Source organism: Paraburkholderia sediminicola (assembly GCF_046027355.1).
GTDB lineage: Bacteria > Pseudomonadota > Gammaproteobacteria > Burkholderiales > Burkholderiaceae > Paraburkholderia > Paraburkholderia sediminicola_B.
In genome coordinates, this window is record NZ_JAQQEK010000024.1 from 1 (window position 1) to 115,343 (window position 115,343).

Here is a 115,343-nt window from a genome sequence, read left to right on the forward strand (position 1 = left end):
GTGCCGCCCCGCACAGGGGCAACGCTAATAGACCGACATGAAATCAAGGAAAGGCCAACCCGCCAGGAAAACAGCCAAAAAAGCGCCCCGCGCAAAAAACCCCTCATAGCGCCCCACCCCAATTTGTGCTTTACTTTTCAGCAGCCTTAGAACGAAAAAAACCCGCAGCACCAAACATCGGACCCACGAAACAGGCAACTGAAGAAAGACCAAGCAAAAAAGGTCCGGTCTCACCCCATCAAGGAGACAACTTCATGGCGATCAGCATCAGTCTGACGGTGAACGGCGCGCCCATCAGCGCCTCAATCGACCCTGGCACCCTGCTAGTCCAGTTCCTTCGCGACCAACTTCGCCTGACAGGCACACACATCGGCTGCGACACAGCCCAATGCGGCGCATGCACGGTGCACCTGAACGGACGTGCGATCAAATCCTGCAACATCCTCGCGGTGCAAGCGGAAGGCGCGGAAATCACCACCATCGAAGGGCTCGCCAAAGACGGCGCGCTACACCCCATGCAGACGGCCTTCAAACACTGCCACGGCCTGCAGTGCGGCTTTTGCACGCCCGGCATGGTGATGAGCGCGGTCTCGCTGGTCCAGCGCCAACCGGATCTCACCGGCGACGACGTGCGCGCCCAGCTCGACGGCAATCTGTGCCGCTGTACGGGCTATCACAACATCGTCAAAGCAGTGCTCGAAGGCGCCGAAGGCATGAAGTCCGCCGGCACGGCCAATGCCGCCGCGAATGCCAACGCGCAGGCCAACGCACCGGCCACCGCCTGAGGAGCCGACGATGAACGCACCCGACACTCACCTGATTGGCGCTTCCGTCGAACGTAAGGAAGACTATCGGTTCCTGACCGGCAACGGCCAGTACACGGACGACATCGTCCTGCCCCAGCAAACCTACGCGGTGTTCCTACGCTCGCCCCACGCGCACGCGAAGATCAACAGCATCGACACCGCCGCCGCCAAACAGTCGCCCGGCGTGGTCGCGATCTTCACCGGTGCGGACATGGCGGCTGACAACGTCGGCGGCCTGCCGTGCGGCTGGCTGATTCACAGCACCGACGGCAAGCCGATGAACGAGCCGCCGCATCCGATCATCGCGCATACGAAAGTGCGTCATGTCGGCGATCAGGTCGCGCTCGTGATCGCCGATTCGATCAAGGCCGCGAAAGACGCCGCCGAATTGATCGAAGTCGACTACGACGTGCTGCCGGCCGTGGTGGACACCGCCCATGCAGCCGACGCCGGCCAGCCCGCCGTGCACGACGAAGTGTCGGACAACATCTGCTACAACTGGGGCCACGGCGACAAAGCCGCCACCGACGCCGCCTTCGCCAAAGCCGCGCACGTCACCACGCTCGACATCGTCAATAACCGCCTGATCCCGAACGCGATCGAACCGCGCGCGGTCAACGCGAGCTTTTCGGTGCAGGATGACAGCTACACGCTCTATGTCGCCAATCAGAATCCGCACGTGGAACGGCTGCTGATGGCCGCGTTCGTGCTGTCGCTGCCGGAATCTAAACTGCGCGTGATCGCACCGGACGTCGGCGGCGGCTTCGGATCGAAGATCTTTCTGTACGCCGAAGACGTCGCGCTGACGTGGGCGTCGAAGAAAATCCGCCGTCCGGTGAAGTGGACGGCCGAGCGCTCGGAGGCGTTCGTCTCGGACGCGCACGGCCGCGATCACGTGACCAAGGCCGAACTGGCCATGGACGCGGACGGCAAGTTCCTCGGCATGCGCATCCACACGACCGCCAACATGGGCGCGTATCTGTCCACATTCGCGTCGAGCGTGCCGACCATTCTGTATGCCACGCTGCTCGCCGGCCAGTACGCCACGCCCGCGATCTATGCGGAAGTAAAAGCGGTCTTCACCAACACCGTTCCCGTCGATGCCTATCGCGGCGCGGGCCGCCCCGAAGCGACCTACGTGGTGGAGCGACTGGTGGAAACCGCCGCGCGCGAAATGAAGCTAGACCCGGCCGAGATTCGCCGCCGCAATTTCATCCGCCAGTTTCCGTATGCGACGCCGGTTGGCCTCACCTACGACACCGGCGACTACGAGACTATCCTCGCCCGTTCGCTCGAACTCGCGGACGTCAAAGGCTTCGAAGCGCGCCGACAGGCATCCGAAAAGAACGGCAAACTGCGTGGCCTCGGCTACTCCTGCTATATCGAAGCGTGCGGTCTCGCGCCGTCGAATATAGCGGGTGCATTGGGCGCACGGGCCGGCCTGTTCGAAGTCGGCCAGATTCGCGTGCACCCCACCGGGTCGGTCACCGTATTCACGGGTTCGCATAGTCACGGCCAGGGACACGAGACGACCTTTGCGCAAGTAGTGGCCGACCGGCTCGGCATCGCGCTGGAAAGCGTCGAGATCGTCCACGGCGACACCGGTCGCATTCCGTTCGGCATGGGCACGTATGGCTCGCGCTCGATTGCGGTCGGCGGCTCAGCGATCATGAAGGCGCTCGACAAGATCGAAACCAAGGCGAAAAAGATCGCCGCGCACCTGCTCGAAGCCGCGGCGGAAGACATCGAGTTCAAGGACGGCGTGTTCCGCGTCGCGGGCACCGATCGCACCAAAGCATTCGCCGACATCTCGCTCGCCGCTTACGTGCCGCACAACTATCCGCTCGATGTACTCGAACCGGGTCTCGAAGAAAGCGCGTTTTACGATCCGACCAACTTCACCTATCCGTCCGGCGCGTACATCTGCGAGATCGAAGTCGATCCGGAGACAGGCGTGTGCCGGATCCAGCAGTTCACCGCGGTCGACGATTTCGGCAACGTGATCAATCCGATGATCGTCGAAGGACAGGTGCACGGTGGGCTTGCTCAGGGCATCGGCCAGGCGATGCTGGAGCGCTGCGTGTACGACAACGAGAGCGGCCAGTTGCTGTCCGGCTCGTACATGGACTACGCGATGCCGCATGCGTCCGATCTGCCGAACTTCACCGTCGAAACCGTCAAGGGCACGCCGTGCACGCACAATCCGCTCGGCGTGAAAGGCTGCGGCGAAGCGGGCGCGATCGGCTCGCCGCCGGCGGTGATCAACGCGATCCTCGACGCGCTCGCGCCGCTTGGCGTGACCGACTTGCAAATGCCGGCGACGCCGCATCGCGTGTGGTCAGCGATTCATGCTGCCAAGCAACCCCATTGAGATCCTGAGCGGAGCATTCGACATGTATTCATTCGAGTATCAACGCGCGACGGATCCCAAAGCGGCCGCCGCCATTCTCACCGCCGACAGCGACGCCAAATTTCTGGCCGGCGGCCAGAGCCTGTTGCCCACCATGCGGCTGCGTCTCGCCCAGCCGTCGCAATTGATCGACGTGACGCGCATTCCCGCGCTCAAGGCGATCACCGTCGACGCGAAAACGGTCGCGATCGGCGCCGCTGTCTGTCACGCCGATGTGGCGGATCACGCGGAACTTCGACGCGTCTCGCCGGCGCTCGCGGATCTCGCCGCGCACATCGGCGATCGCCAGGTGCGCGCGCTCGGCACGATCGGCGGCTCGCTCGCCAACAACGATCCGGCCGCGTGTTATCCGGCCGCGGCGATGGCGTTGGACGCGACCATCGTGACGGACCGGCGGCGCATTGCATCGAGCGACTTCTTCGTCGGCATGTATGAGACGGCGTTGGCGCCCGATGAGCTAATCGTCGCCGTGGAGTTTCCAGTGCCCGAGCGCGCGGCGTACGAGAAATTCCGCAATCCCGCTTCGCACTTTGCGTTGGTCGGCGTGTTCGTCGCGAAGTTCGCAAGCGGCGTGCGCGTGGCGGTGACGGGCGCGGCGTCGTCGGTGTTTCGTGTGCCGGAGCTGGAAAGCGCGCTGTCGGCGAACTTCACGCCCGAGGCCGCACGCGGGGTGACGGTGTCGGCGGCCGACCTGAACACCGACATGCACGCGAGCGCCGAATACCGCGCGCATCTGATTCCGGTGCTGGCCGCGCGCGCGGTGACGAAGGCGAACGGTTAGCTTCTCCTCGATGTTCGCGGCTGATGTGGTCTGTGCTCGCACAGGCCACATCAGCCGCATTTCGCTCACATACGCCAACGCCGCTTTGCTTCATTGCGCAGATTCAGGAACACCATGCAGCCCGCTTCAATCGACGACACCCTCGCTCAACTCGCCGCGCAAAGCTATTTCGCCAGCCGCGAGCTGGCAACCGCGCTGTATCTCGCGCTGCGCATGGAGCGGCCGTTGTTCGTCGAAGGTGAGCCGGGCGTCGGCAAGACGGAGCTCGCCAAGGCGGCGGCGGGTATGCTCGGCACCTCGATGTTGCGCCTGCAATGTTATGAAGGTCTCGACACGGCAAGCGCGCTCTACGAATGGGACTATCCGCGGCAGATCATGGCGCTGCGTCTCGCCGAAGCCGCGGGCGAACGTCCCGACAACGACACCTTGTATCGCGGCGAATTCCTGCTGAAGCGTCCGTTGCTGCAAGCGCTGATGCCCGATGAAAATCATCCCGGTGCACGACGCGTGTTGCTGATCGACGAGATCGACCGCGCCGACGAGCCGTTCGAAGCCTTTCTGCTGGAACTGCTTTCGGACTTCCAGGTATCGATTCCCGAATACGGCACGGTCCGCGCGGAGCAGCCGCCGCTCGTCGTGATGACTTCGAACCGGACGCGCGAAGTGCACGACGCGTTGAAGCGCCGGTGCCTGTATCAATGGATCGGTTATCCCGAGCGCGATCGCGAACTGGAGATCGTCGCCGCTCGCGCGCCGCAAACGTCGGCGGAATTGCAGCGGCGTGCGGTCGATTTCGTGCATCGGCTGCGCGGCATGGATCTGTTCAAGGCGCCCGGCATCGCCGAAACGATCGACTGGTGTCGCGCGTTGGAGGCGCTGTCGGTGACTGAGCTCGATCCGCAATCGGTGCACAACACGCTTGGCGTGCTGCTCAAGTATCAGGACGATCTGGCGCGCGTCGATGCCGCGCAAATCGCGCAGTGTCTCGCCGCGCCTGGATAGCCAGCATGACGAATTCATTTGACGCGGGCAACGAAGACGCTTCATGCCATCGCATTGGGCTGCCCGGCAGCGCGTCGGGCGAGCCCACCTCACCACTCGCCGACACGCCCACGCTCGCCCGCAACGTCGTGCATTTCGTGCGCGTGCTGCGCGGCGCCGGTTTGCCGATGTCGCCCGCGCAAGCCGTCGATGCGCTCGCCGCTTTGCACTGGATCGATCTGGGCCGCCGCGACGACGTGCGCGCCGCGCTCGCCGCCTCGCTGGTATCGGCGCCCGACGAACGCGATCTGTTCAACGCCGCGTTCGATCTGTTCTGGCGCGATCCCGATTGGGAAGGCAAGCTACGCGCGCTGCTTCTGCCGAAAGTCCGCGACGGCCTGCCGCCGCCCAAACGCAACAACCGTCTCGCCGATGCGCTGGCCGTGCGCGCGCCGAACTCACCGCATAGCAAAGCGCCGCAGGAAACCGAGCAACACGAACTGCATGCGCACGTCACCTTCAGCGCGGAAGAGCGCTTACGTCATCGCGATTTCGACACCCTTTCCGCCGATGAATGGCGCACCTTGCGTCATCTGATTCGCGGCCAGCGTCTGCCGCTCGCCACCGAGCCGACGCGTCGACTGAAAGCGGCTTCGCACGGCACACATGCGGACTTGCGCGCGAGCGCCCGGCACGCGGTGCGCGCGGGCGGCGACTGGACGGTGTGGAAGTATCGCGCGGTGGTCGAACGCAAGCCGCCGCTCGTGCTGCTGCTCGACATCTCCGGTTCGATGAGCAGCTATTCGCGCGCGGTGCTGTATTTCTGCCACGCGCTGCTGCAATCGCGCGAACGCTTGCAGGTGTTTCTGTTTGGCACGCGGCTCACCAACGCGACGCGTGCGCTGCGCGAGCGCGATCCCGATGTGGCGATCGCGACGCTCACCGAACAGGTGGTGGACTGGTCGGGCGGCACGCGGATCGGCGCGGCGCTCGCCGAATTCAACCGCCGGTGGGCGCGACGCGTGCTGACCGGGCGAGCCACGGTGCTGCTCGTCACCGACGGCCTCGATCACGAAGCAATCCACGTGCTCGACACCGAGATGGCCCGCCTGCACCGCTTCGCACACCGCATCATCTGGCTCAATCCGCTGCTGCGTTTCAGCGGCTTTTCTCCGAAAGCGCGCGGCGTGCAGGCGATCCTGCCGTACGTCGACGCGCATCGTCCGGTTCATAATCTAGACAGCCTGACGGCGTTCGGCCGCGACCTCGCGCAACTCACGCGCGCGCCTCGCCGCAGTGCCGGCGTCACAGGTACCGCAGGAGCGACATCATGGAATTGACCGAAACCCATACGCTGCCCGTTTCGCAGCAGCGCACATGGGACGCGCTGAACGACACCGAGGTTCTGCGCGCCTGCATTCCGGGCTGCGAAAGCATCGACCCGGACGGCGAAAATGCCTATGTGGTCGCGCTGAGCGCCGCAGTCGGCCCGGTCAAGGCGCGCTTTAAGGGACGCATGCAACTCACCGACATCGAGGCGCCGAACTCGTACAGCATTGTGTTCGAAGGCCAGGGCGGTGCCGCGGGCTTCGCCAAGGGCAATGCGCACGTCTCGCTCGAAGCCGATGGCGACACCGCCACGAAGCTCAGCTACACGGCGAGCGCGCAGGTCGGCGGCAAGCTCGCGCAGATCGGCTCGCGGCTCGTCGACGGCGCGGCGCGTAAAATCGCAGGCGAATTCTTCAAGCGCTTCGGCGCCCAGGTAGGCGGCAGCAGCAGTGAAGGCGCGGCGGCCCCGGACGCCGGGGAGAATGCAGCCGATGACGCGGTGCCGCACAATACAGCATCAAACGAGGCCGCGGACGGCGAGTCCGGCGGCGACGCAACGAAAAGGAAGAAATCATGGACAGCGTGGATCTCGAAGTCCTGAAGTCCAGCGCACGCTGGCTGGAAGAAGGACATCGCGCGCTACTGGTGACGGTGGTGAAGACGTGGGGCTCGTCGCCGCGTCCCGAGGGCGCAATGCTCGCGGTGCGCGACGATGGACTCGTGGTGGGCTCGGTATCGGGCGGCTGCATCGAAGACGATCTGATCGACCGCGTGCGGCAACGCGGTATCGAGCAGACGCGGCCGGAAGCGGTCAAGTATGGCATCACGGCGGAGGAAGCACATCGCTTCGGCCTGCCGTGCGGCGGCACGATCCAGTTGGTGCTCGAACCGCTGACGCCGAAAAGCGGCATTGCCGAACTGTGCAACGCGGTGGAGAACGGGCGCCTCGTCGCCCGCGAAGTGAATATGATGACGGGCGCGACGCAGCTCGAAAACGCGCAGGCAACCGACGGCGTGCATTTCGACGGCGAACGTCTGCTGACGATTCATGGCCCGCGTTACCGCATGCTGGTGATCGGCGCGGGACAGTTGTCGCGCTATCTGTGCCATATCGCCGTTGGGCTCGATTATCAGGTCACCGTGTGCGATCCGCGCGAGGAGTACACCGAGGAATGGAACATTCCCGGCACGAAGATCGTGCGGACCATGCCCGACGACACGGTGATCGAGATGAAGCTCGATGAGCGCTGCGCGGTGATCGCGCTGACGCACGACCCGAAGCTCGACGATCTCGCGCTGATGGAAGCGTTGAAGACGCCGGCGTTTTATGTCGGCGCGTTGGGTTCGCGAAGGAATAATCAGGCGCGGCGCGAACGTCTCAAGGAGTTCGATCTGAACGATACCGAGTTGGCCCGCTTGCATGGACCGGTCGGGATTTATATCGGCAGCCGCACGCCGCCTGAAATCGCGGTGTCGATTCTCGCCGAGGTGACGGCGGCCAAGAACGGCGTTTCCCTGCCGACCTTGCTTCAGGTCGAAGGCGCAAAGGCCGCGCGCGAAGTGGCGGCCTCGGGTGGGACTGCTTGCAGCGTCGGAGTCTGAGTTTGACGTGAAGGTGCGGGCGCGGCGCTTTTCCTGGCCGCCGCTGCTCGCGGATAGCGCAACGCCGCTTACATCAAACCGCACACCACGGCGGCGATCACAGACCCGCCCACCAGTACAACGCCCACCACGCGACGCTTATTCAACTCGGTCCACAGCAGCACACCGGTCAGCGAAAGCAGAATCATGCTGCCGGCGATCGTATCGATCAGCAGCACCCAGCCGACGCTCAGGCCCACGCCTTTGTGCAGGTTGTTCATGGTCGAGAGAAACGAGTTGTGCGTGCGTTTCACCGCGACGAAGCCGTTGCCCACCCAATACTCCGCCTGCACGTTCTGCGACGGCCCCACGATGCCGACTTGCCAGAACTCTGGCTGCATCGTGCTGCGATCGCCCCATGCCACCGGATGCGCCGGCTCGCGCTTCATCCTGCCCGGCTTGCCGTCGATCTTCAACTCGCTCTTGAGCCACGTCGCCATGTCCATCGGCGAATGCAGCGATTTTTGCGGCACGGGAATCTGCATTTCCTCGACCTGTGGCTCGCCGGACGACACCTTCAGCGGACCGGCGCGGTGATTCAGCAGGAAACCGGTCGCGCCGAACATCAGGCCGAGCACCGCGCCCCACAGGCCGACCCACCCGTGCACCTTGCGCAGCCACTTGATGAAGTTCGCGCGCCGCGAACGCTGACGCCGCGCCGCCTGCTCCGCATCGTCCATCAAATGATGACCGCGCTCCGGCTTATGGGCGACGTATTGCGTGCCGTGACCAGCGGCAGGTTTCATATCGATCGAGTCAGGCGCGTTCAAATCCGGGCTCCAGGCGCAGCAAGTTGATCCATCGCCGGCACGCGACGACAAAGCGCGTTCACCCGGCAGCGGTCGAGGAAAGGTTCGAAGGGAGGTGCCGGACGACCCGGCTTGCGGTCCAGGCCATCCGGCTGAGAGGCTGGCTGGCAGTCACAGAGGAGGAGAAATGTGACGGAAAGCTGGCGATGCCTTTCAAATGAGAATGGCTATCATTACATAATTAAGCGGATTGCTCAATCGCAACGCGCGGCATCCGCTTGACATCCGCGCGGCGCAAACCGACTCTAACTGACGATCCCGTTAACGTTACGTTCGGATACCAGCCTGCCATGCGCCTCTCTTTCCTGGTCTGTCTTGCCTCTTTCGGCTGGCTTGCCGGCATCCACGGCGCGGGTGCGAGCGTTCCCGCCAAACTGGACGATCCCTATACCAACGAAGGCGAGACGCAGACCTTTACCGTCAACGCCGACGGCTCCTTCTCGAAACTCGATTCGATGACGCTGCACGTGAACAACGAAGCCGGCGTCGCGCGGGTCGCGCAGCAATACGTCTGGTTCAACCGCAACATGGCGGACGTGCAGATCCTCGAGGCCTACACGACCACCGCCGATGGCGTGCGTCACGACGTGCAGCCCGAGCAGATCCGCGACGTCCAGGAAGCCCGTTCGTTCGACGCGCCGATGTTCCAGGACATCCAGGAAAAGGTGATTGTGTTCCCGGCCGTGGAGCCAGGCGCGCGCGTGCATCTCACCTATCGCAAGACGCAGAAGCAGCCGATCGTGCCTGGCGAATTCAGCGACTTCACGCCGCCCGATCTCGCGCCGACGCACAACTTCCGCCTGATCTACGATCTGCCCGCCGACAAGCCGCTGTATGCCGACGCGCGCGGTTTCACCGTTGTGCAACCCGTGACGCGCGACGGCCGCACGCGTTACGAATATCGCTACGACAAGGCGCACTTCAGCCGGCTGGAACGCGGCTCCGTTGCCTACGTGTCGTATGGCGACCGGATGATGGTCTCCACCTTCCCGGACTACGCCGCCTTCGCCGCGACCTACCGTGAATCCGCGGCGGACCCGAGCGCGCACGACGCGGCCGTCACGCGTCTCGCGCAACAACTCACCGCGCACGACCGCACGCCGCGCGACAAGGCGAAGACGCTGTACGACTGGGTACGTCGCAATGTGCGCTACGTGGCGATCAATGTCGGACGCGGCGCGGTGGTGCCGCACAGCGCGAGCGCGGTGCTCGCGAACCGCTATGGCGATTGCAAGGATCACGTCGCGCTGTACGGCGCACTGCTCGACGCGGCCGGCGTGCGGAACGAGCCGGCCTTGATCAGCAGCGGCACGATCTACACGCTGCCGAGCGTGCCGGGCTACGGCGTCATCAATCACATCATTACGTGGCTGCCGGATTTGCAGCTATACGCGGACTCGACCGCCTCGAATGTCGAATTCGGCTTTCTGCCGTCGTCCGATATGAACCGGCCGACCGTGCTTGTCGGCGGTGGCGTGATCTCGCGCACGCCGGCAACCGCGTTCATGACGCGTAGCACCGATCTGTCGATCAAGGTCGAACCGGACGGCTCGGCGAGCTTCACGTATCGGCTGGAAGCGGTCGGCGCCTCGACTGAACAGGCGCGCGCGATGTTGCGCACGCAGACGCCCGCGCAACGCGAGGAGTCGATTCAGGCCGAGCTGCGCAGCGCTAACCTGCGTGGCACCGCCACGCTCACCACCAACGACCTCAACGTCGCCGACGGCCCGCTCGTCATCACGATGAAAGGCACGCTGGAGAGTCTCGTGGTGCCGGGCGCGGCGGCCTCGATTCCGGCGTTGACGAGTCTGGCCGGCGGCTTTGAGGCCGACACACGTTACTGGCTCGGCGAGCGCAGGCGCACGCAGCCGTTCGTCTGCCACAACCTGGCGCTGCACGAACGCGCGCGTATCGAGTTGCCCGCCAATTTTCGCGTGCTCGACATGCCGGAGGCGAAACGAACCCAGGATCGCTTCGTCGATTTCCAGTCGCAATACACGTTCGATCCACTTAGCAACGTCGTCACGATGACGCGCGACGGCGCCACACATTTCGAGAGCGACGTCTGCACACCCGACGACTTCGCGCAGATGCGTCCCGCGATCGAAGCAATCGGGCGCGACGTGCGCGCGGAAGTGATCGTCAGGTCGACGCTGGTGGAGTCGTCGAGCGTTGCTTCGCAGGCGCCATGAGCGCCTGCTTCAGATGCGCTCAAACGGGCCAGAGCGGCCCTTCCTGCATCGCGCCGAGCTGCTCGCGCAACTCGAGGATGCGGTCTTCCCAGTAACGCTGCGTGTTGAACCACGGAAACGCCGCGGGGAATGCCGGATCGTCCCAGCGACGTGCAAGCCACGCCTGGTAGTGAATCAGCCGCAGCGTGCGCAGCGCTTCGACCAGGTAGAGTTCGCGCGGTTCGAAGTCGCAGAAGTCCTCGTAGCCCGCGAGCAGATCCGCCAGCGCGCGCGACGCTTCGACGCGCTCGCCCGGCAGCAACAGCCACAAGTCCTGCACCGCCGGTCCCATGCGGCTGTCGTCGAAGTCGACGAAATGCGGCCCCGCGTCGGTCCACAACACATTGCTCGGATGGCAGTCGCCATGCATGCGCAGCATGCGGATGTCGCCGGCCCGTTCGAACGCACGCTCCACGCCTTCGAGCGCGAGGTTCACCACGGTTTCCCACGCGGTGCGCAAGTCGTCCGGCACGAAACGGTGAGCGAGCAAGAAGTCGCGCGGTTCATAGCCAAAGGTGTGGATGTCGAGCGTGGGACGTTCAGCGTAGTTCTGCGTCTGGCCGACCGCATGGATGCGGCCGATGAAACGCCCGAGCCATTCGAGCGTGTCGCGCCGGTCGAGATCCGGCGCGCGGCCACCGCGACGCTCGAAGATGGAGAAGCGAAAGCCGTCGAAGGTATGCAGCGTGCGGCCATCGAGTGCGCGCGCGGGCACCGCCGGAATCTCGCGCGCGGCGAGATCGGCAACGAAAGCATGTTCTTCAAGGATGGCGGCGTCGCTCCAACGCTCGGGACGGTAGAACTTCGCGACCACGGGCGGGCCGTCTTCCACGCCCACCTGGTACACGCGGTTCTCGTAGCTGTTGAGCGGCAGCATGCGACCGTCGGTGCGCACGCCGACTGTGCTGAGCACGCTGTCGAGCGCGTCGAGCACGATTTCCGGCTTGAGCCGGGCGAAAGGCACAGCGCTGTTTGCGCTGTCCTGTGGATCGAGGATGTCGTCGTTCATGCCCGCATTGTGCGCCGCGCCGCCGTCAAAGACGAGGGCGAAGGCTCACAACGCGGAACCACCCGCGGCTTACAACTTGCACACGGCTTGTACTCAAACTGCCTTCAATGCATCTGCGCGCTTGACGGTCGCACTTGCTCGCCCGTATCGATCAGGTCTTCAAGGAAAAAGGGTTCAGTATTCAGGTGCGGCGAAGCGCCGGGCTCGCCGGCATACCACGCCACCATGGCCATGTCGCCGAGAATGCGCATGACGATCCCGCGCGCGCCTTGCGGCACGGCGATATGCACCGATCGGACAATGGAACCGATTTGCATGATGTTTCCCCGTTTCTCCCATAGCCGGCTTTATGATTTCCACGCCGGTCAAGGTGATGATAAAAGCGTCGCTCCGCCGATAACGTTGCGTACGCACCCAATCTGCTGCGCGTGATACGCGTAAGAGGTTCGAGTCATTGTTCCCGTTTTGCGGGGCCGAGGAAAGCGCGAACTCAGGGCTCTTTACCCCTTGTTTCGCCCTATTCCCATTACGGCGCGCTGGACCGATGATTCGGGGCGTAACGCGTCGCAACGAGACCATCATAAACCCTGCTGGGGTGAGATATCAAAAACGTGCACCAACTAGACCATTTGCTCGACGTGACCGCCACGCCGGCCTTTGCGCGCTGCTGCGGCGCGCGTCCCGCCGCTCACGTTCGCCACGTCCATGGCGCCGCCTTGCGCGGCCTTGAACGGCTCGACTAGTCATGTGGATCGTTCGTCTCGCGCTGCGGCGCCCGTATACGTTCGTCGTCCTGGCCCTGCTATTGATGATCGTCGGACCTTTGACGATCCTGCGCACGCCCACCGACATCTTCCCCAATATCGACATTCCGGTGCTCTCGGTGATCTGGTCGTATAACGGCCTGCCCGCCGACGAGATGGAAAAGCGCATCGTGCTCAACTACGAGCGCGGGCTGTCGACGGCGGTCAACGATATCGAGCACACCGAGTCGACTTCGCTGAACGGCATCGCAGTGGTCAAGATCTTTTTCCAGCCGCACGCGAATATCGATGAAGCGCTCGCCGAGGTCACCGCGCTGTCACAAACGCAATTGCGCTCGCTGCCGCCCGGCATTACGCCGCCGAATATCCTGCGCTACAACGCTTCGACGGTGCCGATCCTGCGGCTCGCGCTGTCGTCCGCCTCGCTCACCGAACAGGAGCTATTCGACTTCGGGAACAACTTCCTGAAGACGCAGCTCGCTACCGTGCCCGGCGCTTCGGCGCCGCTGCCGTATGGCGGCAAGCAGCGCCAGATCATGGTCGATATCGATTCGCGCAAACTGCAGGAGCGCAATCTTTCGCCGATGGACGTGGTCAATGCGGTCACTGCACAAAATCTGATCCTGCCCTCGGGCACCGCGAAAATCGGCTCGACCGAATACTCGGTGCAAATGAACGGCAGTCCGGATTCGCTGGCCGGCCTGAACAATATTCCGATCAAATCCACAGCGAACGGCACCGTTTATATTCGCGACGTCGCTCACGTGCGCGACGGTTTCCAGCCGCAAACCAATATCGTGCGCGTGAACGGCCAACGCGCGGCGCTGTTGACCATCAACAAAAGCGGCAACACGTCCACGCTCGAAATCGTCGACCGCATCAAGAAGATGATGCCGACGTTGCGCAATCTCGTGCCCGCCTCGTTGAATATCGACCCCGTTGCCGACCAGTCGCTGTTCGTGCGTGCTTCGGTGCAAGGCGTGCTGCGCGAGGCGCTGATCGCGGCCTGCCTGACCGGTCTGATGATTCTGCTGTTCCTCGGCAACTGGCGCGCCACGCTGATCATCGCCGTGTCGATTCCGCTGTCGATGATCACGTCGATCATCGCGCTCTCCCTGCTCGGCGAAACCATCAACATCATGACGCTCGGCGGGCTCGCGCTCGCGGTCGGCATTCTGGTGGACGACGCGACGGTAGCGATCGAAAACATCAGCCATCAACTCGAGCAGGGTAAGACGCTTGAGCAGGCGATTCTCGACGGCGCGCATCAGATTGCGATTCCGACGCTGGTGTCGACCTTGTCCATCTGCATCGTGTTCGTGCCGATGTTTCTGCTGACGGGCGTCGCGCACTATCTGTTCATCCCGCTCGCCGAGGCGGTGGTGTTCGCGATGCTGGCGTCCTACTTCTTCTCGCGGACGCTCGTGCCGACACTCGCGAAATACCTGCTGCGTTATCACCACAAGCCGGCGGATCTGCATCACGCGCCTGCGCAAACGCGCAATCCGTTCATGCGCGTGCACTACGCATTCGAAGGCGGCTTCTCGCGTTTGCGCGACCGCTATCGCGTGTTTCTCGAAGCGCGCGTCGCGCGGCCGGGCCTGTTCGTGACGCTGTTTCTGGTCTGCTGTGGCGCGTCGATGCTGCTGATGCCGTTCCTCGGCCGCGACTTTTTCCCAGCGGTCGACGCCGGCACGATCGCGCTGCATCTACGCGCGAAAACCGGCATGCGGGTGGAGGAAACGGCGGTAGTGACCGATCGCGTCGATACGCGGATCCGCCAATTGATACCGCCTGGTGAGTTGCATTCGATCATCGACAACATCGGCTTGCCGGTCTCGGGCATCAACCTCTCATACAGCAACACCGGCACGATCGGCACCTCGGATGCGGACGTGCTGATCACGCTCAATCCCGATCACCATCCGAGCGCCGACTACGTGCGCACGCTGCGGCGCACGCTCACCGACGAATTCCCCGGCGTGCAGTTCGCCTTCCTGCCCGCGGATATCGTCAGTCAAACGCTCAACTTCGGCATGCCGTCGCCGATCGATATCCAGATTGTCGGGCGTGACGTGGCCGGCAATCGCGTGTTCGCCGCGAAACTGCTGAACCGACTGCGCACGGTGCCCGGTCTCGTCGATGCACGCATCCAGCAACCCGCCGATTTGCCGCGCATCTTTATCGACGTGGACCGCACGCGCGCGCAGCAAGCCGGCTTCTCGCAACGCGACATCGCGAGCAACCTGCTGATCACGCTGTCCGGCAGTCAGCAGACCACGCCGACCTTCTGGCTCAATCCGCGCAACGGCGTGAGCTACAACGTGATCACGGAAGCGCCGCAATACACGATTGATTCGCTGCAATCGCTCGCGAACATTCCGCTGAACGCGAATGGTCACAGCAATATTCTCGGCTCGCTCGCCAGCATGAGGCGCGAAGCAGGCAACGCGACGCTCACGCACTACAACGCGCAGACCACCATCGATATTTTCGGCACCGCCGACGGCCGCGATCTAGGCGGCGTGTCCGACGACATCCGCAAGATCATCGACGACGCCAAGGCCGATCTGCCCAAAAGCTCGACCATCGAAGTGCGCGGCCAGGTGCAGACCATGAACGATTCGTTCTCGGGGCTGTTCGCGGGTCTGGTGTTCGCGATTCTGCTGGTGTATCTGCTGATCGTGGTGAATTTCCAGTCGTGGCTCGATCCGTTCATCATCATCACCGCGTTGCCGGGCGCGCTTGCGGGCATCGTGTGGATGCTGTTTCTCACGCACACCACGCTGTCGATTCCCGCGCTCACCGGCGCGATCATGTGTATCGGCATCGCGACCGCCAACTCGATTCTCGTGATCAGCTTCGCGCGCGAGCAGTTGCTCGAACACGGCGACGCGACGCGCGCGGCGATCGAAGCGGGCTTCACGCGTTTTCGTCCGGTGCTGATGACGGCGCTCGCGATGGTAATCGGCATGGTGCCGATGGCGATCGGTCTCGGCGAAGGCGGCGAGCAGAATGCGCCGCTCGGGCGCGCGGTCATCGGCGGACTGACGATCGGCACGCTGGCCACGTTGATTTTCGTGCCGGTGGTGTTTTCGATGATCTACCGGCGACTCGCGGCACGTCGCTTGCGCGCGGCTGAACATGTGGTGGGGAAGCCGTGATGTATAGCGCCTTCGCGATCGTCTTAGCAATAGCAGGCAACACAAGAGGCAGCTTCGACTGCCCATGTATCTCGACAGGGGAAGCTTGATGGAAGGACAACGTCCAGACAGTTCCAGCGCAGCGCGCGATCCGGCAAAGGCGAAACGCGCACGCTGGATCGGGATCGCGGTTGCCGTGGCGGTCATCGCATTGGCGGCACAAGGTATCTGGTCGCGCCACAACGCGCACGCGGCGCTCGAACGCGATGCCGAGCACACGAGCCAGATGAGCGTCGAAGTCGTGCGGCCGCAGAAGTCGACAGTCGGACTCGATCTCGTGCTGCCCGGCAATGTGCAGGCTTTTCTCGACACGCCGATTTACGCGCGCACCAACGGCTATCTGAAGAAGTGGTATGCCGACATCGGCGCGCACGTGAAAAACGGCCAGTTGCTGGCGGAGATCGACACGCCGGAAGTCGACGATCAACTGCGCGCCGCCCGGGCCGATCTCGCGAACGCCAACGCCAACTATGCGCTTGCGAAAAGCACCGCCGACCGCTGGACCGACATGCTGAGAAGCAAATCGGTCTCGAAGCAGGAAACCGACGAGAAGGTCGGCGACATGCTCGCGAAGAAAGCCACGCTCGACGCTGCGCGTTTCAACGTGGCGCGGCTAGAGAAGACGCAGTCGTTCCAGAAGGTGTATGCGCCGTTCGACGGCATTGTGACGGCGCGCAATGTCGATGTCGGCGCGCTGATCGACGCGGGTAGTTCTGGTGGCCCGGCAAAGGAACTGTTTCATGTCGCGCAGGCGGATAGGCTGCGCGTTTATGTGAATGTGCCGCAGGCGTACGCGCAGCAGGTTCGCGCGCAGCAGACCGCGTTTCTGACGTTGACCGAGACGCCGTCCAAACACTATCCGGGCACCGTGGCGCGCACTGCGGGTGCGGTCGATCCGCAACAGCGCACGATGCTGGTTGAAGTCGATGTCGACAATCGTAAGGGCGATTTGCTGCCGGGCGCGTATGCGCAAGTGCACTTCGCGTTGGGCACGGGCGCGGCGCCCTTCACACTGCCCGGCAACGCGCTGCTGTTCCGCCCGGATGGCGTGACTGTGGCGACCGTCGACGCGCAGCACAAGGTGAAGCTCGTGCCGGTGTCGTTGGGAACGGACTTCGGCACGCGAGTGGCGATCGTGTCCGGCTTGCAAGGCGATGAGCAGGTGATCCTGAACCCGCAGGACTCGATCGTCGATGGCGCACCGGTGCGGATCGTAGCGGCGAAAGCGGGTGCGGCGACGGGTGCGTCGGGCGCGGCGGCGGGTGGCGAAGGGGCAGCGGGCGCGTCCGGCGCAGCGGCGAGTGGCGAAGGGGCAGCGGGCGCGTCCGGCGCAGCGGCGGGTGGCGAAGGGGCAGCGGGCGCGTCCGGCGCAGCGGCGAGTGGTCAAGGGGCGGTGGGCGCATCCGGCGCAGTAGCGAGCAGCGGCGGAGCAGCGGGCGCGTCCGGCGTGGTGGCACGCGGCGACGGAGTGGCGGTCGGCTCCGGCGCAATAGCGAACAGCGGCGCCGTAGAGGTCGTGCCCGGGACAGCGGCAAGCGGTCAACGGGCGGCGGGCACATCCGGCGCAATAGCGGAAAACTCGCCGGCAGCTCATGTCGCCACATTGCAGTCCGCGAGGACATCGTCATGAACGCGCCGGCATCCCGTCGCCGTTGCGTCGCTCCGTCGCTGCGCCACGTCTCGCTGCGCACGTCCGCTTTGGCATTAGCAGGCGCGTGCGCACTCACCGCCTGCACCGTCGGCCCAGACTACGTGAAGCCGACCACCTCCACTACCGCAACCTACAAGGAACTCGACGGCACCGCCTGGAAACCCGCGCAACCCGCCGACACGCTCACACGCGGCGCGTGGTGGAGCGTCTACGCAGACCCGTCGCTCGACGCACTCGAACAACAGGTCGCGAGCGCGAACCAGAACGTGCAGGCCGCCGAAGCGCGCTTTCGCGCCGCCCGCGCAACGGTGGCGCAATATCGCTCGAGTTTCTTCCCGGTCGTCACCGCGAACGGCGCCTATTCACGCGCGCGTTCGTCGGAGAACGTGCTGCACAAGTCGACCGCCGGCCTCACGCTAAACGACTACCTCGTGCAAGCCGACGCGTCGTGGGAACCCGACCTGTGGGGCCGCGTGTCGCGCAGTGTCGAAGGCGCGAAAGCCGAAGCGCAGGCCAGCGCCGCCGATGCGCAAGCCGTGCTCCTGTCGATGCAGGCCGAACTCGCCACCGACTACTTCGAGTTGCGCGGACTCGATCAGGAGCGCCAACTGCTCGACGACACGATCGAGGCCTACAAGCAAGCCCTCGATCTGACGCAGCACCGCTACACCGGCGGCATCGCCACGGATGCCGATGTCGCGCAGGCGCAGACGCAACTGAAGACCACCCAGGCGCAAGCATTCGACCTCGGCGTGCAGCGCGCGCAACTCGAACACGCGATCGCGATCCTGATCGGCCAGCCGCCTTCCACTTTTTCGCTGCCGGTTGCGCCGCTCACCGCGGTGCCGGTCGTAGCGGCGGCGGGCGTGCCGTCCGCGTTGCTCGAACGCCGCCCGGACATTGCGGCGGCCGAACGGCACGTCGCCGACATGAATGCACAGATCGGTGTGGCGACGGCGGCGTTTTTTCCGAACCTCATCTTGTCGGTGACGGGTGGCCTCGAAGCGACTAACTACAGTCAGTGGTTGCTGGCGCCGAGCCGACTGTGGTCGCTGGGGCCGACGTTGGCGGGCACGCTGCTCGACTTCGGCGGACGCGCTTCCGTGAAGGAGCAGGCCCGCGCGCATTACGACGAGAGCGTCGCGCAATACCGGCAGACCGTATTGAGCGCTTTTGGCCAGGTCGAGGACAATCTCGCAGCCCTGCGTGTGCTCGAACAGGAAGCGACCGCGCAGGACGATGCGGTGGCCGCCGCGCAGCGCGCGCTGGCAGTCGTATCGAATCGCTACAAGAACGGTGCGATCACGTATCTCGACGTGGTGGTCGCGCAAACCACCGCGCTCACCAACGAGCGCGACGCCGTGTCGATCGCGCGTCGGCGGATGGCGGCGAGCGTGGCGTTGATCAAGGCGCTGGGCGGCGGCTGGGACGCGTCCGCGCTGCCGACGGACGAGCAGATCGTGCATCCATCCGCACCCGCGAGCGATGCCGCGGCGCACGGGTAGTCATCGTTTTTCGATGCCGCGAAGAGGGCGCAGGGCGCGCCGGCAGATCGCGTCGTAGTGGCGGCTAACTGCCCGCGGCACCGACTCGCGCGCCTTTTTCAGCGTATCCTTAACTCCTTTGTGTCCTTTGTATCCCTGAGGAGATTTTTTTCGTGACCCCGCCGCCGGACTCCCACCGGACTGCTACTTCGGCTGCTCCTGCTTCAACCGCTTCTTCGACCGCTTCCGCCGTGCCCGACATCCCTTATCTCGAACGCGGCACACGCGCGTACTGGCGCGCCAGCATCGCGCTGCTGTTCGCCGGCTACGCGACGTTCTCGCTTCTCTATTGCGTGCAGCCGTTGCTGCCGTCGTTTTCAACGGCGTTCAACGTGACACCGGCACAAAGCAGCCTGTCGCTCTCGCTGACCACGGCCGCGCTCGCGCTTGCCGTGTTCGTCGCCGGCTTCGTTTCGGAAGGCTGGAGCCGTCACAAGCTGATGACGCTGTCGCTCACCGTTTCCGCGCTGCTGACCATCGGTGTGTCGATCGCGCCGCAGTGGCATCAACTGCTCGTGCTGCGCACGCTCGAAGGGCTCGCGCTCGGCGGCGTGCCCGCCGTCGCGATGGCCTATCTCGCGGAAGAAGTGCACCCCGACGGCCTCGGCCTCGCGATGGGACTCTACGTCGGCGGCACGGCGATCGGCGGGATGGCCGGACGCGTGATCACCGGCGTCGTCGCGGATCTGTTTTCGTGGCGCGTCGCGATCGGCACGATCGGCGTGCTCGGTATTCTGTCGATGCTCGCGTTTCGCGCGTTGCTGCCACCGTCTCGTCATTTCGTGCCGCGGCGCGGACTCGGCTTCACGCACCACCGTACCGCCTTGCTCAAGCAATTCACGCGGCCCGGACTGTCTCTGTTGTTTCTGCTCGGCTTCGTGCTGATGGGCAGCTTCGTCACGCTGTACAACTACATCGGCTACCGGCTGCTCGCGCCGCCTTATCAGTTGAATCAGACGGAGATCGGCGCGATCTTCATCGTGTATCTGACGGGTGTGGTCGCCTCGCCATGGTCGGGACGCATGGCCGATACGTTCGGCCGCGCTCGCGTGCTCACTGCCAGCTTGCTGTTGATGGCGCTCGGTCTCGCGCTCACCATGTTGCAGCCGTTGGCGGCGATCGCGGCCGGCATCGCTTGCGTGACGTTCGGCTTCTTCGCCGGACATTCGGTGGCGAGCAGTTGGGTCGGACGGCTCGCCAAGGATGCCAAAGGTCAGGCCGCCGCGTTGTATCTGCTCGCGTATTACATCGGCTCAAGCGTGGTCGGCTCGTACGGCGGTCACGTGTGGGCCGGTTTCGGATGGAACGGTGTCGCGGGGCTGGTGGGCGTGCTCCTTGTCATCGGCCTGCTTGCAACGATGCGCTTGCGCGGACGTGAGCAACCTCGAATCTGATGGACGCGCGGCGACCCAGCGCGCATTGAATGACGCTAAAACGTAAGGCCGACGTAAGCGAACGCTACATTTTTTGCGTCGTATTTGCTGCGTCGCGGCAATCGCGGCGGCCCTTGCCGCGCCGGGTTCAGCGGCTTGCGAATAGCCGCTGCAGCGCCGCAAAGCGTCGGTATATCGACCCGACTTGTCTCCTATACTCAAATCGAGCGTGGACGGTGCATGACTCCATAAATCGAGCCGCCGCCTTCGCCGGAATATATATGGAGACGAGAATGACGACCTACTTCACGATCGGCGATTTCATCCTGGTCATTCCGATGGCGTTGGCCGGGGCTTTGTTTGTCGGTGCGCTTCCCTGCAAGACTGAATTCCGGCACAACGCGTTGCGCGTGCTTGGCGCGCTGATCGGCGTAGTGTTCGCGGTCGTGCTGGTCGAAGGTTTGCCGGCGCTCGTCTAGAAGAAAAAAGCCGCCCCGTGGGCGGCTTTTCTATTGCTGTGGCGTGAAAGGCCAAGGCGCCGGTATCAGATCGCCTGATCCGTCGACGGCTTTTCCCACAGGTTGATGCCACCTTCGGTCGCGTAGCGGTCGATCTCGGCCAGTTCGTCCTTCGAGAACGCGAGATTCTTCAGCGCGCCGACGTTCTCGCGTACCTGCTCCGCACGGCTTGCACCGATCAGCACGGACGTCACGCGCGGATCGCGCAGCGCCCAGGCGAGCGCCATCTGCGCCAGGCTCTGACCGCGACGTTGCGCGATGTCGTTGAGCTTGCGCACGTGCTCGATGTTCTGCGCGCTCAAATGCTCCTGCTTCAACGAACCGCCGCCCGGCTTGTTGACGCGCGCGTCGTCCGGCACGCCGTTCAGGTATTTGCCGGTGAGCAGACCCTGAGCCAACGGCGTGAACGCGATGGCGCCCGCGCCGACCTTTTCCAGCGTATCCAGCAGCTCGTGTTCGATCCAGCGGTTGAGCATGTTGTACGCGGGCTGATGAATCAGCAACGGCACCTTGTACTCGGCGAGCAGTTTCGCCATTTCGAGCGTTTTCGTTGCCGAGTACGACGAAATCCCGATGTACAGCGCCTTGCCCTGCTGCACGGCGCTCGCCAACGCACCCGCGGTTTCTTCGAGCGGCGTATCGGCATCGAAACGATGCGAATAGAAAATATCGACGTAGTCGAGGCCCATGCGTTGCAGGCTCTGATCGAGACTTGCGAGCACGTATTTGCGCGAGCCGCCGCCTTGACCGTACGGACCCGGCCACATGTCCCAACCGGCCTTCGACGAAATCAGCAGTTCATCGCGATACGGCTTGAAGTCGTCCTTGAAGAGTCGGCCGAAATTGGTTTCGGCGCTGCCGTACGGCGGCCCGTAGTTGTTGGCGAGGTCGAAGTGTGTGATGCCCAGGTCGAAGGCCGTGCGCAGGATGTCGCGCTGCGTGGAAATCGGCGTGGTGTCGCCGAAGTTGTGCCACAGGCCGAGCGACAACGCCGGCAGTTTGAGACCCGACTTGCCGCAGACGCGGTACTGCATATCCGAATAGCGTTCTGAAGCTGCTTCGTAAGCCATTGCTAGTGTCCTTGATGGTAAAGGCGCCCGATTAGTGCGGGCATGGGCAATTGCATGCTGCGGGAGGCGTACTGCTTTATTTTTGTAGGTAGGAAGACGGCCAGACCGCTATGGTAGCGAATCGACGTGATGCATGCAGACACCCAGTATGCGGGATGGACGAGCGCTTGCGGCTCCCCTACACTTTGCCCGACTCAAGCTTATGGGAGAGGTTGATGACGAAGGCGATTTCAATCGCGTTGATTGTCGGCGGTATTGTGCTGCTGTATTTCGGCGGACAGGCGTTCAATTCGGTGAGCAGCGACGTCTCGCGCGTCTTTACCGGTTCGCCGACCAACAAGGCGATCATGCTGATCGTGGGCGGCGTCGTGGCCACGATCGCCGGCCTGACGGGAATGGCTTTGTCGGGACGCAAGCGCTAACGGCGTGCGCGACGCGCGGCGTGGTGCTTCGGGGTCCCCGTACGTGGACCCGAAGCGCCGCCGCGAGAGATCGAAAAAAACTAGAACGCCACCTCGGGCTTCGCAGCCGAACGGGTTCCAGGCAGCGGCACGTTGCTCGCGCCGTGATAGGTGTACACCAGCGAAAACTTCACCTGATCGCTGATGTTCTTGCCGGCCGAATGCAGCGTATTGCAGTGGAAGAACACCACGTCACCGGCCTTCAGTTCAGGTGACACCGCGGTGCGAATCCATTCCTGATTCTCCTCCAGATCGGAGCGGAAGAATTTGGCCTGATCGAAACGGTCAGATGTGAACGCGGCGCTGTGCGACTTCGGCACCAGCCACAGCGCGCCGTTATCCACCGTCTCCGCGCCGACCGCAAGCCACACCGAAACCAGATCGTCCCGCTCGAACGACCAATACCGCACGTCGCGATGCCAGCCGGTCAAGCTACCGTACGCCGGATGCTTGGTCATCATGCAGTTATGGTGCGCGCGCGACAGGCGCGGCTCCTCACCGAAATACAGCTCCATCCAGCCGCGAATTTCCGGCGCGGTCGCCCATTGCGCGAAACTCGGATGACGTGCGTACGCATCCAGCAGCCGCCGCACCGTATGGCCGCCGGGCGCCTGCTTGGAAGTCGGCGCGCCGGGATACTGCAGATCCGCTTCGAACTCGATCGGCGCGGCCGCTTCCTGCAACTGACGGTGCGCAATCTGCTTCAATTCATCGCAACGCTCGGGCGACACCAATCCGGGCACCACGACAAAACCCTGCTCCCGCAACGTCTGAATCTGCTCTTTCTTGGAATGAAGTGACATGGTGTTCCATTACTGTCCACAAGCTGATGCTCGATTGTAAAACGGGCGCGATCGCACAGTGTGCTGTTTCACCAGCGGGAAACCGCACCTTACGCACTGCCTTCATGCGCCGTGCTCGATTTCATGGCACTTCAAATGGGCAAGCACGCACGAAAATCGACCGCAAAGGGCACGACCCCGCTGCCGCAAATCGCGATCTACCCCGTAAAAACCCGTATTTGCAGGGTAAAAACGGACTTTATGACGTCACGAATCGCGTGTAACCTGCGCTGCATGTTGATCGCCACTCCCGCACTTTCGCGCCGCGCACAGGCCGCCAAGGCCGACTCCGCTGTACTCCGTGCATTTTCCAGTCGAATTCCAGGCTTTCGCGCCGTCCGTCGCGACACCGCCATTGGCACATTTGGTGCTCTTCATGGCGTACATTCCGTCGCGCGACACGTTGCCTACTTGTGAAGCCATGCATACTCTCCTGAGCACCCGTCTTACCCGCGCCGCACTGAAAGCGGCGCGTCCTGCGCGCCGCCATGTCGTGCGCGCGCTGCGCCATCACGCCACCCGCACCCGCGCGCTGGGCGAACAATGGCGCGATGCCAAAGCCGTCGACGGCATTCGCACCTGGTTCAACACGTTCTTCTCCGCCTTGCGTCTGCAAGGCAGCTCGCGCCGTTTTTCGCTGCGCACGCTGCTGCGTAAACCGACGCCGCTGCGCCTCACCGCGCAGCGCGCACCGGTCGCCGTGCCGCAGAACACGAGCCGCCGCCCGCGTCGCATGTCGACGAATGGCAGCACCGGCTGGTTCGCATTTGCGTTTGCGAGCCGTTAAGGCGATTACAGGAACACGCTGCTGGACCGGCGCGGCTGATGCGCCGCGCTAACGCGAAAGCACATCGCGGCCGTTGAAGCCGCCGGTCGACTGCGCAGCAGCGCGCCCGACGCAAACAAAAAAAACCCCGCCCGGCTCACGCCGGCGGGGTTTTTTGCTGAAACGGACAACTCCCGCTTATTCGGCCAGCGCGGCAACCGGTTCCGTGCCGGCGGCTTCGGCGAGCACCAATGCCTTGTCCGTCGACTCCCATGTGAATTCCGGCTCTTCGCGGCCGAAGTGACCATAGGCCGCGCTCTTCTCATAGATCGGGCGCAGCAGGTCGAGCATCTGGATGATGCCCTTCGGACGCAGGTCGAAATGTTCCTGCACCAGACGCGTGATGGTCGCATCCGACACGCGGCCCGTGCCGAACGTATTCACCATGACCGACGTCGGCTGAGCGACGCCGATCGCGTACGACACCTGAATCAGGCAGCGCGAAGCGAGGCCCGCGGCCACGATGTTCTTCGCGACATAACGGCCGGCGTAGGCGGCCGAACGGTCGACCTTCGACGGATCCTTGCCCGAGAACGCGCCGCCGCCGTGCGGTGCGGCACCGCCGTACGTATCGACGATGATCTTGCGGCCGGTCAAACCGCAATCGCCTTGCGGACCGCCGATCACGAAACGACCCGTCGGGTTCACCAGGAACTTGATGTCGCCCTTGATGAGCTCGGCCGGCAGCGTCGGCTTGATGACTTCTTCGATCACAGCTTCTCGCAGCGTGTCCAGATCGATGTCCGGCGAATGCTGCGTGGACAGCACCACGGTGTCGATGGAATGCGGCTTGCCGTCGACATAACGCACGGTGACTTGCGACTTCGCATCCGGACGCAGCCAGGGCAGACGGCCGTCACGGCGCAGATTCGCCTGACGCTCCACCAGACGGTGCGACAGGTGGATCGGCAGCGGCATCAGTTCCGGCGTTTCCTCGCACGCGTAACCGAACATCAGGCCCTGGTCGCCGGCGCCTTGATCGAGGTTGTTGTCGTGCGCGCGGTCCACGCCTTGCGCGATGTCCGGCGATTGCTTGTCGTACGCGACGAGCACCGCGCAGCCGCGGTAGTCGATGCCGTAGTCGGTGTTGTCATAGCCGATGCGCTTGATCGTGTTGCGCGCAACCTGGATGTAATCGACGTTCGCGGTCGTGGTGATTTCACCGGCCAGCACGACGAGACCCGTGTTGCACAGCGTTTCCGCAGCGACACGCGAGTATTTGTCCTGAGCCAGAATGGCGTCGAGAATGGCGTCCGAAATCTGATCCGCGACTTTGTCGGGATGGCCTTCGGAGACGGATTCGGAAGTGAAGAGATAGTCGTTTGCCACGTTGCAGACTCCTGTTTTGTGGTTACGGTTGAGTTTCACGTAGCCAGCTTCGGGAGCCTTGAAGCGGCGACGCTTTAGCGGATTACCTTACCGGGAGGCGCAAATCACATGGTTTGCAGCCACCGGCTTCGCCCCGCAAGTTGTCTATTAACTCGGCGAAGCCCTTATTATAGCGACTTCTTATGATTGTCACAGAGTGATCACCCGTGCTGTATTTCGACCCGTCTTCAGGTTTCTTGAGCAAAGCGTCGCTCGACGCCCTACACGGAGGGGCCGCATGCTAAGTCGTCTTGGTGCCCATCTGGCCATTGGACTGCTGAAGTTTCTGGCGTTGCTGCCGTACGGTTTCGTTGCGCGACTGGGCGACGGGCTGGGCTGGCTGCTCTATCAGATCCCCAGCAACCGTAAGCGCATCGTCCACATCAATCTGAGCTTGTGCTTCCCGGAGTGGAGCGCCGAGCATCGCGAGGAGATCGCGCAGAAACACTTCCGCCACGCGATCCGCAGTTATGTCGAGCGCAGCGTCCAGTGGTTCGGCTCGGCGAAGAAGCTCGAAAAGCTCGTGCAGGTGGATAGCGAGATCGACCTGCTGGATCCCGACATGCCGCCCACCCTGTTGCTTGGCGCGCATTTCGTCGGTATCGAGGCGGGCTCCGTGTTCATCAATCACGCGCTGCGCCGGCAGTGCGGCGCGCTCTATCAGCCGATGTCCAACAAGGTGTTAGACGACGTGGCGAAAGCCGCGCGCGGCCGCTTCGGCGCGGACATGGCGAGCCGCGCCGACAGCGCGCGCATCGTGCTGCGCTGGCTCCGCGACGGCAAGCCGGTCATGCTCGGCGCCGACATGGACTACGGCGCGCGCAACTCCACCTTCGTGCCGTTCTTCGGCGTGCCGACCTGCACGCTGACCGCGGTCGGGCGTTTGGCCGGAGTGGGCCACGCGCAGGTCGTGCCGTTCATCGGCGAAGTGCTGCCGAACTACAAGGGCTATCGGCTGAAGGTCTTCAAGCCGTGGGAAAACTACCCAACCGGCGACGACGACGCGGACGCCCGTCGCATGAATGCCTTCCTGGAAGAGCAGATTCCGTTGATGCCCGAGCAGTACTACTGGGTGCATAAGCGCTTCAAGACCCGGCCGCCGGGCGAACCGAGCGTGTATTGAACGGCCGCCTTCGCGGTGTGCGAAGAAAGCGCCCGAACGCGGAAATAACACGGCGTTCGGGCGCACCTGCGGGCGCGTCACTTACAATAGCGTGATGAAACTGAAATTCACCAAAATGCACGGCGCGGGCAACGACTTCGTCGTGCTCGACGGCTACACCCAACCGGTCAACCTGACGCCGGCGCAGGTGCGCGCGCTCGCGGACCGGCATTTCGGCGTCGGCGCCGACCAGTTGCTGCTGGTCGAAAAGCCCACGGTGGCCGGCGTCGATTTCAGATATCGCATCTTCAATTGCGACGGCGGCGAGGTCGAGCATTGCGGCAACGGCGCGCGCTGCTTCGTCAAGTTCGTGCGCGACAGCGGCCTCACCGAGCAACGCAGCGTGCGCGTGCAGGTGCAAAAGGGCACCATCACGCTGACCATGCAGGACAACGGTGAAGTGCTGGTCGACATGGGCACGCCCGTGTTCGACCCGGAACGCGTGCCGTTCGCCACCAAAGGCATCGAAGGCCGCCGCGAAGGCGCGGACACGCTCTGGCCGCTCGACGTGAACGGCACGACACGCTGGATTTCGGTGGTGTCGATGGGCAATCCGCACGCCGTGCAGGTGGTCGACGACGTCGAAGCGTTCCCGGTGCTGGTCGAAGGTCCGGTGATCGAACGTCATGCGCGTTTTCCGCAGCGGGTGAACGCGGGCTTCATGCAGATCGTCGGCCGCAGTGAGGTCAAACTCCGCGTGTACGAACGCGGCGCGGGCGAAACGCTGGCGTGCGGCACGGGCGCCTGCGCGGCCGTCGCGGCTGGCATCCGGCGCGGGCTGCTGGATGCACCGGTGCTCGTGCATACGCACGGCGGCAAACTGACGATCACATGGGACAGCACGCAAGAAGGCGAGCCGCTGCTGATGGCGGGACCTGCCGCGACCGTCTTCGAAGGCGAAATCGAACTGCCCGACTCATTAGCCGATTCACAGGCCGCATAAATTCATTGACCGATGCGTCGCCCCAAGGCGTCGCCCCGTAGTCCTTTAGCCGAAACCATGAACGATCGCGAAGTCGCCGAATATCTGCTCGCCAATCCTGAATTTTTCGCCGAACACGCGGAAATGCTCGCGACGATCCGCCTCGCGAATCCACACGGCAAAGCCGCGGTGTCGCTGCAGGAACGGCAGATGGAAATGTTGCGCGACAAGAACAAGCACCTCGAACGCCGCCTCGCCGAACTCCTGCGCTACGGCCACGAGAACGACAGCATCGCGTCGAAATTCAACCGCTGGACCATTCGCGTGATGGCCGAGCGCGATCCGTATGCGCTGCCGCGCACGATCGCCACCGGCTTGCGCGATATTTTCGACGTGCCGCAAGCGGCGCTGCGCGTGTGGGATGTGGCCGAGCCGTATGCTCAGGCCGACTTCGCGCGCCACGTCGGCGAGGAAGTACGCATCTTCGCCAACAGCCTGACCACGCCGTATTGCGGCGCTAATACCGGCTTCGAGGCGGCGCAGTGGCTCGCGCCGTCCGTGACCGCCGTGAGCGACGAAGGCACGGCCGGCCATACGGCGTCCGAGTCGGCGCACGCCACCGAATCGATCGCCCTGCTCGCGCTGCGTGACCCCGAGGGCAAGGAAGAAGCGCCGACCTTCGGCCTGCTGGTGATGGGCTCGGCCGACGCGCGCCGCTTCCACGACGGCATGGCCACCGACTTTCTGACGCAGATCAGCGCGCTGGCCAGCGCCGCGCTGAGCCGTCTGCTGCCGCGCTGAGCCGCGTTCAGCGCCGCGCCAGCCGCTCAACAAGCCCACCGTGACCGCCGCCGACCCGATCGCCGCCTATCTGCTGAATCTCGAACACGAGCGGCGGCTGTCGGCACATACACTGCGCGGCTACACCCACGAACTCGAAGAACTCAAGCAGTTGGCCAAAGGCCGGCCGCTCGAAAGCCTCACCGCCGTGGATATTCGCGGCGCCGTTTCGCGAGCGCACGCGGGCGGCCTGACGGCGCGTTCGATCAGTCACCGGCTGTCGGCGTGGCGCGCGTTTTACCGCTGGCTCGCCGGCCGCGTCGATCTGCCGGCCAATCCGGTCGCCACCGTGCGCGCGCCAAAGCAGGCCAAGCCGCTGCCCAAAGCGCTTTCCGTCGACGACGCCACACGTCTGATGGAAAGTCCGCCCGCCGCATCGCCCGAAGGTTTGCGCGATCACGCCATGCTCGAACTGTTCTACTCGTCGGGCCTGCGACTCGCGGAACTGGTCGGCCTCGACGCCCGTTTCGCCGATGCCGACGGCTACCGCTCGGCTGGCTGGCTCAAGCTCGACTCCGCCGAAGTCGAAGTGCTCGGCAAGGGCAATCGGCGCCGCGTCGTGCCGGTCGGCAGCAAGGCGCTGGAAGCCTTGAGCGCCTGGCTCGCCGTCCGTGACCAGATGGTGAAGCACGATCCGCATCCACTGTTCCTGTCGGTGCGCGGCAACCGTCTGTCGCCGAACGTCGTGCGCGAGCGCGTGAAGCGCGCGGCGCTGGTCGCCGGCATTCCCGCCAATGTGCATCCGCACGTGCTGCGGCATTCGTTCGCCACGCACGTGCTGCAGTCGAGCGGCGATCTGCGCGCCGTGCAGGAATTGCTCGGCCACGCGAGCATCACCGCGACGCAGGTCTACACCGCGCTCGATTTCCAGCATCTCGCGCACGTCTACGATCAGGCGCATCCGCGCGCCAAAAAACGCGACTGACTCCGCGACTCGCGGCGTGCAGTCTTCGCCTTCGCTTTACCCGCCGCATGCGTTACGCAGCGCGGCCCATTGCTCTCTCTGACACCCTGATGAATACCGTTACGCTCAAACCGTCGAAAGAAAAGTCGCTGCTGCGCCGCCATCCGTGGGTCTATGCCAACGCGATTGACCGGATCGACGGCAATCCCGCGCCCGGCGCCACCGTGCTGGTGCGTGCGCACGACGGCCGTTTTCTCGCGCGCGCGGCCTACAGCCCGCATTCGCAGATCCGCGCCCGCGTGTGGAGCTTCGACGAATCCGAGCCGATCGATCACGCGTTTTTCAAGCGCCGTGTGCAGCGCGCGCTCGCGCACCGTCAGACGATGGTCCACGACACCGGCGCGGTACGGCTCATTTTCGGCGAGGCGGACGGCCTGCCGGGCTTGATCGTCGATCACTACGTTGCCGAGGACGAAGGCCAGCGCAGCCAGCTGGTCTGTCAGTTCATGGCGGCGGGCGTCGAGGCCTGGAAGGAAGCGATCGTCGCCGCGCTGACGGGCGCGACCGGCTGCCCGAACGTCTACGAACGCTCGGACGTGTCGATTCGTCAGAAGGAAGGACTTGAGCAAATCACGGGCGTGCTGGCGGGCGAAGCGCCCTCGGAAGCGTTGATCGCAAGCGAAAACGGCGTGCGCTATCACGTCGACGTGCGCAATGGCCACAAGACCGGCTTTTACGTCGATCAGCGCGACAACCGCCTGCTGGTGCAACAGCTCGCGCAGGATCGCGAGGTGCTGAACTGCTTCTGCTATACCGGCGGCTTCTCGCTGGCAGCGTTGAAAGGCGGCGCCAAACGCGTGGTGTCGATTGACTCGTCGGGCGATGCCCTGGCGATCGCCCAGCAGAACGTGGCGGCCAACGGTTTCGACGCCGAACGCGCCACCTGGCTCGACGCCGACGCATTCAAAACGCTGCGCCGCCTTTACGACGACGGCGAGCGCTTCGACCTGATCGTCCTCGATCCGCCGAAATTCGCGCCATCGCGTGAACATGTGGACCGCGCGTCGCGCGCTTACAAGGACATCAACCTGACCGGGCTGAAGCTGCTGCGCCCGGGCGGCCTGCTCTTCACCTATTCGTGCTCCGGCGCGATCGACGCCGAACTGTTTCAGAAAATCGTCTCCGGCGCGGCCGCCGACGCGCGCGTGGATGCCCGGATTCTCAAACGACTGGGCGCCGGGGTGGATCATCCGCTGCTCACCGCGTTCCCGGAAGGCGAATACCTGAAGGGCCTGCTGTTGCAAATCGCCTGATCGCCCATAATTTCAGGGTTATTTCCGGCGCCGCCGGCACGGGCCAAAGCGGGCTGGAGCAGGAGTGCGCCAGCGTCGCCGTGGCAGATATGTTTCAATAACCGCCTGGACAGGGCAGCGCGCCATCCGGCTGCGCGCCCGGCCTACGCATCCGCTTATTCACCCGATTACGCATCGTTTCACGACAATACAGGCGACCAACATGATTCCAGTCACCATCCTGACCGGCTTTCTCGGCAGCGGTAAAACCACCCTGCTCAAGCGCATCCTGAATGAAAAGCACGGCATGAAGATCGCCGTGATCGAAAACGAGTTCGGCGAAGAGAACATCGACAACGAAATCCTCGTGCAGGACACGGGCGAGCAAATCATCCAGATGAGCAACGGCTGCATCTGCTGCACGATTCGCGGCGACCTGTCGCGCGTGCTGGGTGATCTGGCGGCGCAGAAACAATCCGGCAAACTGGATTTCGACCGCGTCGTGATCGAAACCACCGGCTTGGCCAATCCGGGACCGGTCGCGCAGACGTTCTTCATGGACGATCAGATCGCCAACGAATTTCTGCTCGACGCGATCATCACGCTGGTCGACGCCAAGCACGCAAACCACCAGTTGGACGAGCACGAAGTCGTGCAGCGCCAGGTCGGTTTCGCCGACCGCCTGTTCATCACCAAGTCCGACCTGGTCGATGAAAAGCACATGGCCGATCTGCGCCACCGTCTGCTGCACATGAACCCGAGGGCGGCGATCAAGGTCGTCAATTTCGGCGAAGCGGACATCAAGGAAATCTTCGACCTGCGCGGCTTCAACCTGAATTCGAAGCTCGAGATCGATCCGGACTTCCTCGTCGAAGACGAGCATGCGCACAGCCACGCTCACGCACATGACGAGCACGGCCACACCCACGACGATCACGCCGACTGCGATCACGACCACGGCCAGTGCGATCACGAAGGGCACGATCACGCGCATCACCACCATGCGCACCACGACGACAAGATCAAGTCGTTCGTCTACCGTAACGATCGTCCGTTCGATCCGAACAAGCTCGAAGACTTTCTCGGCGGCATTCTGCAGATTTACGGCGAGCGCCTGCTGCGCTACAAGGGCGTGCTGTATATGAAGGGCGTCGACCGCAAAGTGGTATTTCAGGGCGTGCATCAGATGATGGGCAGCGATCTGGCCGCGAAATGGCAGCCGATCGAGAAAAAGACCAACAAGATGGTGTTTATCGGCATCGAACTGCCGCAAGACCTGATCACCGACGGTTTGGACGCCTGCCTCGCTTAAAGCGTGGCGCGCCTGTCCAATCATCTGCTGAATTCGCCGTAACGGCGGCCGAAAGCTGACTGAAAAGTCGCGCGTATGAAAAGCGCGTGAAAACCCTGCTGTATTAAAGCGTGCACGACCATCGCTTTTTGGTCGTGCGCGCGTTATATTTTCGGGATATCGGGGTGCCGCACGGGGATTTTCACCACTTGCGGTGCTGGATTGTGATTCAGTTACAATACGTGCCCACTGGAGAATGACAACGAATTGCCCGGTCAGCGCGTATCCCGCGCCGGGCCTGAAAGGCGCCGGAAAATCTTATCCGGACGAGACGCCGACAATGCCGGCTGGCAGCGCCTGAAAAGGCGCGCTGTCGGCAAGCAATGCCTCAGGAGCATTTGAGAATCGGTTTCCAGAGGAGTTCGGCCCCGCATTAGCGTTGCGACGCCCGGCGTGTGGGCGCCAGGCGCTTCGGCGTCACGACAGTCCACCGTCCGTGCCCGCCTTGGCGCTTCGCGTGCTCGAGGCGCATTTGCGGGCAATACGAAAGTGCGGGCACTATGTAAGAGTTTTGCCTCACATTGAAGAAGTAAGCCAGATGACGACGAAACGACTCTTGACCGAAGCCGAAATCCTGAAGATGAGCGACAAGGATTACATGAATGAGGATCAGCTCGCCTTCTTCAAGAACAAGCTCGAACAGCTGCAGGCGGATATTCTCCGCAATGCCGGCCAGACGACCGAGAACCTGCGCGAAACGGTAATCGTGCCGGACCCGGCCGACCGTGCAACGATCGAGGAAGAGCATGCGCTCGAACTGCGCACGCGCGACCGCGAGCGCAAGCTGCTGAAGAAGGTGCAGCAATCGATCGCACGCATCGATTCGGGCGACTACGGCTGGTGCGAAGAAACCGGTGAGCCGATCGGCATCCCGCGTCTGCTCGCCCGGCCCACGGCCACCCTGTCGCTCGAAGCGCAGGAGCGCCGCGAATTGCGCCAGAAGCTGTTCGGCGACTGAACGCTTGCGGCGCGGCTTCGGCTCCGCGCCCTGAAACGCTGCTTCGTCGAGAGGCGCACGGTGAGCCGTGCGCCTTTTTCTTTTGTGTGACGCTTTTTGGGGCGTTGCCGTGAAGATGGCTTCACGCGGCTGCCCGACGAACATCCGCCACGGCGCTCTTTCCGTCTCTTCCCGTCCGCGCGGCGCCCACTCGCGTGCGCCGTGTCCGCTGCCCGCACCAATTCGCGTGTTTTTTGTCTTATGCCATTTGCCGGCTCTTGATATGACCGCGCACGCCCTAAAATAAATCGGACATGCGCTGCACGAGCGCGCGCCGGCCGGTTCATTTGTTAAGCGTCGCGCGCCGTCCGCTTTCAGGATTCATGCGGTAGCGCAGTGCGCTGCCGCGTCCTACCCGTTTTGCAAAGAGGAACGCATATGGAGCAATTTCACGGCACGACGATCGTCTCCGTGCGCCGCGGCGACAAGGTCGCGCTCGGCGGCGACGGCCAGGTGACGCTAGGCAACATCGTCATGAAAGGCGGTGCGAAGAAAGTCCGGCGCATCTATAACGGCAAGGTGCTGGTCGGCTTCGCCGGCGGTACGGCCGACGCCTTCTCCCTGCTCGACCGCTTCGAAGCGAAGCTGGAAAAACATCAAGGCAACCTCACGCGCGCCGCCGTCGAACTCGCCAAGGACTGGCGCACCGACCGCATGCTGCGCCGTCTCGAGGCCATGCTGATCGCCGCGGACGCCACCACCACGCTGGTCATCACCGGCAACGGTGACGTGCTCGATCCGGAAGGCGGCATCTGCGCGATCGGTTCGGGCGGCGCCTATGCGCAAGCCGCCGCGACCGCACTCGCTCACAACACTGAACTGTCGCCCCGGGAAATCGTGGAGAAGTCGCTGGAGATTGCCGGCGACATGTGTATCTACACGAACCATAACCGCGTTATCGAGACGATCGAGTAAGGACCCACGATGAGCACCATGACCCCTGCCGAGATCGTCTCGGAACTCGACAAACACATCATTGGCCAAGGCCGCGCGAAAAAAGCGGTGGCCGTGGCGCTGCGCAATCGCTGGCGCCGTCAGCAGGTTGAAGATCCGCTGCGTCAGGAAATCACGCCGAAGAACATTCTGATGATCGGACCGACCGGCGTCGGCAAGACTGAAATCGCTCGGCGTCTGGCGAAACTGGCCGACGCGCCATTCATCAAGATCGAAGCGACCAAGTTCACCGAAGTCGGCTATGTGGGTCGTGACGTGGACAGTATCGTGCGCGACCTGATCGAAATTTCGGTCAAGCAGACGCGCGAAACGGAAATGCGCAAAGTGCGGACTAAGGCCGAAGATCAGGCCGAAGACCGCATCCTCGATATTCTGCTGCCGAGCGCGCGCCCGGTCGGCTTCGGCGCGAGTTCGAGCGCCGCCGATACCGTCGACGAAGGCAGCACCACGCGCCAGACATTCCGCAAGCGCCTGCGCGAAGGCCTGCTCGACGACAAGGAAATCGAGCTCGACGTCGAACAGCCGCAAGTCGGCATGGACATCATGGGGCCGCCGGGCATGGAAGACATGACCGAGCAGATCCGTTCGATGTTCGCGAACATCGGCGGCGGCAAGAAAACGCGCCGCAAGATGAAGGTGAAGGAAGCGCTGAAAGTCCTCACCGACGAAGAAGCCGGCAAGATGCTGAACGACGAGGAGGTGAAAACCAAGGCCGTGCAGAACGTCGAGCAGAACGGCATTGTGTTTCTCGACGAGATCGACAAGATCGCCTCGCGCAACGAAGCCGGCGGCGGCGAAGTTTCGCGGCAGGGCGTGCAGCGCGATCTGTTGCCGCTGGTCGAAGGCACCACGATCAACACCAAGTACGGCATGGTGAAGACCGATCACATTCTGTTCATCGCGAGCGGCGCATTCCACCTCGCCAAGCCGAGCGATCTGATTCCGGAACTGCAAGGCCGTTTTCCGATTCGCGTCGAACTGGATTCGCTGTCGGTGAATGACTTCGAGTCGATCCTGGTGTCCACGGACGCGAGCCTCGTCAAGCAATACCAGGCCCTGCTCGCCACTGAAGACGTGCACCTGGAATTCGCCGACGACGGCATTCGCCGCCTCGCCGAGATCGCGTACTCGGTGAACGAGAAGACCGAGAACATCGGTGCACGGCGTCTCTACACGGTGATCGAAAAGCTGCTCGAGGAAGTCTCGTTCGCGGCCGGTAATCACTCGGGCCGGACGGTGCAGATTGATGCGGCCTATGTCGATCGCGCGCTGAACGAAGTGGCGGAAGATGAGGACCTGTCGCGCTACGTGCTGTGATGTCGATGCTGAGATTGTCTCGATCTGTTGTCTTCGCTGCTTGAGGCAGAACAGATGTGAGGCGTATAAAAAACGGGCTGCCTTTGATCAGGCAGCCCGTTTTTATTTGCTTACGGCAAGCGGAACCGAAACCCCCGCCCTTACTGCTTGACCGGCCGCTTCGCCAGCTTGCGTTGCAGCGTGCGCCGATGCATGTTCAACGCGCGCGCGGTAGCGGAAATATTACCGCCGTGCTCGGCGAGCACGCGTTGAATATGCTCCCACTCCAGACGCGCCACCGACAACGGCGTGGGATGCTCGATCGCCTCTTCTGCTTGCAGTGCGCTCGCTTCACTTTGCAGCGCCGACAGAATCGTCTCGACGTTGGCAGGCTTGGCCAGGTAATTATCGGCACCGTCTTTCACCGCTTGCACCGCGGTGGCGATGCTCGCATAGCCCGTCAGCACCAGCATGCGCGCGTCGGGTTGCAAATCGCGCAAAGGCGCGACGAGCGTGAGACCGGAGTCATTGCCGAGATGCAGATCCACCGTGATCTGGTTGAACTTCTGCTGATTCGCCAGCTTGATCGCCTCATCCGCGTTGTGCGCTTCGCTCACCGTGTAACCGCGCCGGGTGAGACCACGGGCGAGGATGCCGGAGAACACCTCATCGTCGTCGATCACCAGAAAATTCATATCGCTCATGCCTGTTTCTCCGTGTTGGATGGCGCAGCGCCTTGACGGCCTTTGCCAGAAAATTTGCGTCCGGCGAGCGGCAGCTTCAGCACCGCGCGCGTGCCACGCGGCTTGATCGTGCTGACATCGGTCAGTTCGATCGATCCCTTCAGACGCGCCGCCGCCGAAAAAGCCAGATAGAGGCCCACGCCGTGCCCACCTTGCGTACTCTCGACCGGCACCGCGCCGAGCGAGCCGCGCAACGTGGCCGGAATGCCAGGGCCTGCATCACATACTTCGAAGACTATCTGGTCGCCGCGTGACGCCAGCGTGCAGGACAGCGTCACGTGATCGCGGCTTGCACGCGCGGCGTTGTCGAGCAAAATCGTCAGAATCTGACTCACGGCCACCGTATCGTCAAGACTGACATCTTCCGGCGGCACGCCGATCCGCTCGAACTTCACATGCGGATGACGCAAGCGCCACTGCTCCCCGAACGATTCGAGCCACTCGCCGATCTGCTGCCGGTTAGTGGTTGTCGACGCCCGGCTGCGCAAGCGCGCAAGCGCCGACGTACACAATGTCATTTGTTGTTCGAGCAACTCGAGATCGGCGCTATAAGGCGCAAGTCCCTTATCGGAACGCGCCGCATCTCGCAATTCTTCGGACAACATTGCAATTGTAGACAACGGCGTACCGATTTCGTGCGCAACGGTAGCGGCCTGCACGCCCAGAGCGACCGCGCGTTCGTCGTGAAGCAAGCGCTGCTGCGCGTCTCCGAGCGCTGCGTCACGTAGTCGCAACGCGCGCGACATGCGCGCGACGAACCATGCAATGAGGCCGACGCTGACCATGAAGTTCACCCACATGCCCGCGCGGTAGTAGTCGAACAGGTTCGCGGGATTGTCGAGATTCAGCGGCACGGAATCGAAACCGAGGACCGCGTAACAGGCCACGGCAAACGCCGCGAGCCATGCCATCAGATGCCACGGCAGCACGGCCGCGGCAATCGCGAGCGAAGGCAGGTAGAGCGAAACGAATGGATTGGTGGTGCCGCCGGAGAGAAACAGCAGCGCGGACAAGGCGCCCAGATCGACCCAGATCTGGCCGAACAATTCCATGTTGGACTCGGGGCGCTGCTGCGAGACGCGCCACCACGTGATCCCGTTGAAGATCACTTCGAGCGCGATCACGAGCAGCATGGCGGGCAACGGCAGATGCACGCCGATAAAGATCTGCACGAACGCGATCGTCATCAACTGGCCAATGATCGCGAGACTGCGCAGCCAGAACAGGTGCCCGAGATTGACGCGGCCAGTATTGGTTATTCGATGCATGACTTTAATTTACCTGTTCGGACTAGTCCGACTTACCTCACGGCCTTGCGTCGGTAACATGGACTTTTTGCGATAGCGCCTAACGGGAACGACCTTTTTCTTCGGTTCCTTCATCGCGCAACCCATTCATGCTACCTACTTCCCACATCGAGGCCGACGCCTCCTCAGCTTTCCTGACCGTTCTGCGACAAGCCGCCGCAGCCCGGCAAAACGGCACGGCGCAGGCCGAAGCCGACTGCCTCGACGCCGCGGCGCGAATCCATCCACTCGACCACGCTTCGCTCGATTCGCTCACGGCCAAGCTGCTCGAACAACACCGTTCCGGCGACGCAGTCGAACTCGCCGCCATTATTGCCCAACTCGATCCACGCAACGCTCTTGCACACTTTCGTCTCGGCTACGCGCTGCAGATGGCGAATCGGCATGACGAGGCCATCGCCCCGTATCGTCATGCAGTCGCAATCGATCCGCGATTGCCGCGCCTACGCAACAATCTGGCCGCTGCACTGACGTTCACGGGCGGCGACCTGAACGAACAGATCGTGCTTCTGGAAAGTGCCGTCCGCGATGAGCCTGACGACGGCAACGGCTGGACCAATCTCACGCAGGCTTACCGCGCGAACATGGATCTACCGCGCGCGCTCGAAGCTGGCGCAAAGGCCGTGCAATGCGCGCCGCATAGCCCGCTGGCGCACAACAACTATGCGCTGACGCTGCGCGAGGCGCAACGCTGGGACGACGCGATGCAAGCCGCCCAAACCGCCTGCGCGCTGGCCCCCAACGACGCCGCCATGCGCTCCAATCTCTCCATGCTGCAGCTCGCGCGCGCCGACTACGCGAACGGCTGGGCATCACACGAGGCGCGCTGGGACGGCTCTTCGGAACTGGGCGGCAACCGTCCGGTGATGCCGGCGCCGCTTTGGCGTGGCGAACCGCTCGCCGGCAAGACGCTGTTCGTGTGGGGTGAGCAAGGCATGGGCGACCTGTTGCAGTTCTGCCGCTATATCCCGATGCTGGCCGAGCGCGTTCATCGCGAAGGCGGCCGTCTCATCTGGAATTCGTTCCCGCAGATGGGCGCGCTGCTTACACGCAGCCTCGGCGCTCATGCGGACGAGTTTTCGGCCGGCGGCGGTGTCGAATCGCTACCCGCGTTCGACTACGAGATTCCGTTGCTGAGCCTGCCGCTGATATTCGACACGCGCGAGGAAACGATTCCGGCGGCGCCCTATTTGCGAACTAACTCAGCAGCCGCCAAGTCCTGGCAAGAACGGCTTGCTGGCGAATCGCGGCTCAGAGTCGGGCTGACATGGACCGGCAGCCACGGCCATCAACGCAATCCGTTCCGGCGTGTCGGCTGGGAACGCTATGCGGCTCACTTCGGCGGCATGCAGGACGTGGCGTTCTATTCATTGCAGCCAGGCGCCGGCGCGGACGTGGCGGCGGCACGCACGGCCGGCTTGCCGATGACCGACTACTCCGCCGAATTCGCGACGTTCGACGACACCGCCGCGTTCGTGGGCGCCCTCGACCTTGTCATTACGGTTTGCACCTCTGCGGCGCATCTAAGCGGCGCGCTCGGTCAGCGCACCTGGGTGCTGCTCGACGTCAACCCGCACTGGGTCTGGCTGCTCGACCGCCGCGATAGCCCGTGGTATCCGAGCGCCACACTGTACCGGCAGCCGCAATTCGGTCAGTGGGAGCCGGCGCTGGAAGCCGTCGCGCGTGATCTGAGCGCGCTTGCGGCGCAGCATCGTCGGGCGGCGTAAGTCAGCGGCGCTTGCGTAGGGCAGCGGCGTTTCCATATGCCGGCAACGCCCTCGTAAGCCAGTGCGCTCTCGCAAGCCGGCGGCGCACTGGTAAGTCGGCGCGATGCGCCCGTAAGCCAGTGGCATTCTCCTCAACCAGCGCCACTCCGGGGAACTGACGGCGCTCTCCCAAGCTACACCGCTTCCCGCGGCCACCCCGCCCATCACCCGCCGCCGGGCCGCCCCTGAGCCGCCCGCGCAATCTCCGCCGCAAGACATTCAGGACACAGACAGCGCCCAGCCGGATCGAGCCGCTCCGCCGGCATCGGCGGCATTTCGCGGCACCAGCAATCGAACGGCTGCCCATGCATGGCGCAGTCGAACGCGTTACCGCAGCGCGGGCAGCGCGCGCTGCTTTCAGAGCGGGAAACGGACGGTTTCATGACGGGCCGGATAATCTCGCTTCAGCCTGGATCAGGAAATGATGCCACGACTGGCGAACCGCCGTGAGTCGTCCGTTCGGCTAGTTCACGGGCGCCTCCAAAGCGCGGTACGCTTCGTCGTCCGGCTGGCGTCCGTGGCATGTCATTGCGCGGCGCGCAAACCCGCTGACGCCCGCCGCCCGCGCAACTATCGAAAACCCTGTTGCAGCGCGCCAGTCCTGTACAATTCGCCCTGTTTTAACTGTTCCGTGCCTGAGCCTGCCGCCATGTCCGAGCTTCCCGACCTTTCGCAGATCGCGCCCACCCTGAAGGCTGAAATCCTGGCCGAGGCGCTTCCCTACATTCGTCAGTATCACGGTAAGACCGTGGTCATCAAATACGGCGGCAACGCCATGACCGAAGAGCGGCTCAAGCAAGGCTTCGCGCGCGACGTGATCCTGCTCAAGCTGGTCGGCATCAATCCGGTCATCGTGCACGGCGGCGGTCCGCAGATCGACCAGGCGCTGAAGAAGATCGGCAAACAGGGCACGTTCATCCAGGGCATGCGCGTCACCGACGAAGAGACGATGGAAGTCGTCGAATGGGTGCTCGGCGGTGAAGTGCAGCAGGACATCGTCACGCTGATCAACCATTTCGGCGGCCACGCGGTCGGCCTGACGGGCAAGGACGGCGGCCTGATCCACGCACGCAAGATGCTGATGCCGGATCGCGACAATCCAGGCCAGTACGTCGATATCGGCCAGGTGGGCGAAGTCGAGGCGATCAACCCGGCGGTCGTGAAGGCGCTGCAGGACGACGCGTTCATTCCGGTGATCTCGCCGATCGGCTTCGGCGAAGACGGCCTGTCGTACAACATCAACGCGGATCTGGTCGCGGGCAAGCTGGCGGTCGTGCTGAACGCCGAAAAGCTCGTGATGATGACCAACATCCCCGGCGTGATGGACAAAGAAGGCAATCTGCTCACCGATCTGTCGGCGCGCGAAATCGACGGCCTGTTTGCCGACGGCACGATCTCCGGCGGCATGCTGCCGAAAATCTCGTCGGCGCTGGACGCGGCCAAGAGCGGCGTGCGTTCGGTGCACATCATCGACGGCCGTATCGAGCACTCGGTGCTGCTGGAAATTCTCACCGAACAGCCGTTCGGCACGATGATCCGCTCGCATTGATTCCTGCCTCAAACCCGGCACACGCGGCGCGTCAACATGGCGTGCCCTGTGTGCCGTGCAGTTGCGCTGGGCAGTCATACGGCGCGCGCTTCACCTTCAGCGGCTCGCAACGACGCGCCGCCACAAAGCATCAACCCGCTCACCCCTCTTTTCTCGCCACTCGCACCGTGAACCGTTCGCGTTCGCCGCGTGAGGCCACTCTTCGCGCCTGAACGGCGCCCTCCATCATGCGCACTCCCACTTCCCGACGCCATCGTCCGCATATCGAAGGAGGCCGTCCGGTCTGGCTGTTCGATCTCGACAACACGCTGCATCACGCATCGCACGCGATCTTTCCGGCGATCAATCAAGGGATGACGCAGTACATCATCGACGCACTGCAAGTGGACATCGACGAAGCCAACCGTCTGCGTACCGGCTACACGCAACGCTATGGCGCGACGCTGCTGGGCCTGACGCGCCACCATCCGCTCGATCCGAACGACTTCCTGAAGGTCGTGCACACCTTCCCCGATCTCGGCTCGATGATCCGCCATGAACGCGGCGTCGCGCGCCTCGTGGCGGCCCTGCCGGGCCGCAAGATCGTGCTGACCAACGCGCCCGAAGCCTATGCGCGCGCGGTGCTCGCCGAACTGCGCATTGAGCGTCTGTTCGAACAGGTGATCGCCATCGAACACATGCGCGATCGCCGCCGCTGGCGCGCCAAGCCCGACCACGCGATGCTGCGCAAGGCCATGCGCGACGCACACGTTTCGCTGAAGGACGCGATCCTCGTCGAGGACACGCGCTCGCATCTGAAGAACTACCGGCGGCTCGGCATCCGCACGGTGTGGATCACCGGTCATCTGCCGCGCAAGCCACACGCGGACGGCGTGCCGACGCGCCTGCCGGGCACTGGCCGGCCACACTATGTCGACAGAAGCATTCGTTCGTTAAAATCGTTACGACTGAGCACCCGCTCGGTTCGATTGAAGAGACAGCAGACGGGACGACAGCCATGCAGCCGATCGACAAGCCTGACGAAGTCTTAACCGAACACGAACCGACCACCACGCTCGCCGCGCCGCGCGCGCAGCGCCTGAAGCCGGGCGAGCGCCGCGTGCACATCCTCCAGACGCTCGCGGCGATGCTGGAGGCGCCCAAGAGCGAAAAGATCACCACTGCGGCGCTGGCCGCCCGGCTTGGCGTATCGGAAGCCGCGCTTTACCGTCACTTCGCCAGCAAGGCGCAAATGTTCGAAGGGCTCATCGAGTTCATCGAGCAGACCATCTTCGGGCTGATCAACCAGATCGCCGACAAGGAGAGCAACGGCGTGCTGCAGGCGCGCTCGATCGCGTTGATGCTGCTCAACTTCCCCGCGAAGAATCCCGGTATGACACGCGTGCTGACGTGCGAGGCGCTGGTCGGCGAGCATGAACGGCTGACCGAGCGCGTCAATCAGATGCTCGAACGCGTCGAGGCGTCGCTCAAACAATGTCTGCGTCTCGCGCAGATGGAGGCGAACACCGGCGCGAGTTCGGGTGAAAGCGCCGTCCCATTGCCCGCCGGCTACGATCCCGCGATCCGGGCGAGTCTGCTGCTGAGCTATATCATCGGCCGCTGGCACCGCTATGTGCGCAGCGGCTTTGCGCGGCCGCCCGCCGAACACGCCGACGCCCAACTGCTCCTGATTCTTCAGTAGTCCGCTCGGCACGCGCGGCGTCATGGCGCCGCCCGCGACGTTGTCACACGAAAATTTCCGCTATACTTTGCGCCTGACTGCGGCACCCGGATGCATCCTGGGGCCGCTGTCCGCAACACCCTGAACACTTGCTTGAAGACCATATACGCGCCGATTTGCTGACTCGATTGCGGGCGCGCGAACTGCCGGGAACGTTTCCCGCAGTTCACTATAAATGCGGCTAAAGAGGTCGTCAGCCGCGCACACAGTCGTTCCCCCGTGCTTTTGCCGACGCCGTTTAGCCGCCCTGTTTTGATAAATGGCGGAATGAATGGAATCGATCGGTATCGTCGCTCCCCAAAAAATGCATTTCACCGAGCCGCTGCAGTTGCAGAACGGCAGCTCGCTGGCCGGCTACGACCTGATGGTCGAGACTTACGGCACGCTCAACGCCGCGCGTAGCAACGCGGTGCTGGTGTGCCACGCGCTCAACGCCTCGCACCATGTGGCGGGGGTGTATGCCGATAATCCCAAGGACATCGGCTGGTGGGACAACATGGTCGGCCCGGGTAAACCGCTCGACACCGACAAGTTCTTCGTGATCGGTGTGAACAACCTGGGATCGTGCTTCGGCTCGACCGGGCCGATGAGTATCGACCCGGCTACCGGCCATCCGTACGGCGCGACGTTCCCTGTCGTGACGGTGGAAGACTGGGTCAACGCCCAGGCACGCGTCGCCGATCAGTTCGGCATCGCGCGCTTCGCCGCGGTGATGGGCGGCAGCCTCGGCGGCATGCAGGCGCTCGCGTGGAGCATGATGTATCCGGAGCGCGTCGGTCATTGCATCGTGGTCGCGTCCACGCCGAAGCTGTCGGCGCAGAACATCGCGTTCAACGAGGTCGCGCGCTCGGCGATTCTGTCGGACCCGGACTTCCACGGCGGCAACTACTACGCGCATAACGTGAAGCCGAAACGCGGCTTGCGCGTCGCGCGCATGATCGGCCACATCACGTATCTGTCGGACGACGACATGGCCGAGAAATTCGGCCGTTCGCTGCGCCGCGCGGAAGGCGCGCTGGACGCGTATAACTTCAACTTCGACGTGGAATTCGAGGTGGAGTCGTATCTGCGCTACCAGGGCGACAAGTTCGCCGACTACTTCGATGCGAACACGTACCTGCTGATCACCCGCGCGCTCGATTACTTCGATCCCGCCAAGGCCTTCGAAGGCGATCTGACCGCCGCGGTCGCGCACACGACGGCGAAATACCTGATCGCCAGCTTCTCGACCGACTGGCGTTTCGCGCCGGCCCGCTCGCGCGAACTGGTGAAGGCGCTGCTCGACCACAAGCGCACGGTCACCTACGCGGAAATCGACGCACCGCACGGCCACGACGCCTTCCTGCTCGACGACGCGCGCTATCACAACCTGATGCGCGCCTACTACGAACGTATTGCGAACGAGGTGAACGCATGAACCAGCGAGCACTCGATTACCTGGCGCTGCGCCCGGACTTCCGCGCGATCGCCCGCTGGGTCGAACCGCGCGCCACCGTGCTGGATCTGGGCTGCGGCGACGGCTCGCTGCTCTCGCTCCTGACCGAGGAACTGGACGTGCAGGGCTACGGCATCGAAATCAACGACGCCGGCGTGCTGGCGTCGACGCAAAACGGCGTCAACGTAATCCAGCAGAATCTGGAAGACGGCCTGCGCCTGTTCGAAGACGCCAGCTTCGATTTCGCGATTCTGTCGCAGACGCTGCAAACCATTCATCAGACGGCGGCGATCCTGCGCGAGACCGTGCGGGTCGGCAAGGAATGCATCGTGTCGTTCCCGAACTTCGGCTACTGGGCGCATCGGCTCTCGGTGCTGCAGGGCCGCATGCCGGTGTCGAAGTCGCTGCCTTATCAGTGGCACAACACGCCGAACGTGCGGGTACTGACCATTGAGGATTTCGAGGCGCTGGCGCCGGAAGTCGGCATCGAGATTCTCGACCGCGTGGTGCTGCACGACGGTCAGGTGGTGCGGTGGGGGGTGAACTGGCGTGGTAGTCTTGCGGTCTATCGCGTCAAGAAAAGCTAACGCCACTTATCCACATGTCGAACCCGCCGCACGAGGCGCCTGCACTTACCGCTCACGAAGAACATCCCGGCTGGCGCGCGTTCCTGAATACGCGCATGCTGATCTGCGTCTTTCTCGGCTTTACGTCGGGATTGCCGCTGTTCACGCTCGTCTATCTGGTGCAGGCGTGGTTACGCTCCGAAGGCGTCAATCTGAAGGAAATCGGCCTCTTTGCGCTGATCCAGTTCCCGTACACCTGGAAATTCATCTGGGCGCCGCTGATGGACCGCTACGTCCCGCGTTTTCCGGGCTGGCGCCCGGGCAGACGGCGCGGCTGGATGCTGGTCACGCAGATTCTGGTGGCCGGCGCCATTGGAACGTTGGGGTTCGTGTCGCCGAAAGATTCGATCTGGACGGTGGCGGCTTTGACGGCACTGGTCGCATTCTTCGGCGCAAGTCAGGACATCGTGATCGACGCCTACCGGCGCGAACTGCTGAGCGATACCCAGCAGGGGCTCGGTAACGCGGTCCATGTGAACGCCTACAAGATCGCCGCACTGGTGCCGGGTTCGCTCGCGCTGATTCTGTCCGATCATTTGCCGTGGACCACCGTTTTCATCGTGACGGCCGCGTTCATGCTGCCCGGCATGGTGATGACACTGGTGGTGCGCGAACCCGAAGTGCACGGCACGCCGCCCAAAAACCTGCGCGAAGCGATCGTGCAGCCGTTCAAGGAATTCATTCAGCGCGACGGCTGGCGTGGCGCGCTGTTCGTGCTCGGTTTCATCTTCCTGTACAAGCTCGGCGACACGATGGCGACCACGCTGTCCACCTCGTTCTTTCTCGACATCGGCTTTTCGCGCACGCAGATCGGCGTGATCGCGAAGACCACCGCATTCGGCGCGAGTCTGGCGGGCGGGATCGTCGGCGGGATCTGGCTGATGAAAATCGGCATCGGCCGCGGGCTGTGGATCTTCGGCGTCCTGCAGATGGTGTCGACGCTCGGCTTTGCGTGGCTCGCGCATCTCGGACCGGCTTCGCCCGGTCTCGTGGTGATCTACGACATCGCCGTCTGGATGAGCGAGGGAACGACAAAGCTGCTCGCGCTGGTGGGCGTCGATTGGGCCGTGCAGCTCGAGCCGCGTTCAGTTGCGCTAGCGCTCGTCTACGGGTTGGAAACCTTTGCCACTGGGCTGACGATGGCGGCATTCACCGCCTATATCGCCAGCACCACCGATCCGCGCTACACCGCCACGCAGTTCGCGCTCTTCACGAGCCTCGCTTCGGTGCCGCGCACATTGGCTTCGGCGGCGAGCGGCTACGTGGTCGCGCAGATCGGCTGGTTCGATTACTTTATCGTCTGCACGGCGTTGGGGTTGCCCGGCATGTTGCTTCTGCTGCGCATCGCGCCGTGGAGGACGCAGTCGTGAAGGCGCTTCTTTCGAAGGGCGCGCCGCGCTCGACTACGTCCCGGCGTCCCGTGCTCAAGGCCAGCCACGTAGTACCGCACGCAATGTGGGCGCTCGGCTGTGTGGGCCTGGCGCTGGCCACGCCATCGAGCGTCTATGCAGCAGCCGCGCCGGCAGCCGCTACCAGCGCACCCGCAGCAGCGCCGGCGGCCGCGCCCACCACGACGGCCGCGCCAACGGCGAAGTCCGCGGCAACTGCCGCGAGCGCGGAAAGCGCGACATCGGCGGCACAAGGCGCGAACAGCGGCACCAGCGCGCCAGGTGCCGGCAGCACGCCCGCTGCTGCGACGCCGCCCTCGCCGCCTTCATCGCCTTCGTCACCCCAATCGACCCAGCCGCCGCCGGCTCCGGTCACGGCCAGAACGCCCGCTGCGACATCAACGCCGTCCGCCACAACCGCCAAGGCGCCTGCCGTTCCTTCGATGCCCGCCCCGGCGTCCGCATCGTACAGCCCGAACACGCAGCTGCGTTACGGCGGCTACCTGGTGTTCCGCAACCTGATCCCATCGCCGATGCTCGAGGCGCAAGCCGCCGAAGAGTTCAACCAGATCGCCTACGGCGCCGAGCACGCCAACCGTCTGTACGGCGACACCGACGCGCACGTCACGCGCGTGCGTTCGATCGTCGACAAGATGGTTCCGTACTCGCTGAAATGGAACGAGCGCGCCAAGAACTGGAAGTGGGATGTGGCCGTGGTGCGCTCGCCCGATATCCGCATGTACTGTCTGCCGGGCGGCAAGATCGTCGTGTACGGCGGACTGCTCGACCGCGCGCGTCTGAATGACAACGAGCTCGGCATGCTGATCGGCCATGAGATCGCGCACGCGCTGCGCGAACATGCACGCGAGCGGCTCGGCCAACTGCAGGCGAGTCAGCTCGACTCGTCCGGCACGATCCCGCCGTTGTTCGGGCTCGCCGATCTGGGCGCGGCGCCGCTCGGCATCGGCTCGCGCCTGCTGGAAATGAAGTACGAGAATACCGACGAGACCGAAGCCGACGTGATCGGCAGCGATATCGCGTCGCGTGCCGGCTTCGATCCGCGCGCGGCGGTCACGCTCTGGGACAAGCTGGCGCAGGCCACGCGCAGCAACCGCGATCAGGGCTTCATCTACGTGCATCCGTACACACCGGCGCGCCGTCAGGACATCATCAAGCGCTTGCCCGACATGCTGCCGCTCTACGCGAAGGCGATCGGCAAGACGGTGGACGCGTTGCCGGACTACGCCGGCATGGGCCGTCCGCGCCGCAAACTGGTCCGCGATTGAGTGGCGCGGGCCGAACGCGCCCGCGGTTCTTCTCTGACGAGACAACTTTCGGAGTTGATTTCAGCCTCGCTTGCCACGCCGCGGGCTGTGCTTACTTCTTGACCTTATGGTCGTAATCCACCGTCAGCGGCGCATGGTCGCTGAACTTGATATCGCGGAACACGTCGGTGCGTTTCGCCTTGCTCGCGATACCCGGCGTCGCGATCTGATAATCGATCCGCCACCCGACGTTCTTCGCATACGCCTGACCGCGATTGCTCCACCACGTGTACTGCTCGGGCCGCTGGTCGAGCGTGCGGAACACGTCGACATAACCCACTTCATCGAACAGCTTGGTGAGCCATGCGCGCTCTTCCGGCAGGCAACCCGAGTTCTTCTGGTTGCTCTTCCAGTTCTTGATGTCGATTTCCTTGTGGACGATGTTGACGTCGCCGCACACGATCACTTCGCGCTCCTGAGACAGTTCCGCGAGATGCGGCATGAACTCGTCCATGAAACGGTATTTGGCCTGCTGGCGTTCGTCACCGCTCGAGCCCGACGGCACATACACCGAAATCACCGACAGCTTGCCGAAACGCAGCTCGACATAACGCCCTTCCGGGTCGAACTCCTCGCTACCGAAGCCGATCACCACTTCGTCCGGTTCGTGCCGCGTGTAGACGCCCGCGCCGCTATAGCCCTTCTTCACGGCATGTTGAAAATAGCCGGTGAAATTATGCGGGGCCATGAATTCCGGCGTCATGTCGTCCTGCGAGCATTTGATTTCCTGCACGCACAGCACGTCGGCCTTCTGTTCTCCAAACCAGTCGAAAAAGCCTTTCTTCGCCGCTGAGCGGATGCCGTTCAGGTTCGCGGTAATCACACGCAACATGTCGTTCCTTTTTAATGTTCGATTCGTTTCTGAAGCAAAAGGACACGGTCACTCGACCTTGATGCCCTTCAGCGATTCCTTGGCAGGCGGATATTCGAGCTTCAGCGCTTCGAACGTGCGCAACAGCAACTCCGCGACCATCACATTGCGATGCGTCTTCGAGTCAGCCGGAATCACGTACCACGGCGCGTACTCGGTCGATGTCGCGGCCAGCGCGTCCTGATACGCCGCCTGATATTTGTCCCACTGCTTGCGCGCTTCGAGATCGGCGACGTCGAATTTCCAGTGCTTGCTCGGATCGTCGATGCGCGCCTGCAGCCGCGCGCGCTGCTCGTCTTTCGAAATGTGCAGCATGCACTTGACGATGGCCGTGCCGCTATACGCCAGCAATTCTTCGAACTGGCGGATGTGGCAGCAGCGTTGCACGAACGCTTGCGCATCCAGCGCGCCGAGCACGGTGGGCACCAGCAGATCTTCGTAGTGACTGCGATTGAAGATCGTCAGTTCGCCGGCGGCCGGCGCTTGCGCATGCACGCGCCAAAGAAAGTCGTGTGCGAGTTCGACGGGCGTCGGCGCCCTGAACGGCACGATGCGCAAACCGAGCGGGTCGACTTCGTGAAACACCGCGCGGATCGTGCCGTCCTTGCCGCTCGTGTCCATGCCCTGCAGCACCAGCAACACGCGGCGCGTCTGCTGCGCGTGCAAACACTCCTGCAGGGTGTCGAGCTTCGCGCCGATCTCCGACAGACGCACCCTGTCGGTATCTTTCGAACCGCTCGAAAACGGCTTGGCGGACGGGTCGAAGTCGCTCAGCGAGAATTTGCTTTTCTTCTTGCCGTCGTCGAAATACGGCACGCGGAAATCGTCGAGTTCGGGTTGCTTGGCCATCCACACACTCCGTGATCTGCGTCTGTTTAAACGGACCCGCAAAATGAAACGGGCCGTTGCCCCACTTTCGTTTCCGGCAACAGCCCGTGCTGACTGAAGCGTGAACGCTTCAGCCGTGCGTCTCTATCTCAGCTTCAACTCAGGACAGCTTCTTCTTCAGCAGTTCGTTCACCTGCGCCGGATTGGCCTTGCCCTTGGTCGCTTTCATTGCCTGACCGATCAGCGCATTGAACGCCTTTTCCTTGCCGGCGCGGAATTCCTCTACCGACTTCTGGTTCGCGGCGAGCACTTCGTCGATGATCGCTTCCAGCGCGCCGGTATCCGAAATCTGCTTCAGCCCCTTCGCCTCGATGATGCGGTCGGCGGCAGCTTCGTCGGTGGCCTTCTCTTCCCAGATCGCGAGGAAAATTTCCTTGGCGATCTTGTTGGAGATCGTACCGTCGGCGATACGCTGCAGCAGCAACGCGAGTTGCGCGGACGACACCGGGCTCTCGGCAAAGTCGAGACCCTCGCGATTCAGTTGCGACGACACTTCGCCCATCAGCCAGTTAGCCGCAACCTTCGCATTGGCCGGGCCGACTTTGCTCACCACCGCTTCGTAGTACGCGGCCATGGCTTTGCTCGATGTCAGCACGTTGGCGTCGTACGGCGTCAAACCGTATTGCGACACGAAGCGCTCTTGAATCGCTACCGGCAGTTCCGGCAACTCGCTCCTCACGCGCTCGACCCACGCCGCATCGATTACGAGCGGCATCAGATCGGGATCGGGGAAATAGCGGTAATCGTGCGCGTCTTCCTTGCTACGCATGGAGCGCGTTTCGCGTTTGTCCGGATCGTACAGACGCGTTTCCTGCACCACGGTGCCGCCGTCTTCGATCAGTTCGATCTGACGGCGCACTTCGTACTGGATCGCTTCTTCGAGGAAGCGGAACGAGTTCAGGTTCTTGATCTCGGCGCGCGTGCCGAATTCCGCCTGACCGACCGGACGCACCGACACGTTCGCGTCGCAACGGAACGAGCCTTCCTGCATGTTGCCGTCGCAGATGCCGAGCCACGTCACGAGCGTGTGCAGCGTCTTGGCATAGGCAACCGCTTCGGCCGCACTGCGCATTTCCGGCTCGGTGACGATTTCGAGCAGCGGCGTGCCGGCGCGATTCAGGTCGATGCCGGTCATGCCCGCGAAATCTTCGTGCAGCGACTTGCCCGCGTCTTCTTCGAGGTGAGCGCGCGTGAGGTTGACGACCTTCTCGTACGCTTCCTTGCCCGCCTTTTCATTGGCCGGCACCTGAATCGTCACCTGGCCGCCCTGCACGACGGGGATTTCGTACTGGCTGATCTGATAACCCTTCGGCAGATCAGGGTAGAAATAATTCTTGCGCGCGAAGATGCTGCGCGGCGCCACCGTCGCACCGATCGCGAGGCCGAACTGAATCGCGCGCTCCACAGCACCGCGGTTCATCACCGGCAACGTGCCCGGCAATGCAAGATCGACGGGGCACGCTTGAGTGTTCGGCGCGGCGCCGAATTGCGTCGCGGCGCCGGAAAAAATCTTCGATTGCGTCGACAGTTGCGCGTGGGTCTCCAGACCGATCACGACTTCCCATTGCTTGGCCATGGTGCTCACACTCCTGCCGGTGCTTTGCGGTGCCAGTCGGTCGCGCGTTGGAACGCGTCGGCCACCTGCAGCATCCGGGCTTCATTGAAATAGTTGCCGATGATCTGCAAACCCACCGGACGCTGCGCATTCGCGCCCGCGCCGAAACCGCACGGCACGCTCATGCCCGGCAAACCGGCGAGGCTCACCGACAGCGTGTAGATGTCGGCCAGATACATCTGCACCGGATCGTCGCCCTTCGCGCCGAGGTCCCACGCAACCGTTGGCGCAACCGGTCCCATGATCACGTCGCACTGCTTGAACGCTTCCTGGAAGTCCTGCGCGATGATGCGGCGGATCTTCTGCGCCTGCAGGTAGTACGCGTCGTAATAGCCGTGCGACAGCACGTACGCGCCGACCAGAATGCGGCGCTTCACTTCCGGGCCGAAACCTTCGGCGCGCGACTTCTTGTACATGTCGAGCAGATCGCGATACTCCGCGGCACGATGGCCGAAGCGCACGCCGTCGAAACGCGACAGGTTCGACGAAGCCTCCGCCGGTGCGATCACGTAGTACACCGGAATCGACAACTCGGTTTTCGGCAACGAGACTTCGACCAGCGTGGCGCCGAGCGCTTCGTATTGCTTGAGCGCGGCGTCGATCGACAAGCGCACGTCGTCGGCAAGACCGGCGCCGAAATACTCTTTCGGCAAACCGATGCGCAGGCCGGCGAGCGGCTTGCCGGCGCTATCTTCTTTCCACGACTTGCCCAGATAGCGCGTGTAGTCTTCGTCGTCGCGCACGAGGCTGGTCGAATCACGTTCGTCGAAACCGGCCATGGCGTTGAGCAGCGTGGCGCAATCCGCGGCGCTTTGCGCCATCGGACCACCCTGATCCAGCGACGAAGCGAACGCGATCATGCCGTAACGCGACACGCGGCCGTACGTGGGCTTGATACCGGTGATGCCGGAAAACGACGCCGGCTGACGGATCGAACCGCCGGTATCGGTACCGGTCGCGGCCGGCGCAAGCCGCGCGGCCACGGCCGCCGCCGAACCGCCCGACGAACCGCCCGGCACAGCCTTAACATCCCACGGATTCTGCACGGGACCAAAGTACGAATTCTCGTTGGACGAGCCCATCGCGAACTCGTCCATATTGGTCTTGCCCACGCACACCATGCCGGCGTTCTGCAGACGCGCGACCACGGTCGCGTCGAACGGGCTCTCATAGTTCGACAGCATTTTCGAGCCGGCGGTGGAGCGCCAGCCCTTGGTGACGAACACGTCCTTGTGCGCGATCGGCAGGCCGACGAGCGGGCCGGCGTGGCCGGTATGGAGCAGCGCGTCCGCGGCTTTCGCCTGCGCGAGCGTCAGCTCGGGGTCGACCTGGATGAATGCGTTCAGGCTGTTGGCCGCGTCGATCCGCTTCAGATAGAGCTGCGCCAGTTCGACTGCGGAGCATTCCTTGGCCGTCAGTGCGGCGCGCAGTTCGGTCAAACTTTTTTCATGCATTGCGTTTTATCCTGAAGAGCGCGGCAGCGTAGTCACGCTGCCGTGGAGGCGTTCGGCTGCCCGCCGGCAAGCCGAGCCGAGGAAGCCGGAGACGACGGTCATGCAAGCGCCGGGGCCACGAGGCGATATGCCGCTGAGCGGCACATCGCCGGGAGGCTGGCTCGCGCGCCGCGCCGGGCTCGATGCGCGGGTTTTACTCGATCACCTTCGGCACGAGATACAGGCCTTCGTGCACGGCCGGCGCCGGGCGCTGGAAAGCTTCGCGTTCGACCGTTTCGGTCACCGCGTCGTTGCGCAGACGCAGCGCGACGTCTTCGATCTGCTCGATCGGATGGGCAAGCGGCGCGATGCCGGTGGTATCGACCGCCTGCATCTGCTCGACGAGGCCGAAAAAATCGTTGAGCTGGACAAGCGTGTGCTCAGCTTCGGCGTCGGCCAGTTCGAGCCGCGCAAGATGCGCGATGCGTTTTACATCGGTCAGGGTCAGAGCCATGCAGTCACCGGAAAATGTGGTGGACCGCCGCAGCATAGAAAAACAACGCTGCGACAGCGGGTTACGACGCTGGAGGAAGACCTCGAAAAAGGGGCCAGCGGAGGCAAAAAGTGCCGTCCGTTTCCTTCAAAACATCCAAAATTATAAGGTATCATTACGCGTTCGACCCAAACCCGGACCGACTTACCAAGGCCTTTCTGAACAATTCCCAAAGATAGTTCGGATTTTTCTGACCTGGCTTTGCACCGGCCTCCGGTAGACTCCCTCGCAGCTTCAAGTTCCTGTGGCGCCGCTTCCGCCCGGTTGAAGCTGTTATTTTTTCCGCTGCCGCCCTGCGCAACCATTGCGAGGCCCGGCCCCCAGCGAGACAGGATTTTGAATGTTCGGTTTTTTGCGCAGCTACTTCTCCAACGATCTGGCCATTGACCTCGGTACGGCCAACACGCTCATCTACATGCGTGGCAAGGGCATCGTTCTTGATGAACCGTCGGTGGTCTCGATCCGCCAGGAAGGCGGTCCCAACGGTAAGAAAACCATCCAGGCAGTCGGCAAGGAAGCCAAGCAGATGCTCGGCAAGGTGCCGGGCAACATCGAGGCAATCCGCCCCATGAAAGACGGCGTGATCGCCGACTTCACCGTCACCGAGCAGATGATCAAGCAGTTCATCAAAACTGCTCACGAATCGCGCATGTTCTCGCCGTCGCCGCGCATCATCATTTGCGTGCCTTGCGGTTCGACCCAGGTCGAGCGCCGCGCTATTAAAGAAGCCGCGCACGGTGCGGGCGCTTCGCAGGTGTACCTCATTGAAGAACCCATGGCTGCGGCTATCGGCGCCGGCTTGCCGGTGTCGGAAGCCACCGGCTCGATGGTCGTCGACATCGGCGGCGGCACGACCGAAGTCGGCGTGATCTCGCTCGGCGGTATCGTGTACAAGGGCTCCGTGCGCGTGGGTGGCGACAAGTTCGACGAAGCCATCGTCAACTACATCCGCCGCAACTACGGCATGCTGATCGGCGAGCAAACCGCCGAAGCCATCAAGAAGGAAATCGGTTCCGCCTTCCCGGGTTCCGAAGTCAAGGAAATGGAAGTGAAGGGCCGCAATCTGTCGGAAGGCATTCCGCGCAGCTTCACGATCTCCAGCAACGAAATTCTCGAAGCCCTCACCGATCCGCTGAACCAGATCGTGTCGTCGGTGAAGATCGCGCTCGAACAAACGCCGCCGGAACTTGGTGCGGACATCGCCGAGCGCGGCATGATGCTCACCGGCGGTGGCGCACTGCTGCGCGATCTGGACCGCCTGCTCGCCGAAGAAACTGGCCTCCCGGTGCTCGTCGCCGAAGACCCGCTGACCTGCGTTGTGCGCGGCTCGGGCATGGCGCTCGAACGCATGGACAAGCTGGGCAGCATCTTCTCGTACGAGTAAGCGAGCCCGTCTCCATGTCAGTAGCGCGGATCAGGCAAACGGCCCCTTGCGGGCCGGTTTGCCGTTGGCTGGGCCTGCCAGCCTCCGCGCGCTGAACGCGCGTCCCTCGCGCGCCGCCGTCTCACCCAACCGTTCACGCCCCCGGCGCCGACCATGGAATACAGTCCGCCGCCCCTGTTCAAGCAAGGACCATCCGCCCTCGCACGACTGGTATTTTTTGTCTTGCTGGCGATCGCCCTGCTGATCTCCGACGCACGCTTTAGAACGCTCGAAATCGTGCGTGGCGTGCTCGGCGCGGGTCTTTATCCGTTGCAACGCGCGGCGCTCGTGCCGCGCGACATGTTCGTGGGCGCCGCCGACCTGGCCGTGACCAGCGCCACGCTGCGCAGCGAAAACGACAAGCTGCGCACCAAAGATCTGCAGCTTTCGCAGCAAGCCAATACGGCCGCCGAACTGGCTGCCGAAAACGCGCATTTGCGCGCGCTGCTGCAACTGTCCCAGCGCTCCACCACGGAATCGCTGCCGGCCGAGATCCAGTACGACACGCGCGATCCGTTCACGCAGAAGGTCGTGATCGGCCGCGGTGCGCAGCAAGGCATCCAGAACGGTTCGCCGGTCGTCAATGAAGACGGCGTGATCGGCCAGGTGACGCGCGTGTTCCCGCTGCAAGCCGAAGTGACGCTGCTCACGGACAAGGATCAGGCGGTGCCCGTACAGATCGTGCGCACTGGCTTGCGCAGCGTGATCTACGGCACGCCGAAGGGCGACACGCTCGATCTGCGCTTCGTGCCGATCAGCGCCGACATCCAGTCCGGCGACGAACTCGTCACCAGCGGCCTGGACGGCGTGTATCCGCCGGGCCTGCCGGTCGCCAAGGTGGTGCGGGTCGACAAACAGGCCGATACGGCGTTCGCGCGCGTGATCTGCCTGCCGATCGCACCGGTGCGCGGCGCACGCCAGTTGCTGGTGCTGCATTACGTGAACAATGTGCCGCCGCGCCCGGCCGAAGAACCCGATGCAGCCACGGCCGCGAAAGAGGCGAAAGCGAAGAAGGGCGGCAAACCGGCGGACGGCAAAGCTGCGGCGGACAAGTCTCCGGCAAAAGCGGGCGAAAAACCCGCCGCCGAGAAACCCGCAGCCGCCAAGCCCGCCGAAAAAGCGCCGGCCAAACCGGCCGCCGTGGAGAAAAAGGCCGCCCCCGAAAGGAAACCGGCCGCTGAGAAGAACGCGAAGCCGCCAGCCAAGCCAGGGGCCCAGCCATGAACCGTCCGCAATATATTCTGCAGCCGGTCAATCCCTACTTCATCTCGTTCAGCCTCGCTGCAGCGTTCCTGCTGAATCTGATGCCGTGGGGACGCCTCGTCGGCGTGCCGGACTTCGTGGCGCTCGTGCTGCTGTTCTGGAACGTGCACCAGCCGCGCAAAGTCGGCATGGGTATCGCGTTTTCGCTCGGTTTGCTGATGGATGTGCATAACGCCAGCCTGCTCGGCGAGCACGCGCTGGCGTATACGTTGTTGTCGTACGGCGCGATCACGATCCACCGCCGCGTGCTGTGGATGTCGCTCGGCGTGCAGACCTTCGCGGTCATGCCGCTGCTGGTCGTCGCGCAACTGGTGCCGTTCGTGATCCGTCTGCTGACGGGCGCGGCGTTTCCGGGTTGGGGTTATCTGATCGACGGCTTCGTCGAAGCCGCGCTGTGGCCGGTCACCAGCGTGCTGCTGCTGATGCCGCAGCGCCGCCCGGCCGATCCGGACGATACCCGGCCGATTTGATCCCGCAGCGAGCCCGCCGGCCGTTCTTGCCAGAACCCACTTTGCCGGCCCGCTCGACGCGCATCGCTGTTCATGCCTTCCGGTTCCGGCCGGAAAAGGCGCACACTCATGATGGCCGTCACCCGGCCTTTTGCAGAATCGCATGACCGAATTCAAGGACACTCAGCAACAGCTCTCGAAGTTCCGCCTGCGCGTCGCGGCGGCGGGCCTGTTCGTGTTCGTCTGCTTCGGGCTGATCGGCTTCCGTTTCCTGTTCCTGCAGGTCTGGCACTACAGCAAATACTCGCTGCAAGCCGATGAAAACCGCATTTCGGTCGCGCCGATCGTGCCGAACCGCGGCATCATCACCGATCGCAACGGCGTCGTGCTGGCCAAGAACTACTCGGCTTATACGCTCGAACTCACGCCCTCGAAGCTGAACGACTCGCTCGAAAACGTGATCGACAGCCTGGCCACGGTCGTCTCGATCGACGCGCGCGACCGCCGCCGCTTCAAGAAACTGCAGGAAGACTCGAAGAACTTTGAGAGCCTGCCAATCCGCACCCGCCTGACCGACGACGAAGTCGCGCGCTTCACCGCGCAGCGCTTCCGTTTTCCCGGCGTGGAAGTGCGCGCGCGCCTGTTCCGCCAATATCCGCTCGGGCCGACCGCGGCGCACGTGATCGGCTATATCGGCCGGATTTCGCAGCGCGATCAGGACCGTATCGACGACGCCAGCGACCAGAACGACAGTGATCCGGACCACTACGATCCGCGTCTGGATGCGAACAACTACAAGGGCACCGACTACATCGGCAAGATCGGCGTCGAGCAAAGTTACGAGACCGAGTTGCACGGCCAGACCGGTTTCGAGGAAGTGGAAGTGACCGCCGGCGGCCGTCCCGTGCGCACGCTGTCGCGCACCCAGGCAACGCCCGGCAACAACCTCGTGCTGTCCTTGGATATCGGGCTGCAGCAGGTCGCCGAGCAGGCCTTCGCGGGCCGCCGCGGCGCGCTGGTCGCGATCGAGCCGTCGACGGGCGATGTGCTCGCGTTCGTGTCCGCGCCGAGCTTCGATCCGAATTCGTTCGTCGACGGGATCGATCAGCAGACCTGGGACGATCTCAACAACTCGCCCGACCACCCGCTGCTCAACCGGCCGTTGCACGGCACCTATCCGCCGGGCTCGACTTACAAGCCGTTCATGGCGCTTGCCGCGCTGACGCTACATAAGCGCACGCCGGGCTGGGGCTTCCAGGATCCGGGTTCGTACACCTTCGGCGGCCACACGTTCCGTAACGACGTGCGCTCGGGCCAAGGCTGGGTCGATATGAACCGCGCGATCGTGGTATCGAACGACACGTATTTCTACATGCTCGCGCACGATCTCGGCGTCAACAATATCGCCAACTTCATGAAGCCGTGGGGCTTCGGCCAGATCACCGGCATCGACATTTCGGGCGAGGCGCGCGGCATCCTGCCGTCCACGGAATGGAAGCGCAAGGCGTACCGTAAGCCCGAACAGCAACGGTGGTATGAAGGCGAAACGATCAGTCTCGGCATCGGCCAGGGCTACAACTCGTTCACCATTCTCCAGCTTGCTCACGCCACGGCCACGCTCGCGAACAACGGCGTCGTGATGAAGCCGCACCTCGTGCGCGACATCGAAAATCCGATCACGAAAGACACGCGGCCGGTCGTGCGCGACCCGAGCGACAAGATCGCGGTGAAGCAGTCGGATATCGACATCATCAAGCGCGCGATGGAAGGCGTCGTGACCAACGGCACGGCGTCGAAGTTGTTCATCGGCGCGCAGTACCAGGCGGCCGGCAAGACGGGGACGGCGCAGGTCTACTCGCTGCAGGGCGCGAACTACAAGGGCCACGCGATCGCCGAGCATCTGCGCGACCACGCGCTCTTCATCGCGTTCGCGCCGGCCGAGCAACCGAAGATCGCGCTCGCGCTGATCGTCGAAAACGGCGGCTGGGGTGCGGAATCGGCGGGCCCGATTGCGCGCAAGGTGCTCGATTATTACCTCGTCGGCAAGAACAAGCCGGGCGCTCAGGCGGCGGCGATCGAGGCAGCGGCGTCGGCGACCGAGGATGCGTCCGCGCCGGAAGTCGGCGGCGCACCGTTGCCGCAGGACGCGGCGCAGCCGGTCAAGGTCGCGGCGGGCTTCACCGCGCTGCCGATTCCCGGTGCGGCTTCGGCGGCAGCGGCGGCTTCCGCTGCGGCGGCTGCGAAGGCTGCGTCCGCGGCGGCAGCAGCTTCCGCGCCTGATGCCGCATCGGCACCGGTGCCCGCCTCGGCGTCCGCGGCCACCGCCACGAAGAATCCAGCGTCGCGTAAATCCGGCGTCCCGCACAAACCCCGTCCGGCCAGCGAGCCGGCGCCGACTGCCGCCGCTCCGTCGCGCGATAACGGCATTCAGGCCACGTCGCCACGCCAGCCGGTTTCCGGCGGCATCGACGAGTAAGGAGAAAGGCATGCAATTCGACAAGCGCGCCTGGCTCGACCGCATTAAGCGGATGTTCGCGGGCTTCGACCGCCCGCTCGCACTGATCGTGTTCCTGCTGTTGTGCGTCGGCATCGTCACGCTGTACAGCGCGAGTCTCGATGTTCCCGGCCGCGTGGAAGACCAGTTGCGCAACATCATGCTGACGTTCGTGCTGATGTGGGCGCTCGCCAATGTCCCGCCCACCACGCTGATGCGCTTCGCGGTTCCGCTCTATACATTCGGGATCGCGTTACTGGTCGCGGTGGCGCTATTCGGCCTCACGCGCAAGGGGGCGAAGCGCTGGATCAATGTCGGCGTGGTGATCCAGCCATCGGAAATCCTGAAGATCGCCACGCCGCTAATGCTCGCGTGGTACTACCAGCGACGCGAAGGCGTGATGCGCTGGTACGACTTTCTGGTCGGTTTGGTGATTCTGGCGGTACCGGTTGGTCTGATCGCCAAGCAGCCCGACCTTGGTACTGCCGTGCTGGTGTTCGCGGCCGGCCTCTTCGTGATTTACTTCGCGGGCCTCAGTTTCAAATTGATCGTGCCGGTACTGATTGCAGGTGTGATCGCCGTCGGCTCGATCGCGGCGTTCCAGGACAAGATCTGTCAGCCGGAAGTGCAGTGGCCGTTGATGCACGATTATCAGAAGCACCGCATCTGCACGCTGCTCGATCCGACCTCTGATCCGCTCGGCAAGGGCTTCCACACGATCCAGGCGGTCATCGCGATTGGCTCCGGTGGCCCGCTTGGCAAAGGCTGGCTGAAAGGCACGCAGGCGCATCTGGAGTTCATCCCCGAGAAGCACACCGACTTTATTTTCGCGGTGTTCTCCGAAGAGTTCGGGCTGGCGGGCGGCGTCGTGCTGCTCACGCTATACATGCTGTTGATCGCGCGCGGGCTGTATATCGCGGCCAATGGCGCGACGCTATTCGGACGCTTGCTGGCGGGCTCGTTGACGATGGCGTTCTTCACCTACGCGTTCGTGAATATCGGCATGGTGAGCGGGATCTTGCCGGTGGTCGGCGTGCCGTTGCCGTTCATGAGTTACGGCGGTACTGCGCTGACGACGCTGGGGGTGGCCATCGGCCTCATCATGAGCGTCGCGCGGCAGAAGCGGTTGATGCAGAGTTAGCGCGACGGAGCCGCGCGAGCACTGCCGGTAACACCACAAGCAAAAGGGGCGCTCTTCACACACGGAGCGCCCCTTTTCGTATCCAGCGTCGTTATCAAAACGTCACGGTCTTACTGCGGCTTCACTTCCTTCTGATCCCGCAATTGCGCGCTGAGTTGCTGATACTTGAGCCGCGCCGCCGGATCGCCCTGCGCCGCCGCGGCCGCGTAATAAGCGCGGGCCACGTTCAGATTCTTCTCCACGCCGTCGCCGCCTCGCTCATAGAACGAGCCGGCCACGTATTGCGCCGTCATGTCGCCACCCTCCGCCGCTTTCTTGTACCAGACGAACGCCTGCTTATTGTCGCGCTCGGTGCCGCGTCCATCGAGGAACTGATTGGCCAGCGCCAACTCCGCCTGCACATGCCCTTGCTGCGCTGCCTTCAGGAACCAGCGATGCGCCTCGACCGGATCGCGCCCGACGAACTCGCCATCGTCGTACATCTTGCCGTACACGTATTGCGCGTGCGACATGTTGGCGTCGGCGGCCTTACGCAGCCACTTCTTGCCTTCATCGACGTTGGCCGGGGCGCCTTCGCCGTTGAGCAGCATCATCGCGTAGTTGAACTCGGCGAGCCGGCTGCCGCGCTCGGCGGCCTTGCGGAACTCGGTCAGCGCCGCGGCCAGATTGCCGGCGTTGTAGTCGGCGACCGCGGTTTGCGTCTCCGGATCGTTCGACTTCGCAACGCGGCTGTCTTGCGCATAGGCCGCCACATTCGCCATCAATGCCGCTGCGACTGCCAGACGCACCACGACGCACTGCACCATCCCCTTCATGACCTCACCTCCTGCAGCGCCTGGCGAGTCGCGCGCAACATCCACATGACGTCGGCGGCCAGAGCGATGAAACGAAAACCGGCATCGCGATGCTGCTTGGCACTCGCGACGTCCATGGCGAAAATACCGGCGGCAATGCCCGCCTTGTCCGCGGCGCTGACGATGCGCGCCATCGCGGCCTGCACGTCGGCGTGCTTCGAATCGCCGAGATGACCGAGGCTCGCGGCGAGATCGGCCGGTCCGACGAACAGGCAATCGACGCCCGGCGTCGCCGCGATCTTTTCCACTTCCTGCAAGCCGCGCGCTGACTCAATCTGCACGATGGTCGCGATCTGCGCGTTGGCCGTCTGCACGTAGTCGCGCCGCATGCCGTAGCCCGCGGCCCGCACCGCGCCGGCAACGCCGCGCTCGCCATCGAGCGCCCCGGCGGTCGGATATTGCGTGAGACGCACGGCACGCGCCGCCTCGTCCGCCGACTCGATATTCGGGAACATCAGCGTGCGCGCGCCGGCATCGAGCACGCGCTTGACGAGCCATGCCTCGCTAGACGGCACGCGCACCACCGGCTCGCTCGGCAGATGCGCGGCGGCGATCGCGCGCAATTGCGAGGCGACGTCGCCGCTATCGTTCGGTGAGTGCTCCATGTCGATCAGCAGCCAGTCGTAACCGGCGTGCGCGAGCGCTTCGGCGGCAGCGTCGCTACCGAGTGAGAGCCATAGTCCGAACAGCGGATCGGTTTCTTTAAGGCGTAACTTGAGGGGATTGGTGAAGGTGCTCATCGCCGCGCTCCGTGGCGATGAAGCGGTGCTTTGCCTGAACTGCTGGAAAGCATGCTGGCCTCGTGGGCCAGATGAACGCGCGGGCCGTGGCGGCCCGGCAGCCTGCTGCGACGCAATGCGGTGACCGGCATGTCTCGCTCCGTGTGGTTATCGGAGCGATCATACCGTGACAATAACGCGAGGGTTGGCGTTCCCCCAGGGAGACTTCCTTCGGGGGATGAGGCGCCGCCGGGTTTAGTCGCGGACCACGTCGGCCCAGCAATTCGGCGTCTCGTACAGACGCAGCTTGTGCAGACGCAGATTCACGCCGTAGTGCGCGTCGTAGACATTCGCGAGAATGTCGAATGCGACGGCGGCAAGATTTTCGACGGTGGGGATGCGATCGAGCACGACCGTCTTGTGGCCGGCCATCGTTTCCAGGAAACCGCGCACCTGCGTGTCGCCTTCATAGACGAGAAACGCATGGTCCCACTTGTCGACGAGATGCTCGACGGCGAGCGACTTCACGTCGGCGAAGTCCATCACCATGCCGCGATCCGGCGCGCCTTCGGTGTCGACCAGATCGCCTTGCAGCGTGATTTCGAGCACGTAGCGATGACCGTGCAGATTACGGCACTGGCTGCGGTGATCAGGAATGCGGTGACCCGCGTCGAATTCGAGTTTTCGTGTAATCGTCAGCACGGCAAATCAGGGAATGTTCAGATACTTGTGGGTCTGCATCGACAGGCGCCATTGCGGATGGCGTTTGCACCATTCGATCGCGAGCTTCGTGTTGAGGTCGCGCGACGGACCGTCCATGGGCTGGACGAGGAAATATTCGAAGTCGAGCTTCGCATACTCGGACAAACGCTGGTTGTCCTGCGGAATCACGACCTTCAATTCGTTGCCCTTGGTCACGACGAGCGGTGCGTCAGCCTTCGGGCTCACGCAGATCCAGTCGATCGTCTCGAGCACCGGCAGCGAGCCGTTGGTTTCAATGGCGATTTCGAAGCCGGCGGCATGCAGCGCGTCGACCAACGGTTGATCGATCTGCAGCATCGGTTCGCCGCCCGTGCACACCACGAAACGCTCGCCCTCGCCTTGCGGCCATTGCGACGCGATCATCTGCACCAGATCGTCAGCCGTGCGGTACTTGCCGCCGTTTTCGCCGTCGGTGCCGACGAAGTCGGTATCGCAGAAGCGGCACACCGCCTCGGCACGATCTTCTTCGCGGCCCGACCACAGATTGCAGCCGGCGAACCGGCAGAACACAGCCGGACGCCCGGCATTCGCGCCCTCGCCCTGCAACGTGTAGAAGATTTCCTTGACCGCGTAAGTCATGCTGCTTTCTGCCCTGTGTTCCTGAAAATTATTGCCTGAGTTGCGCTGCTGCGCCGACCGTCATTAGACCGGCACCTCGGTGACCTTCTCACCCGACAGATACGCTTCGTAGCCGCGCTTGCGCAACCGGCACGCCGGGCATTCACCACAACCGAAGCCCCATGCATGCAATTCAGCGCGTTCGCCGACGTAGCACGTATGCGTCTCGACGCGCACCAGCTCGACCAGTTCGTCGCCGCCAAGCTCGTGTGCGAGGCGCCACGTGTCCGCCTTGTCGAGCCACATCAACGGTGTCTCGAGCAGGATGCGCGTGTCCATGCCGAGGTTCAGCGCGACCTGCAACGCCTTCATCGTGTCGTCGCGGCAATCGGGATAGCCTGAGAAATCCGTCTCGCACATACCGCCGACCAGCACCTGCAAACCACGTCGATATGCAATTGCCGCGGCGATGGTCATGAACATCAGATTGCGGCCCGGCACGAACGTGTTCGGCAATCCGTTGGCCGTGGCTTCGATCTCGATCTCGCGCGTCATGGCGGTATCGCTGATCGCGCCGAGCACCGACAGATCGATCATATGGTCGTCGCCGAGGCGCTCGGCCCATGCGGGAAATGCGCGCGCGACGGCGTTGCGAAACCCCTCGCGGCATTCCAGTTCGACGCGGTGCCGCTGACCGTAATCGAAGCCCAGCGTCTCAACCGTTTCATAACGTTCGAGCGCCCAGGCGAGGCACGTGGCGGAATCCTGGCCGCCGGAAAACAGCACCAGAGCGCTACGTTTAGCGTCGTTGCGGATCACCGTGAAACTCCGTGAATGAAGAGTGCCACGTCGCGCTGCGCGAGGTGCGCCATGCAAGCAACGCGGCGCGACGCGTGCCGGCACTGCTGCCGGCCCAAAGCAGTATAGGCCGCGCCTTCCGCATACAGAGTCGCTGGGCGCTTATACCGTTAATCGTCGGGCGAAGGGTTCGGTGCTGGTGGCGGCGTTGCCGCGCGGCACTCAGGCGACGCACTCACGTGCAAGTCCTTGAACTGGCGCGATTTTATCACGCGACGCCGATTACCGCCGAGCGCGCCCTGCCGCGTGGTGCGCGCAAACCGAAGCAACGGATGCCCGTCACGCCCGTCACAATAGGGGCACAAAAAGGAAAAGCCCCAGGAATCTTGCGATTTCCTGGGGCTGAATCCTGGTGGCCTGGGACGGAATCGAACCATCGACACGCGGATTTTCAATCCGCTGCTCTACCAACTGAGCTACCGGGCCAACGAAGAACGAAATGATATCAAAGGGTCAGCAGTCCGACAAGCCCCTTCTCGAAAAAATCTGTGGAGGCGAAATCCGCACATTGCGCGCCGACTTCACTTCCGCTTGTTACTCACCTTCACTCGCCTTTGTTTTTTCCGAGATCCACGCCGAGTTGCTTGAGCTTGCGATACAAGTGCGTGCGCTCCAGCCCCGTCTTCTCCGCCACGCGCGTCATGCTGCCGTTCTCACGCGCGAGGTGATATTCGAAGTACGCACGCTCGAACGCATCGCGTGCGTCGCGCAGCGGAATATCGAACGAGATCGATGCGGTTTGCGCAGCCAGCGCGCCGCTGCCCAAGCCATCGGTCGAGAGCATCGGCAAGGCCGCTGCTGACGCCACCGCCGAAGCACTCACCGGCAACACCGGCTTGGCTGCCGCGCCGCCAGGCGCACCCGCCGCCGTGCCACGCGCGAGACCCTGCTCGACGGCCTTCAGCAGCTTCTGCAGCGCAATCGGCTTCTCGAGGAAATTGAGTGCGCCGATCTTGGTTGCTTCAACCGCCGTGTCGATGGTTGCGTGGCCGGACATCATGATCACCGGCATGGTCAGTTGACCTTGCGCGGCCCATTCCTTGAGCAAGGTCACGCCGTCGGTGTCGGGCATCCAGATGTCGAGCAGCACCAGGTCAGGCGCCTGGCGCAAACGGAACTCGCGCGCTTCCTGCGCGTTTTCCGCGGCCTCCACGACATGCCCTTCGTCGCTCAGGATCTCCGAGAGCAATTCCCGGATGCCCATTTCATCATCTACCACCAGGATGGTTGCCATTTACGCTGCCTTTGTCTGCACTGTTGCTTTTGTCTTTCCCTGCGACGCACCACCGTGCGCCGGACGCGGCCCCGTTCCGGGTGCCGCGGCATCGTCTGCCAGTTGAAGGAAGAGGATCGATATCTGCGCGCCCTCGATGACATCGCCCGCTTTCATACGATTGCGGATGTCGATGCGCGCGCCGTGTTCATCGACAATCTTCTTGACCATCGCAAGACCCAGGCCCGTACCTTTGGCCTTGGTCGTTACGTAAGGTTCGAATGCACGTGTGAGGATACGCGCGGGAAAGCCCGCTCCGTTATCCGACACCGTCAGACGCACCGCGACGTGTACTTTGCCTTCCGCGTCGGGGTCTCCGTATTCTACTGTCCTCGTCTCGAGCAACACATGCGGATGCTCGAGGTCCGCAACCGCATCCTGCGCGTTCTGCAGCAGGTTGTGAATCACCTGACGCAGTTGCGTCGCGTCGCCGCGAATCGCCGGCAACGCGGCGAGCTCCACCTGAATGGCGCCCTTGCCCTCTTCGATACCGTACAGCGTGAGCACTTCGCTGACCAGATCGTTCAGTTGCAGATGCGCGAGCACCGCTGGCGGCGTACGCGCGTAGTCGCGGAAATTGTCGACCATCTGCTTCATCGCGGCGACCTGGTTCACGATCGTGGTCGCGCCGCGCTTCAACACATCGGCATCGGACGGCGACAGCTTGTCGGCGAGCTTCATCTGCAAACGTTCGGCCGAGAGCTGGATCGGCGTGAGCGGATTCTTGATCTCGTGCGCGAGCCGCCGCGCGACTTCACCCCACGCGATCGAACGCTGCGCGGAGATCACGTCCGAGATATCGTCGAACACGACGACGTAGCCGGAGGTCTGCATGTCTTCCGCATCGCGGTCCGTCGCGGAGACGAGCCGCGCGCCGCGCACGAGCAAGGTGAGCGGCTCGGTTTCGCCCGGCACCTGCACCGAGAACTGCTGCTGCCAGTGGCCACGATCGTCGTGACCGTCGCCACTCGCCGCTTCGCGATCGGCAAACGCCTTGCGGACCATGCCGCCGAATTCGCTCAGCACGCCGATCTGATCCAGCGCCGAACCCATTACTGCCTGGAACGGCTGACGGAAAATCCGCTCGGCGCCGCGATTCGCGGTGGTCAGCCTGAACTGCCGATCGAACACGAACACGCCGGCGGTCAGGTTCGCGAGAATGCTTTCCAGATATGCCTTCGAATGTTCGAGCGCAATGCGGTTGTTCTCGACCGCCGCGCGCGCTTCGGACAACTGCCGCGTCATCGCGTTGAACGACTGCGTGAGAAAGCCCAGTTCGTCGCGTGATTTGATTTCCCGCTTCGGCGTGTAATCGCCTTCCGTGATTTCCTTGGTGCCTTGCGCCAACAGGAACAACGGCCGCGCGAGCTGATTGCCGAGCGCGAGCGCCAGCATCATCGCAATGAAGGTGGCGAGGAACAGCGCGAGCGTCAGCGTGCCGATATACATCTTGCGCAGACCCGTGCGGCCGAGCGCCTTCTCCTGGTACTCGCGATAGGCGCGCTGCACCGCGTCGGCATTGCGCGCGAGCGTGGGCGACACCGGCTGCGTGAGTTGCAGGAAGCGTTCGGTGGGCTGCAGCAGCGACGCGTTCGAATCGGGGATGCGTTGCACCACGCGCAGCCGCAACACGCCCTTGCTGCCATGCGCGTGAGGATCGCCGTCCACTTCGCCTTCGATCGCCGCATAGCCGCGACCGCGCGCCTGATCGATCATCAGCGACGTAGGCAAATCGTTCGGCACGAGCGTCGCATAGTTGCCGGAGGCCTGCGCGACCACGTGCATATCCGGCGTCGCACCGGACATGCTGCGCGTGGGTTCGACGATCGTCGCATCCTGCACGCCGAACTGATCGCGCAAGCGCAGCAGCGTAAGCGTCGTGCCGGCGGCGTCCGCGCTCGCCAACTGTTCCGACATCAACCGGCCCTTGGTCTGCAGGTCGGACAGCGACGCGTCGAGCATGCCGCGCCCGAGATTCAAGCCGGACGTGAGCGCTGTTTCAACGTTCACATCGAACCACGACTCGATACTGCGCGACACGAACTGATACGACACGACGTAGATGATCCCGCCCGGCACCACGCCGACCAGCGCCATGAAGAACGCGAGTTTCGCCAATAACCGCGTGCCGAACTTACCCTTTCTCAGCCGCGCGATGATGATGATGACGAGCGTCGCCACCACCAGCAAAAAGATCATCGCGACCACGAGGTTGGCAGCGTAGAGCCACTGGTAATAGCGGTCGAAGAATTCGGTGTTTGCACTGGCCGCGGCCAGCAGCACGAGCAGCAACACGGCCGTGACGGCGACAGTCGACACCAGCACGCGCACGACGATGCTGCTGACACTGGTAGCGGAGCGCACTTTATTTAGCACGTTCGGTCACCGTGAAGGTAAAGCGCTTCCATTCGGACGCGAGGTTCCAGTCGCGGTTGTTCACCGCGTCGATCTGAAACGGCTTGGGCATCAGCGCGATGTCGAGTTGCATGCGCACCGACGCGTTATAAGTCTCGCCGACACGCACTTCATTCCGGTCGATCACGTGCCACGACGTGATGTGCTTGATCACCGCGAGTGCATCCTTGAGCGTGGTGAAACCGAGCTGCAAACCGCCGGACGACACGCTCGACACGCGATATTCGCGTGTGAGCGGCTGGAACGACAGGCGAATGCTTTGCGACACACTCACCGGCTGCTCGTCGAACCAGTACCAGCGCGGCCGGCTCAGTTCGAAGTCGGTCGTGAAATAAAGCGGAATGCCTTTATTGACAGCGTCTTCAAGGTTGCTGTTCAGATCGAAGTCGAAACGCGCGTCGAGATTCCAGCCCGTGTTGTCGGATTGCAGCGACGCACGCTGCACCGCGATCGAGTCAGCATGCGCCACGCCCGGCGCCGCCAGCCATACGGCCAGCGCGATCCAGAGCACGGCAGCGAGCCGAAGCGGGAAGAAGCGTTTGATGGTCACCGTTTCTGAAAGCGCGCGTAGAAAAATCCGTCGTGGTCTGAGTTCGCGCCGGCGCTCTCTTCAGCGGGTTGTCCGGCATGAGAACCGGCCGATGTGTCGGCGGGCGCGCGAGCGACTGAAGGCAACAGTTGCCCCGGCGCGTCCAATCGTACCGCATCCTGATACTTGTTTCCAAACCACTGCGCCTGCAACTCGCCTTCTTCGGGAAAGATCGAACACGTAACGTAGAGCAACTCGCCGCCGGGTTTCACGAGCGGCCACAGCGCGTCGAGAATGCGGCGCTGCTCGGTGACCAGCGCGGGAATGTCGGACGCGCGGCGCAGCCAGCGGATATCCGGATGGCGCCGCACGATGCCCGACGCCGAACACGGCACGTCGGCCAGAATGCGGTCGAACGGCTGGTCGATGTCGTCGTGCCATTTCGCCGGCGCGCCCGCATCGCCGATCCGCACTTCCGCTTCGAGCTTGAGGCGCTGCAGATTTTCGCCGATGCGGCGCGCGCGCGACGCATCGCTTTCGAGCGCGACGAGCTGAAGTTTGGCGAGTTCGAGCAGATGCCCGGTCTTGCCGCCGGGCGCCGCGCAGGCGTCGAGCACGCGCATGCCGTCGCGCACGCCGAGCAGTGGCGCGGCGAGTTGCGCGCCGGCGTCCTGGACCGAGACGACGCCGTCGTTGAAGCCCGGAATGCGGTCGACCGGCATCGGCGTGGCGAGCTTGACGGCGTAGTCGCCGGCCTTGCTAGCGGCAATGTGATGGTTTTGCAGCACTTGCAGGTAGGCTTCGACCGTCGAGTGACGCGCGTTCACGCGCAGCGTCAGCGGGCCTTGCGTGTTGCCGGTGGCGAGCACCGACTGCCATGCGTCCGGCCACGCGCGTTTCACCGCGTCGATCCACCATGCCGGGTAGTTCCAGCGCGCCACTTCATCGGCTTGCGCGGCGCTCAACAGCGTTTCGCGCTCGCGCAGGAAATTGCGCAGCACGGCGTTGACGAGTCCCTTCGCAAAGGCGAATTCACGACGCGCGCCGATCGCGCTCACCGCCTGGTCAACCACCGTGAACGGCGCGTAGGCAGCGTTCGCTTCGTCGTCGACGAGCAAGGCCAGCGAGCAGGCGAGCACATGGCCGACGTGCGGCGGCGGCGCTTTTTTCACCAGCTGCGCGATCAGCCACTCAGCGGTCGCGAGACGCCGCATGGTGCGGTACGCGATGTCCTGCACCGCGCCGCGCGCGGCGGCGGCGCTGCCCTCGGGCGCGGACACGAAGACGGACTGCAGCGCAGCCGGCAAGGCTGCGCCGAGACGCACGGCGCCGACCGCCTGGCCCGCGCAGTCGAGCGCGAAACCGAGCGACTCGGGCGCGAGATGCAGCATCGACAAACGTGATTCGCGCGGACGCGCCGATGAGGAAGCAGTACGCGAAGAAGGCTTTGTGGTCATGAAGAAGGCTAAAGCGGGCCGCGCGGGAGCGCGCGACACAATCAACGCACATTGTAGCGTGGCGCGGCTCAAGGGCCGGCGGGCGGTCTATTGGCGGTGGCCACTGCGAGTTCGCGGCGAGCAAGGAGACGGGAATCTGAAGCGTAGGTTCAGCGATCCGGTGCGGACCTGGCGTGGCACGGCGCACGGGCCGGCGGGCGGTCCGTGACCGTGGTGATTGCAAATCCACGGCCAGCAGGAAGGCCGGATCTGAAGCGCAGGTCAACGATCCGACGCGGACCTTCAGACGCCGGTGAAGAGATTGATGTTCACGTCATCAGGCAGCGTCATCGCTCGCTCACGCTCCGTTGCGCCGGAATAAAAAAGGCGAGCCCACGGACTCGCCTTTCCTCACGTCGCATAAGTGCCGCGCAGCGTTATTCGAAGCGCCCCGTACGCGCCATTTCCATCAAACGCGCGATGCGCTCTTCGGTGGCCGGGTGCGTGGAGAACAGATTCGCGATGCCGCCGCCCGACAGCGGATTCATGATCATCATTTGCGCGGTGGCCGGATGCTGCTCGGCCGTGGGGAACGGAATCCCGCTCGCGTAACGATGGATCTTGTCGAGCGCCGAAGCGAGCGCTTGCGGGTCGCCGGAAATCTGCGCGCCGCCGCGGTCGGCTTCGAATTCACGTGCGCGTGAAATCGCCATCTGGATCAACGCACCGGCGATCGGCGCCAGCAGCGCGACGGCGATGCCTGCGATCGGGTTCGTGGAACGGCCGTTTTCGTCGCGGCTGCCGAAGAACATCGCGAAGTTCGCCAGCGCGGAAATGGCGCCGGCCATGGTGGCCGAAATGGTCGAGATCAGAATGTCGCGATGCTTCACATGCGAGAGCTCGTGCGCCATGACCCCGCGCATTTCGCGCTCGGACAGCACGCGCAGAATGCCGGTGGTAGCGGCGACCGCCGCATGCTCCGGATTGCGGCCGGTGGCGAACGCGTTCGGCGCGTCTTCGTTGATCAGGTAGACGCGCGGCATGGGCAGGCCGGCGCGCGTGGAGAGCTCGCGCACCATGCGGTAGAACTGCGGCGCACTGGTTTCGTCGACTTCCTGCGCGTTGTACATACGCAGGACCATCTTGTCCGAGAACCAGTACGAAAAGAAATTCATCCCAAGGGCGATCACGAGCGCGATCGTCATGCCGCGCGACCCGCCGATCATCCCGCCGATCACGATGAAAAGGGCCGTGATCGCGGCCATCAACATCGCGGTTTTGACCCAATTGAACATGTCTGCCACTCCTTGCCCTAACGCGGGTTCATATCTGCGCCGCGTGATCGCGGCGCCCGATTGTAAGCGAAATGTTAGATATGGGCGCGCAAGGAAAATTCAATCATCTTGATGCGGTGGCGAGCTTGAGACCCAAGCCGACAAAAGCACCGCCGACACCGCGATCCAGCCACTTCTTCACCGACGGCTGGCCCGAGAAGCGCCGCGTCACACTGCCCGCGATCCACGCGACAAAACTGTTCCAGAGCATGCTCATCACGACGAACACCGCGCCCAGCGTGAGGAAGGCAAGCGCTTTGTGGTCGCTGCCGGTCGTCACGAATTGCGGGAAGAACGACACGAAAAACAGTACCACCTTGGGGTTCAGCACGTTGGTCCAGAAACCGTGCAGGAAAAGCTGGCGCAGGGATTTGGGCGCCCCGGCCGCGCGCGCTTCGCCCGCAGCCTGATCGGCGACCGGCTTGGCGAAGAGCAAGCGCACGCCGAGATACATCAGATAAATAGCGCCGACGAACTTGATAACCGTGAACGCGGTGGCCGACGCGGCCAGCAGCGCGGTCAAGCCGAACGCGCAGGCCAGCGAGTGAACGCAGCAGCCGGCGGAAATGCCAAGCGCCGACATGAGACCCGCGCCACGGCCTTGAGCGACACTTCGCCCGACGATGTAAGCCGTATCGGGACCGGGCGTCACGTTCAGAAGAAAGACCGCGACGACGAAAAACTCGAAATGGGTAATGCCGAACATGTGAATCCTCTAAATCCGGGGCTGTTGCATGGAGGATTCTAACGCGCGGCAGGCCTGTCCAGCGGGGTCTCGAACATCGGCCGAATGGACGATGTTCAAGCCACAAGCAGCGGTGCTACTTTGCTTCGGGAAGTTGAAAGCGCTGCCCCACAGCCAGCGTCGAGCCGGCCAGGAATTCGCGTACCGGCAGGCGTTTGCCGCCCGGTTTCTGCAATTGCGTGAGACGCAGCGCGCCTTCGCCACAGGCTACGACTACGCCTTCGGGAGAGACGTCGGTGATCGTGCCGGGTGCGCTGTTGGCTTGCGCTTCAGTGGGAACCGCGGCCCAGAGCTTGATCGACGTGCCGTCTTCAAGCGTGCCGACGCCACCAGGGAACGGGTCGAACGCGCGCACCTGGCGCGCGAGTACCGCCGCCGGGCGGCGCCAGTCGAGCGCGGCTTCGTGCTTGCCGATCTTTTCGGCGTAGGTCACGCCGTCCGCGGGTTGGGGCGTTGCCGCCAGTTTGCCGGCGCGCTCGAGTTCGATCAGCGCCTCGACGATCAGCTTCGCGCCGTCTTGCGCGAGACGGTCGTGCAACGTGGCTGTCGTGTCGTCGACGGAAATCGCGGTGCGCGTTTCGGAAATCATCGCGCCGGTGTCGAGGCCGACATCCATCTGCATCAGCGTGATGCCGGTTTCGGCGTCGCCCGCTTCAATCGCGCGATGAATCGGCGCGGCGCCGCGCCAGCGTGGCAACAACGACGCGTGAATGTTGATGCACCCAAGCGGCGCAATATCGAGCACTTCCTGCGGCAGGATGAGGCCGTAAGCGGCTACGACCATGACGTCGTGCGGCGTGGCGCGCAGTTGATCGATCGCGGCGGCGGCTTCGGCCGGATATTTACCGGCGCGGCGCAGCGAAGGTGGCTGGGCGACGGCCAGACCGTGCTCCTGCGCGTAGCGCTTGACCGGGCTCGCCTGCAATTTCATGCCGCGCCCGGCGGGCCGGTCCGGCTGGGTCAGCACGAGCGGCACCGGGAAACCGGCGCCGTGGATCGCGGCCAGCGCGGCCGCGGCGAACTCCGGCGTACCGGCAAAGACAACGCGCAACGAATGACTCATGAACGGGAGCGGTAGGCGAGGTGAACGCGCATTACATCGCGTGGGCGAGCTTCTTCATCTTGCTCTTGATGCGCGTCTGCTTCAGCGACGACAGGTACTCGACGAATACGCGGCCCATCAGGTGATCCATTTCGTGCTGGATGCACACCGCGAGCAGGCCTTCGCAGTCCATCTCGAAGGTTTCGCCCTTCTCGTTGAGCGCCCGCACGCGCACTTTCTCGGCGCGCTCGACATTGTCGTAAATGCCCGGCACCGAGAGACACCCCTCTTCCGAAAGCTTCCTTTCGTCGCTCGACCAGATGATTTCGGGGTTGATGAAGGCGAGCAGTTCGTTGTGGTCGTCCGACACGTCGATCGTGATCACGCGTTCGTGCACGTCCACCTGGGTCGCGGCAAGGCCGACGCCCGGCGCGGCGTACATGGTTTCGGCCATGTCCTTGACGAGGCGGCGGATGCGGTCGTTGACCGCTTCGACCGGCTTCGCGATTTTGTGCAGCCGTTTGTCCGGGTAATTGAGGATGTTCAGTAAAGCCATGATCTCGAGTGTGAATTTCGGGCGCCGCTGACCGGTGGAAGGCTCGCGTTGGCCTTTCGGCCAGGTTGTGAGCCCGTCGCGTTACGCAGAGGATAGATGGTGTCGAACCGGTTCGATTCAACGCGCTCCGTGCGCTAAACGACGAGCCCGCGCGGGTAGGCGCGGCGCTGCAGTTATTTCGGATGATGAAAATTTTAGCATGGCGCCCGCCTGCCCGCTGGCCCTGCAGGAGGATCGACACGCAATGCACACCTTGCCCGCAACCGATATTGAACTCGCCGCATGGCTGCGGCTTGCGCTCGCGCCGGGGCTGAAACCCGCTGCGCTGCGCTTGCTGCTGGGCGCTTTGGGATTGCCAAAAACGATTTTCGATCAAACGCCCGAGGCGCTCGCCGAGATTGCCGGTGAAGCCGCGGCACGCGCGGCACTGGCGCCGACGGGTCCCGAATTCGACGCCCAGCTGGACGCGGTGATCGCGTGGCGCGAGCAACCCGGCAATCAGGTCGTGACACTCGACGACCCCGCTTATCCGCCGGCGCTGCTGACCATGCCCGATCCACCGCCCCTGCTATATATAAAGGGCCGGTTGAGCCTGTTGCACACGCGAGCGGTGGCTCTCGTGGGAAGCCGCAGCGCGACGCCGCAAGGCGTTGAAGATGCGGAGCGATTCGCGCGTGAGCTGTCGGTGGCCGGTGTCACCGTCGTCTCGGGGCTCGCGCTCGGCATCGACGGCGCCGCGCATCGGGGCGGGCTGGAGGGCGTCGGCGGCACCGTCGCCGTGATCGGTACCGGCGCGGACCTCGTGTATCCGGCGGCGCATCACGCGCTGGCGCGGCAGATCGCGGTACAGGGTGCGATTCTCTCCGAATGGCCGCTCGGTACGCCCGCGCGCGCCGCCAATTTTCCGCAGCGTAACCGTTTAATCGCCGGGCTCGTCAGCGGCGTGGTGATCGTCGAAGCGGCGATGCGCTCCGGTTCGCTGATCACGGCGCGGCTCGCCAATGAGATGGGACGCGATATCTTCGCGTTGCCCGGCTCGATTCACGCACCGCTGTCGCGCGGGTGTCATCGGATCATCAAGCAGGGCGCAAAGCTTGTGGAAACGCCGGATGAGGTGCTGGAGGAGCTGGGCTTTGCACGGCGGGCAGCGCCGCGAGCGGCTTCCAGTTCGGCGCATGCCGTTCTTTGGGGCGGCGCCGATTCAAGGAATACGACAGCAGCCAGCGGTGCGGCGGAGGATCGGCCGGAGTTGGCAGCGACGCAGACAGCAGAAACTTGTCCGGGTGACTCAGCTGCTGCATCGATGGGGGACATGCCATCCTGCCCGCCGGTCGATCACGAAGCACAGCGCCTCCTCGCCGCGCTCGGCCATTCGCCCACCACGCTTGAAATTCTCGCCACCCGCACCGAGATGGGGGACGCAGCCCTGCAAACCACTTTGCTGCAACTCGAACTCGCAGGCCAGGTAAGCGTGCTGCCCGGCGGCCGCTTCATGCGGACGAGCCACGGTTGACCCGGCATTGATCAGAGTTGACCACCATTCGGGATCGGCCATGCTACATTCGCGCCAAAGCACCTGACAAAAGTACGCAAGGAACCACCATGCCCGCGCTAAACCTCGACACCGACCAAGACCGGATCGCCGAGCGCGTTAACGAACCCGAGACGCTGTTCGTTGCCTGCCTATGCGCGGAATGGTGCGGAACCTGCCGTGAGTATCGAGACGCTTTTGACAAGCTGGCCGACCGGCACCCGGAAATCTGTTTCGCATGGATCGATATAGAGACCCATGCGGACCGGTTCGAGGATCTGGATGTTGAGAATTTTCCGACCATCCTGATCGAAGACTCGGTAACGACACGTTTTTTCGGCACCGTTTTGCCGCAGGCGGCGATTGTGGAACGGATGTTGTCTGATCTGACGGCCGTGCCCGGCGTCAGCGGCGCGCCGAAACTGCGGCCGGCGCTGGCTGTCGCCTGATTCGGACCGCCGGCCCGCGAGCCCAGCGGCCCGGGCGTTGCGAGCGGTGCACAAGGTGTTTGCCGCAGCTTGCCCGATGCCTGAGCACGCAACTATGATTTCGCGCTTTTATCGCACTTGACACGCCGGTCTCGCGCCGTGTGCTATAAAGCGGTCGTTAATGGGTCGCAAAGGTCGCAAACGAGGGTCGCGCTAACAGAAGCGCACTCAAGGCCATCAACCCGGATCTACCAACCTCACATCGAGTCATGTCCAAAGCACTGATCATCGCCGAAAAGCCTTCCGTCGCGAACGACATCGCGCGCGCTTTGGGCGGCTTTACCAAGCATGACGAATACTACGAGAGCGACGACTACGTCCTTTCCTCGGCAGTCGGCCATCTGCTGGAAATTGCCGCGCCTGAAGACTATGAAGTCAAACGCGGCAAGTGGAGTTTCGCCAATCTGCCCGTCATTCCGCCGCACTTCGATCTCAACCCGATCGCCAAGAGCGAGTCGCGCCTGAAGGTGCTGACCAAGCTGCTCAAGCGCAAAGACGTCGACCGTCTGATCAACGCATGTGACGCGGGGCGCGAAGGCGAGCTGATTTTCCGCTTGATCGCGCAACACGCGAAAGCCAAACAGCCAGTGCAGCGCCTGTGGTTGCAATCCATGACGGCGGGCGCGATCCGCGACGGCTTCGCCCGTCTGCGCAGCGACGAAGAAATGCAGCCGCTCGCCGATGCGGCGCGCTGCCGCTCGGAAGCGGACTGGCTGGTCGGCATCAACGGCACGCGGGCTATGACCGCGTTCAACAGCAAGGGCGGCGGCTTCTTCCTGACTACGGTCGGGCGGGTGCAAACGCCGACGCTGTCAATCGTGGTCGAGCGCGAAGAGAAGATTCGCCGCTTCGTGCCGCGCGACTATTGGGAAGTGAAAGCGGAATTCGTCTGCTCGGCCGGCTTCTACGAAGGCCGCTGGTTCGATCCGAAATTCAAGCGCGACGAGTTCGATCCGGAAAAGCGCGATTCACGTCTGTGGGCACTGCCCGCGGCCGAAACGATCGTCGCCGCCTGCCGTGGGCAGATCGGCACGGTGACCGAAGAATCGAAGCCGTCCACGCAACTCTCGCCGGCCCTGTTCGACCTGACCAGCTTGCAGCGCGAGGCCAACGGCCGCTTCGGCTTCTCGGCGAAGAACACCCTGGGCCTCGCCCAGGCGCTGTACGAAAAGCACAAGGTGCTGACCTATCCCCGTACCGACGCGCGCGCGCTGCCGGAAGACTATATGGATACGGTCAAAGAGACGCTCGGCATGCTCAAGGAGAGCAACAATTATCTGCCGTTCGCCAAGCAGGTGCTCGACAAGGGCTGGGTGAAGCCGAACAAGCGCATCTTCGATAACTCGAAGATCAGCGACCACTTCGCAATCATCCCGACGCTGCAGGCACCGAAGAATCTGTCCGAACCGGAACAGAAGCTGTACGACCTCGTCGTGAAGCGCTTCCTTGCGGTGTTTTTCCCGGCCGCCGAATTCAAGGTGACGACGCGGATCACGGAAGTGGTCGGCCATCACTTCAAGACCGAAGGCAAGGTGCTGGTCGAACCGGGCTGGTTGCAGGTTTATGGACGTGAGATCAGCGGCGAAGACGCGAACCTCGTGCCGGTGCAGAAGGACGAGAAGGTCAAGACCGATAAGATCGCCGCCCAGCAACTGGTGACGAAACCGCCGGCACGCTACAACGAAGCTACGTTGCTGTCGGCCATGGAAGGCGCGGGCAAGCTCGTCGAAGACGACGAATTGCGCGAAGCGATGGCGGCCAAGGGGCTCGGCACACCGGCCACGCGTGCGGCGATCATCGAAGGTTTGCTGGGTGAAAAGTATCTGATTCGCGAAGGCCGCGATCTGATTCCGACCGCCAAGGCTTTCCAACTCATGACGCTGTTGCGCGGTCTCGGCGTGAAGGAACTGACAGCGCCCGAATTGACCGGCGAGTGGGAGTACAAGCTGTCGCAAATGGAACGCGGCAACCTGCCGCGCGACGCGTTCATGCAGGAAATCGCCCGCATGACGCAGACTATCGTCAAGCGCGCGAAAGAGTACGATTCCGACACGATCCCAGGCGATTACGCGACGTTGCAGACGCCGTGTCCGAATTGCGGCGGTCAGGTGAAGGAAAACTACCGGCGCTTTGCCTGCTCGAAATGCGAGTTCTCGATTTCGAAGATTCCGGGCGGACGTCAGTTCGAAATTCCAGAAGTCGAAGAACTGCTGCAGAACAAGACGATCGGGCCGCTGTCGGGTTTCCGCAGCAAGATGGGCCGGCCGTTCTCGGCAATCCTGAAGCTCTCGCTCGACGACGAGATCAAGAACTACAAGCTCGAATTCGACTTCGGACAGGACGCGGGCGGCGAAGATGGCGAACCGCCTGACTTCTCCGATCAGCAACCGGTGGGCGCATGCCCGAAGTGCAAGGGCCGCGTGTTCGAGCACGGCATGAGCTACGTCTGCGAGAACTCGGTCGCCAACCCGAAGACATGCGACTTCCGTTCCGGCAAGGTGATCCTGCAGCAGGAAATCGCCCGCGAACAGATGGCCAAGCTGCTCGAAGAAGGCCGCACGGATCTGCTGACGAACTTCAAGTCGTCGCGTACCGGGCGTAACTTCAAGGCCTTCCTCGTCAAGCAGAACGACGGCAAGATCGGCTTCGAGTTCGAGAAGAAGGAACCGTCGGCGAAGACTGCCGCGAAGACCGCGGCAGCGAAGGCGGCCAACGCAGCGCCGGAATCAGAGTCCGAGGACGGTGAAACGCCGGTGGCAGTGAAGGCAGCGCCGGCAGCCAAGAAGGCTGCGGCGAAAAAAGCACCGGCGGCTAAGACCGCGGCGGCCAAGAAAGCCCCCGCCAAGAAGGCGGTGGCCCGCAAGACCGGCTCGTAATTCGAACCGGTGGCCGGAAGCGGACCCGCTTCCGGCTCGCTTCATTTCGACTTGCCACGAAAAAAAGGCGCGATCACATAAGTGACCGCGCCTTTTTGTTTATCCGCCGGAAAGCGCCTATCGGCGGCTTCGCCGGCTTGATCGATCCACCACTTACAGCGGCGACAAAGCTGTGGGCCGGGGGGTGCGAGGCGTCGTCTTGGCCAGCGTCTTCGGCAGCGGCGATAACTCGCTGTCCAGCAGGCGCGAGAGCGGCTCAGCGCCGTCGAACGCTTCGGGCGGCAAGGGGTCCGCGGAATCGAGCACCGTCGTCGTGGCGGTCCGGCCAAGGCCGTCCTCCTTGATCCACTGTTCACCCAGCAGGCTGTTCGGCGTCTGGCTGAAATGCTCGACCAGATGGTCGATGAACGTACGTACCTTTGCCGGCAAGTGACGGCGGCTCGGATACGCAATGTTGATCTCGACCTGCGGCAACCGGTAATCGCCGAGCAGACGCACGAGCCGGCCACGCGTCATGTCGCGGCCGATCAGATAGCTCGGCAGGATCGCGATGCCCATGCCGAGCAACGCAAACTGACGCAGCATTTCCGTGTTGTTCGCGACGATCACGTTCGACGGCCGCACGCGCACTTCGCCTTCCGGACCAGTGAACACGCGCTCGTCGCCCCAATATTCGGAGGGCAGACTCAAGCACGGATGCTCGAGCAGATGCTCCGGACGCGTGGGCATGCCGTGCTTCTCCAGATACGCCGGCGTGGCGCACACCGTCATGCAGCCCGTGGTGAGACGCCGGGTGACGATGCTGGCGCTGCGCATTTGCCGCGCAATCACCACGCCCACGTCGAAGCCTTCTTCGACCAGATCGACCTGGCGGTCGACGAGCGTGACATCGGGAATGACTTTCGGATAGCGCTCCGCGTACGTCTGGAGCACGGGCGCGAGATTGTGCAGCCCGAACACGACCGGTGCGACGATTCGCAACGTGCCGACGGGCTCGTGATTGCGCGCGACCACCATCTGCTCGACGTCTTCCAGTTCGTCGAGAATCTGGCGCGCGCGCTCGAGATAAACCTGACCCGATTCGGTCAGAGACAAGCTGCGGGTGGTGCGATTGAGCAGCCGCGTACCTAGACGGCCTTCGAGGTCGGCAACGTGGCGGGTGGCAACTGCGTTGGAAATATCCATCGCGCTCGCAGCGCGGGCAAAACTGCCGAGATCCGCCACTCTGACGAAAACTCGCATCGACTGCAAATGATCCATAGGACAACTCCTGCCGTGTTACTGCTTCCTGACAATTAGTGAAAACCAGTGAAGCGAACTTGGAATTCTCCTACGACTCGCGAAATCGTGCAGAAGTTGCCCGCGAAAGCGGAAATATTGTCGATATTTGTGCGACTGTGTTCCCCAATGTGGGGCGTGATCATCGATTGTTCCCTGAAGGGAAACAATCTGCTGCAGTGCAGCTTGAACTGTCTTTTTTGTTCGAACAGACGGAACGATCGCTCCGGCATTACGGATTTAGAAAAAATCGCCGGGGGAGGGGCAGACCACAAAGAAAAACCGCCCGAAGGCGGTTTTCGTGCGAAGTGAACACTCACATGATCAGGCGGCGAGTTTCCCTTCGAGTGCGCGTTTAGCCTCGGTCAGCGCCGGCGGCAGGCCTTGCTGCAATGTGTCAAACAGCTCGGAGTGCAGCGCGAGTTCGGCGCGCCAGGCTGCGTCGTCGACGGAAATGACCTGCTCGAACTGTTCCCGGCTGAAATTCAGCCCGCTCCAGTCGATGTCCTCGTAGTGCGGCGACATGCCGAACGCATGTTCCTCACCTTGAGCCGAGCCTTCGATCCGGCCGACCATCCAGCTCAGCACCCGCATGTTCTCGCCGAAGCCCGGCCACACGAACTTGCCATCCGCGCCCTTGCGGAACCAGTTGACGCAGAAGATTTTCGGCAGCTTCGCGTTCAGTTGCTCCAGACGCTCACCCGTTTTCAGCCAGTGACCGAAGTAGTCGCTCATGTTGTAGCCGCAGAACGGCAGCATCGCGAACGGATCGCGACGCACCACGCCCTGCTGGCCGGACGCGGCGGCTGTCGTTTCGGAACCCATGGTCGCCGCCATGTAGACGCCTTCCACCCAGTTGCGCGCCTCGGTGACGAGCGGCACGGTGGTGGAGCGGCGTCCGCCGAAGATGAATGCATCGATCGCGACGCCCGCCGGATTTTCCCAGTCGGGGTCGATGGACGGACATTGCGAGGCCGGTGCCGTAAAGCGCGCGTTCGGGTGCGCCGCCTTGCGGCCGCTTTCCTTCGCGCTGGCCGGCGTCCAGTCCTTGCCTTGCCAGTCGATCAGGTGCGCGGGCGCTTCGTCCGTCATGCCTTCCCACCAGACGTCGCCGTCGTCGGTGAGCGCGACGTTCGTGAATATCACGTTTTCCTTCAACGTGGCCATCGCGTTGAAGTTGGTCTTTTCGCTCGTGCCCGGCGCCACGCCGAAGTAGCCGGCTTCCGGATTGATCGCGTAGAGGCGGCCGTCCTTGCCCGGTTTGATCCAGGCGATATCGTCGCCGATCGTGGAGATTTTCCAGCCGTTCAGGCCTTCAGGCGGGATCAGCATCGCGAAGTTGGTCTTGCCGCATGCCGACGGAAACGCCGCCGCGACATGATGCTTGCGGCCTTCCGGCGAGGTCACGCCGAGAATCAGCATATGCTCGGCGAGCCAGCCTTCGTCGCGGCCCATGGTCGAGGCGATGCGCAGCGCGAAGCACTTCTTGCCCAGCAGCGCATTGCCGCCGTAGCCCGAGCCGTAGCTCCAGATTTCGCGCGATTCAGGGAAGTGGACGATGTATTTGGTTTCGTTGCACGGCCACGGCACGTCTTTCTCGCCGGCCGCGAGCGGCGCGCCGACCGAATGAACGCACGGCACGAACTCGCCGTCTTCGCCGAGCACGTCGTACACCTTGCGGCCCATGCGCGTCATGATGCGCATGTTGGTGACCACGTACGGGCTGTCGCTCAATTCGACGCCGATATGCGCGATCGGCGAACCAAGCGGGCCCATCGAAAACGGCACCACGTACATGGTGCGGCCGCGCATGGCGCCTTCGAACAGGCCGTCGAGCGTCGAGCGCATTTCGGCCGGCGCGATCCAGTTATTGGTGGGACCCGCGTCCTCGCGGCGCTGCGAGCAGATGAAGGTGCGGTCTTCGACGCGCGCCACATCGGACGGGTCGGACCATGCGAGATAAGAATTGGGACGTTTCGCGGGATTGAGCTTCTTGAGCGTGCCTGCTTCGACCATCTGCGCGCAAAGCCGGTCGTATTCCTCCTGCGAGCCGTCGCACCAGACGATCCGATCCGGCTTGGTCTTCGCGGCAACGCGCTGGACCCAGTCGAGCAGCTTTCGGTGTTTGACCCACGCGGGCGCCTCGATAGTGGGCTGTCCTTCGAATGAGGGGTGGTTCATCGACTTGTCTCCGTTTTGAAAAGCAATAGAAAAACGGTACAAGCCCAGAGACGCTGCATGCGAGAGGCATTCAATTCTTCACGCCGGGTTCCTGCCACCCGACGCACAATTGTGCAGGTCGTTCCGGGCTACACAGCCTGTTGAGCGGAGACGCCAGCCGACGGGCTTCTGCAACCGTCTGTAAAGCGGCTTGCCTCAACACGCAACAAACTGTTAAAAACGATGTCAATCGGCCTTGCCGTGGCGCTGCCATTCTGTGCGGTAGCTACTACGGTAAGGCATTCAGCCAGACCGGCATGTGACCTAGGTCACATGATGGGACAGTCAGCATAACATTCCGTTCCGCACCACCAAGGTGCGTCGCAAGACACATACCATGAAGATTGCCATCCTCGACGATTACCAGGACGCCGTTCGCAAGCTCGACTGCTTTCAATTGCTGGCCGACCATGAGGTCAAGGTTTTCAACAACACCGTCCGCGGTCTCGGCCAGTTGGCAAGCCGTCTGTCCGAAGTCGATGCCCTCGTCCTGATTCGCGAACGCACCCGCATCAGCTCGCAACTTCTCGATAAATTGCCGCGTTTGCGCATGATCAGTCAGACCGGCAAGGTCTCGAGCCACATCGATCTGAACGCGTGTACCGAGCGCGGCATTGCCGTGCTGGAAGGCACCGGCTCACCGTTCGCGCCTGCCGAGTTGACGTGGGCTCTCATCATGGCGGCCCAACGGCGGATTCCGCAATACGTAGCAAACCTTAAGCAAGGGGCCTGGCAGCAGTCCGGCCTGAAGACATCGGCGCTGCCGCCGAACTTCGGTTTGGGCCAGGTATTGCGTGGCCAGACGCTGGGGATCTGGGGTTACGGCAAGATCGGCCGGCTGGTGGCCGGCTATGGCAAGGCGTTCGGCATGAACGTGCTGATCTGGGGCCGCGAGCATTCGCGCGAAGCCGCTCGCGCCGACGGTTACGGCGTGGCGGAGAGCCGCGAGGCGCTGTTCGAGCAGAGCGACGTGCTGTCGCTGCACTTGCGCATGCACGACGACACGCGCGGCATCGTCAAACAGGAAGACCTGATGCGGATGAAGCCGACCGCGCTGCTCGTGAACACGAGCCGGGCCGAACTGCTCGACGAGAACGCGCTGGTGAATGCGCTGTCGCACAACCGTCCGGGCATGGTCGCGATCGACGTCTACGAAAGCGAGCCGATTCTGCAGGGATACAGCCTGTTGCGCATGGAGAACGTGATCTGCACGCCGCACATCGGCTATGTGGAGCGCGAAAGCTACGAGCAGTATTTCACCGCGGCATTCAAGAATATTCTGGCCTTCGACGCTGGCGAAACGGCCAGCGTGGCGAATCCGGAAGCTTTGCAGGGCGGCCGTCGGCGTTAAAAACGCCGTGCTTCACGGCGCGCGGAGCGCCGAGCGGATTCGTGCGGCGCGGTTGTCGCCGTTTGGATCCGCGCCGCCGCCAGTCAATTCATCGCGCTGCTTCGTGCGCGCCGGCTTCCAGCAGATCAGGCATGCGTTCGAGGAAAATCTCACCATCGGCGCGGCCGAGGTTGTACGCGTGCACCATCTGCGAGGGGCTCGTGTAATCCCAACTGGAAATCGGCACCTTGCGCGACGGCTGCACGTAGAGCCGTTGCTGCACGCCGTGCGGCACGACGAACATCTGCGGCCGCGGATAAAGGCGAGTGACCATTACCAGCACGTTGCCCGGCGCATCGGCGTCGAGCGCGCCGACCGGCACGTTATCGACCATCCCGCCATCCAGCACTGGCCGGCCGTTGCGCCGCAGAACCGGCGTGAAAGGCGGCGTACTCGATGATTGCAAAATCAGATCCGCCAGATCCTCGACGCTCGCGCAATCCTGCGCGCGCACGAACTCCGGATGAAAGCCGAGCGTCTGACCGAGCGTCGGATGCAGCGTCTTGCGCACATATTTTTCGATGTTGTACGCGATCAGGCCAGCGGCAACCGCGCTGCGCGCGCCGAGCCAGCGCGGCAGATGCGACACGCCGATGCGGATTTCCGGCGCATCGGCGAGTGTCGAAAACTTCTCGCCGTAGATGTCGAGCAGCGCCTGACGGTAGATGCGGTAATGCGGAAACACCGACTCGCCGCGTAGCAGATTGCCCCAATAGGCGTTGCGGGTGTTGTGGCGCAGCGCGTCTTCGTAATAGCGCATGACCCAGTCGGAATCGCGCGTGTAGAGCATGCAGGCGGTGGCGGCGCCGGCCGAAATGCCGGTGATGACGCGCGGCCGGATCCGCAACTCCGGCTGGATCACGTCCCAGAAACCCGCCTGCCACCAGCAGCGATTGCCGCCGCCGGCGAATACGACCTGATCGAACATCCTGGTTTTTCCTCTAATGCGGCTCTCTGGCGCGTTCTAGTCGAGCAGTGCGTAGGTGGTGGTGGCGTGGACGGCCATGTTGCCGGATTCGTCGAATAATTCGACTTCGCCGAACACCAGATTGCGGCCCATGCGCAGCACCCGGGCCGTGATGAGCACGTCGCCCTTACGCACCGCGCGCATGAAATTGATATTGAGCGAGACGGTGGTCATCGGCTTGAAACCGCCGAGCGCGGCCGAAATGGCGACGATCATCGCCGTGTCCGCCGCGGCCATGAAGACCTGCCCGCAGATCACGCCGCCCGCATGGCGCAAGCCGCCCGAAAACGGCAGGCGCAGCGTGGCACCTTCCTCATTGACCTTGACCGGCGTCAGTGTGAGCGCACGCACCCACGGCGCGAGGATGCGGTCGAGCAACTCGATAATCTCTTTGTCATCCATGGCAATCCCCGGTCGAAAGCCGCGCGAGGCTTCGTGCGGCAAGGTGTCCGCGACATGATACCGGGACGATGCAGGCAACGCCTTTTTCACGACAGCGCGTCCATCGAGGAACGCCTCTGGGCCGTGGATGCAAATATTTTTAAGAAATCTGCTAAAGGGACTTGGCAAGCCCGAAAAATTTCTGCATAATTTCGCTTCTGTTGGGGGCGTTAGCTCAGTTGGTAGAGCAGCGGACTCTTAATCCGTAGGTCGAGTGTTCGAGTCACTCACGCCCCACCAAAGATTCAAAGCAAAAAGCCCGGTCCTTGCGACCGGGCTTTTTGCGTTCTGGGCTCCGTGTAGACAACACTGCTTAGTGCCCTCCCTTGCGCAGCCGGCTTCCGATATCGTGTCGGCTGGCCTCGCCATCAATGTGATCGGCATGAAGCTTTGGCTTCTCAAGCAACGATAAAAACATGAACACAACCGACCGCCCCGCCCGCTCCCGCTCCTTCTGGCGGCGGGCCTTGTCCTGGGATCTCAACGACCCTCGCCTGACAGCCGCCGCGCGCGTGTGGGTTCCTATCCTATTCGGCCTATGGTCGCTTTTCCTCGGCCAGGACCGCAATTGGGACGGCTTCAACTATCACCAGTACAACGGCTTCGCGTTCCTGAACGACAAGCTGCACACCGACTTCGCGGCGGCCGGTATGCAGACCTACTTCAATCCGATGCTCGATGTCTTCTACTACGCGTTGAATCGGGCTTTTCCCGCGCCGCTGGTGGGCTTCATCATGGGCGCGTTGCACGGCCTCAATTTCGTGCTGCTGCTGTCGATCATCCGGCGAACGCTGCCCGAACTCGCCCCGGAAGACGCGAACCGCACGCCCTTGCTGCTTGCCGCAGCGGGCATCCTGACAGCGAATTTCCTGTCCGGTTTCGGCAATTCCATGGGCGACGACACGACCACGCTGTTCGTGCTCGCCTCACTGCTGCTCATCCTGCATCTTTGGGACAGGTTGACGAAGTGGTCGGCGGCCGCCGCTGCGGCTCTGGTCGGCGCGGGCCTCTTCGTCGGCCTCGGCATGGGCCTCAAGCTGACCAATGCGCCGTTTGCCGTCGCCCTATGCGCAGGGCTGCTGCTGTTGCCGGCAAGGCCGTTCGCACGGGTGCGCGCCGCGTTCCTGTTCGGCGTGGGCGCGCTCGCCGGCTTGCTTGCTGCGAGCGGTTACTGGATGGCCGTGATGTGGCACACGTTCGGCAACCCGTTCTTTCCGCAGTTCAGCTCGATATTCCCCAATCCGCTCACCCCGCCGAGCGGCGTCGCGGATCAATCGTGGCTGCCGAAAAACGCGCTCGAATACGTTCTCTGGCCGTTCATCTTTGCGCTCGATTCGAAGCGCGTCGGACAAGCGCGCCTGCATCAGATCATCTGGCCGGTCGTGTACGTGCTGTTCTGGGTGCTGGCCGCTACCCGGTTCGCGGAACTGGTGCGCAGACGGGTTCCATCGCGCCGACTGAACTGGCGAGCGGTCTACGTCGTCACCTTCGTGGCGTTGGGCTACTTCCTGTGGATGATCGTTTTCAGCATCTATCGCTACGTCGTTCCGATCGAAACGTTGACTCCGCTCGTCGCGTATCTGCTGCTCAATCGGCTCTTGCCGTACCTGACGGCACGGCGGGTCGTCGCATGGTTGCTTGGCGTCACAACCTTGGTCGTCGTGGCCGGCGGTGTCGAGACATGGGGACATGAACACTGGGCAAGGGCGGCTTTCCGTGCCGACGTACCCGCGCTCGAAAGTCCCCAGAACACGACGGCGGTTATCGTCGGCGGGGATCCGCCCTGGGGTTGGATCGTGCAGTTCTTTCCCGCGTCGGTCGCGTTCACGCAGATCGACGGCAGCTTTCCGTTCTCGCCTCAATTCGATCAGCACATAGCGGACATCGTGCGCTCTCGCGGCGGTCCTACATACGCGATCATCGAAGGCCGCTACAACTGGCGCGTCGACAACGTAGCGAAGATGGATCAGATCGCAAACGCTCTCGGCCTGACTCAAGGCGCGAAGGGCTGCAACGCGGTGCAAGCCGCGATCGGTCGCCTGCACCTGCACGCAAGCCTGCAATGGACGCCCAACGCTACCGACAACCGGATGTGCCGGCTCGACATCCGGCAGGACGATGTGCGCGATGTGGCCGGCGAGAATGCACAACTGATCGAACAGGCGCGCCCCGCGTTAGAGCGGCATGGCTTCACCATCGACGCCAGCTCCTGCACCACTTACAGAGCCTATGTCGGCCAAGGCGTCTTCCCTTACCAGTGGTGCCGCATCACCCAGCGCTAAGGTTGCGGGGCCCGGAATCGCAACGATATGGGCCCGCCATGGCAATTTCCTTCAATACACCCCGCCCCTTCGCCCGATACCGTTGACCGTCGCAAATCCTGCGCGCATCCGTATCGAGGCATCTGATGACCGCTTTACTCTCCATGGCCGCCTTCGCGCTGGCCAGCTCAATTTCTCCGGGCCCGGTGAATGTCGTCGCGCTCAGCGCCGGCGCCCAGCACGGGTTTGCCGCGAGCATGCGGCATGTCACCGGCGCGACAGTCGGCTTCACCGTGCTGCTTCTGCTGATTGGCCTGGGACTGCATGAACTGCTCGCCCATTTCCCAAACCTGATCACTGTCGTCAAATGGGCGGGCGTGGGCTTCCTGCTCTACATGGCCTACAAACTCGCCGTCGACGACGGCCAACTCGGCGCTGACAAACCGGCTCGCGGACCGTCCTTCGCTTATGGCGCGGCGATGCAATGGCTCAATCCGAAAGCCTGGCTCGCGTCGCTGGCCGGCATGGGCGCCTATGCAGCCGACGGCGACGGCAGGCTCGTCTGGCAATTCACCGTCGTGTACTTCGTGATCTGTTATGTGTCGATTGCCAGTTGGGCGTATGCCGGCACGTTCCTGCGCAAATACTTGCAGAAACCGCAGCGTGTGAGGTTTTTCAATCGCGTGATGGCGGCATTGCTCGCGGCGAGTGCGCTTTATCTGCTTATAGCGTGAGGACGCAGCGCAGCTTGCGAATTCAACTGCGATACTGCCCCGGCGTCGCCGCGACCAGCCGTTTGAAGATTCTCTGCAAGTGGGCCTGGTCCGCAAAACCGGCGTCGAGCGCGACATCCGCGATCACGCGCCCGCGCCTGAGTTGCGCGCGGCTGTACTGAATACGCCGGTTGACCAGATAAGCATGGGGCGTCATGCCGTAGCGCTGCTTGAACGCGCGAATCAGATGCGACGCGGACAGATCGGCCGCCTCGCAAATGTCCTCCAGCTTCAGCGACTGCGTGCAGTTTTCAGCGATGAATTCCGCCGCGCGCGTGAGCTGGCGGCTCGCGTCGTGAGCCGGCAAAACCGCCGGATTCAGCCTGTTTTGTACTTCGGAGAAAAAGGTGATGGCCGCGCTTTGCTTGCGCAGCGTGTCGGCGTCATTGTCGACGAGAATGGCATGCAGCCGGTTTAAGCCGCCGAACAGTTCCGCGTCCGTGGTCATGGTCTGCGAGAACGCGCGAAACGCGTGGTTCTCGCTGAAACCCAGCTCGTGTTGCAAGCCCGTGAGCCATGCCACATCGACATGCATCATGCGATAAGACCAGCGCTCGTCGGCTACCGGATTGCACGCATGCACGTCGTCGGGGTTCATCATGACGACTACGCCCGCGCCGATCCACTCACGTGCGTGGCGATTCAGATACTCGCTGCGTCCACCCGTAACGGCGCCGATCGAGAACGTTTCGTGCGAGTGTTTCGCGTAGCAGACGTCGCGACCGTCTTCAATGGAACGCACCTCGATGAACGGCAACGCGTCATTGCGCCAGAACCGCGGCGCAGAAGCGCTTTTCGCCTGAAGTGCCGCCTCGGTAATTCCGCTCATCCGCGCGTTCTCCGATGTTTGCGTAGACCTCGCCGCAGCGAGGCCTACGTATCGTAGCCGTCAAACGCAGCATCAACAAGCAGACTCACGAACAACGCGGAGGGTGCAGACACACGCGAAAGACTATTTTGCCGTCACGTCGATGTTGCCGAGATATTTCGCGGCCAGCGTCTTCACCGTGCCATCGGCCTGCACCTTCGCGATCGCCGCATTCAAGCGGTCACGCAATGCCGTGTCACCTTTGCGAATTCCGTATGCAATGCCGCTGCCGAGGATCTTGTCGTCGCGCACCGGTTCACCCACGAAGGCGTAACCATTGCCGCTCGGTTTCGACAGAAAACCTGTCTGGCCGGCCGGCGCCAGCACGAGCGTAGCGTCGAGACGGCCCGCCACGAGATCCGTATAAACCTGGTTCTGGTCCTGATACGGCACGACGGCCACGCCAGCCGATTCCCAATGCGTCTTCGCGAAGTTTTCCTGAATCGACGCCTGCAATACGCCCACGCGCTTGCCCTTCAGCGAGGCGGGCGTCGGCAGCAGACCGCTGTCGCGTTTGGCGATCAACTGCGTCGGCACACGATACACGACGGTGGTGAAATCGATCGCCTGACGGCGTTGTTCGGTCGCGTTCATCGCCGAATTGATCGCGTCGAACTTGCGGCCCTGCAGCGCCGGAATCAGGCCGTCGAACGAGGTCTCGACCCATTTGCACGTCATGTTCGCGGCGACGCAAACCGCATTGCCGACGTCGATATCCAGACCCTGCAACTCACCGTTCGGGCCTTTCGATTCGAACGGCGGATACTGCGCTTCGAGGCCGAAACGCAGCGTCGAGGGTTCGGCAGCGCTCGCGGCAGACGACGCCGCGAGCGACGCGAATGCACAGGCCAGCGCCAAAAGAGGCTTGAGCAATTTCATAGCAGATCCCTGTCCCTTCGAATTTGTTGTCACGCCGCCTAGCGGCGCCCTGATGCGTGCCCGCGCGACGATCATACTGCGTTCAAAAATGCAGCCGCTGCGCGCAAACTTCCCGTTCAAATCTCGCACAGACGCCGCGCGCCTTCGATCAAAGTCGCGTCATCCTTCGAGAAGCTCAGGCGGATCAAGCCGGAGTCCGTACCATCGGTATAAAACGCCGACAGCGGAATAGTCGCAACACGTGCATCGCGAATCAAGCGCAGCACGAAATCGCTGTCGCTTTCCTCGGAGAAGCCGCGAAAACGCGCGAGCATGAAGAAGCTGCCTTCGCTCGGCAACAACTCGAAGCGCGAATCGCGCAGTGCCTCCGTGAGTAGATCGCGCTTCTTCTGATAGAACGCGGACAAGCCGAGGTAGCTTTCGCGATTGGCCAATGCGTCGACAAACGCGTACTGCATCGGTGTATCGGCAGAAAACACCATGAACTGATGGACTTTGCGAATCTCGTCCATCAACTCGGCGGGCGCGAGGCAATAGCCGACGCGCCAGCCGGTCACGTGATACGACTTGCCGAACGACGAGACGATCACGCTGCGCTCCGCGAGCTCGGAATGACAAGCCATGCTCTGATGTTTCGCGCCGTCGAACACCACGTGTTCATACACCTCGTCGGCGAGAATCACGATATCGGTGTTGCGCGTAATCGCCTTCAGGCGCTCGACGTCGGCTTCGCTGAACACGGTCGCCGTCGGATTGTGCGGCGTGTTGATGATGATCATGCGAGTCTTCGGCGTGATCGCGGCGGCGACCTCGTCCCAGTTCACCCGGAAGTCGCTCAAGGACAGCTTGATCGCAACGGGCGTGGCGCCTTGCAGCCGCACGATCGGGCCGTAGCTGTCGAACGACGGCTCGAAGTAGATCACCTCATCGCCCGGATGCACCAATGCGCTGATGGTCGAATACAGACCTTCGCTTGCGCTGGCGATCACGGTCACTTCGCTGGCCGGGTCGTAGCGCACGCCGTATAGCGTGGCGACCTTGTCGGCGAGCGCTTCGCGCAAGGCGGCGATGCCGGCCATCGGCGCGTACTGGTTATGACCGGCGCGCATGGCTTGAGCGACGCCATCGATCAGTTTGGCGTCCGGCGCGAAATTCGGCGCGCCTTGCGACAGATTCAGCGCGTCGTGCTGAGCGGCCAGTTGGCCGATCACGGTAAAAATCGTCGTGCCTACATCAGGCAACTTCGAGCGGGCTTGCGTGGCGCTCTGCATAAGGCTTTCTCCCTTTCTCCATCCGGCAGCGGATTCACGGAACGGCCAACTGCGCGGCGGTCCCTTCCGGTTTGGTGATTAGGCATCAGCCAAAGAACCGTCACAATCGAAACTTTGTCATGCGCGGCATGCATTTACGTCATGGCTCACGCGAAGGCGCGCCGCCACGGGCAAAGCCGGTCAGATCGGTACTTTCGAGGAAGAAACGAGGCTGCGCGAGGAGCGTGGGAAACTGCAGAGGTATGACGATATGTGATGCGGCCGGCCGCTAGCGGAGCGCTCGCGACCGGCCTCGCCGCCTATCAGGCCTCGTCCATGAGGCGGACTTTGACCTTCTTGCCCTTCACCTTGCCGGCGCTGAGCTTGCGCAACGCTTCACGCGCGACACTGCGCTCCACCGCCACATAGGTGGACATTTCCGTCACGTTGATCTTGCCGATCTGCGAGCCGGCGAAACCCGCCTCGCCGGTCAGCGCACCGAGCACGTCGCCGGGACGGATCTTTTCCTTGCGGCCGCCGAGAATCTGCAGCGTTTCCATGGGCGGCAACAGTCGCTCATTGCTCGCCGCGGTGAGTTCGGACAGCTTGTGCCACTCGACCTCGCGCTTTTGCGCCTGTTCGAGACTGCCGACACGGCCCATCTCGTTCATGCTCGCCAGACTCAGCGCCCAGCCGTCCTGATCGGCGCGGCCCGTGCGGCCGATCCGGTGGACGTGCACTTCCGGATCCGGCGTCACGTCGACGTTGATCACGGCTTCGAGTTGCGCGATGTCGAGACCGCGCGCGGCGACGTCGGTGGCCACCAGCACCGAGCAGCTGCGGTTGGCGAACTGGATCAGCACCTGATCGCGTTCACGCTGGTCGAGTTCGCCATGCAGCGCGAGCGCATGAAAACCCTGCGCGCGCAACACGTCGAGCAGATCGCGGCATTGCTGCTTGGTGTTGCAGAACGCCAGCGTGCTCACCGGGCGATAGTGGTTCAGCAGCAGACCAACGGCATGCAGCCTTCCGTCTTCGGTCACTTCATAGAAGCGCTGACGAATCTTGGTGTTGTCGTGCCGCTCGGCGAGCTTCACTTCCTTCGGATTGCGCAGGAACTGCTGGCTCAGTTTGACGATGCCTTCGGGATACGTCGCCGAAAACAGCAGCGTTTGCCGTTCTTTCGGGCATTGCTTCACGACGGTGGCGATATCGTCGAAGAAACCCATGTCGAGCATGCGGTCCGCTTCGTCGAGCACCAGCGTGTTGAGCGACTGCAGCGGCAGGCTGCCGCGTTCGAGGTGATCCATGATGCGGCCCGGCGTGCCGACCACGATGTGCGCACCGTGTTCGAGACTCGCAGTTTGCGGACGCATCGGCGTGCCGCCGCACAGCGTCAGCACCTTGATATTTTCTTCGGCGCGCGCGAGACGGCGGATTTCCTGCGTGACCTGATCGGCGAGTTCACGAGTCGGGCACAGCACCATCGCCTGCACGGCGAAGGTGCGCGCGTCGAGACGCGCCAGCAGTGCCAGCGAAAACGCCGCGGTCTTGCCGCTGCCGGTTTTCGCCTGGGCGATCAGATCGTGGCCGGCGAGCGCGATCGGCAGGCTCGCGGCCTGAATCGGCGTCATCTCGACGTAGCCGAGTTGCGTCAGGTTGGCGAGCGTCGCGGGCGGCAGCGGTAGCTGGCTAAACGGCGCGCCGGCGGTGGTGGGACTGTTCATAGGGTAATGGCTCGCAATCGGATAAAGCGGCTAAGGCGGCAAAGGGCAAAAGACTTATTCGGCCATGGGGCCGGTGGCGGGACGGCCTTCGATCTGCTCGTACAGCACCGAGCCATCGTCCCCGTCGAAACGCTCGACGTAATTGCGCGCGCCGCACATCGGACAACGGAACAGGAGGCCCTGTCCTTCGTTCTTGATGACGACGTCCGATTGCTCCCACTGCGCCTGGCAGGACTGGTTTCTACAGGTAAACACGTTGATTCTCCAACTGGATTCGATTGCTTGTCCGGCGAGCCGTACGCACGGCCCGGCCGTGAATGGGACGGTTGCTGCCAAGGTGGCGACGGCTAAAGCACGTCAACCCAGATGCGTATGCCGCGCACGCGGCGCGCTCACATCCATGTCGGTGAGACCCTGCACGATGCCGCAGTCTTCCACGGCCTGTTCGCCGTGGCATTGCTCGCGCAAGGTGGTCAATTGCGCTTTCAGTTGCTTCAGTTCGTCGATGCGCATGTCGACGTGCGCGATGTGCTCGTCGATCAAGGCATTGATGCCGCCGCAGCCGTCCGCCGGTGCGTCGGTCAGACGCAGCAGCGCACGGATTTCGTCGTGGGTCATGTCGAGCGCGCGGCAATTACGGATGAAACGCAGCCGTTCGACGTGCTTCGCCGTGTAACTGCGGTAATTGGCCTCGGTGCGCTCCGCTTCGGGCAACAAGCCCTCTTTTTCGTAGAAACGGATGGTTTCGGTCGTGCAATGGGCGATTTTCGCCAATTCGCCGATTTTCATGGACCCTCCGGATGGCGGCCTTGACCTTGTAGTGGCTTCAAGGTGTTTACTAGACCACAAATCGAACCAGGAAGCCACCATGCCTCAAGCCGACCACGCCGAAGCCGACCGCCTCGAACGGGCGAAATCCCGTGCGGACGGGCACGAAGGGCATGCTCATGCCCATGACGACGCCAACTGCGGTCATGGCCACGATGCGCATGATCACGACCATGGTCATGACAGCCACCGCCACGCGCACGCCCACGGTGATGCAGACTCGGCGTGCTGCGGAGGAACCGGGACCACGGCCGCCGTGTCCGCGCCGCTCCCACTGCCGCCATCCGAGGCCATCGGCAGCAACGTGCGCACCGCCATCCGCATCATGCAGATGGATTGCCCGACCGAGGAAGCGCTGATCCGCAAGAAATTCAGTCGCATGCCGCACGTGCGCAGCATGGACTTCAACCTGATGCAGCGCGTCTTGACGGTCGTCCATGCGCCGGAGGCGCTCGACTCGATCCTCGCCGCGCTACGTTCGCTCGACTTCACGCCCGAACTCGCGGACGCCGGTCCGGACGCCGCGCCCACGGCAGCGCCGCACGCACCGTCCACGCCGTGGTGGCCGCTGGCGTTCGCCGGTGTGGCTGCGGCAGGCTCAGAGGCCGCTGGCTGGCTCGGCGCGCCGGCCTGGTTGCCGGCGGGTCTGGCGATCCTCGCCATCGTCTCCTGCGGCCTCACGACGTACAAGAAGGGCTGGCTTGCCGTCCGCAACGGCAACCTGAACATCAACGCGCTGATGAGCATCGCGGTGACCGGCGCGCTGATCCTGCGCCAATGGCCGGAAGCCGCGATGGTGATGGTGCTCTTCACCATCGCCGAACTGATCGAGGCGAAGTCGCTCGACCGCGCCCGCAATGCGATCCAGGGTTTGATGCAGCTCACGCCCGAACAGGCGAGCGTGCAGCAGCCCGATGGCAGTTGGCGATCAATGGATCTGAAGGCAATCACGCTCGGCGCCGTGGTTCGCGTGAAACCGGGTGAGCGAATCGCGCTCGACGGCGAGATCGTGACCGGCCGCTCGAGTGTGGATCAAGCGCCGATCACCGGCGAAAGCTTACCGGTCGACAAGGCCGTAGGCGACGCGGTATTCGCCGGCACGATCAACCAGACCGGCTCGTTCGACTATCGCGTCACCGCCGCGGCGAGCAACACGACGCTCGCGCGCATCATCCACGCAGTCGAGGAAGCACAAGGCACCAAGGCGCCGACGCAGCGTTTCGTCGATCAGTTCGCCCGTGTGTATACGCCGATCGTGTTCGCCATCGCGCTCGCCGTGGCCATCGTGCCGCCGCTGTTGTTCGACGGATCGTGGCAGGCGTGGGTCTACAAGGCGCTGGTGATGCTGGTGATCGCGTGCCCGTGCGCGCTCGTCATCTCGACGCCGGTGACCATCGTCAGCGGTCTTGCCGCGGCGGCCCGCAAAGGCATTCTGATCAAGGGCGGCACGTATCTCGAGCAGGGCCGCAAACTGACCCGTCTCGCGCTCGACAAAACTGGCACGATCACCCACGGCAAGCCCGTGCAAACCGAGTTCGAAATATTCGCCGAGATCGACGTCGTCCGTTGCCGCACGCTGGCGGCGAGTCTCGCGGGGCGCTCCGATCATCCCGTATCGATGGCGCTTGCGGTAGCAGCAAAGACGGACGGCATCACCAACGTTGCAGTCGACGCTTTCGAGGCGCTCGCGGGACGCGGCGTGCGCGGCGAGATCGACGGCTTGCCGTACTGGCTTGGCAATCATCGGCTGGTCGAAGAACTCGGACGCTGCTCCGCGTCGCTCGAAGCGCGGCTGGACGCGCTCGAAAGCCAGGGCAAGACCGTCGTGATGCTAGTGGACGCCGAACGCGTGCTCGGTCTGTTCGCCGTCGCCGATACGGTAAAGGAGACGAGCCGCGCCGCCATCGCCGAATTGCAGCGGCTCGGCGTGAGCACGGCCATGCTTACCGGCGACAACCCGCACACCGCTGCCGCGATCGCTGAGCAGGTCGGTATCGACGAAGCGCGCGGCAATCAGTTGCCAGAAGACAAGCTGAACGCAGTCGCGCAGTGGTCGAACGACGGAGCGACGGTCGGCATGGTCGGCGACGGCATCAACGACGCGCCCGCGCTGGCGCGCGCCGACATCGGCTTCGCGATGGGCGCGATGGGCACCGACACGGCAATCGAAACCGCCGACGTCGCGTTGATGGACGACGACCTGCGCAAGATTCCGTCGTTCATTCGCCTGTCGAAGGCGACGCATTCGGTGCTGGTGCAGAACATCACGCTCGCGCTCGGCATCAAGAGCGTTTTTCTCGTGCTGGCCGTGACCGGTCTGGGCACGATGTGGATGGCCGTGTTCGCCGATGTGGGCGCGAGTCTGCTGGTGGTCGCGAACGGGCTGCGGTTGTTGCGCAGGTGAGCGCGCGCCCGCAGGCAGAAACGGCTCGACGCCTGCCTTGAAGTCAATGAGCGAACGAGCGCTCATCCGCGATCTGATCGTGACGTGCGCCCATCGCCGCCTTCAACGTATCCGAAGGCCGCATGCCGAAGAGCTTCCGGTAATCGGTTGCGAACTGGCTCAGATGCCAGAAGCCCCACGCCGCCGCGACGTCCTGCACCGAGCGTGATTCACGCGAGGCATTCGACAGATCGCGCCGCGCCCCATTCAGGCGGATCGCGCGCAGATATGCGGCGGGCGCCATGCCCAGCACATCCTGAAAGCAGTATTGCAGCGTACGCCGGCTCACATGCAGTTGCTCGCACAACTCCGGCACGCTCACCGCCCGCTCGCGATTGACCAGCACATAGTCGCGCGCTTCCGACACGATCGACTGACGGCGTGGACGCGCCGGCATCGCAAGCGGCTCCGACGCAGGCAACGCGCCGACGTCGAAGAGCAAAGCCAGCACCGACGCCTGCAGATTGTTGCGCGCGACTGCAGACAGCGGCGTGCCGTGCGCCGCGCCATCATCGAGCAACTGCCGTAGCGTGGCGCACAACTGCTGCTTGCGAGCCATGCCGATCGGCACCACCTGCGCGTTCGGCACATGATCGGCCAGACCGACGCGCTCCACTTCCGCCGCGTAACGGCGCAGCACTTCGCCTTTGACCACCACGCCGAAAATCTCGTAACCCGCCGAGGTCAGCAGTTCGAATTCGATGCCGCCCGGACGAAACGCGAGCGCATCGCCGGCGATCACCTGCGCGTCGATGCGCCCCGAACCCACAGGGCAAGTCGGGATGCCGAACCAGTACGCGTCCTTCTGCACCTCGCAGGTTTGTCGCAGCGTATGACTGGTCGTTTCGACGAACACCTGCATGTGATCGAGGCACAACTCCGTCAGGCCGCCGACAAAACACCCTGCCGTCAACTGGTCGTAGGTCTGGCTCCAGCCATGCAGATTGCGCGCCTGCTCGTCGGCATCGTGCGCGACGCAGGTTTGCACGCGGAAGCTCGGCTGCGGCGTGAGCGTCGGACTGGACAGGGTGTCGCTGAGAGTGTCAATCGTCATACCGGATCTGCCCAAACGGAATATCGAGGAGGATCGAAGGCAAGGAGAAGGCAATTCCCATGCCGAACGGATCCGATGCCTGCTCACGCCTTTGTATCGGCAGACATCAAAGCCAGTGTTCAACTGATGAACAGCGCTGCACACGCTGCTCAGAAACGAAACGTTCACCTTGCGCCGGTTGAACAGCGTGTCGCCCGATGCCGTGCGCGAGTGCCTACTACGCGTGCAACGGTCACCAGCGCGGTGCATTGGCACACTTCTGGCTCTAGCCTCTCGCGGCCAAGCGATATATCGAGCCGAATACAGCCCATTCAAACATGTGAGGAGCACACAGATGAATCACGCAGAGATGCAATTCCTGACCACCGAATTCCCGTACAAGAAGCAGTATGCGAATTTTATCGGCGGCGAATGGGTGAAGCCCACGGGCGGCGAGTACTTCGACAACGTGTCGCCGATCACCGGCGAAGCGTTTACGTCGATTCCGCGTTCGCGCGAAGCCGATGTCGAACTCGCGCTCGACGCCGCTCATCGTGCGAAAGCAGCATGGGGCAAGACCTCAGTTGGCGATCGCGCAAACATCCTGAACCGCATTGCCGACCGGATGGAAGCGAACCTGCAACGTCTCGCCGTGGCCGAGACGATCGACAACGGCAAGCCGTTGCGCGAAACCATGGCCGCCGACATTCCGCTCGCCATCGATCACTTCCGCTATTTCGCCGGCGCCGTGCGCGCGCAGGAAGGCTCGATCTCCGAGATCGACCACGACACCGTTGCGTATCACTTTCATGAACCACTCGGCGTGGTCGGCCAGATCATTCCGTGGAATTTCCCGATCCTGATGGCCGTGTGGAAGCTCGCGCCCGCACTCGCTGCCGGCAACTGCGTGGTGCTCAAGCCGGCCGAGCAAACGCCCGCGTCGATTCTCGTCCTTATCGAACTGATTCAGGACTTGCTGCCCGCCGGCGTGTTGAACGTGGTGAACGGCTTCGGTCTCGAAGCCGGCAAGCCGCTCGCGTCCAGCAAGCGCATCGCCAAGATCGCGTTTACCGGCGAGACCACGACTGGCCGTCTGATCATGCAGTACGCGAGCCAGAACATCATTCCTGTCACGCTCGAACTCGGCGGCAAGAGCCCGAATATTTTCTTCGACGACGTGATGAACGCCGACGACAGCTATTTCGACAAGGCGCTCGAAGGCTTCACGATGTTCGCGCTGAATCAGGGCGAAGTATGCACATGCCCGTCGCGCGTATTGATCGATGAAAAGATCTATGACCGCTTCGTGGAGCGTGCGCTCAAGCGCGTCGCCGCGATTACGCAAGGGCATCCGCTCGATACCAAAACGATGATCGGTGCGCAGGCCTCGCAGGAACAGCTTGAAAAAATCCTCTCGTATGTCGATCTGGGCAAACAGGAAGGCGCCGAATGCCTGATCGGCGGCGAACGCAATGCGCTCGACGGTGAGTTGAGCAAAGGCTACTACGTGAAGCCGACCGTGTTCCGCGGCCACAACAAGATGCGCATCTTCCAGGAAGAGATCTTCGGACCGGTGGTATCGGTCACAACGTTCAAGACCGAAGAAGAAGCGCTCGAGATCGCCAACGACACGCTCTACGGTCTAGGCGCCGGCGTATGGACGCGTGATGGCACGCGCGCCTATCGTTTCGGCCGGCAGATTCAGGCAGGCCGCGTGTGGACCAACTGCTATCACGCTTATCCGGCGCATGCGGCATTCGGTGGCTACAAGCAGTCGGGCATCGGTCGTGAAAATCACAAGATGATGCTCGACCACTATCAGCAAACCAAGAACCTGCTGGTCAGCTATAGCGACAAGCCGCTCGGTTTCTTCTAAGCGTCGCGTTCCTGTTCGAGCGGGCCACCTTGTGTGGCTCGCTCTTTTTTCTGCGAGGGCATGTGATGGCTGATGAGAAAGAAGTCGCCCGCGTGATCGCAACGCCGGCCGCTGTCGAGTTGATCGACAAGTTGCGCGCGGAGCATGGCGAGGTGCTGTTCCATCAATCCGGTGGATGCTGCGACGGCAGCGCCCCGATGATGTTTCCTCAGGGTGAGTTCATGGTCGGCTCGTCCGATGTCAAACTCGGCACGATCGCGGGCGTGCCGTTCTACATGAGCGAATCGCAATTCGAGTACTGGCAGCACACGCAGTTGATCATCGACGCGGTGCCGGGCAATGGCGGAATGTTTTCTCTGGAGCGGCCCAGTGGTTTACGGTTTCTGACACGCTCCCGTCTTTTTGAGGACCACGAGAATGCGTGGCTCGAAACGCATCCGGTGGAGCGCGTCGATGCTTGATCGTTTCACGCTGCGCCTGGGTTTGAATCGTCGCTGACCGCGGGCGCCGCTGGCGTCTCTGCCAGTAGCGCGTCGCTATCATCTTTCAGGCCGACGCCGGTGAGCCCCAAACGCCTTGCATGCGTCAGCAGATAGTGCAGCTTGTGCGCGGCCAACGGATAGTCGAGTCCTTCGGGACGCACATTCGAAATACAGTTGCGCTGCGCGTCGCTACAGCCGACTTTCGGCGCGTACGTCAGATAGATACCGAGGCTATCGGGCGAACTCAAACCCGGTCGCTCACCGATCAGCATCACCACCAGTTTTGCATTGAGCAACTCGCCGATCTCGTCACCCAGCGCGACGCGCGCCTGGCGCGCGACCACGACCGGGCCGATTTTCCAATCCGCGAGGCGCGGAACGACAGCTTGCAGCAGCGGAAGAGATTGCTTCGACGCGGCGAACGCCGAAAGTCCATCACCGATCACGAAGACCACCTCGGGCGAATCGTTCGGGACCGCTGCCAGTGCCACGCGACTCTCTTCCGATAAACGTCGCCCAAGATCGGGACGCCGCAAATAGTGCTCGCGATCCGGCGCGGCGCTATGCACGTCGAGCGTCTTGAAGTTTTGCGCGCGCAATTGCTCGTGCAACACGTCCGTATCGAGTGGATGATGCACAGCGTCGCGCGCCTGCGCGTGCGACAGGTTGAATGCGAGCAGCGGCGCGGTCGGCAAGCTATTGCCCGCACGGCCCAACGCGATACGCGCGTTGGTAAACTGCCGTAGCGCATTCCATGGATTCTTTTCGAGGAAGTCGCTCATGCAATGCCCATCCAGTCGCGCGCGCCTTCCAGCAAAGGTTGTTGTGTCGATGCGCTCAGCAACGCGCCGCGCGCGTCGGTGATCTGCATCGACTCCAGCCATTCTTCGAATTCCGGCGCGCGGCGCAAACCGAGCACGTCCCGCACGTAAAGCGCGTCGTGGAACGACGTGCTTTGATAGTTGAGCATGACGTCGTCCGCGCCTGGAATGCCCATGATGAAGTTGATGCCCGCTACGCCGAGCAGCGTGAGCAGGTTGTCCATGTCGTCCTGATCGGCTTCGGCATGGTTGGTGTAGCAGATGTCGCAACCCATCGGCACGCCGAGCAGTTTGCCGCAGAAGTGATCTTCGAGACCGGCGCGTGTGATTTGCTTACCGTCGTACAGATACTCCGGTCCGATGAAGCCGACCACCGTGTTCACCAGGAACGGATTGAACTTGCGCGCGACCGCGTAGGCGCGCACTTCGCACGTCTGCTGGTCCACGCCGAAATGCGCATCCGCTGATAAGGCGCTGCCCTGGCCGGTTTCGAAGTACATCAGATTGTTGCCGACCGTACCGCGTTTCAGCGAGAGTCCCGCTTCATACGCTTCCTGCAGCAGCGCGAGCGAAATGCCGAAGCCCGCGTTCGCTTTCTCCGTGCCCGCAATCGACTGAAACACCAGATCGACCGGCGCGCCTTTTTCAATTGCGGCAATCGTATTGGTGACGTGTGTCAGCACGCACGATTGCGTCGGCACCTGATAGCGCTGGCGGAAGTCGTCGATCATCAGCAACAGCTTGGTGATCGCGGCGAGATTGTCGCTGGCCGGGTTGATGCCGATCATCGCGTCGCCGCAACCGTACATCAGGCCGTCGAGCATCGAGGCGGCAATGCCTTTGACGTCGTCGGTCGGATGATTCGGTTGCAAACGCACCGACATGTGCCCCGGTAAACCGACCGTATTGCGAAAGCGCGTAATCACCGGGCGTTTACGCGCCGCCGCGATCAGATCCTGATTGCGCATTAGTTTGGACACCGCCGCGACCATCTCCGGCGTGAGGCCCGTGGTGATACGCGTGAGCGCGTCGGCATCGGTCGTGCTGCTCAGCAGCCAGTTGCGAAAGTCACCGACCGTGAGGTGAGAGATCTCGGCGAACGCCTGCGGCGAATGATCGTCGATCACGAGACGCGTGACTTCGTCGCTTTCGTAGGGAATCAGCGCTTCGTTGAGGAAGGTGCGCAGCGGCACCTGCGCGAGCGCCATCTTGGCCGCGACGCGTTCTTCCTCGCTCGCGGCCGCCACGCCCGCGAGCTGGTCGCCGGAGCGTTGCGGGCTGGCCTTCGCCATCAGCGTTTTCAGATCGGCAAAGCGATACGTGCGGCTGCCGATCGTCTCGGTGTAGCTCATCTTTACGACTCCATCGCCGCTGCTTGCGCAGCGGCTCGATCCGTCATTCCTCGAGCAAGGCGTCCGCCGGCGCGGCTTCGCGTTGATGGCGCGTCATCAGGAAGTAGACGTAGCCCAGCGCGAGAAAGATCGCGAACACGATCGCCACCAGAAAATTGAAGTAGACCATCGTCGCCAGACAGATCACCGCGGCCACCAGCGCAAACGCCGGAAAGACTGGAAACAGCGGCGCGCGGAACGGGCGTTCCATGTCCGGCTCGGTGCGCCGTAGCTTGAACAGCGACAACATGCTGATGATATACATCACGATAGCCCCAAATACAGACATCGTCACGATGTTCGCCGTCAGCGTCTGGCCGCCGAACTGGATCAGCTCGTCGCTATAGATCGCCGCGATACCGACCACGCCGCCCGCAATGATCGCGCGATGCGGCGTCTTGAAGCGCGGATGCACCTTCGAGAGCCACTCCGGCAGATAGCCGGCGCGAGCCAGCGCGAAGATTTGCCGCGAATAGCCGAGGATGATTCCGTGGAACGACGCGACCAATCCGAACAGGCCGAGCCACACCAGCATATGCATCCAGCCGCTATGTTCGCCGACGATGAATTTCATCGCCTGCGGCAGCGGATCGTTGATGTTCGACAGCTTGGTCCAGTCGCCTGCCGCGCCGGCAAACACCATCACGCCGATGGCGAGCACCACCAGCGTCAGAATGCCGGCGACGTAGGCAATCGGAATCGAGCGCTTCGGGTTTTTGGCTTCTTCGGCAGCCATCGCCACGCCTTCGATCGCGAGGAAAAACCAGATCGCGAACGGAATTGCCGCGAACATGCCGTGAAACGAACCCATGCTGAAGGTGTCGGCGCCGGACCAGCCGCCCTTGGTGAAATTCGACCACTGAAAACCGGGCGACACGACGCCCATGAAAACCAGCAGTTCGAAGATCGCGAGCAGTGTCACGCACAACTCGAACGCCGCGGCGATCTGCACGCCGACGATATTCAGCGCCATGAAGACGAGATACGCGCCCATCGCCGCGTGTTTCGGTTCGAGGCCCGGAAACTGCACGTGCAAGTACGCGCCGATCGCGAGCGCGATGGCCGGTGGCGCAAACACGAATTCAACGAGCGTCGCCGCGCCGGCCAGATAACCGCCGGTTGGACCAAAAGCGTGACGAGCGTAGGCGAACGGACCGCCCGCATGCGGAATGGATGTGGTGAGCTCGGTGAAACTGAAAATGAACGTCGTATACATCGCGGCAATGAAAATCGCCGTGATGACGAAGCCGAGGGTACCGGCGCTCGCCCAGCCATAGCTCCAGCCGAAATACTCGCCGGAAATGACGAGGCCGACCGCGATGCCCCACAGTTGCCACGTGCCGAGCGTCTGCTTCAGCTCGTGATGCGTGACTTTGCCGACGTGCTGATTTTTGGACTCTGATTTCATCGGACGCTCCCTGATGGTGCCGCCAGCTCGACGCCGCAAGGCTTTGCGGCGCATGGGCAGACAGGCTTCAGCCGATAGTAGTGAGCCATTATTCGAGGTGTTATCGAAATTCGGCAAAGTTCTGGCTGGCATAGTGTCAGTGAACGCTTAATTGTGCATCGCGTTAACGGCGAAGTTCGCAGGATTTGGTAAATGGGGACGTGGTACTTTCGTTCGCATCCGTTCGACAATTTTTGTGCTCATTTTGTGTTCACCCAGCCATGACTGACTCAGGTAATCGGGCTCGCTATGAAACCCGGCTCGGCCGCGTGCTCGACCATATTTACGATCATCTCGACGAGCCGCTCGACATCGATCGTCTAGCGGAAATCGCCTGTCTGTCGCCGTATCACTGGCACCGGATTTATCAGGCGATGTATGGCGAGACGGTGGCCACCACGGTGCGGCGTTTACGGCTGCATCGCGCGGCCGGCTATCTGGCGAACGGTTCCATGCCGATCGCGGAAATTGCCGAGCGCTCCGGCTACAGCAGCCTGCAATCTTTCTCGCGCACTTTTCGCGCGGCGTTCGGCATGCCGCCAGCGCAGTATCGCAAGCAAGGCACTCATAGCCGGTTTCGGCCGGCGCTATCAGGAGACGATCAAATGACGATGCGTGAAGTGGTGATTCGTCACGTGGAGCCGGTGGAGGTTTTATCGGTGGATCACGTTGGACCGTATATGCAGATCGGCAAGGCATTCGATGCGCTGTTCGGCTGGCTCGCAAAACACAATTTACTCGCCGCTGAGATGCGCATGATCGGCGTTTACTACGACGATCCGGGCGTTGTTGCGGAGAGTGAGTTGCGGTCGAAGGCTGGTGTGTTGTTGCCGCATCCGGTTCAGGCGTCCGTCACGGTGAGTCCGCCGGTTTCCGTGGCGCATGTGAAGGGTGGTGAGTACGCGGTGTTGCGACATCAAGGACCCTATAGCGATATGCGTGCCGCGTACGAGTGGCTGTACGGGACGTGGCTCGTGCAGTCCGGGCGGGAAGCGGCCGACGCGCCGGTGTTCGAGGAGTATCTGAATAGCCCGAAGGATACGGCGCCTGCGGATCTCATCACGGAGATCTGCTTACCGTTGGTTTGAGGGTTTGCCTGTCCGGTGCTCGCTTGTGCAGCGTGCTGCGCGGGTGCCTCTCTGGTTTTTATAGTCTTTGTATATGTATACGTAGTAATAGTTAACAAGCCTCGCATCCTTCTGTGGATAACTTGAAACTTCGTTTACGGATCAAGGCGCTGCGGAATCGATAACCCTGCGGAGCGCGCGCGAACAGGAACACGGAGCCAGGGAAAACTTTTGTGCGGCCTGGCGATGTGGCGTTTTTATCAAGGTTTCACCCACAACGTGTCAGGTGGCTTGTACAAAAGTTGTCCAGAGGGGGCTGTGGATAACTTGGAGGGACGTGGCGTCGCGACCGCACCGCGTCTTGGTTCGGCGTGAACATGCGCTTCTTGGCGCGACGCGTGGCGACGCGGTTTGCCGTGCGGTGGAATAGCGTCGGCTGCAAGGAGTTGTCGACAGTCGTGGCCGGGGTGCAGGGCTTCGTATCAGCGTGACGCAGCGAGCAGCCGCCGAGCGTGGTTCGTTCACTCCATCAATACCGGCTTTGGTCGCAAGCGTTCCTCCGGATGAGTGTCGCTCCAACCTCTTTCTATTCACATTGCATGAAACAAAGCTTCCAGACTTTCGGGCCGATTTTTATGGGGCACCGCCTCTACCAATGTTTATTTGGGCTGGAAAACAGGAAGGTGCGGTTAGTTCCACAGTCGACGGTCAATCGACCAGGTTGAAAAATGCTACACGCATGATAGCTCGCCGTTAAAGTTGTGCGGCTAATACAAAAAATCGCGCTAGTGCACACCCAAGTCGGTGAGAAGACTGGTGGCTCATCAATAGCGGCACCCCCGAACGCATTATGAGGCGAGTGCCGCCGCCACAACATCGACGCATTAAATGTATACGGGCTGTCGGCCGCTCAATTAACTCCCCCTACTAACCGGGCAATCATCGCTGAGGCGGAAAAAAATACCTCTGACATTCCTTATTAGCAAACAATTCCGAATTTGTAAGCTGGGCGCACCGGCGTTTCACAAAAATTGTCCAGAAAGAATTTTCATCATATTATTCGGCGTGGCAATCCGGGGTGGAGTTGGAAAATGACGGTAAATGACCTGGCAACAGTGCTGGGCGCGGGGATGGACCAATCTCGACGCTTGTTGAAACTGGATACTGCGCTGGGCGAAAATGCGCTAGTGCCAGTCCGCGTGGTCGGCACTTCACGCATTGGGCGTAACTACGACTTTACTGTCGATGTCGCTTCGCTAAAAGATTCTATCGAGCTCAAATCCCTCATCGCGAAACCGGTGACGCTCTGGACTCAACAGACTGATTCGTCTTATCTGCCGCGTCACGGCTACGTGCACACTGCACGCTTTTTAGGTTCGGACGGTAGCGTTCAGCTTTACCAGATTAGCTTTTCGTCGTGGCTGCATTTCCTGAAATTTCGCAGTGACGCGCGGATATTTCAGGACAAGACAGCAGAGGACATTATCTCGGCGGTATTCGACGAGCATCCGCAGTCAAGCGGCGCGTATCGCTTTGACCTGCGTAACCAGCTTCCTTTGCTGTCTGAACGCGCCGCCTCTGTCTCGCCCGGAATCGCCTGAGTGAACGGCAAGAACTTGCGTCGTGGCCGAGGTCAGCACGTCAACCCGAAACCTTGTTTGTTGGGATTCCCGCTTGACTTGACCGCAAGAGTTTCGGCGCAGAAAACGGCCACGGAATATGCCTCCGGTAGGCCGAACTACCTGTCGCGCGGTAGTGTGATGAATTCCCTGCTTGGCTGTCATATCGACGGCAGCATGCGGTTTGTTCTGCATGATTTGCTCCGCTTGCAAATTAAAAGGGCGCATTAAACCCTCTCGACTTGCGAGATCAGAAAAAATTGAGCGCAAAAACTTGACCGCGGGCGGGGGATTGACGATACTTTGATTGACTAGATCGGGTAGCGTCAGCGCCCACCAGCGGGGCAAGCTTCCAATAGGGGGTTTGCTCCGTTTTTACATTCAGACCTCCTTTTATTTGCACCCGTCAAAATCGATGGACGAGCGCAGTGCTGCTTAAAATTAGCATCTTTTTGCAATAGAGACGTCATTTTATTGATTGTCGGCCTGCGATTAATAACTATTGCAGTATTTTGTGCTGCGAACCTGTCGCCTTGAGTTTAATTCGCAACGCTTTGTAGTTCCAGGAAAATTTCATTTTTTATTGCGCGATCATTTTCACCAGCGCAATGTACAACATTTATTGATTTGCAGATTTCGTTTGTCTCGGGATAAGGTTTTTGGCCTAAAAAATAAAATGGCCCGGAAGACGTATATCGCCGACCGGGCCATAGCAATGCTCTAAGTTTTCATAAACACTGAGAAATAATTTTCATCTCAGTGAGAATTTTTTCACGAACTCTGAAAACTGCAGGGAAACGGAATTCATTAGACTCGCCTCCCTTATTAATCAATAACTTGCTAACGTTTTCGGAACAATTGTTTTCTCGGCCCAAACCGAAATAGTTGGACTGCCCGGATTTGTGCCGCGAATTCGTTAGACTGAGTCACCCGTCCAAAAAACGCGCTGATTGAACGATCGCAGCCTTCGCCTACGTCAGCGTTTCTCGGCCGGGCTGGATGCCCGGCTGCCAACGAGCTCCAGATGACTATTCCACGTATGGAGCGCGTGATGAATAACGCCTGCCGTTGCGTCGCCTGTGGCAGCCTCTTCCATCCCCTATCTCACGTCCCAAATCAACGTTTCTGTTCGGCCCCGAACTGCCAGCGAGAGCGACGTCGGCGATGGCAACGGCAACACATGCGCGCCGACGCGGACTATCGCGAAAACCAGCTTCGTGCGCAGGCGAGCTGGCGTGCGCGACACCCCGATTACTGGCGGCAGTACCGGGCGACCCATCCTGCCTACAGCAAAAGAAACTCCGTCTTGCAACTCAAGCGAAATGCGCGACGACGTTCGGGCGTGATTGCAAACATGGACACGTCTCCGTTTGCACGACCGCTGTCATCCGGCTTCTACGTTTTGCGCCGCGCATCCGAGGAGGCGCTTGCAAAGATGAACGCGTACATCGTCCATATCACTGTGCTGTCTCCACCTGGTACGCCTTCGGCTCCTGATTGCAAAGAGAGGATGTGATCGACAAGTGCGTGGCACCTGCTACTTTTGTACCTGTACCCGCTCTCAACCGATCGTCGGACGCGATCCGCGATGTAGTTTTTTTAAAGCAGGGATCTGCCATGGTCGATGTGACCGAGCTGGCAGCTTCCGAGAGGGGGGAATGATTCTGCCTGGAGCAGGACCATGTCACCCGACAACGCAGGCGATGTAGCTGGCAAGCAGGCTCCGACGGCGCGGGCTGCCGAGTATGTGCGGATGTCGACCGAGCATCAGCAGTATTCGACGGAAAACCAGCGCGACAGAATCCGGGAGTATGCAGCGCGACACGGAATCGAGATCGTACGCACGTACGCCGATGAGGGGAAAAGTGGTCTCAGGATCGACGGGAGGCAGGCGCTACAGCAACTGATCCGTGACGTGGAAAGTGGTAACGCTGACTTTCGGGCAATTCTTGTCTATGACGTGAGCCGCTGGGGGCGCTTCCAGGATGCGGACGAAAGCGCCTACTACGAATACATCTGCCGACGCGCAGGTATTCAGGTCGCCTACTGCGCGGAGCAGTTCGAGAATGACGGATCGCCGGTCTCAACCATCGTTAAGGGAGTAAAGCGCGCGATGGCCGGCGAGTATAGTCGAGAGCTTTCGGCAAAGGTATTTGCGGGTCAGTGCCGCTTGATCGAACTAGGCTTTCGGCAAGGCGGGCCAGCGGGTTATGGCTTGCGTAGGATGTTGATTGACCAACACGGCCTGATGAAGGGAGAACTGCCCCGAGGTGAGCGCAAGAGTCTGCAGACTGACCGAGTCATCCTGATGCCTGGACCTGACAGCGAGATTCGCATCATCAAACTCATCTACGCGTGGTTCATTGAAGAGTCGCTCAATGAGTATGAAATTGCAGCTCGCCTCAACGGTATGCGCGTGCGTACAGACCTTGACCGTGAATGGACGCGAGCCACCATACGGGAAGTGCTGACTAACGAAAAATATATCGGAAACAACGTCTATAACCGCGTTTCTTTCAAGCTTAAGCAGATGCGTGTAATAAACACCCCGGATATGTGGATCCGGAAGGACGGCGCGTTCCAGTCAATTATCGCAAGCGAATCCTTTTATACGGCCCAAGGGATCATGCGGGCACGCGCGCGGCGCTATTCAAATGAGGAACTGATCGATCGCCTCCGCAATCTGTATCGCAATCGTGGCTACCTGTCTGGTGTTGTAATCGACGAAACGGAAGGCATGCCATCGACCTCCGTTTACATGTATCGCTTCGGCAGTCTTATCCGTGCCTATCAAACCGTCGGCTTTACACCTGGCCGCGACTATCGTTATATCGAAACGAACCGCTTCCTCCGCCAGATGCACCCAGAGATTGTCGCGCAAACTGAAAGGAAAATTGCTGACCTCGGCGGAGCCGTCAGACGCGATCCGGCCACCGACCTTCTAACCGTTAATGATGAATTTACGGCATGTCTCGTCCTTGCGCGATGCCAGACGCAGGTGCCGTCCCACAATCACTGGAAGATCAGGTTTGATACGAGCCTACTGCCTGACATCACAGTTGCCGTACGGCTGAATCATGAGAATTCTGCTGCGCTTGATTACTACCTGCTGCCGCGCCTCGATTTCGGCCAACCCCGCATTCGCCTGGCCGATCGGAATCCCATCGAATTCGAAAGCTACCGGTTCGATACGCTCGAATATCTTTACGGCATGGCCGAACGCTCAAAGTTGAGGAGAACAGCGTGAGCTACTCGCAGCAAACCGAAGAGGTCCGCATGATCCCGATAGACAGGATTGAAGTTATCAATCCGCGGGAACGTGATAACCATACGTTCGGCGAGATCGTTAAAAACATCCAGGCCGTCGGCTTGAAAAAACCGATCAAGGTGACACCGCGCGTCGGTTCCGATGACGCGGAAAAATACCTCCTCGTATGTGGAGAGGGTCGACTTAAAGCGTACAAGTCACTCGGTGAGACAACAATCCCCGCGCTGGTCGTTGATGTCAGCGACGAAGATGCATTCATCATGAGCCTTGCTGAGAATATTGCCCGACGTTGCTACCGTCCACTTGAGCTTCTTGCTGGAATTCGACGGTTAGAGGAACACGGCTACGGCGCCAGAGCAATTGCTGAGAAAACAGGGCTGAAACCGGACTATGTTGCTGGAATCCTTAGACTGCTTCATCAGGATGAAGAGAGATTGGTGATAGCAGTGGAGGCCGGTCGCATTTCACTGACTGCGGCACTCATGATCGCTGGCGCCGGGGACAATGATGCGGCTGTTCAGGCAGCACTTCAGGATGCGTACGAATCCGGAAAATTACGTGGTAAGCCCTTGATGGTGGCCCGACGCATCATAGAGCGAAGAAAAACGCTTGGACGTTCCGCCAGCCGGATTATGTCCCCCAAAACGGCGGAGGTAAGCAGCTCAAGTCTCTTGCGGGCATATCAAACCGAAGTCGCACGTCAGAAAGCGATGGTACGGAAGGCCGAGTTCGCGCAGCAGCGTCTGCTTTTTGTCGTTGGCGCGCTTCGGCAACTTTATACCGACGAAAACTTCATCAATCTCCTACGTGCGGAGGGACTAGCAACGTTGCCGAAATATCTTTCCGAACGCGTGTGGTCCAGTGGGAGCACAGCATGACGGGCGTTACACTGGCTTTCATTCCCGAACCATTGTTGGTATCCCTTGACAACCTTCTTCCCTCAAGAAAGCTGTCAGCGCAGGTTTTTGGATCACGAAAGTTTAAACAGATCACTGCGTCCATCAAAGAAGTCGGGCTTATCGAACCACTGTCCGTGACTGCAGCAGACAATGCTTCTGGACAGCATGTGGTGCTCGATGGCCATTTACGTTTACTTGCTATGCGGGAGCTGGCGTTTTCGGATGCTGCGTGCCTGGTCGCCACAGATGATGAATGCTATACCTATAACAATCGACTGAACCGGCTATCCACGATCCAGGAACACCGCATGATCCGCAAGGTGGTCGAGCGGGGCGTTTCACCAGAACGCCTTGCAAAAGCCCTCGCAGTAGACGTGTCTTCCATCGTGAAGAAAATGTCGCTCCTTGATGGTATATGCACGGAAGCAGCAGAACTTCTTGGGGACCGGCAGTTCTCGGCAGAGCTGTCACGGGTGCTTCGTAAAATGAAGCCAACGCGACAGGTTGAATGTGTGGAACTAATGGTTGCGGCGAACAGCGTAACCGTTCGGTACGCTGAGGCGCTGCTTGTTGCAACCCCCGCTACAGGCCTTCTCGCCGGCAAAAAACCCAAGAAGCTAACAGGAATCAGCTCAGAGCAAATGCTGAAGATGGAATCCGAGATGACCAATCTCCAGGATCAGTACAAGCTAGTAGAACAGACGTACGGTCAAGACGTGTTAAACCTGGTTCTTGCCAAAGGCTACCTCGCCAAGCTCCTCGAAAACGAGCCCGCGCGTCATTATTTACAGCGCCACCAGCCCGACTTGTTCTCCGAATTTGAGTCCATCGTCGCCACAATCTCTCTCGATCACAAGCACCTTGCGATCAATGCATAAGCTTCGCCTCGTAGAATTCCATCCATCGCCTTAGATTCCACAAATTCCCAGTACAACAACGTCAATGACCGCCCGCTCACGAAAGACCTCATAATGCTCATGTTGGGAGGCACTTCCTCATAGTCATCGAATGGGAGCTCTTTGAAGAACAGCTTCCATGCAAGTCAATCTGTGATGCGCGCTTGCTCCCAGGCTTCAAATCCGTCGAATGAAAGGACGCCGAATCGCACATTCACTCGAAACCCGCTTGCGATACCGGCCGATGATTAGCAACGAACATTGATTTCCTACCGCAATGTGTATGTCGACTACACCGAATTTCGACGATGAGGCGCGAGCCGAGCTGCTTTGCTATCTGGTCGTCGGCGAGCTGGTCGCGATGGCCCGAACAGGCGAATGGTTGAGGACCGATCATCTTGTCGAATCAGCGCGGATCTGGTTGCAGGCGAATGGCGCGCGATGCGACTGGCAAGATCGCGTTCACCTTGCCCGCATGGCGGCTAAACTGGCTCCTAGCGTACATGCTTCGTTTGCATTAACTACAGAACCGGCACTCGCACCGCTTTTTACTGACGGCTGGATGCTCGACTATCGATCGCCGATCGTGTGTGACATCCATCAACTCTGCGCTGACTACGTGCAGCGGTCATAAGCCGCTAGACCTTTACCAGCTGCGGCATATCGTACCTAAGCATTGAATTGAAGCAGTGAGACTTTTTAAGAATAGGGCGCATCTGTTTGAAGCGCTCACAGTCCGTGCCGCGTCCACCAGGGTGACGCGAAGCCGGATTGCGCGGCTGCATCCTTTGGCAATAGCGGTTAACGGTTAACGCAGGTTTTGGTTAGAAATTCTCGGGCTTGGCATCGTTCATTGGACACTGTGAAGGCTGTAGCGCAGAGACGCTCGAATAGGCGTGCCAGTCCAGATCGATGAAGCAACTCTGGCCGATTTGTTTCCGATGACGGTTAGAGGTGATCCTGCACGTAGGGTAACTTCATCGGCCGCTTGGGCTCTTTTGCCTCATTTGCGTCGCTCACGAATTGCCCGATGTACGTGGCGTGAGAAGGGCAATGCATGTGTAGCCAGGTGGAAACGACATTGTCCTGAACCCAGCCTCGTATATAACTGCTGCAAAGCGCGAGGTACAGTAGATTTTCGCTGTGATCTTGCGCAAACGCTGCCGCCTTCGCCTGCAGCACAATCAGGCGCTTCTCAAGCCTTGCTAGGCGTCTTTGCCGGCGGATGTCGAACTTGAATGCGCGCCCGTCCTGTTTTTGGCCGTCGCGCGGTGTTGCCAACAGAAGCGTGCGCGCCAGATCGCCGCTGAAGTTGTTCGCAGCATACATGACGCTAACGGCAACGATCCGCCGCGGTTCCGTCATCCGACTGAGTGCCGTCACCGTTCTTGCGGGCAATCGCTTTGCGTCGTCCAAATCGTCGGCCTGCATGCATAAACCAGCCAGGGAGTCGTCCCCGTTAGGATGCGCCATTGACGGGAACGTGACTTCTGCCGGCACGGCTGAACGTCCAGGCGGTTCTGTCAGTAGATGTTCGCAGATAAGGCGAGGTATCGTAGGGAAACCCGCACGCGTGAGGACGGCGATGAAGTCCGGATTGCTCAACACGTCCCTGAGGATGTCAATGAGCACGGTATGGCGTATTGCAGTCCTCTCCATGCCGGATACGATAAGCCGTTGTCGGCGTAATTCCTGCCTGATTGTTTCGTTAATTCTCTCGGCCAGACGTTTCCGCGGCACGGATACATTCTCGACATGACCGGATTTATCCGCCTGAATATGTTCACAGTTACCGGCTTTCCCGGAACGCGCGCGCGCAGGATTGTCACGGGTCTCATGGTCTTGTTGCACGATTTCGCCGTCCTTCAATGCATGAAGTGTGGGGGAGCACTTGAAGCGGGACTGTCTCTGACAAATCGAGGAGCGACTTGAGGTCTGGATGCCGGAAAGCGGCGAACCGGCTCGCTTCGTCCCGGTGGACGATCGTATATGCACCTGGCGTAAGACTGCCACGCGGAAAGAGGTAGAAGTCGAGCAGTTCCGGGTTTCCATGTGCGATGCGGGCGTAGACGAGAAAGTCGACAGCGAAACAGTCTGGCCAGCGGGCTACCCAGTACGGCACATGCGAATGAATGAGCCACGGGTATCTCACCACGAACTGCAGTCGTAGTGTCTTGTCCACGCACATCACGCTGGTGTGCTTCGCAAACCTGATGTCGTGTCCTAATTGCTCAAGCATTTCGGTCGTGACACTCACTACCGAGCGTTCCGTCCGTCGTTCGATGTATCTGTTTTCAGACCGCTCCGGATTGAGGTTGGGGGAATATCCGATCTCCCTGTATGCATCGTTCAGACTACCGAATTCCCGCATCACGCGCTCAACGGATGGGGCGCTCCTGTAGTGCCGCAGCGTAGCCTGCGTCAACTTCCCGGCCTTCTCTACGACTTTGCGCAATCCCTTTACGATCTCATCGCGCGTGGGCCTCCTTCTCCCACTGTCAAGCTTGCGTTGGACCGCGGCGAAGACATGTTTGCTCACGATCGCCTCAAATGCGTTCGGGACGCGTATCCACTCCGCCTCGGGTAACTGCTCCCAGGCGGCGTCAAGTTTGGAAGAAGTTCGACTGTAGATGTTGGTGCCGATGTACCGCTCGTTACGAAGAATTTGCAGTACGTTACGGGGAAGCCAGGTACCCCCCGAGCGGTTGCGCAGGCCAAAGTCATTCATTCGCTGAGCAATGCCTGTTGCGTTAATCCTTTGAGTGGCGTACCACTCAAACATCTTTCTCACAAGCGCCGCTTCGTTGGGAGGGCCGGGGGCGAGAATGATGCGATCAGCCTGAATACTCTTGTATTCGTACTGGGCAAGCGGACGGCGGCCTCCATGTCCAGCGTCTATGAGCACTCGTTGTAGTCCATAGCCGGGCGGCCCACCCGAATGGAAGCCGCGCTGGACACTTACGCAATGTCCCAGAAAAACCTTGCGCGATATCTCGCGACTGAATTCACCCGCCATTGCGCGTTTAAGCGCCTTGAGAACGCATGAAGCAGGGGTGCCGTCGTTCTCGAAGGGTTCCGCGACGTAAATAACCTTAACGCCAGCACGGCGACAGGCATATTCATAGAAGGCGGCTTCGTCCACGTCCTGGAACCGCCCCCATCGGCTCACGTCATAGACGAGAACGATCGAGAATTTGCGCGTAGGACATACGACATCCACTAGCAGCTGTGCCAGAGCGGGCCGCAGTCTCAGTGTCAGTCCGCTAATGCCGGCGTCTTCATAGTCCCGGACAATGCGGATGTTGTGAGTCAATGCATAATCGGCGATGGCCTGTCGCTGGAAGACCGGGGAGCATTGCTGATGATCAGTCGACATACGGATGTACTGCACGGCACGGAGTGGTGCGTCACTTCGACTGTTGGCCGGCTTAGGGGCTATCATGAAAAACATCCGTTGACGCACAGCTACGTGATAGCCAATCTGCTATCGAAGTCAAGAACCTTCGGCCGAGGTAGCCGAAGGTCTATTGCGAAAACGGATGCAACTGCATAGCGGTGGGAGCTAAGCCACTCATAAATTGACACGCAGCTTACCCTTCACACGGGCGTGCTTCTCTGCGTCTTGCGAGTGTGTGCGGAGCTAGGACCTCTGATGAAGATGCCCGCGCCGGCTACGTCCAAGTCTGGTCATGTCGGACGCAGTGAGTGGATCCGGCGTGACGGCCTTCCTTATTCTCAAACTGTCTTGTGTCGCACCAATCGGTCAGGACCTTGCCGCACCCTTCTGTGGCTGTCGCATTGCCAATGCGTTGAGCGCCGCTTTCCTTAGCATCTCTTATGACTTTCATTCCTTTCAGCGCTGAATAAAATTTGCCAGAATGCTGGAATGTGTGCCGAGCTGTGTATGCCATGCGGCCGTCGACACAGCTTTACGATGCTCCATTTCCTACTTTCCGAGGCAGTTGACCATCGTCCCGTTGATCGGACAAGCAACCAGTGAAAAGCAGCAGCGGCATAAACCTGCCTTCAAGGCAAGTAACACTGGGACGCACTGATTCGACGTCAACGGGCGCTAGGCGCTGTCGCGGCTCACTCAATTTTTTCCCGCTGCTACTTGGAATAAGTGATGGTGAGCATGACCATCATTGACCGTGGATCGGCCCGTACCGATATTGTCCCCCAATTGAAGACAAACGAATCGACACCTTGCGAAGTGGCAACAGGCGTCGTCTGCGCTTCGGTCATGATGAGTTTCACCAACGTCTTTTTTTCGCAGATGAGGTCGTCATCTGTTGCCGACCAGTCCTCTTTGCGAATACTCCCATCATTCCAGATGCAGTCGATCGCTGCAAATTTGCCTTCTTGAAAGCGGGCCGCCACCGCAAACGAGTGCCGCCAGATCATCAGCTCGTCGACACTGAAGGACTCCCAGCCGTTTTGAGCATCTAACGCCTTCCACCCTGCTCCCACCAAATCCGACACGGTCGTGCAATCGGGCGCGAGCACCGGTCCTGTGCCGACGTCAAGTACGCCGTTCGAAAAATTAAAGGTAGCCGACATCAATAACTCCCGGATTTTCAATACCAACGACATGGTTTCAGGCATGACTGGCATGCAGATATAAAGCAGGTATGCGACCTTGCAGAGTCGGACAATCGACTGCGCGACTGGGTTCGGAAGATTCCACGCATTCACGAATCTTTGCTAGGCCGCCTCGAACCACTCGCCGCTGGGAGGTCGCCGCGTTGCCGCTTATTGCCACTCAAAAATCTGTGTGCGGCAGAAATCTCTGGTTAAACCGGCCTCTTTGCTACTCCTTTTATGCCTCTAACGATTCCCTTCGACTATCGAAGGCGGGCGTAAATCAATTGCGATAGATGCAGTATGAATATCCGAGTGGTGGTTTGGGGCGCAGCGTCCGGAAATAACGACCGCCCTATTTTCTCGTCTGGCAAAATTTTCTTGTCAATTGTCAATTCTCCCGTGGGCACTCGGGATTTCATTGTTTGGATTGCTATTTCGTCTTATTATTTGCGCGTAAAAATTTGCTGGCGGGGGCGGAATATGACAATAAACGACTTGGCTACCGTAATTGGTGCTGGAATCGACCAATCGCGAAGATTGTTAAAGCTGGACACAGCTTTGGGGGCGAGCGTTCTGGTGCCGGTCCGCGCTGTTGGTACTTGTCGCATCGGTCGCAATTATGAGTTCACCGTTGACGTAGCTTCACTAAAGGATTCCATCGAGCTTAAATCCCTCATCGCGAAGCCAGTGACCTTGTGGACCCAACAGACCGATGCATCCTATTTGCCACGCCACGGCTACGTCCACACCGCGCGAATGCTTGGCTCGGACGGAAGCGTTCAGCTATATCAGATTAGCTTTTCCTCGTGGTTGCACTTCCTGAAATTCAGAAGTGATGCACGGATTTTTCAGGACAAAAGCGCAGAGGACATTTTATCGGCCGTTTTCGACGAGCATCCTCAATCACGCGGCGCATATCGCTTTGATCTCCGAAATCCGCTTCCACAGAGATCATTCTGTGTCCAGTACGAGGATGACTGGAATTTCGTGCATCGGCTCATGGAAGAGGAAGGTATCTTCGGCTACTTCGAGCAGGCGGAAGATGGCAAAGCGCATACGCTCGTCATTACAGACGACCTGTACTCTCTGAAAGCCTTGGCGCCGCAAGAAGTCTCTTTTTATCGCGCGGGCATTGGAAGCGAGACAGATGCTGTGGTGCATTGGGGTGGTGTACGCACTTTGCAAAGCGTGAACTACACCACGCGTACCTTTGACTATAAGGATCCGGCCTTCAAGAAGGAAATGTCCACTCCGACTGTCGACATGCAGGGCGACTTGCCCGACCAGGCAGAGGTCTACGAATACACAGGCGCCTATACCTACGGCACCAGCGAC

Annotated in this window: 99 protein-coding genes, 2 tRNA genes and 1 pseudogene (1 of these 102 running past the window's edge); 56 read left to right on the forward strand and 46 right to left on the reverse strand. The window is 62.0% G+C overall.

Going from position 1 to position 115,343, the window contains the following annotated elements; all coding sequences use genetic code 11:
• Window positions 1-254: 254 nt before the first annotated feature.
• From PQR42_RS31935 to PQR42_RS31965, 7 genes are all read left to right on the forward strand, one after another.
• On the forward strand, window positions 255-785 hold the full coding sequence (locus tag PQR42_RS31935) for a (2Fe-2S)-binding protein (RefSeq protein WP_408383709.1): 531 nt from the start codon (window positions 255-257) through the stop codon (window positions 783-785).
• A gap of 10 nt (window positions 786-795) precedes the next feature.
• A complete protein-coding gene (locus PQR42_RS31940) occupies window positions 796-3,177 on the forward strand; it encodes a xanthine dehydrogenase family protein molybdopterin-binding subunit (RefSeq protein WP_408494419.1) in 2,382 nt (793 codons plus the stop codon).
• A gap of 22 nt (window positions 3,178-3,199) precedes the next feature.
• Window positions 3,200-3,997: an FAD binding domain-containing protein gene (locus PQR42_RS31945; RefSeq protein ID WP_408383711.1), complete on the forward strand. Its 798-nt coding sequence runs from the start codon at window positions 3,200-3,202 to the stop codon at window positions 3,995-3,997.
• 114 nt (window positions 3,998-4,111) lie between these two features.
• On the forward strand, window positions 4,112-4,999 hold the full coding sequence (locus tag PQR42_RS31950; RefSeq protein ID WP_408383714.1) for an AAA family ATPase: 888 nt from the start codon (window positions 4,112-4,114) through the stop codon (window positions 4,997-4,999).
• 5 nt (window positions 5,000-5,004) lie between these two features.
• Window positions 5,005-6,318, forward strand: a complete 1,314-nt coding sequence (locus PQR42_RS31955; protein WP_408383716.1) for a vWA domain-containing protein — start codon at window positions 5,005-5,007, stop codon at window positions 6,316-6,318.
• Complete coding sequence (locus PQR42_RS31960; protein WP_408383718.1) at window positions 6,309-6,908, forward strand: SRPBCC family protein; 600 nt, start codon at window positions 6,309-6,311, stop codon at window positions 6,906-6,908. The genes PQR42_RS31955 and PQR42_RS31960 overlap by 10 nt, the downstream gene beginning before the upstream one ends.
• Window positions 6,881-7,909 carry an XdhC family protein gene (locus tag PQR42_RS31965; RefSeq protein ID WP_408221132.1) on the forward strand — a complete coding sequence of 343 codons (1,029 nt, stop codon included), beginning with the start codon at window positions 6,881-6,883 and terminating at the stop codon, window positions 7,907-7,909. The genes PQR42_RS31960 and PQR42_RS31965 overlap by 28 nt, the downstream gene beginning before the upstream one ends.
• A gap of 68 nt (window positions 7,910-7,977) precedes the next feature.
• On the opposite strand, the gene PQR42_RS31970 is transcribed toward PQR42_RS31965, so the two are convergent.
• Entirely contained in the window at window positions 7,978-8,718 is a 741-nt protein-coding gene (locus tag PQR42_RS31970; RefSeq protein WP_408383720.1) for a PepSY-associated TM helix domain-containing protein, read from the reverse strand.
• Window positions 8,719-9,047: 329 nt separating this feature from the next.
• Between PQR42_RS31970 and PQR42_RS31975 the strand changes: the two genes are divergently transcribed.
• Window positions 9,048-10,949 (forward strand): DUF3857 domain-containing transglutaminase family protein, encoded by a 1,902-nt coding sequence (locus PQR42_RS31975; protein ID WP_408383722.1) that lies wholly within the window; start codon window positions 9,048-9,050, stop codon window positions 10,947-10,949.
• A 19-nt stretch (window positions 10,950-10,968) separates the two neighbouring features.
• Here the strand turns inward: PQR42_RS31975 and PQR42_RS31980 are convergent, their stop codons facing one another.
• A complete protein-coding gene (locus PQR42_RS31980) occupies window positions 10,969-11,997 on the reverse strand; it encodes a serine/threonine protein kinase (protein ID WP_408221126.1) in 1,029 nt (342 codons plus the stop codon).
• A gap of 104 nt (window positions 11,998-12,101) precedes the next feature.
• The gene (locus PQR42_RS31985) at window positions 12,102-12,314 is read right to left on the reverse strand and encodes a hypothetical protein (protein WP_042327325.1); all 213 of its coding nucleotides are present in this window, start codon (window positions 12,312-12,314) and stop codon (window positions 12,102-12,104) included.
• Between the two features lie 428 nt (window positions 12,315-12,742).
• On the opposite strand from PQR42_RS31985, the gene PQR42_RS31990 reads away from it, so the two are divergent.
• From PQR42_RS31990 to PQR42_RS32010, 5 genes and pseudogenes are all read left to right on the forward strand, one after another.
• Window positions 12,743-15,925 (forward strand): efflux RND transporter permease subunit, encoded by a 3,183-nt coding sequence (locus tag PQR42_RS31990; protein WP_408221124.1) that lies wholly within the window; start codon window positions 12,743-12,745, stop codon window positions 15,923-15,925.
• Window positions 15,926-16,013: 88 nt separating this feature from the next.
• A pseudogene (locus tag PQR42_RS31995) lies at window positions 16,014-17,249 on the forward strand (efflux RND transporter periplasmic adaptor subunit); the annotation flags it as partial.
• Window positions 17,250-17,590: 341 nt separating this feature from the next.
• Window positions 17,591-19,120 (forward strand): efflux transporter outer membrane subunit, encoded by a 1,530-nt coding sequence (locus PQR42_RS32000; protein WP_408383724.1) that lies wholly within the window; start codon window positions 17,591-17,593, stop codon window positions 19,118-19,120.
• A 152-nt stretch (window positions 19,121-19,272) separates the two neighbouring features.
• Entirely contained in the window at window positions 19,273-20,553 is a 1,281-nt protein-coding gene (locus tag PQR42_RS32005) for an MFS transporter (RefSeq protein WP_408383726.1), read from the forward strand.
• Between the two features lie 272 nt (window positions 20,554-20,825).
• Window positions 20,826-21,011, forward strand: a complete 186-nt coding sequence (locus tag PQR42_RS32010) for a hypothetical protein (protein WP_007179669.1) — start codon at window positions 20,826-20,828, stop codon at window positions 21,009-21,011.
• Window positions 21,012-21,076: 65 nt separating this feature from the next.
• On the opposite strand, the gene mgrA is transcribed toward PQR42_RS32010, so the two are convergent.
• Window positions 21,077-22,120: an L-glyceraldehyde 3-phosphate reductase gene (gene mgrA / locus PQR42_RS32015; protein ID WP_408212433.1), complete on the reverse strand. Its 1,044-nt coding sequence runs from the start codon at window positions 22,118-22,120 to the stop codon at window positions 21,077-21,079.
• Window positions 22,121-22,335: 215 nt separating this feature from the next.
• Between mgrA and PQR42_RS32020 the strand changes: the two genes are divergently transcribed.
• Window positions 22,336-22,542 (forward strand): DUF3185 family protein, encoded by a 207-nt coding sequence (locus tag PQR42_RS32020; protein ID WP_408223266.1) that lies wholly within the window; start codon window positions 22,336-22,338, stop codon window positions 22,540-22,542.
• An 80-nt stretch (window positions 22,543-22,622) separates the two neighbouring features.
• Here the strand turns inward: PQR42_RS32020 and PQR42_RS32025 are convergent, their stop codons facing one another.
• Window positions 22,623-23,384 (reverse strand): phytanoyl-CoA dioxygenase family protein, encoded by a 762-nt coding sequence (locus tag PQR42_RS32025; protein ID WP_408383728.1) that lies wholly within the window; start codon window positions 23,382-23,384, stop codon window positions 22,623-22,625.
• Window positions 23,385-23,844: 460 nt separating this feature from the next.
• Between PQR42_RS32025 and PQR42_RS32030 the strand changes: the two genes are divergently transcribed.
• Entirely contained in the window at window positions 23,845-24,210 is a 366-nt protein-coding gene (locus PQR42_RS32030) for a hypothetical protein (RefSeq protein ID WP_132376385.1), read from the forward strand.
• A gap of 177 nt (window positions 24,211-24,387) precedes the next feature.
• On the opposite strand, the gene metK is transcribed toward PQR42_RS32030, so the two are convergent.
• Window positions 24,388-25,578 (reverse strand): methionine adenosyltransferase, encoded by a 1,191-nt coding sequence (gene metK, locus PQR42_RS32035; protein WP_408212426.1) that lies wholly within the window; start codon window positions 25,576-25,578, stop codon window positions 24,388-24,390.
• Between the two features lie 277 nt (window positions 25,579-25,855).
• Between metK and PQR42_RS32040 the strand changes: the two genes are divergently transcribed.
• The 9 genes from PQR42_RS32040 to hslU all read left to right on the forward strand — a co-directional run bounded on the left by PQR42_RS32040 (window position 25,856) and on the right by hslU (window position 35,356).
• Window positions 25,856-26,740, forward strand: a complete 885-nt coding sequence (locus tag PQR42_RS32040; protein WP_408212423.1) for a lipid A biosynthesis lauroyl acyltransferase — start codon at window positions 25,856-25,858, stop codon at window positions 26,738-26,740.
• Window positions 26,741-26,834: 94 nt separating this feature from the next.
• Window positions 26,835-27,722, forward strand: a complete 888-nt coding sequence (gene dapF, locus PQR42_RS32045; RefSeq protein WP_408383733.1) for a diaminopimelate epimerase — start codon at window positions 26,835-26,837, stop codon at window positions 27,720-27,722.
• A 57-nt stretch (window positions 27,723-27,779) separates the two neighbouring features.
• Window positions 27,780-28,502, forward strand: a complete 723-nt coding sequence (locus PQR42_RS32050) for a DUF484 family protein (RefSeq protein ID WP_408212416.1) — start codon at window positions 27,780-27,782, stop codon at window positions 28,500-28,502.
• 40 nt (window positions 28,503-28,542) lie between these two features.
• Window positions 28,543-29,466, forward strand: coding sequence for a tyrosine recombinase XerC (gene xerC / locus PQR42_RS32055; RefSeq protein ID WP_408383736.1), 924 nt, complete (start codon window positions 28,543-28,545; stop codon window positions 29,464-29,466).
• Between the two features lie 89 nt (window positions 29,467-29,555).
• Window positions 29,556-30,758, forward strand: coding sequence for a class I SAM-dependent rRNA methyltransferase (locus tag PQR42_RS32060; RefSeq protein WP_408383738.1), 1,203 nt, complete (start codon window positions 29,556-29,558; stop codon window positions 30,756-30,758).
• A gap of 202 nt (window positions 30,759-30,960) precedes the next feature.
• Window positions 30,961-32,049, forward strand: coding sequence for a CobW family GTP-binding protein (locus tag PQR42_RS32065; RefSeq protein WP_408383740.1), 1,089 nt, complete (start codon window positions 30,961-30,963; stop codon window positions 32,047-32,049).
• 577 nt (window positions 32,050-32,626) lie between these two features.
• Window positions 32,627-33,046 carry an RNA polymerase-binding protein DksA gene (dksA, locus tag PQR42_RS32070; protein ID WP_012431412.1) on the forward strand — a complete coding sequence of 140 codons (420 nt, stop codon included), beginning with the start codon at window positions 32,627-32,629 and terminating at the stop codon, window positions 33,044-33,046.
• Between the two features lie 417 nt (window positions 33,047-33,463).
• Window positions 33,464-34,000, forward strand: coding sequence for an ATP-dependent protease subunit HslV (hslV, locus tag PQR42_RS32075; protein ID WP_168792243.1), 537 nt, complete (start codon window positions 33,464-33,466; stop codon window positions 33,998-34,000).
• Window positions 34,001-34,009: 9 nt separating this feature from the next.
• Window positions 34,010-35,356, forward strand: coding sequence for an ATP-dependent protease ATPase subunit HslU (gene hslU / locus PQR42_RS32080; protein ID WP_132376394.1), 1,347 nt, complete (start codon window positions 34,010-34,012; stop codon window positions 35,354-35,356).
• 140 nt (window positions 35,357-35,496) lie between these two features.
• Here hslU and PQR42_RS32085 read toward each other — a convergent pair whose 3' ends face one another.
• Both PQR42_RS32085 and PQR42_RS32090 read right to left on the reverse strand, forming a co-directional pair.
• Window positions 35,497-36,039, reverse strand: a complete 543-nt coding sequence (locus tag PQR42_RS32085) for a response regulator transcription factor (protein ID WP_408212403.1) — start codon at window positions 36,037-36,039, stop codon at window positions 35,497-35,499.
• On the reverse strand, window positions 36,036-37,346 hold the full coding sequence (locus PQR42_RS32090) for an ATP-binding protein (protein WP_408383742.1): 1,311 nt from the start codon (window positions 37,344-37,346) through the stop codon (window positions 36,036-36,038). Before PQR42_RS32090 ends, PQR42_RS32085 begins: the two co-directional genes overlap by 4 nt.
• Window positions 37,347-37,474: 128 nt before the next feature.
• Between PQR42_RS32090 and PQR42_RS32095 the strand changes: the two genes are divergently transcribed.
• Window positions 37,475-39,112 carry a tetratricopeptide repeat protein gene (locus PQR42_RS32095; protein WP_408383744.1) on the forward strand — a complete coding sequence of 546 codons (1,638 nt, stop codon included), beginning with the start codon at window positions 37,475-37,477 and terminating at the stop codon, window positions 39,110-39,112.
• 203 nt (window positions 39,113-39,315) lie between these two features.
• Here the strand turns inward: PQR42_RS32095 and PQR42_RS32100 are convergent, their stop codons facing one another.
• Window positions 39,316-39,534 (reverse strand): cysteine-rich CWC family protein, encoded by a 219-nt coding sequence (locus PQR42_RS32100; protein ID WP_408212396.1) that lies wholly within the window; start codon window positions 39,532-39,534, stop codon window positions 39,316-39,318.
• Between the two features lie 266 nt (window positions 39,535-39,800).
• Between PQR42_RS32100 and argB the strand changes: the two genes are divergently transcribed.
• The 7 genes from argB (at window position 39,801) to PQR42_RS32135 (ending at window position 47,155) form a co-directional block, all read left to right on the forward strand.
• Window positions 39,801-40,700: an acetylglutamate kinase gene (gene argB, locus PQR42_RS32105; RefSeq protein WP_007179687.1), complete on the forward strand. Its 900-nt coding sequence runs from the start codon at window positions 39,801-39,803 to the stop codon at window positions 40,698-40,700.
• Window positions 40,701-40,927: 227 nt separating this feature from the next.
• Entirely contained in the window at window positions 40,928-41,731 is an 804-nt protein-coding gene (locus PQR42_RS32110) for a pyrimidine 5'-nucleotidase (RefSeq protein ID WP_408383746.1), read from the forward strand.
• Window positions 41,698-42,381, forward strand: coding sequence for a nucleoid occlusion factor SlmA (gene slmA, locus PQR42_RS32115; protein WP_408383748.1), 684 nt, complete (start codon window positions 41,698-41,700; stop codon window positions 42,379-42,381). Before PQR42_RS32110 ends, slmA begins: the two co-directional genes overlap by 34 nt.
• 310 nt (window positions 42,382-42,691) lie before the next feature.
• Window positions 42,692-43,837 carry a homoserine O-succinyltransferase MetX gene (metX, locus tag PQR42_RS32120; RefSeq protein ID WP_408383750.1) on the forward strand — a complete coding sequence of 382 codons (1,146 nt, stop codon included), beginning with the start codon at window positions 42,692-42,694 and terminating at the stop codon, window positions 43,835-43,837.
• Window positions 43,834-44,442, forward strand: coding sequence for a methionine biosynthesis protein MetW (gene metW, locus PQR42_RS32125; RefSeq protein WP_132376401.1), 609 nt, complete (start codon window positions 43,834-43,836; stop codon window positions 44,440-44,442). Before metX ends, metW begins: the two co-directional genes overlap by 4 nt.
• Before the next feature lie 14 nt (window positions 44,443-44,456).
• A complete protein-coding gene (locus tag PQR42_RS32130; RefSeq protein ID WP_408383752.1) occupies window positions 44,457-45,851 on the forward strand; it encodes an AmpG family muropeptide MFS transporter in 1,395 nt (464 codons plus the stop codon).
• On the forward strand, window positions 45,833-47,155 hold the full coding sequence (locus PQR42_RS32135; RefSeq protein ID WP_408383755.1) for a M48 family metalloprotease: 1,323 nt from the start codon (window positions 45,833-45,835) through the stop codon (window positions 47,153-47,155). Before PQR42_RS32130 ends, PQR42_RS32135 begins: the two co-directional genes overlap by 19 nt.
• Window positions 47,156-47,246: 91 nt before the next feature.
• On the opposite strand, the gene PQR42_RS32140 is transcribed toward PQR42_RS32135, so the two are convergent.
• The 5 genes from PQR42_RS32140 to gatC form a co-directional block, all read right to left on the reverse strand.
• Complete coding sequence (locus PQR42_RS32140; RefSeq protein ID WP_012431400.1) at window positions 47,247-48,026, reverse strand: exodeoxyribonuclease III; 780 nt, start codon at window positions 48,024-48,026, stop codon at window positions 47,247-47,249.
• Between the two features lie 48 nt (window positions 48,027-48,074).
• Window positions 48,075-48,914: a PPK2 family polyphosphate kinase gene (locus PQR42_RS32145; protein WP_408212375.1), complete on the reverse strand. Its 840-nt coding sequence runs from the start codon at window positions 48,912-48,914 to the stop codon at window positions 48,075-48,077.
• Window positions 48,915-49,053: 139 nt separating this feature from the next.
• Window positions 49,054-50,529 carry an Asp-tRNA(Asn)/Glu-tRNA(Gln) amidotransferase subunit GatB gene (gene gatB / locus PQR42_RS32150; RefSeq protein WP_408383757.1) on the reverse strand — a complete coding sequence of 492 codons (1,476 nt, stop codon included), beginning with the start codon at window positions 50,527-50,529 and terminating at the stop codon, window positions 49,054-49,056.
• A 5-nt stretch (window positions 50,530-50,534) separates the two neighbouring features.
• A complete protein-coding gene (gene gatA, locus PQR42_RS32155; RefSeq protein ID WP_408383759.1) occupies window positions 50,535-52,022 on the reverse strand; it encodes an Asp-tRNA(Asn)/Glu-tRNA(Gln) amidotransferase subunit GatA in 1,488 nt (495 codons plus the stop codon).
• Between the two features lie 193 nt (window positions 52,023-52,215).
• Window positions 52,216-52,515 (reverse strand): Asp-tRNA(Asn)/Glu-tRNA(Gln) amidotransferase subunit GatC, encoded by a 300-nt coding sequence (gene gatC / locus PQR42_RS32160; protein ID WP_408494427.1) that lies wholly within the window; start codon window positions 52,513-52,515, stop codon window positions 52,216-52,218.
• Window positions 52,516-52,894: 379 nt separating this feature from the next.
• Here gatC and PQR42_RS32165 point away from each other — a divergent pair, with 379 nt between their 5' ends.
• The 5 genes from PQR42_RS32165 to rodA all read left to right on the forward strand — a co-directional run bounded on the left by PQR42_RS32165 (window position 52,895) and on the right by rodA (window position 59,324).
• Complete coding sequence (locus PQR42_RS32165; RefSeq protein ID WP_004189550.1) at window positions 52,895-53,938, forward strand: rod shape-determining protein; 1,044 nt, start codon at window positions 52,895-52,897, stop codon at window positions 53,936-53,938.
• A 153-nt stretch (window positions 53,939-54,091) separates the two neighbouring features.
• Window positions 54,092-55,201, forward strand: coding sequence for a rod shape-determining protein MreC (gene mreC / locus PQR42_RS32170; protein WP_408212364.1), 1,110 nt, complete (start codon window positions 54,092-54,094; stop codon window positions 55,199-55,201).
• On the forward strand, window positions 55,198-55,710 hold the full coding sequence (gene mreD / locus PQR42_RS32175; protein WP_408183993.1) for a rod shape-determining protein MreD: 513 nt from the start codon (window positions 55,198-55,200) through the stop codon (window positions 55,708-55,710). The genes mreC and mreD overlap by 4 nt, the downstream gene beginning before the upstream one ends.
• Before the next feature lie 142 nt (window positions 55,711-55,852).
• Window positions 55,853-58,165, forward strand: coding sequence for a penicillin-binding protein 2 (mrdA, locus tag PQR42_RS32180; RefSeq protein ID WP_408383763.1), 2,313 nt, complete (start codon window positions 55,853-55,855; stop codon window positions 58,163-58,165).
• 10 nt (window positions 58,166-58,175) lie between these two features.
• A complete protein-coding gene (rodA, locus tag PQR42_RS32185; protein ID WP_408212360.1) occupies window positions 58,176-59,324 on the forward strand; it encodes a rod shape-determining protein RodA in 1,149 nt (382 codons plus the stop codon).
• Between the two features lie 110 nt (window positions 59,325-59,434).
• Here rodA and PQR42_RS32190 read toward each other — a convergent pair whose 3' ends face one another.
• From PQR42_RS32190 to def, 14 genes are all read right to left on the reverse strand, one after another.
• Complete coding sequence (locus tag PQR42_RS32190) at window positions 59,435-60,139, reverse strand: tetratricopeptide repeat protein (protein WP_408212358.1); 705 nt, start codon at window positions 60,137-60,139, stop codon at window positions 59,435-59,437.
• Window positions 60,136-60,918: an HpcH/HpaI aldolase family protein gene (locus tag PQR42_RS32195; protein WP_310813390.1), complete on the reverse strand. Its 783-nt coding sequence runs from the start codon at window positions 60,916-60,918 to the stop codon at window positions 60,136-60,138. The genes PQR42_RS32190 and PQR42_RS32195 overlap by 4 nt, the downstream gene beginning before the upstream one ends.
• 234 nt (window positions 60,919-61,152) lie before the next feature.
• A complete protein-coding gene (queD, locus tag PQR42_RS32200) occupies window positions 61,153-61,596 on the reverse strand; it encodes a 6-carboxytetrahydropterin synthase QueD (RefSeq protein ID WP_090518804.1) in 444 nt (147 codons plus the stop codon).
• A gap of 9 nt (window positions 61,597-61,605) precedes the next feature.
• Complete coding sequence (queE, locus tag PQR42_RS32205; protein ID WP_408212353.1) at window positions 61,606-62,238, reverse strand: 7-carboxy-7-deazaguanine synthase; 633 nt, start codon at window positions 62,236-62,238, stop codon at window positions 61,606-61,608.
• 63 nt (window positions 62,239-62,301) lie between these two features.
• A complete protein-coding gene (gene queC / locus PQR42_RS32210) occupies window positions 62,302-63,036 on the reverse strand; it encodes a 7-cyano-7-deazaguanine synthase QueC (RefSeq protein ID WP_408212350.1) in 735 nt (244 codons plus the stop codon).
• A gap of 389 nt (window positions 63,037-63,425) precedes the next feature.
• Window positions 63,426-63,501: transfer RNA gene (locus PQR42_RS32215), tRNA-Phe, on the reverse strand.
• A gap of 118 nt (window positions 63,502-63,619) precedes the next feature.
• Window positions 63,620-64,309 (reverse strand): response regulator transcription factor EsaR, encoded by a 690-nt coding sequence (esaR, locus tag PQR42_RS32220; RefSeq protein WP_408212348.1) that lies wholly within the window; start codon window positions 64,307-64,309, stop codon window positions 63,620-63,622.
• On the reverse strand, window positions 64,310-66,724 hold the full coding sequence (locus tag PQR42_RS32225) for a sensor histidine kinase (protein WP_408212345.1): 2,415 nt from the start codon (window positions 66,722-66,724) through the stop codon (window positions 64,310-64,312). It lies immediately after the preceding gene.
• Window positions 66,714-67,313, reverse strand: a complete 600-nt coding sequence (locus tag PQR42_RS32230; protein WP_408383766.1) for a DUF4390 domain-containing protein — start codon at window positions 67,311-67,313, stop codon at window positions 66,714-66,716. The genes PQR42_RS32225 and PQR42_RS32230 overlap by 11 nt, the downstream gene beginning before the upstream one ends.
• The gene (gene rsmB / locus PQR42_RS32235; RefSeq protein WP_408383768.1) at window positions 67,310-68,749 is read right to left on the reverse strand and encodes a 16S rRNA (cytosine(967)-C(5))-methyltransferase RsmB; all 1,440 of its coding nucleotides are present in this window, start codon (window positions 68,747-68,749) and stop codon (window positions 67,310-67,312) included. Before rsmB ends, PQR42_RS32230 begins: the two co-directional genes overlap by 4 nt.
• Window positions 68,750-69,165: 416 nt before the next feature.
• Window positions 69,166-70,023, reverse strand: coding sequence for a zinc metalloprotease HtpX (gene htpX / locus PQR42_RS32240; RefSeq protein ID WP_012431382.1), 858 nt, complete (start codon window positions 70,021-70,023; stop codon window positions 69,166-69,168).
• A gap of 103 nt (window positions 70,024-70,126) precedes the next feature.
• The gene (locus PQR42_RS32245) at window positions 70,127-70,768 is read right to left on the reverse strand and encodes a LysE family translocator (RefSeq protein ID WP_408383770.1); all 642 of its coding nucleotides are present in this window, start codon (window positions 70,766-70,768) and stop codon (window positions 70,127-70,129) included.
• A 115-nt stretch (window positions 70,769-70,883) separates the two neighbouring features.
• Window positions 70,884-71,870, reverse strand: a complete 987-nt coding sequence (fmt, locus tag PQR42_RS32250; RefSeq protein ID WP_408383772.1) for a methionyl-tRNA formyltransferase — start codon at window positions 71,868-71,870, stop codon at window positions 70,884-70,886.
• Window positions 71,871-71,901: 31 nt separating this feature from the next.
• Window positions 71,902-72,405: a peptide deformylase gene (def, locus tag PQR42_RS32255; RefSeq protein ID WP_012431379.1), complete on the reverse strand. Its 504-nt coding sequence runs from the start codon at window positions 72,403-72,405 to the stop codon at window positions 71,902-71,904.
• 244 nt (window positions 72,406-72,649) lie between these two features.
• On the opposite strand from def, the gene dprA reads away from it, so the two are divergent.
• The 3 genes from dprA (at window position 72,650) to PQR42_RS32270 (ending at window position 77,300) form a co-directional block, all read left to right on the forward strand.
• On the forward strand, window positions 72,650-73,918 hold the full coding sequence (gene dprA / locus PQR42_RS32260; RefSeq protein ID WP_408383774.1) for a DNA-processing protein DprA: 1,269 nt from the start codon (window positions 72,650-72,652) through the stop codon (window positions 73,916-73,918).
• Window positions 73,919-74,007: 89 nt separating this feature from the next.
• Window positions 74,008-74,385 (forward strand): thioredoxin family protein, encoded by a 378-nt coding sequence (locus PQR42_RS32265; protein ID WP_408212324.1) that lies wholly within the window; start codon window positions 74,008-74,010, stop codon window positions 74,383-74,385.
• Window positions 74,386-74,633: 248 nt separating this feature from the next.
• Complete coding sequence (locus PQR42_RS32270; RefSeq protein ID WP_408383777.1) at window positions 74,634-77,300, forward strand: DNA topoisomerase III; 2,667 nt, start codon at window positions 74,634-74,636, stop codon at window positions 77,298-77,300.
• 153 nt (window positions 77,301-77,453) lie between these two features.
• On the opposite strand, the gene gvmR is transcribed toward PQR42_RS32270, so the two are convergent.
• Both gvmR and PQR42_RS32280 read right to left on the reverse strand, forming a co-directional pair.
• Window positions 77,454-78,560, reverse strand: coding sequence for a transcriptional regulator GvmR (gvmR, locus tag PQR42_RS32275; protein WP_408212318.1), 1,107 nt, complete (start codon window positions 78,558-78,560; stop codon window positions 77,454-77,456).
• Between the two features lie 342 nt (window positions 78,561-78,902).
• Window positions 78,903-80,759, reverse strand: coding sequence for a phosphoenolpyruvate carboxykinase (GTP) (locus tag PQR42_RS32280; RefSeq protein WP_408494431.1), 1,857 nt, complete (start codon window positions 80,757-80,759; stop codon window positions 78,903-78,905).
• 376 nt (window positions 80,760-81,135) lie between these two features.
• On the opposite strand from PQR42_RS32280, the gene PQR42_RS32285 reads away from it, so the two are divergent.
• A complete protein-coding gene (locus PQR42_RS32285; RefSeq protein ID WP_408212313.1) occupies window positions 81,136-82,149 on the forward strand; it encodes a D-2-hydroxyacid dehydrogenase family protein in 1,014 nt (337 codons plus the stop codon).
• An 88-nt stretch (window positions 82,150-82,237) separates the two neighbouring features.
• Here PQR42_RS32285 and PQR42_RS32290 read toward each other — a convergent pair whose 3' ends face one another.
• Entirely contained in the window at window positions 82,238-83,116 is an 879-nt protein-coding gene (locus PQR42_RS32290) for a patatin-like phospholipase family protein (RefSeq protein ID WP_408383779.1), read from the reverse strand.
• 36 nt (window positions 83,117-83,152) lie between these two features.
• The gene (locus tag PQR42_RS32295; RefSeq protein WP_408212307.1) at window positions 83,153-83,557 is read right to left on the reverse strand and encodes a PaaI family thioesterase; all 405 of its coding nucleotides are present in this window, start codon (window positions 83,555-83,557) and stop codon (window positions 83,153-83,155) included.
• A 203-nt stretch (window positions 83,558-83,760) separates the two neighbouring features.
• On the opposite strand from PQR42_RS32295, the gene PQR42_RS32300 reads away from it, so the two are divergent.
• The 3 genes from PQR42_RS32300 to PQR42_RS32310 all read left to right on the forward strand — a co-directional run bounded on the left by PQR42_RS32300 (window position 83,761) and on the right by PQR42_RS32310 (window position 86,591).
• Window positions 83,761-83,836, forward strand: a tRNA-Lys gene (locus PQR42_RS32300).
• Between the two features lie 176 nt (window positions 83,837-84,012).
• Window positions 84,013-85,878 (forward strand): hypothetical protein, encoded by a 1,866-nt coding sequence (locus PQR42_RS32305; protein WP_408383781.1) that lies wholly within the window; start codon window positions 84,013-84,015, stop codon window positions 85,876-85,878.
• Between the two features lie 125 nt (window positions 85,879-86,003).
• Window positions 86,004-86,591 (forward strand): LysE family translocator, encoded by a 588-nt coding sequence (locus tag PQR42_RS32310; RefSeq protein WP_408212303.1) that lies wholly within the window; start codon window positions 86,004-86,006, stop codon window positions 86,589-86,591.
• Window positions 86,592-86,613: 22 nt separating this feature from the next.
• Here PQR42_RS32310 and PQR42_RS32315 read toward each other — a convergent pair whose 3' ends face one another.
• The 7 genes from PQR42_RS32315 to PQR42_RS32345 all read right to left on the reverse strand — a co-directional run bounded on the left by PQR42_RS32315 (window position 86,614) and on the right by PQR42_RS32345 (window position 92,363).
• Window positions 86,614-87,459 (reverse strand): AraC family transcriptional regulator, encoded by an 846-nt coding sequence (locus tag PQR42_RS32315; RefSeq protein ID WP_408212300.1) that lies wholly within the window; start codon window positions 87,457-87,459, stop codon window positions 86,614-86,616.
• Between the two features lie 123 nt (window positions 87,460-87,582).
• Window positions 87,583-88,377 carry an ABC transporter substrate-binding protein gene (locus tag PQR42_RS32320; RefSeq protein WP_408383785.1) on the reverse strand — a complete coding sequence of 265 codons (795 nt, stop codon included), beginning with the start codon at window positions 88,375-88,377 and terminating at the stop codon, window positions 87,583-87,585.
• 116 nt (window positions 88,378-88,493) lie between these two features.
• Window positions 88,494-89,648, reverse strand: coding sequence for a pyridoxal phosphate-dependent aminotransferase (locus PQR42_RS32325; RefSeq protein ID WP_408212295.1), 1,155 nt, complete (start codon window positions 89,646-89,648; stop codon window positions 88,494-88,496).
• A 302-nt stretch (window positions 89,649-89,950) separates the two neighbouring features.
• Entirely contained in the window at window positions 89,951-91,354 is a 1,404-nt protein-coding gene (gene dbpA, locus PQR42_RS32330) for an ATP-dependent RNA helicase DbpA (RefSeq protein ID WP_408383787.1), read from the reverse strand.
• 54 nt (window positions 91,355-91,408) lie between these two features.
• A complete protein-coding gene (locus PQR42_RS32335; protein ID WP_408212289.1) occupies window positions 91,409-91,609 on the reverse strand; it encodes a hypothetical protein in 201 nt (66 codons plus the stop codon).
• Window positions 91,610-91,711: 102 nt separating this feature from the next.
• Entirely contained in the window at window positions 91,712-92,143 is a 432-nt protein-coding gene (cadR, locus tag PQR42_RS32340) for a Cd(II)/Pb(II)-responsive transcriptional regulator (protein ID WP_408212286.1), read from the reverse strand.
• Between the two features lie 49 nt (window positions 92,144-92,192).
• A complete protein-coding gene (locus PQR42_RS32345; RefSeq protein WP_408212284.1) occupies window positions 92,193-92,363 on the reverse strand; it encodes a hypothetical protein in 171 nt (56 codons plus the stop codon).
• Window positions 92,364-92,456: 93 nt separating this feature from the next.
• Between PQR42_RS32345 and PQR42_RS32350 the strand changes: the two genes are divergently transcribed.
• Entirely contained in the window at window positions 92,457-94,586 is a 2,130-nt protein-coding gene (locus PQR42_RS32350) for a heavy metal translocating P-type ATPase (protein WP_459252328.1), read from the forward strand.
• Between the two features lie 43 nt (window positions 94,587-94,629).
• Here the strand turns inward: PQR42_RS32350 and PQR42_RS32355 are convergent, their stop codons facing one another.
• Window positions 94,630-95,679: a helix-turn-helix domain-containing protein gene (locus PQR42_RS32355; RefSeq protein WP_408383789.1), complete on the reverse strand. Its 1,050-nt coding sequence runs from the start codon at window positions 95,677-95,679 to the stop codon at window positions 94,630-94,632.
• 334 nt (window positions 95,680-96,013) lie between these two features.
• Between PQR42_RS32355 and adh the strand changes: the two genes are divergently transcribed.
• Complete coding sequence (gene adh / locus PQR42_RS32360; protein WP_408494435.1) at window positions 96,014-97,534, forward strand: aldehyde dehydrogenase; 1,521 nt, start codon at window positions 96,014-96,016, stop codon at window positions 97,532-97,534.
• Between the two features lie 65 nt (window positions 97,535-97,599).
• Entirely contained in the window at window positions 97,600-97,995 is a 396-nt protein-coding gene (locus PQR42_RS32365; RefSeq protein ID WP_408212276.1) for a DUF779 domain-containing protein, read from the forward strand.
• A 5-nt stretch (window positions 97,996-98,000) separates the two neighbouring features.
• Here PQR42_RS32365 and eutC read toward each other — a convergent pair whose 3' ends face one another.
• From eutC to eat, 3 genes are read right to left on the reverse strand one after another with little or no spacing between them, the layout of a single operon-like run.
• The gene (eutC, locus tag PQR42_RS32370) at window positions 98,001-98,798 is read right to left on the reverse strand and encodes an ethanolamine ammonia-lyase subunit EutC (RefSeq protein ID WP_408212273.1); all 798 of its coding nucleotides are present in this window, start codon (window positions 98,796-98,798) and stop codon (window positions 98,001-98,003) included.
• Entirely contained in the window at window positions 98,795-100,189 is a 1,395-nt protein-coding gene (locus tag PQR42_RS32375; protein ID WP_408383792.1) for an ethanolamine ammonia-lyase subunit EutB, read from the reverse strand. The genes eutC and PQR42_RS32375 overlap by 4 nt, the downstream gene beginning before the upstream one ends.
• 43 nt (window positions 100,190-100,232) lie before the next feature.
• Complete coding sequence (gene eat / locus PQR42_RS32380; RefSeq protein WP_408212268.1) at window positions 100,233-101,636, reverse strand: ethanolamine permease; 1,404 nt, start codon at window positions 101,634-101,636, stop codon at window positions 100,233-100,235.
• A gap of 260 nt (window positions 101,637-101,896) precedes the next feature.
• Between eat and PQR42_RS32385 the strand changes: the two genes are divergently transcribed.
• The 8 genes from PQR42_RS32385 to PQR42_RS32420 all read left to right on the forward strand — a co-directional run bounded on the left by PQR42_RS32385 (window position 101,897) and on the right by PQR42_RS32420 (window position 110,058).
• The gene (locus PQR42_RS32385) at window positions 101,897-102,763 is read left to right on the forward strand and encodes an AraC family transcriptional regulator (RefSeq protein WP_408212439.1); all 867 of its coding nucleotides are present in this window, start codon (window positions 101,897-101,899) and stop codon (window positions 102,761-102,763) included.
• 1,070 nt (window positions 102,764-103,833) lie between these two features.
• Window positions 103,834-104,343, forward strand: coding sequence for a contractile injection system protein, VgrG/Pvc8 family (locus PQR42_RS32390; protein ID WP_408494438.1), 510 nt, complete (start codon window positions 103,834-103,836; stop codon window positions 104,341-104,343).
• Entirely contained in the window at window positions 104,344-104,592 is a 249-nt protein-coding gene (locus PQR42_RS32395) for a hypothetical protein (protein ID WP_408494440.1), read from the forward strand.
• Between the two features lie 949 nt (window positions 104,593-105,541).
• The gene (locus tag PQR42_RS32400; protein WP_408494442.1) at window positions 105,542-105,877 is read left to right on the forward strand and encodes a hypothetical protein; all 336 of its coding nucleotides are present in this window, start codon (window positions 105,542-105,544) and stop codon (window positions 105,875-105,877) included.
• Between the two features lie 165 nt (window positions 105,878-106,042).
• Window positions 106,043-107,608 (forward strand): recombinase family protein, encoded by a 1,566-nt coding sequence (locus tag PQR42_RS32405; RefSeq protein ID WP_408494444.1) that lies wholly within the window; start codon window positions 106,043-106,045, stop codon window positions 107,606-107,608.
• Window positions 107,605-108,507, forward strand: a complete 903-nt coding sequence (locus PQR42_RS32410; RefSeq protein ID WP_494478187.1) for a ParB/RepB/Spo0J family partition protein — start codon at window positions 107,605-107,607, stop codon at window positions 108,505-108,507. The genes PQR42_RS32405 and PQR42_RS32410 overlap by 4 nt, the downstream gene beginning before the upstream one ends.
• Complete coding sequence (locus PQR42_RS32415; RefSeq protein ID WP_408494446.1) at window positions 108,504-109,406, forward strand: plasmid partitioning protein RepB C-terminal domain-containing protein; 903 nt, start codon at window positions 108,504-108,506, stop codon at window positions 109,404-109,406. Before PQR42_RS32410 ends, PQR42_RS32415 begins: the two co-directional genes overlap by 4 nt.
• A gap of 301 nt (window positions 109,407-109,707) precedes the next feature.
• Window positions 109,708-110,058, forward strand: coding sequence for a hypothetical protein (locus tag PQR42_RS32420; protein WP_408494448.1), 351 nt, complete (start codon window positions 109,708-109,710; stop codon window positions 110,056-110,058).
• Between the two features lie 314 nt (window positions 110,059-110,372).
• Here PQR42_RS32420 and PQR42_RS32425 read toward each other — a convergent pair whose 3' ends face one another.
• The 3 genes from PQR42_RS32425 to PQR42_RS32435 form a co-directional block, all read right to left on the reverse strand.
• Window positions 110,373-111,275, reverse strand: a complete 903-nt coding sequence (locus tag PQR42_RS32425) for a hypothetical protein (RefSeq protein ID WP_408494450.1) — start codon at window positions 111,273-111,275, stop codon at window positions 110,373-110,375.
• On the reverse strand, window positions 111,259-112,875 hold the full coding sequence (locus tag PQR42_RS32430; protein ID WP_408494452.1) for a recombinase family protein: 1,617 nt from the start codon (window positions 112,873-112,875) through the stop codon (window positions 111,259-111,261). Before PQR42_RS32430 ends, PQR42_RS32425 begins: the two co-directional genes overlap by 17 nt.
• A gap of 659 nt (window positions 112,876-113,534) precedes the next feature.
• Window positions 113,535-114,119 carry a hypothetical protein gene (locus tag PQR42_RS32435; protein WP_408494454.1) on the reverse strand — a complete coding sequence of 195 codons (585 nt, stop codon included), beginning with the start codon at window positions 114,117-114,119 and terminating at the stop codon, window positions 113,535-113,537.
• A 369-nt stretch (window positions 114,120-114,488) separates the two neighbouring features.
• Here PQR42_RS32435 and PQR42_RS32440 point away from each other — a divergent pair, with 369 nt between their 5' ends.
• On the forward strand, window positions 114,489-115,343 hold the beginning of the coding sequence (locus PQR42_RS32440) for a type VI secretion system Vgr family protein (RefSeq protein ID WP_408494512.1). 1,689 nt of this gene lie beyond the right edge of the window; 855 of the gene's 2,544 nt are visible here — the first part of the coding sequence; its start codon is at window positions 114,489-114,491; its stop codon lies off the right edge, out of view.

Bases quoted from the DNA above. Each gene is read 5' to 3' on its own strand.
- PQR42_RS32065 (WP_408383740.1), top strand. From the start codon at position 30,961: ATGATTCCAGTCACCATCCTGACCGGCTTTCTCGGCAGCGGTAAAACC.
- PQR42_RS31985 (WP_042327325.1), bottom strand. From the start codon at position 12,314: ATGCAAATCGGTTCCATTGTCCGATCGGTGCATATCGCCGTGCCGCAA.
- PQR42_RS32270 (WP_408383777.1), top strand. From the start codon at position 74,634: ATGTCCAAAGCACTGATCATCGCCGAAAAGCCTTCCGTCGCGAACGAC.
- mgrA (WP_408212433.1), bottom strand. From the start codon at position 22,120: ATGGCTTACGAAGCAGCTTCAGAACGCTATTCGGATATGCAGTACCGC.
- mrdA (WP_408383763.1), top strand. From the start codon at position 55,853: ATGACCGAATTCAAGGACACTCAGCAACAGCTCTCGAAGTTCCGCCTG.
- PQR42_RS31950 (WP_408383714.1), top strand. From the start codon at position 4,112: ATGCAGCCCGCTTCAATCGACGACACCCTCGCTCAACTCGCCGCGCAA.
- PQR42_RS32110 (WP_408383746.1), top strand. From the start codon at position 40,928: ATGCGCACTCCCACTTCCCGACGCCATCGTCCGCATATCGAAGGAGGC.
- PQR42_RS32375 (WP_408383792.1), bottom strand. From the start codon at position 100,189: ATGAGCTACACCGAGACGATCGGCAGCCGCACGTATCGCTTTGCCGAT.
- gatA (WP_408383759.1), bottom strand. From the start codon at position 52,022: ATGCATGAAAAAAGTTTGACCGAACTGCGCGCCGCACTGACGGCCAAG.
- PQR42_RS32265 (WP_408212324.1), top strand. From the start codon at position 74,008: ATGCCCGCGCTAAACCTCGACACCGACCAAGACCGGATCGCCGAGCGC.
- PQR42_RS32385 (WP_408212439.1), top strand. From the start codon at position 101,897: ATGACTGACTCAGGTAATCGGGCTCGCTATGAAACCCGGCTCGGCCGC.
- PQR42_RS32355 (WP_408383789.1), bottom strand. From the start codon at position 95,679: ATGACGATTGACACTCTCAGCGACACCCTGTCCAGTCCGACGCTCACG.
- PQR42_RS32290 (WP_408383779.1), bottom strand. From the start codon at position 83,116: ATGTTCGATCAGGTCGTATTCGCCGGCGGCGGCAATCGCTGCTGGTGG.
- dksA (WP_012431412.1), top strand. From the start codon at position 32,627: ATGACGACGAAACGACTCTTGACCGAAGCCGAAATCCTGAAGATGAGC.
- hslU (WP_132376394.1), top strand. From the start codon at position 34,010: ATGAGCACCATGACCCCTGCCGAGATCGTCTCGGAACTCGACAAACAC.
- PQR42_RS32420 (WP_408494448.1), top strand. From the start codon at position 109,708: ATGTCGACTACACCGAATTTCGACGATGAGGCGCGAGCCGAGCTGCTT.
- PQR42_RS32320 (WP_408383785.1), bottom strand. From the start codon at position 88,377: ATGAAATTGCTCAAGCCTCTTTTGGCGCTGGCCTGTGCATTCGCGTCG.
- cadR (WP_408212286.1), bottom strand. From the start codon at position 92,143: ATGAAAATCGGCGAATTGGCGAAAATCGCCCATTGCACGACCGAAACC.
- PQR42_RS31965 (WP_408221132.1), top strand. From the start codon at position 6,881: ATGGACAGCGTGGATCTCGAAGTCCTGAAGTCCAGCGCACGCTGGCTG.
- slmA (WP_408383748.1), top strand. From the start codon at position 41,698: ATGCAGCCGATCGACAAGCCTGACGAAGTCTTAACCGAACACGAACCG.
- PQR42_RS32280 (WP_408494431.1), bottom strand. From the start codon at position 80,759: ATGAACCACCCCTCATTCGAAGGACAGCCCACTATCGAGGCGCCCGCG.
- queE (WP_408212353.1), bottom strand. From the start codon at position 62,238: ATGACTTACGCGGTCAAGGAAATCTTCTACACGTTGCAGGGCGAGGGC.
- hslV (WP_168792243.1), top strand. From the start codon at position 33,464: ATGGAGCAATTTCACGGCACGACGATCGTCTCCGTGCGCCGCGGCGAC.
- PQR42_RS31980 (WP_408221126.1), bottom strand. From the start codon at position 11,997: ATGAACGACGACATCCTCGATCCACAGGACAGCGCAAACAGCGCTGTG.
- eutC (WP_408212273.1), bottom strand. From the start codon at position 98,798: ATGAGCGACTTCCTCGAAAAGAATCCATGGAATGCGCTACGGCAGTTT.
- PQR42_RS32025 (WP_408383728.1), bottom strand. From the start codon at position 23,384: ATGTCACTTCATTCCAAGAAAGAGCAGATTCAGACGTTGCGGGAGCAG.
- PQR42_RS32020 (WP_408223266.1), top strand. From the start codon at position 22,336: ATGACGAAGGCGATTTCAATCGCGTTGATTGTCGGCGGTATTGTGCTG.
- rodA (WP_408212360.1), top strand. From the start codon at position 58,176: ATGCAATTCGACAAGCGCGCCTGGCTCGACCGCATTAAGCGGATGTTC.
- PQR42_RS32390 (WP_408494438.1), top strand. From the start codon at position 103,834: ATGACGGTAAATGACCTGGCAACAGTGCTGGGCGCGGGGATGGACCAA.
- mreD (WP_408183993.1), top strand. From the start codon at position 55,198: ATGAACCGTCCGCAATATATTCTGCAGCCGGTCAATCCCTACTTCATC.
- mreC (WP_408212364.1), top strand. From the start codon at position 54,092: ATGGAATACAGTCCGCCGCCCCTGTTCAAGCAAGGACCATCCGCCCTC.
- PQR42_RS32415 (WP_408494446.1), top strand. From the start codon at position 108,504: ATGACGGGCGTTACACTGGCTTTCATTCCCGAACCATTGTTGGTATCC.
- PQR42_RS32325 (WP_408212295.1), bottom strand. From the start codon at position 89,648: ATGCAGAGCGCCACGCAAGCCCGCTCGAAGTTGCCTGATGTAGGCACG.
- PQR42_RS32245 (WP_408383770.1), bottom strand. From the start codon at position 70,768: ATGTTCGGCATTACCCATTTCGAGTTTTTCGTCGTCGCGGTCTTTCTT.
- PQR42_RS31960 (WP_408383718.1), top strand. From the start codon at position 6,309: ATGGAATTGACCGAAACCCATACGCTGCCCGTTTCGCAGCAGCGCACA.
- rsmB (WP_408383768.1), bottom strand. From the start codon at position 68,749: ATGACCACAAAGCCTTCTTCGCGTACTGCTTCCTCATCGGCGCGTCCG.
- PQR42_RS32285 (WP_408212313.1), top strand. From the start codon at position 81,136: ATGAAGATTGCCATCCTCGACGATTACCAGGACGCCGTTCGCAAGCTC.
- PQR42_RS32000 (WP_408383724.1), top strand. From the start codon at position 17,591: ATGAACGCGCCGGCATCCCGTCGCCGTTGCGTCGCTCCGTCGCTGCGC.
- dprA (WP_408383774.1), top strand. From the start codon at position 72,650: ATGCACACCTTGCCCGCAACCGATATTGAACTCGCCGCATGGCTGCGG.
- htpX (WP_012431382.1), bottom strand. From the start codon at position 70,023: ATGTTCAATTGGGTCAAAACCGCGATGTTGATGGCCGCGATCACGGCC.
- PQR42_RS32040 (WP_408212423.1), top strand. From the start codon at position 25,856: ATGCTAAGTCGTCTTGGTGCCCATCTGGCCATTGGACTGCTGAAGTTT.
- PQR42_RS32140 (WP_012431400.1), bottom strand. From the start codon at position 48,026: ATGTTGCGTGTGATTACCGCGAACCTGAACGGCATCCGCTCAGCGGCG.
- adh (WP_408494435.1), top strand. From the start codon at position 96,014: ATGAATCACGCAGAGATGCAATTCCTGACCACCGAATTCCCGTACAAG.
- PQR42_RS32130 (WP_408383752.1), top strand. From the start codon at position 44,457: ATGTCGAACCCGCCGCACGAGGCGCCTGCACTTACCGCTCACGAAGAA.
- PQR42_RS32010 (WP_007179669.1), top strand. From the start codon at position 20,826: ATGACGACCTACTTCACGATCGGCGATTTCATCCTGGTCATTCCGATG.
- argB (WP_007179687.1), top strand. From the start codon at position 39,801: ATGTCCGAGCTTCCCGACCTTTCGCAGATCGCGCCCACCCTGAAGGCT.
- dbpA (WP_408383787.1), bottom strand. From the start codon at position 91,354: ATGAACAGTCCCACCACCGCCGGCGCGCCGTTTAGCCAGCTACCGCTG.
- metX (WP_408383750.1), top strand. From the start codon at position 42,692: ATGGAATCGATCGGTATCGTCGCTCCCCAAAAAATGCATTTCACCGAG.
- PQR42_RS32100 (WP_408212396.1), bottom strand. From the start codon at position 39,534: ATGAAACCGTCCGTTTCCCGCTCTGAAAGCAGCGCGCGCTGCCCGCGC.
- PQR42_RS32315 (WP_408212300.1), bottom strand. From the start codon at position 87,459: ATGAGCGGAATTACCGAGGCGGCACTTCAGGCGAAAAGCGCTTCTGCG.
- PQR42_RS31945 (WP_408383711.1), top strand. From the start codon at position 3,200: ATGTATTCATTCGAGTATCAACGCGCGACGGATCCCAAAGCGGCCGCC.
- def (WP_012431379.1), bottom strand. From the start codon at position 72,405: ATGGCTTTACTGAACATCCTCAATTACCCGGACAAACGGCTGCACAAA.
- PQR42_RS31990 (WP_408221124.1), top strand. From the start codon at position 12,743: ATGTGGATCGTTCGTCTCGCGCTGCGGCGCCCGTATACGTTCGTCGTC.
- PQR42_RS32365 (WP_408212276.1), top strand. From the start codon at position 97,600: ATGGCTGATGAGAAAGAAGTCGCCCGCGTGATCGCAACGCCGGCCGCT.
- metW (WP_132376401.1), top strand. From the start codon at position 43,834: ATGAACCAGCGAGCACTCGATTACCTGGCGCTGCGCCCGGACTTCCGC.
- dapF (WP_408383733.1), top strand. From the start codon at position 26,835: ATGAAACTGAAATTCACCAAAATGCACGGCGCGGGCAACGACTTCGTC.
- PQR42_RS32310 (WP_408212303.1), top strand. From the start codon at position 86,004: ATGACCGCTTTACTCTCCATGGCCGCCTTCGCGCTGGCCAGCTCAATT.
- PQR42_RS32345 (WP_408212284.1), bottom strand. From the start codon at position 92,363: ATGACCATGGTCGTGATCATGCGCATCGTGGCCATGACCGCAGTTGGC.
- fmt (WP_408383772.1), bottom strand. From the start codon at position 71,870: ATGAGTCATTCGTTGCGCGTTGTCTTTGCCGGTACGCCGGAGTTCGCC.
- PQR42_RS32145 (WP_408212375.1), bottom strand. From the start codon at position 48,914: ATGGCCAAGCAACCCGAACTCGACGATTTCCGCGTGCCGTATTTCGAC.
- PQR42_RS32085 (WP_408212403.1), bottom strand. From the start codon at position 36,039: ATGAGCGATATGAATTTTCTGGTGATCGACGACGATGAGGTGTTCTCC.
- PQR42_RS31935 (WP_408383709.1), top strand. From the start codon at position 255: ATGGCGATCAGCATCAGTCTGACGGTGAACGGCGCGCCCATCAGCGCC.
- PQR42_RS32195 (WP_310813390.1), bottom strand. From the start codon at position 60,918: ATGAGCACCTTCACCAATCCCCTCAAGTTACGCCTTAAAGAAACCGAT.
- PQR42_RS32430 (WP_408494452.1), bottom strand. From the start codon at position 112,875: ATGTTTTTCATGATAGCCCCTAAGCCGGCCAACAGTCGAAGTGACGCA.
- PQR42_RS32090 (WP_408383742.1), bottom strand. From the start codon at position 37,346: ATGCATCGAATAACCAATACTGGCCGCGTCAATCTCGGGCACCTGTTC.
- esaR (WP_408212348.1), bottom strand. From the start codon at position 64,309: ATGGCAACCATCCTGGTGGTAGATGATGAAATGGGCATCCGGGAATTG.
- PQR42_RS32400 (WP_408494442.1), top strand. From the start codon at position 105,542: ATGCGCGCCGACGCGGACTATCGCGAAAACCAGCTTCGTGCGCAGGCG.
- PQR42_RS31975 (WP_408383722.1), top strand. From the start codon at position 9,048: ATGCGCCTCTCTTTCCTGGTCTGTCTTGCCTCTTTCGGCTGGCTTGCC.
- eat (WP_408212268.1), bottom strand. From the start codon at position 101,636: ATGAAATCAGAGTCCAAAAATCAGCACGTCGGCAAAGTCACGCATCAC.
- PQR42_RS32095 (WP_408383744.1), top strand. From the start codon at position 37,475: ATGCTACCTACTTCCCACATCGAGGCCGACGCCTCCTCAGCTTTCCTG.
- gvmR (WP_408212318.1), bottom strand. From the start codon at position 78,560: ATGGATCATTTGCAGTCGATGCGAGTTTTCGTCAGAGTGGCGGATCTC.
- PQR42_RS32190 (WP_408212358.1), bottom strand. From the start codon at position 60,139: ATGAAGGGGATGGTGCAGTGCGTCGTGGTGCGTCTGGCAGTCGCAGCG.
- PQR42_RS31940 (WP_408494419.1), top strand. From the start codon at position 796: ATGAACGCACCCGACACTCACCTGATTGGCGCTTCCGTCGAACGTAAG.
- PQR42_RS32165 (WP_004189550.1), top strand. From the start codon at position 52,895: ATGTTCGGTTTTTTGCGCAGCTACTTCTCCAACGATCTGGCCATTGAC.
- PQR42_RS32405 (WP_408494444.1), top strand. From the start codon at position 106,043: ATGTCACCCGACAACGCAGGCGATGTAGCTGGCAAGCAGGCTCCGACG.
- PQR42_RS32060 (WP_408383738.1), top strand. From the start codon at position 29,556: ATGAATACCGTTACGCTCAAACCGTCGAAAGAAAAGTCGCTGCTGCGC.
- gatC (WP_408494427.1), bottom strand. From the start codon at position 52,515: ATGGCTCTGACCCTGACCGATGTAAAACGCATCGCGCATCTTGCGCGG.
- PQR42_RS32030 (WP_132376385.1), top strand. From the start codon at position 23,845: ATGCATACTCTCCTGAGCACCCGTCTTACCCGCGCCGCACTGAAAGCG.
- PQR42_RS31955 (WP_408383716.1), top strand. From the start codon at position 5,005: ATGACGAATTCATTTGACGCGGGCAACGAAGACGCTTCATGCCATCGC.
- gatB (WP_408383757.1), bottom strand. From the start codon at position 50,529: ATGGCCAAGCAATGGGAAGTCGTGATCGGTCTGGAGACCCACGCGCAA.
- PQR42_RS32305 (WP_408383781.1), top strand. From the start codon at position 84,013: ATGAACACAACCGACCGCCCCGCCCGCTCCCGCTCCTTCTGGCGGCGG.
- PQR42_RS32295 (WP_408212307.1), bottom strand. From the start codon at position 83,557: ATGGATGACAAAGAGATTATCGAGTTGCTCGACCGCATCCTCGCGCCG.
- PQR42_RS32050 (WP_408212416.1), top strand. From the start codon at position 27,780: ATGAACGATCGCGAAGTCGCCGAATATCTGCTCGCCAATCCTGAATTT.